80 protein-coding genes, 3 tRNA genes and 3 pseudogenes (1 of these 86 running past the window's edge) are annotated in these 96,280 nt (G+C 45.4%); 62 read left to right on the top strand and 24 right to left on the bottom strand.

All coding sequences use genetic code 11. The features are described from left to right. Positions 1-1,039 precede the first annotated feature (1,039 nt). From ICN46_RS05835 to ICN46_RS05810, 6 genes are all read left to right on the top strand, one after another. Positions 1,040-1,870: a hypothetical protein gene (locus tag ICN46_RS05835; protein WP_216205859.1), complete on the top strand. Its 831-nt coding sequence runs from the start codon at positions 1,040-1,042 to the stop codon at positions 1,868-1,870. 46 nt (positions 1,871-1,916) lie between these two features. Further along, positions 1,917-3,038 (top strand): bile salt hydrolase, encoded by a 1,122-nt coding sequence (gene bsh / locus ICN46_RS05830; RefSeq protein ID WP_216205857.1) that lies wholly within the window; start codon positions 1,917-1,919, stop codon positions 3,036-3,038. A gap of 99 nt (positions 3,039-3,137) precedes the next feature. After that, entirely contained in the window at positions 3,138-4,826 is a 1,689-nt protein-coding gene (locus ICN46_RS05825; protein ID WP_216205855.1) for an amidohydrolase, read from the top strand. Between the two features lie 684 nt (positions 4,827-5,510). Further along, positions 5,511-6,227: a gluconate 2-dehydrogenase subunit 3 family protein gene (locus tag ICN46_RS05820; RefSeq protein WP_216205889.1), complete on the top strand. Its 717-nt coding sequence runs from the start codon at positions 5,511-5,513 to the stop codon at positions 6,225-6,227. A gap of 21 nt (positions 6,228-6,248) precedes the next feature. Next, entirely contained in the window at positions 6,249-8,018 is a 1,770-nt protein-coding gene (locus tag ICN46_RS05815) for a GMC family oxidoreductase (RefSeq protein WP_216205853.1), read from the top strand. A gap of 6 nt (positions 8,019-8,024) precedes the next feature. After that, positions 8,025-8,393, top strand: coding sequence for a c-type cytochrome (locus ICN46_RS05810; RefSeq protein ID WP_216205851.1), 369 nt, complete (start codon positions 8,025-8,027; stop codon positions 8,391-8,393). A gap of 9 nt (positions 8,394-8,402) precedes the next feature. On the opposite strand, the pseudogene ICN46_RS05805 reads toward ICN46_RS05810, so the two are convergent. Together ICN46_RS05805 and ICN46_RS05800 are read right to left on the bottom strand one after the other, a co-directional pair. Continuing rightward, positions 8,403-9,155, bottom strand: a pseudogene (locus ICN46_RS05805) (amino acid permease); the annotation flags it as partial. Positions 9,156-9,342: 187 nt separating this feature from the next. Beyond that, positions 9,343-10,674: an LVIVD repeat-containing protein gene (locus ICN46_RS05800; protein WP_216205847.1), complete on the bottom strand. Its 1,332-nt coding sequence runs from the start codon at positions 10,672-10,674 to the stop codon at positions 9,343-9,345. 207 nt (positions 10,675-10,881) lie between these two features. Here ICN46_RS05800 and ICN46_RS05795 point away from each other — a divergent pair, with 207 nt between their 5' ends. The 6 genes from ICN46_RS05795 to ICN46_RS05770 are packed head-to-tail and all read left to right on the top strand — an operon-like array spanning position 10,882 to position 15,340. After that, positions 10,882-11,796, top strand: coding sequence for an amino acid ABC transporter substrate-binding protein (locus tag ICN46_RS05795; RefSeq protein ID WP_370625486.1), 915 nt, complete (start codon positions 10,882-10,884; stop codon positions 11,794-11,796). A gap of 33 nt (positions 11,797-11,829) precedes the next feature. Further along, entirely contained in the window at positions 11,830-12,618 is a 789-nt protein-coding gene (locus tag ICN46_RS05790; protein ID WP_216205845.1) for an amino acid ABC transporter permease, read from the top strand. An 11-nt stretch (positions 12,619-12,629) separates the two neighbouring features. Beyond that, positions 12,630-13,298, top strand: a complete 669-nt coding sequence (locus ICN46_RS05785) for an amino acid ABC transporter permease (RefSeq protein WP_216205842.1) — start codon at positions 12,630-12,632, stop codon at positions 13,296-13,298. A gap of 30 nt (positions 13,299-13,328) precedes the next feature. Then, on the top strand, positions 13,329-14,063 hold the full coding sequence (locus tag ICN46_RS05780) for an amino acid ABC transporter ATP-binding protein (protein WP_216205839.1): 735 nt from the start codon (positions 13,329-13,331) through the stop codon (positions 14,061-14,063). Then, positions 14,063-14,425: a hypothetical protein gene (locus ICN46_RS05775; RefSeq protein WP_216205837.1), complete on the top strand. Its 363-nt coding sequence runs from the start codon at positions 14,063-14,065 to the stop codon at positions 14,423-14,425. Before ICN46_RS05780 ends, ICN46_RS05775 begins: the two co-directional genes overlap by 1 nt. A gap of 18 nt (positions 14,426-14,443) precedes the next feature. Continuing rightward, positions 14,444-15,340 carry an alpha/beta fold hydrolase gene (locus ICN46_RS05770; RefSeq protein ID WP_216205834.1) on the top strand — a complete coding sequence of 299 codons (897 nt, stop codon included), beginning with the start codon at positions 14,444-14,446 and terminating at the stop codon, positions 15,338-15,340. Here the strand turns inward: ICN46_RS05770 and ppk2 are convergent. Then, on the bottom strand, positions 15,337-16,119 hold the full coding sequence (gene ppk2 / locus ICN46_RS05765) for a polyphosphate kinase 2 (protein WP_216205831.1): 783 nt from the start codon (positions 16,117-16,119) through the stop codon (positions 15,337-15,339). The genes ICN46_RS05770 and ppk2 overlap by 4 nt on opposite strands. Before the next feature lie 13 nt (positions 16,120-16,132). After that, entirely contained in the window at positions 16,133-16,414 is a 282-nt protein-coding gene (locus tag ICN46_RS05760) for a serine/threonine protein kinase (protein ID WP_216205828.1), read from the bottom strand. Positions 16,415-16,558: 144 nt separating this feature from the next. On the opposite strand from ICN46_RS05760, the gene ICN46_RS05755 reads away from it, so the two are divergent. Continuing rightward, complete coding sequence (locus tag ICN46_RS05755; RefSeq protein WP_216205825.1) at positions 16,559-17,746, top strand: MFS transporter; 1,188 nt, start codon at positions 16,559-16,561, stop codon at positions 17,744-17,746. Positions 17,747-17,802: 56 nt separating this feature from the next. Here the strand turns inward: ICN46_RS05755 and ICN46_RS05750 are convergent, their stop codons facing one another. From ICN46_RS05750 to wrbA, 4 genes are all read right to left on the bottom strand, one after another. Beyond that, positions 17,803-17,991, bottom strand: coding sequence for a hypothetical protein (locus ICN46_RS05750; protein ID WP_216205822.1), 189 nt, complete (start codon positions 17,989-17,991; stop codon positions 17,803-17,805). 91 nt (positions 17,992-18,082) lie between these two features. Then, entirely contained in the window at positions 18,083-19,501 is a 1,419-nt protein-coding gene (locus ICN46_RS05745; protein WP_216205819.1) for an FAD-binding oxidoreductase, read from the bottom strand. 11 nt (positions 19,502-19,512) lie between these two features. Then, positions 19,513-19,917, bottom strand: a complete 405-nt coding sequence (locus ICN46_RS05740; RefSeq protein ID WP_255538761.1) for a DUF2069 domain-containing protein — start codon at positions 19,915-19,917, stop codon at positions 19,513-19,515. Between the two features lie 6 nt (positions 19,918-19,923). After that, positions 19,924-20,526 carry an NAD(P)H:quinone oxidoreductase gene (gene wrbA, locus ICN46_RS05735; RefSeq protein ID WP_216205817.1) on the bottom strand — a complete coding sequence of 201 codons (603 nt, stop codon included), beginning with the start codon at positions 20,524-20,526 and terminating at the stop codon, positions 19,924-19,926. A gap of 22 nt (positions 20,527-20,548) precedes the next feature. Here wrbA and ICN46_RS05730 point away from each other — a divergent pair, with 22 nt between their 5' ends. The 4 genes from ICN46_RS05730 (at position 20,549) to ICN46_RS05715 (ending at position 24,280) form a co-directional block, all read left to right on the top strand. Next, a complete protein-coding gene (locus ICN46_RS05730) occupies positions 20,549-21,397 on the top strand; it encodes a YihY family inner membrane protein (protein ID WP_216205814.1) in 849 nt (282 codons plus the stop codon). A 76-nt stretch (positions 21,398-21,473) separates the two neighbouring features. After that, entirely contained in the window at positions 21,474-21,929 is a 456-nt protein-coding gene (locus ICN46_RS05725; RefSeq protein WP_216205811.1) for a CBS domain-containing protein, read from the top strand. A gap of 60 nt (positions 21,930-21,989) precedes the next feature. Continuing rightward, the gene (gene aroC, locus ICN46_RS05720) at positions 21,990-23,105 is read left to right on the top strand and encodes a chorismate synthase (RefSeq protein ID WP_216205809.1); all 1,116 of its coding nucleotides are present in this window, start codon (positions 21,990-21,992) and stop codon (positions 23,103-23,105) included. A gap of 17 nt (positions 23,106-23,122) precedes the next feature. Continuing rightward, entirely contained in the window at positions 23,123-24,280 is a 1,158-nt protein-coding gene (locus tag ICN46_RS05715) for an MFS transporter (RefSeq protein ID WP_216205806.1), read from the top strand. A gap of 22 nt (positions 24,281-24,302) precedes the next feature. Here ICN46_RS05715 and ICN46_RS05710 read toward each other — a convergent pair whose 3' ends face one another. Then, positions 24,303-25,973 (bottom strand): electron transfer flavoprotein-ubiquinone oxidoreductase, encoded by a 1,671-nt coding sequence (locus ICN46_RS05710; protein WP_216205803.1) that lies wholly within the window; start codon positions 25,971-25,973, stop codon positions 24,303-24,305. A gap of 157 nt (positions 25,974-26,130) precedes the next feature. Here ICN46_RS05710 and ICN46_RS05705 point away from each other — a divergent pair, with 157 nt between their 5' ends. From ICN46_RS05705 to ICN46_RS05680, 6 genes are all read left to right on the top strand, one after another. Beyond that, positions 26,131-26,829 carry a CoA transferase subunit A gene (locus ICN46_RS05705; protein WP_216205799.1) on the top strand — a complete coding sequence of 233 codons (699 nt, stop codon included), beginning with the start codon at positions 26,131-26,133 and terminating at the stop codon, positions 26,827-26,829. A 45-nt stretch (positions 26,830-26,874) separates the two neighbouring features. Continuing rightward, the gene (locus ICN46_RS05700; protein ID WP_216205797.1) at positions 26,875-27,525 is read left to right on the top strand and encodes a CoA transferase subunit B; all 651 of its coding nucleotides are present in this window, start codon (positions 26,875-26,877) and stop codon (positions 27,523-27,525) included. A 35-nt stretch (positions 27,526-27,560) separates the two neighbouring features. After that, positions 27,561-29,414, top strand: a complete 1,854-nt coding sequence (locus ICN46_RS12135; protein ID WP_216205794.1) for an alpha/beta fold hydrolase — start codon at positions 27,561-27,563, stop codon at positions 29,412-29,414. A gap of 54 nt (positions 29,415-29,468) precedes the next feature. Next, a complete protein-coding gene (locus tag ICN46_RS05690; RefSeq protein ID WP_216205792.1) occupies positions 29,469-31,478 on the top strand; it encodes a RelA/SpoT family protein in 2,010 nt (669 codons plus the stop codon). A gap of 333 nt (positions 31,479-31,811) precedes the next feature. After that, a complete protein-coding gene (locus ICN46_RS05685; protein ID WP_216205789.1) occupies positions 31,812-34,490 on the top strand; it encodes a hypothetical protein in 2,679 nt (892 codons plus the stop codon). A gap of 3 nt (positions 34,491-34,493) precedes the next feature. Continuing rightward, positions 34,494-37,778, top strand: a complete 3,285-nt coding sequence (locus ICN46_RS05680; RefSeq protein WP_216205787.1) for a tyrosine-type recombinase/integrase — start codon at positions 34,494-34,496, stop codon at positions 37,776-37,778. 365 nt (positions 37,779-38,143) lie between these two features. Here the strand turns inward: ICN46_RS05680 and ICN46_RS05675 are convergent, their stop codons facing one another. Both ICN46_RS05675 and ICN46_RS05670 read right to left on the bottom strand, forming a co-directional pair. After that, positions 38,144-38,812, bottom strand: coding sequence for a response regulator transcription factor (locus ICN46_RS05675; RefSeq protein ID WP_216205784.1), 669 nt, complete (start codon positions 38,810-38,812; stop codon positions 38,144-38,146). Beyond that, positions 38,809-40,245 carry a sensor histidine kinase gene (locus tag ICN46_RS05670; RefSeq protein WP_216205781.1) on the bottom strand — a complete coding sequence of 479 codons (1,437 nt, stop codon included), beginning with the start codon at positions 40,243-40,245 and terminating at the stop codon, positions 38,809-38,811. The genes ICN46_RS05675 and ICN46_RS05670 overlap by 4 nt, the downstream gene beginning before the upstream one ends. Positions 40,246-40,509: 264 nt before the next feature. On the opposite strand from ICN46_RS05670, the gene ICN46_RS05665 reads away from it, so the two are divergent. From ICN46_RS05665 to ICN46_RS05620, 9 genes and pseudogenes are all read left to right on the top strand, one after another. Then, a complete protein-coding gene (locus ICN46_RS05665; protein WP_216205778.1) occupies positions 40,510-40,845 on the top strand; it encodes a hypothetical protein in 336 nt (111 codons plus the stop codon). Between the two features lie 3 nt (positions 40,846-40,848). Continuing rightward, the gene (locus ICN46_RS05660; RefSeq protein ID WP_216205776.1) at positions 40,849-42,546 is read left to right on the top strand and encodes a ShlB/FhaC/HecB family hemolysin secretion/activation protein; all 1,698 of its coding nucleotides are present in this window, start codon (positions 40,849-40,851) and stop codon (positions 42,544-42,546) included. 12 nt (positions 42,547-42,558) lie between these two features. Continuing rightward, a complete protein-coding gene (locus ICN46_RS05655) occupies positions 42,559-43,368 on the top strand; it encodes a bactofilin family protein (RefSeq protein WP_216205774.1) in 810 nt (269 codons plus the stop codon). After that, positions 43,365-44,042, top strand: a complete 678-nt coding sequence (locus ICN46_RS05650; RefSeq protein ID WP_216205770.1) for a hypothetical protein — start codon at positions 43,365-43,367, stop codon at positions 44,040-44,042. The genes ICN46_RS05655 and ICN46_RS05650 overlap by 4 nt, the downstream gene beginning before the upstream one ends. Positions 44,043-44,054: 12 nt before the next feature. Further along, on the top strand, positions 44,055-53,990 hold the full coding sequence (locus ICN46_RS05645; RefSeq protein WP_216205768.1) for a filamentous hemagglutinin N-terminal domain-containing protein: 9,936 nt from the start codon (positions 44,055-44,057) through the stop codon (positions 53,988-53,990). An 11-nt stretch (positions 53,991-54,001) separates the two neighbouring features. Continuing rightward, complete coding sequence (locus ICN46_RS05640; RefSeq protein WP_216205765.1) at positions 54,002-54,328, top strand: hypothetical protein; 327 nt, start codon at positions 54,002-54,004, stop codon at positions 54,326-54,328. A 59-nt stretch (positions 54,329-54,387) separates the two neighbouring features. Further along, on the top strand, positions 54,388-56,250 hold the full coding sequence (locus ICN46_RS05635) for a peptide transporter (protein WP_216205763.1): 1,863 nt from the start codon (positions 54,388-54,390) through the stop codon (positions 56,248-56,250). A gap of 374 nt (positions 56,251-56,624) precedes the next feature. After that, positions 56,625-57,166: pseudogene (locus tag ICN46_RS11980) on the top strand (transposase); the annotation flags it as partial. 66 nt (positions 57,167-57,232) lie between these two features. Next, positions 57,233-58,342: pseudogene (locus ICN46_RS05620) on the top strand (IS3 family transposase). 55 nt (positions 58,343-58,397) lie between these two features. On the opposite strand, the gene ICN46_RS05615 reads toward ICN46_RS05620, so the two are convergent. The 3 genes from ICN46_RS05615 to ICN46_RS05605 are packed head-to-tail and all read right to left on the bottom strand — an operon-like array spanning position 58,398 to position 60,427. Then, positions 58,398-58,955, bottom strand: coding sequence for a GIY-YIG nuclease family protein (locus ICN46_RS05615; protein WP_216205757.1), 558 nt, complete (start codon positions 58,953-58,955; stop codon positions 58,398-58,400). A gap of 10 nt (positions 58,956-58,965) precedes the next feature. Further along, positions 58,966-60,210, bottom strand: coding sequence for an Arm DNA-binding domain-containing protein (locus ICN46_RS05610; protein WP_216205754.1), 1,245 nt, complete (start codon positions 60,208-60,210; stop codon positions 58,966-58,968). Next, positions 60,203-60,427 carry a hypothetical protein gene (locus ICN46_RS05605; protein WP_215300692.1) on the bottom strand — a complete coding sequence of 75 codons (225 nt, stop codon included), beginning with the start codon at positions 60,425-60,427 and terminating at the stop codon, positions 60,203-60,205. The genes ICN46_RS05610 and ICN46_RS05605 overlap by 8 nt, the downstream gene beginning before the upstream one ends. Positions 60,428-60,546: 119 nt before the next feature. Between ICN46_RS05605 and ICN46_RS05600 the strand changes: the two genes are divergently transcribed. The 13 genes from ICN46_RS05600 to ICN46_RS05540 all read left to right on the top strand — a co-directional run bounded on the left by ICN46_RS05600 (position 60,547) and on the right by ICN46_RS05540 (position 69,744). Further along, the gene (locus ICN46_RS05600; RefSeq protein ID WP_216205751.1) at positions 60,547-60,720 is read left to right on the top strand and encodes a hypothetical protein; all 174 of its coding nucleotides are present in this window, start codon (positions 60,547-60,549) and stop codon (positions 60,718-60,720) included. A gap of 298 nt (positions 60,721-61,018) precedes the next feature. Beyond that, positions 61,019-61,095, top strand: a tRNA-Val gene (locus tag ICN46_RS05595). 113 nt (positions 61,096-61,208) lie between these two features. Beyond that, entirely contained in the window at positions 61,209-63,131 is a 1,923-nt protein-coding gene (gene thrS / locus ICN46_RS05590; protein WP_216205748.1) for a threonine--tRNA ligase, read from the top strand. Between the two features lie 42 nt (positions 63,132-63,173). Next, complete coding sequence (infC, locus tag ICN46_RS05585; protein WP_216205880.1) at positions 63,174-63,698, top strand: translation initiation factor IF-3; 525 nt, start codon at positions 63,174-63,176, stop codon at positions 63,696-63,698. Positions 63,699-63,848: 150 nt separating this feature from the next. Next, positions 63,849-64,046, top strand: a complete 198-nt coding sequence (gene rpmI, locus ICN46_RS05580; RefSeq protein ID WP_114691330.1) for a 50S ribosomal protein L35 — start codon at positions 63,849-63,851, stop codon at positions 64,044-64,046. A gap of 25 nt (positions 64,047-64,071) precedes the next feature. After that, positions 64,072-64,437 (top strand): 50S ribosomal protein L20, encoded by a 366-nt coding sequence (gene rplT / locus ICN46_RS05575; RefSeq protein WP_216205745.1) that lies wholly within the window; start codon positions 64,072-64,074, stop codon positions 64,435-64,437. 27 nt (positions 64,438-64,464) lie between these two features. Beyond that, positions 64,465-65,511, top strand: coding sequence for a phenylalanine--tRNA ligase subunit alpha (gene pheS, locus ICN46_RS05570; protein WP_216205742.1), 1,047 nt, complete (start codon positions 64,465-64,467; stop codon positions 65,509-65,511). A 33-nt stretch (positions 65,512-65,544) separates the two neighbouring features. Beyond that, positions 65,545-68,001: a phenylalanine--tRNA ligase subunit beta gene (pheT, locus tag ICN46_RS05565; protein WP_216205740.1), complete on the top strand. Its 2,457-nt coding sequence runs from the start codon at positions 65,545-65,547 to the stop codon at positions 67,999-68,001. A 71-nt stretch (positions 68,002-68,072) separates the two neighbouring features. Next, complete coding sequence (locus ICN46_RS05560; RefSeq protein ID WP_216205737.1) at positions 68,073-68,396, top strand: integration host factor subunit alpha; 324 nt, start codon at positions 68,073-68,075, stop codon at positions 68,394-68,396. Then, positions 68,374-68,724: a MerR family transcriptional regulator gene (locus ICN46_RS05555; RefSeq protein ID WP_216205735.1), complete on the top strand. Its 351-nt coding sequence runs from the start codon at positions 68,374-68,376 to the stop codon at positions 68,722-68,724. The genes ICN46_RS05560 and ICN46_RS05555 overlap by 23 nt, the downstream gene beginning before the upstream one ends. Positions 68,725-68,748: 24 nt before the next feature. Beyond that, positions 68,749-68,825, top strand: a tRNA-Pro gene (locus ICN46_RS05550). Positions 68,826-68,844: 19 nt separating this feature from the next. After that, a complete protein-coding gene (locus tag ICN46_RS05545; RefSeq protein ID WP_216205732.1) occupies positions 68,845-69,261 on the top strand; it encodes a PaaI family thioesterase in 417 nt (138 codons plus the stop codon). A gap of 198 nt (positions 69,262-69,459) precedes the next feature. Beyond that, positions 69,460-69,744 (top strand): H-NS histone family protein, encoded by a 285-nt coding sequence (locus tag ICN46_RS05540; protein ID WP_216205727.1) that lies wholly within the window; start codon positions 69,460-69,462, stop codon positions 69,742-69,744. A gap of 83 nt (positions 69,745-69,827) precedes the next feature. On the opposite strand, the gene ICN46_RS05535 is transcribed toward ICN46_RS05540, so the two are convergent. Next, on the bottom strand, positions 69,828-70,529 hold the full coding sequence (locus ICN46_RS05535) for an excisionase family DNA-binding protein (RefSeq protein ID WP_216205725.1): 702 nt from the start codon (positions 70,527-70,529) through the stop codon (positions 69,828-69,830). 298 nt (positions 70,530-70,827) lie between these two features. Here ICN46_RS05535 and ICN46_RS05530 point away from each other — a divergent pair, with 298 nt between their 5' ends. The 9 genes from ICN46_RS05530 (at position 70,828) to bamC (ending at position 82,257) form a co-directional block, all read left to right on the top strand. Next, positions 70,828-73,683, top strand: coding sequence for a 2-oxoglutarate dehydrogenase E1 component (locus ICN46_RS05530; RefSeq protein WP_216205722.1), 2,856 nt, complete (start codon positions 70,828-70,830; stop codon positions 73,681-73,683). A gap of 43 nt (positions 73,684-73,726) precedes the next feature. Continuing rightward, positions 73,727-74,929, top strand: a complete 1,203-nt coding sequence (gene odhB, locus ICN46_RS05525; protein WP_216205719.1) for a 2-oxoglutarate dehydrogenase complex dihydrolipoyllysine-residue succinyltransferase — start codon at positions 73,727-73,729, stop codon at positions 74,927-74,929. 13 nt (positions 74,930-74,942) lie between these two features. Continuing rightward, complete coding sequence (gene lpdA / locus ICN46_RS05520; RefSeq protein ID WP_216205716.1) at positions 74,943-76,379, top strand: dihydrolipoyl dehydrogenase; 1,437 nt, start codon at positions 74,943-74,945, stop codon at positions 76,377-76,379. Further along, on the top strand, positions 76,380-77,483 hold the full coding sequence (gene zapE, locus ICN46_RS05515) for a cell division protein ZapE (protein ID WP_216205713.1): 1,104 nt from the start codon (positions 76,380-76,382) through the stop codon (positions 77,481-77,483). 10 nt (positions 77,484-77,493) lie between these two features. Beyond that, positions 77,494-78,342 (top strand): 3',5'-nucleoside bisphosphate phosphatase, encoded by an 849-nt coding sequence (locus tag ICN46_RS05510; RefSeq protein WP_216205710.1) that lies wholly within the window; start codon positions 77,494-77,496, stop codon positions 78,340-78,342. A gap of 40 nt (positions 78,343-78,382) precedes the next feature. Continuing rightward, complete coding sequence (locus ICN46_RS05505) at positions 78,383-79,585, top strand: tryptophan--tRNA ligase (protein WP_216205707.1); 1,203 nt, start codon at positions 78,383-78,385, stop codon at positions 79,583-79,585. A gap of 12 nt (positions 79,586-79,597) precedes the next feature. Next, positions 79,598-80,161 (top strand): class I SAM-dependent methyltransferase, encoded by a 564-nt coding sequence (locus ICN46_RS05500; RefSeq protein WP_216205705.1) that lies wholly within the window; start codon positions 79,598-79,600, stop codon positions 80,159-80,161. Between the two features lie 78 nt (positions 80,162-80,239). Continuing rightward, positions 80,240-81,112 carry a 4-hydroxy-tetrahydrodipicolinate synthase gene (gene dapA, locus ICN46_RS05495; protein WP_216205875.1) on the top strand — a complete coding sequence of 291 codons (873 nt, stop codon included), beginning with the start codon at positions 80,240-80,242 and terminating at the stop codon, positions 81,110-81,112. Further along, complete coding sequence (bamC, locus tag ICN46_RS05490; protein WP_216205702.1) at positions 81,109-82,257, top strand: NlpB/DapX family lipoprotein; 1,149 nt, start codon at positions 81,109-81,111, stop codon at positions 82,255-82,257. The genes dapA and bamC overlap by 4 nt, the downstream gene beginning before the upstream one ends. A 67-nt stretch (positions 82,258-82,324) precedes the next feature. On the opposite strand, the gene ICN46_RS05485 is transcribed toward bamC, so the two are convergent. Both ICN46_RS05485 and ICN46_RS05480 read right to left on the bottom strand, forming a co-directional pair. After that, positions 82,325-82,495: a hypothetical protein gene (locus ICN46_RS05485; protein ID WP_216205699.1), complete on the bottom strand. Its 171-nt coding sequence runs from the start codon at positions 82,493-82,495 to the stop codon at positions 82,325-82,327. Positions 82,496-82,611: 116 nt separating this feature from the next. Beyond that, positions 82,612-83,850, bottom strand: a complete 1,239-nt coding sequence (locus ICN46_RS05480; RefSeq protein ID WP_216205696.1) for a cupin domain-containing protein — start codon at positions 83,848-83,850, stop codon at positions 82,612-82,614. Positions 83,851-83,904: 54 nt separating this feature from the next. Between ICN46_RS05480 and ICN46_RS05475 the strand changes: the two genes are divergently transcribed. After that, positions 83,905-84,531, top strand: a complete 627-nt coding sequence (locus ICN46_RS05475) for an FKBP-type peptidyl-prolyl cis-trans isomerase (RefSeq protein WP_216205694.1) — start codon at positions 83,905-83,907, stop codon at positions 84,529-84,531. A 2-nt stretch (positions 84,532-84,533) separates the two neighbouring features. Here ICN46_RS05475 and cysE read toward each other — a convergent pair whose 3' ends face one another. Next, a complete protein-coding gene (gene cysE / locus ICN46_RS05470; protein WP_216205691.1) occupies positions 84,534-85,298 on the bottom strand; it encodes a serine O-acetyltransferase in 765 nt (254 codons plus the stop codon). A 23-nt stretch (positions 85,299-85,321) separates the two neighbouring features. Beyond that, the gene (locus ICN46_RS05465) at positions 85,322-86,065 is read right to left on the bottom strand and encodes an RNA methyltransferase (RefSeq protein ID WP_216205688.1); all 744 of its coding nucleotides are present in this window, start codon (positions 86,063-86,065) and stop codon (positions 85,322-85,324) included. Between the two features lie 131 nt (positions 86,066-86,196). On the opposite strand from ICN46_RS05465, the gene ICN46_RS05460 reads away from it, so the two are divergent. Then, on the top strand, positions 86,197-86,985 hold the full coding sequence (locus ICN46_RS05460) for an inositol monophosphatase family protein (protein WP_216205683.1): 789 nt from the start codon (positions 86,197-86,199) through the stop codon (positions 86,983-86,985). 14 nt (positions 86,986-86,999) lie between these two features. Here ICN46_RS05460 and ICN46_RS05455 read toward each other — a convergent pair whose 3' ends face one another. The 3 genes from ICN46_RS05455 to ICN46_RS05445 are packed head-to-tail and all read right to left on the bottom strand — an operon-like array spanning position 87,000 to position 89,117. Next, on the bottom strand, positions 87,000-87,791 hold the full coding sequence (locus tag ICN46_RS05455; RefSeq protein WP_216205680.1) for a UDP-2,3-diacylglucosamine diphosphatase: 792 nt from the start codon (positions 87,789-87,791) through the stop codon (positions 87,000-87,002). Beyond that, complete coding sequence (locus ICN46_RS05450) at positions 87,788-88,291, bottom strand: peptidylprolyl isomerase (RefSeq protein ID WP_216205678.1); 504 nt, start codon at positions 88,289-88,291, stop codon at positions 87,788-87,790. The genes ICN46_RS05455 and ICN46_RS05450 overlap by 4 nt, the downstream gene beginning before the upstream one ends. Before the next feature lie 19 nt (positions 88,292-88,310). Further along, positions 88,311-89,117, bottom strand: a complete 807-nt coding sequence (locus tag ICN46_RS05445; RefSeq protein ID WP_255538760.1) for a tetratricopeptide repeat protein — start codon at positions 89,115-89,117, stop codon at positions 88,311-88,313. An 87-nt stretch (positions 89,118-89,204) separates the two neighbouring features. Here ICN46_RS05445 and cysS point away from each other — a divergent pair, with 87 nt between their 5' ends. The 6 genes from cysS (at position 89,205) to ICN46_RS05415 (ending at position 95,098) form a co-directional block, all read left to right on the top strand. Continuing rightward, positions 89,205-90,629: a cysteine--tRNA ligase gene (gene cysS / locus ICN46_RS05440; protein ID WP_216205671.1), complete on the top strand. Its 1,425-nt coding sequence runs from the start codon at positions 89,205-89,207 to the stop codon at positions 90,627-90,629. Then, positions 90,629-91,300 (top strand): DNA-3-methyladenine glycosylase family protein, encoded by a 672-nt coding sequence (locus ICN46_RS05435; protein WP_216205668.1) that lies wholly within the window; start codon positions 90,629-90,631, stop codon positions 91,298-91,300. Before cysS ends, ICN46_RS05435 begins: the two co-directional genes overlap by 1 nt. Positions 91,301-91,309: 9 nt before the next feature. Next, positions 91,310-92,281: an acetyl-CoA carboxylase carboxyltransferase subunit alpha gene (locus ICN46_RS05430; RefSeq protein WP_216205665.1), complete on the top strand. Its 972-nt coding sequence runs from the start codon at positions 91,310-91,312 to the stop codon at positions 92,279-92,281. Next, on the top strand, positions 92,247-93,602 hold the full coding sequence (tilS, locus tag ICN46_RS05425; protein WP_216205662.1) for a tRNA lysidine(34) synthetase TilS: 1,356 nt from the start codon (positions 92,247-92,249) through the stop codon (positions 93,600-93,602). The genes ICN46_RS05430 and tilS overlap by 35 nt, the downstream gene beginning before the upstream one ends. 60 nt (positions 93,603-93,662) lie before the next feature. Further along, the gene (locus ICN46_RS05420; RefSeq protein WP_216205659.1) at positions 93,663-94,913 is read left to right on the top strand and encodes an aspartate kinase; all 1,251 of its coding nucleotides are present in this window, start codon (positions 93,663-93,665) and stop codon (positions 94,911-94,913) included. Between the two features lie 90 nt (positions 94,914-95,003). Beyond that, positions 95,004-95,098, top strand: a tRNA-Ser gene (locus ICN46_RS05415). 195 nt (positions 95,099-95,293) lie between these two features. On the opposite strand, the gene ICN46_RS05410 is transcribed toward ICN46_RS05415, so the two are convergent. Further along, positions 95,294-96,256 carry a tripartite tricarboxylate transporter substrate binding protein gene (locus ICN46_RS05410; protein WP_216205656.1) on the bottom strand — a complete coding sequence of 321 codons (963 nt, stop codon included), beginning with the start codon at positions 96,254-96,256 and terminating at the stop codon, positions 95,294-95,296. 20 nt (positions 96,257-96,276) lie between these two features. After that, positions 96,277-96,280 carry the 3' portion of a TauD/TfdA dioxygenase family protein gene (locus ICN46_RS05405; protein ID WP_216205654.1) on the bottom strand. 848 nt of this gene lie beyond the right edge of the window, so 4 of the gene's 852 nt are visible here — the last part of the coding sequence; its start codon lies off the right edge, out of view; it ends in the stop codon at positions 96,277-96,279.

The raw sequence follows: 96,280 nt of genomic DNA, 5'->3' as shown, positions 1-96,280 counted from the left end.
CTTCAATTAAAGCTAAGCCGCCGCAAACACCCGAGCAGGCTAGGGTGGCTAGCTTACAAAATCAGAAAGACACTGCTAGTAAGGCATTAAAGGCAGAGCGTAATCGACAAAAGATTAAACGAGCCCATCAGCAGATTTCAGCTGCTCGTGCAAATATCTAGCCGCGTAGTTTTTTGCGCCGCTCGAGATTGCATCCCCCACCTGATTTACGCTAAGCCCCATCAAAATAGCTAATGTGCAAAATCACGCCAAAATGCAGTGGTTTTGCCGATCTTTGTGCTTTATTAATTTCTCTGTTCATGGGGACGAGAGGCATAGTAAAAATGGTTTGCCAAGGCTTGCTGTGGGGTCGCCCGATTTAGTGTCGGTTTAACCGACCCTCAGCCTGCGAATGCCACACACCATATAGTCAGTTCCACCCAATACCAAGATTCTCGGTGCGTATAGGACACCAGATTTAGCCAGGCTTATGCTATTGTGTAAGTTATTGTTTTTGATCATTTTTACAGCTTCTAAGGCGTAGGTCGCACGTTCGAATCGTGCTGGGCAGGCCAAAATTTCACTGGTCGATGAGATTTACTCAAAAACCCCGATTTTATGATGGTCTGTTGACCAAATTTTGACCCGGCTCGCCCAACATATGGAACGCCATAAAGAGTGTAGGTTGATCAGTAAATGTGTCATATAAACTGAAAAATTTTGACATGGAAAGTACTTAAATTCCATATTTTTACTGCTAATTGATTAGGGTAACTACGCCCCGCATGACCCGTAAATCTATTCGTGTATAAAGATAATTATTCTAATTAATACATATATTTAAATGAGTGGGGCTTAAATGTTCTTCAAAAGTTTTTTGATTGTAGTTTTGCCTGTCTTAATCGTCACTTCACCAGCGTTTGCTCAAGAGAGTAATACTTCAAATCCACTACCAAAAGTCTCGCAAGAATGGAGCTTTGAAGTTACTCCCTATGCATGGATGCCTGGAATTAAGGGCACTATAAATTTTGACAATATTTGATTCTGAATCACTGATCCCATGAAAACATTCAAACGTATTCTTGTCGTTATCGCAACGACTACATTGTCTAGCCTAGTAACTGCTCAAAACAGTAGCGCTCCTGATGGGGGTGTGGATAAGGTCGGCATTGCTAAAAAACTAGCCAACCCGATTGCCAATATGATTTCGGTGCCACTGCAATACGAATTTAGTCGTGGTATTGGTAAAAATCAGGGAGGTTCAGAGCAGACCTTGCTCTTTCAGCCGGTAACTCCATTTGATCTTGGTGGCGGAGACACTTTTATTGTTCGCCCGATTGTTGCCGGTGTCAGAGAGGTCAGTGTTCAGGCTGCTAATGGCCAAAGCTTTTCTGGTTATGGTATTGCTAGCGTTACAGTGGAATCGTTCTATGCACCTAACACCAATTCATCTTGGATCTGGGGGGTAGGTCCCTATGCCGTATCCCCCTCGGGCAATAGCGGCAAGTTTGGCTCGCAACAAACTGGTGCCGGTGTGACGGGTGTAGTTCTCAATCGTCATGGTCCCTGGACGTATGGATTGCTAGGTTATCAGTCTTGGAGTGTAGGTGGCAATCCAAGCTATGGCACACAGAACAATTTATATGGCCAGCCGTTTGTCGCTTTCACTAATAAGGACGCATTTACTTATACGTTAAATATGGAGGCGCAATATAACTATGACACGCATCGCACATCCAACCCCCTGTATGCCGGCGTATCGAAATTGATGGTATTTGATGGCGTACCTTTGCAGTTTGCCGCTGGCCCTATGTATTACATTAGCAATACTCCAGGTGGTCCGTCAGGATGGGGCGCTCGTGCCACAGCAACCTTGGTCATTTTGAAATAAACAAAAGCGTTGGAAGGCTGACACCAGACTTTATATAAGGATTCATATGAAACAAATCATCACTCATAAAATTATTGCTACATCAGTCTCACTAACCTTAGTATTTGCTCCCTTTTTGAGTGAGGCATGTACTGCTGTGAATATCACTGCAAAAGATGGCTCTGTTGTTGCGGGTAGAACAATGGAGTGGGCTTTTGATATGAAGTGGCAGTTAACCGTCAATCCCAAAGGTACAGCTATCGCCTTAACTGCGCCTAGTTCAATGAAATTGCCTGCAAGCAGTATGTCGAGTAAATATGGATTTGCAGGTATCTCACCAGCCATCCTACCAGGACCACCTGCCTACTTAGAAGGTCAGAATGAAGCTGGTCTTGCGATTAGTGGAAACTTCTTGCCAGGCTTTACTGAATACCAGACAGTCAGCCCACAAGATAAGAACTACGTTTCGATTCTGAATTTAGGCGGCTTTATTTTGGGGATGTTTGCTACAGTCAAAGAGCTACGTAATGAATTACCTAAATATAAAGTTTGGTTTGATCCAAGTGAAGTAAAGGGTTTGCCAACCCCACCATGGTTACATTTTGTTTTAACTGATCGAAGTGGCGAGAGTATCGTGATTGAGTTTGTAAAAGGCCAAATGGTTATCCACAACAACCTGGCAGGCGTCTTAACCAATGCTCCAACCTATGATTGGCACCTGAATAACGTACGCAACTATTTGTCACTCACAGCAACTGCTACCCCCTCTGTGACTGTTGGCAAGGTTAATGTAACTGAGTTAGGACAGGGCGGTGGTTTGATTGGCTTACCAGCGGATTACACGCCACCATCGCGTTTTGTCAGAGCTGCTTATCTCAGACAGCTTGCCTATCAGCCTAGCAATAGCATTGATGCTGTTGCGTTAACAGGTCATATTTTAGATAATGTGGACATTCCTATGGGAGTTGCAAGATCCACTGATGGCAAGCAGGTAGTCTCTGATTACACGCAGTGGATCAATCTGAAGGATTTAAAAAACAACAAGATGAAGATTGCTAATTATGCAAGTCGTACTAACTTTATCGAGATTGATTTGAACCAAATGTTTAAATCTGGAAAAACGAAAAGCTGGTTAGTGGATAAATTGCCTTACCCACAAAACGATTTGACAGCAGAACTCTTAAAATAAATTAGTAGATAAACCGCCTTCGGGTGGTTTATTTTTTAGTGCATCAAACTAGGTTCATTTGTTCATTAAAATTTCAAAACCTTAATACCTCGGCCATTTATGCGTATCCTCAAAATTATTTTCTCTGCAGTTCTTCTTTCGCTAGCCACCCAAGTCTTAGCCGACAATGCAGTGATTTATTTCAATGGTGACATCCTGACCATGGAGGGTGATAAGCCACAGTATGTTGAAGCAGTCGTGGTGAAGGGCAAGAAGATCGCTTATGTCGGTAATCTGCGAGACGCTTTAAATGGAGCCGGCACTAATCCAGTAATGCAGGATTTAAAAGGTCAAACTTTATTGCCAGGCTTTATTGATGCCTGGGGCCACTTTACTCTGATTGCTCAGAACACTCTCGCTGTCAATTTGGGGTACTTTTCAAAAAATCCGCCGAAAACTACTAAGCAGCTAATAGACCGCTTGAAAGCAGAAGCAAGACCATTTAACGGTTGGATTATTGGCGCAGAGTATGCAGACGCCTTTCTTACCGACGGCCCCTTAACCATTGCTCAGTTAGATGCAGCATTTCCTAATCAACCAGTATTTGTTAATAATATTTCTACCCTGACTGGGATTGTGAATTCTGCGGGTCTAAAGAAGCTAGGATTTACTAAAGCCACTAAAGTGACACAAGGCATGCTGCCCGTTGATCCAAAGACAGGAAAACTTACTGGTGAGTTAATTGGCGATCCTAATTTCGAGGCAACAGCGAAGGTATTCGGTAAGTATTCTCAAGATTTAATGATGGAAACTTATCGCAAAGCCGAACAGATCTATGTCTCAAATGGATACACTACTGCGCAAAGTTATGAAACTACGATTCAAGATATTAGTAATATGCGCCAAGCACTTGATCGTAATGTGATCAGCTTAGACCTGATTGCGCTGCCCACCTATGATGTGGTTGATCAATTGCTTGAAACTAATAAAAACTATCCTTTTGGAGTCTATACCAAGGGTGATGGCGGCTTTAAGGTTGCTGGAATATTGGTTTCTACAGATGGTGCACCACAATTACGTTTGGCCTATTTCACCAAGCCTTATATAGACACCACAGGATTTCCAAAAGAATGGCGCGGTATGGCTGTTGCTTCCCAGGATTTGGTCAATAAGTACGCAAAGTTAGCTTATGAAAAAAATATCCAGTACTTCGGCTATTCCAATGGCGATGCTGGTATTGATATGGCGCTTTCTGGAATTTCTAAAGCAATAAAAGAAACAGGCGTTACTGAAGACCGCAGATCAGTAATCTCACATTCATTCTTTGTTCGTGATGATCAGCTTGACCAATACAAGGCGAATAAAATCCTGCCCCAATTTATGCCTAACCACATTTGGATGTATGGCGATGTGTATAGACAAATTTTAGGGGGCGAGAGGGCTAGCAATATGGTTCCGCTCAATTTGGCCAAAGCAAAAGATATGCAATTTGGACTGCATAATGACACGCCATCATCAGGGCCAAGTGCATTGTTTACGATTTGGACCGCGGTTAATCGCAAGACCTATGGAGGTAGTACTTTAGGCTCTGGTCAACGCCTTGATCCTTATACAGCGCTACGTGGCTTTACTGCTGTGCCTGCATATCAGTACAAAGAAGAAGCATCAAAGGGCACTATTACAGCTGGAAAACTTGCGGACATGGTGATTCTTGATCGCAATCCAATGAAAGTAGACCCAATGGAAATTAAGGATATTCAGATTGTGAAGACCATTAAGAATGGTAAGGATTTGTTTATTCGTCCATAGTTAGACATATGGCTTTTTAGTAGTTAACTAACTTTCGGGCGATAGATTACTTTGAGATAGTCAACAGTCAAATGCTGCGCTGTCGGCTAAACCGACAGTAAATTATTCAGTCCGCCAATTAAGCTCAAACTGCATTGCACAGCCCCGATTTTTGCGTTTAAGTCATTGAAATCATTAGACATTCAAACAGACACGAATTCTTCTAAAGGCGTAGGTCGCACGTTCGAATCGTGCTGGGCAGGCCAAATTAACAGACCTGAACTCTAGACTGGCTATTCTTGTCTAGGCGATCGACTTTGGTAAAGGTAAAGGGCAGAGGCAAGCGCCAGTAAAGAGAAAGCAATCGGTCCATGATAGCTAGCGTGTGCGAGCTGCAGCTCCCAACCAAATCCCAAGAGCAGGGTGAACTGCTGTCAATTTAGGTCCACGACCAAAGAGAGTCTTTCTATAGTAAATCATTGCAGTGATGCGATCAAATACTCAGAATTTTTCCATTGTGAGAGCTTGTATATGCCTGATATTAATCCGCCCTCAGAAGTTTTTTATAGATCCCCAGTTACTGAGGGCTGATTATTTTAAATAAAGGGTATTCCCTTATTTTTATTGTTCGGTTTGGTCGCCAACAAGAATCCGAATGATTTAATATTTGAAAGACTCTAATAAAAATATAAGTAGGAGACCAATATGGAGCAAATTCCAACGAATCGACGCCGCTTTTTAAAGGGTGCCTTAGCTGGTGGTGCAGTTGCTGTCAGCGTGGCTTTGCCAAATACTGCTCCAGCAGAAAGCAAGCTGGCTGCTGGAGCAAAGGCTAGCAATCTTAATCCAGCTTATTTATTTTTTAATATGGAAGAGCAGTCCTTTATAGAGGCTGTGGTGAATCATATGATCCCTGCGGATGCCTTATCTCCTAAGGGAACGGAGATTGGGGTCAATATTTACATTGATCATGCTTTGGCCAACGGGTGGGGCAAGGGCGAGCGCCTTTACAACCACGGCCCTTGGAAGACGGGCTTGCCAACTCAGGGCTATCAACTGCCCCTGACCCCAGCTGAGCTGTATCGGGTTTGTATTACGAAGGCCAATATTGCCTGCGTTGAGCGTCATGGTAGGCCGTTTGAGCAATTATCTGAAGCTCAGCGACAAGATTTTTTGCTTGCGCTGTCTGCTGGCAAGATCGACTTTAAGGATGGTCCTTCATCTAAAACTTTCTTTGACATGCTGTATCAGAACGTCATGGAAGGAATGTTTTCTGATCCGATTTACGGTGGAAACCAAAATAAATCAGGATGGAAATTAATTGGCTTCCCAGGTGCCATTTCGATGCATGCTCGGGACGTTGAGACCTATCTTGATAAAAGATATACCGCGCCTATGTTTGGCATTTCAGATCTCAGTTGATACGGAAGATACGGAAAACCGATGGTTACTAAATTAAAAGAGACTGATGTTGTCATTGTGGGCATGGGGTGGACAGGGGGCATTCTGGCGAAAGAGCTCTCTGAAGCAGGTCTCAAAGTGGTTGCGCTCGAGCGGGGCGATATGCGCACTGCTCAGAATGATTATGCATTGCCGAATATTCGAGATGAATTGCGTTATGTGATTCGACAGGAGTTAATGCAAAACGCCTCAAGAGATACCTTGACTGCGAGAAATAATCCCTCGCAAGAGGCGCTACCAATTCGTCGCTTAGGCTCTTTTTTGCCTGGTGAAGGGGTGGGAGGTTCAGCTATTCATTGGAGTGGTGGAACATGGCGCTGGACTGATATGGAATTTAAGATTCGCTCAATGTATGAAGAGCGTTATGGCAAGAAATTTATTCCTGCCGACATGACGATTCAAGATTGGGGAATTACGTATGCCGAGCTAGAGCCTTACTATGAGAAATTCGAGGCAGTCGCTGGAGTCTCTGGTAAAGCGGGCAATATCAAAGGTGTTATTCAAAATGGGGGAAATCCTTTTGAGGCCTACCGCAATCGCGACTATCCGCTGCCACCTCTTAAAAATATCTTATCGGCGAAATTATTTTCAAGCGCCGCATCCGATCTTGGGTATCACCCCTTTCCTCGTCCAGCTGCGAATGCATCCCGGGCTTATACGAATCCAGACGGCTCACATTTTGGTGCATGTCAGTACTGTGGATATTGCCAACGCTTTGGTTGCGAGGCGAACGCTAAAGGCGGCCCCCAAATGACCGTGATACCGATTGCCATGAGTAAGCCTAATTTTGAGCTACGTACGCAGTCATGGGTCACTAAGGTCTTACGAGACTCGAGCGGAAAAAAGGCAACAGGGGTGCTGTATACCAACTTAGTCACTGGAGAGGAGTATGAGCAGCCCGCCTCCATTGTGCTTTTATGTGCCTTTGCATTTAATAATGTGCATCTCATGCTTTTATCTGGGATTGGCAAACCCTATGATCCCGTTAGTGGAAAAGGGATTATTGGAAAAAATTATGCCTACGATACTGGCGTAGGAAGCACCTTATTTTTTGAGGGAAAAAACTTCAATCCATTTATCTCTGCCGGCGGAACCAATAGCGTAATTGATGATTTTTATGGAAACTGGGATTTTGATCGATCCGGGCCGGGCTTTATTGGTGGATATATTGTTTCAGCTGGACACAATACTGCACTGCCGATTGGTTATCGTCCAACCCCACCAGGCTCGCCTAAATGGGGAAGTGAATGGAAGGCTGCTACTGCAAAGTGGTATCAAACTTCGATGGGAATTAGTACGCGCTCAGGAGTTTTACCGCATCGCCATAATTACTATGAGCTCGATACGGTGTACAAGAATGCATTTGGCCAACCTTTAATGCGCCTCACTTTTGACTATAAAGAGAATGAATTAAAGATGGGTATGCATGGCGCTGAAATTGTTAATCGCTTGTCCCAGCATTTAAATCCAACGCGACTAACAAAAGCATCTGCAGAAAAAAAATCATGGAATGTCGTCCCCTATCAAAGTACGCACAGTACTGGGGGCACCATCATGGGGACAAGTCCGGCCAATAGTGCAGTAAACAAGTATCAGCAAAGCTGGGACTGTAGCAATTTATTTATTCTGGGTGCAAACGTCTTCCCCCATAACAGCGCATATCAGCCAACAGGATTGGTAGGCGCCTTAGCGTATTGGACTGCTGACGCGATTAAAAATCGGTATATTCAAAAACCCGGACTATTGGTCTAGATCACTATGAAGATGCAATCTTTTTTCTTTCTTTCCCTGTATTTGCTAGCATTCACTAAATCTGCTGTTGCGCAGGATGCGTCTATCGGTAAGCAACAGTTTCAAGATTGTATAGCCTGTCATAGCACTAAGGCCGGCGAAAACCTTTTGGGTCCAAGCTTGTTTGCTATCTATGGACGACCAGCTGGCACTGTAGAGGGCTATAGATATTCAAATGCCGTTAAAAAAAGCGGCGTTACTTGGGATGCTGCTTCCTTGAATCGATATATTGACGATCCTCAAGGGTTCATCCCTGGTGGACGTATGCCTTACTCTGGGATGGCTGATGAAGAAAGCCGCAAGAATCTCATTGCCTACCTCAAGACACTGCAATAAAAAGTCAGCCTACTTCTTTTTATGTTGGCGTAATTTAAATCTTACCAGCGGGATCACACCCAATAGCAAGCTTCCCAGTGCAATGGTAAAGGTAAGCTTATCAAAACTAAGCATTGCTAAGATTGCTGCGCTCCACAAGGCAATCGCAGAGACTGTTGGCCATAGGAGCATCGTAATAAATAGACCCACAGACCTTACGGCTTCTTTGCGGAAATACCATGCACAGGCAAAGCCAGCCAGTCCGTAATAGTAGGCGGCTTGGACGCCAATGATGTTGATGGATGCCGCCATGACAACGGCAATGCTTTCTGAGCTCAGCGATAGCAATAGGGTAATGATTCCGAAACAGGCAATTAAAAAAGTAGCTGCATAAGGCGTTTTCCAGTGGGGATGAACTTCAGACCAGCGTTGATGAAATATCCCATCTCTTGCCTTAGAAAACATTGTTCTGGAAAATTGCAACATCGATGTTTCGATTGTGCCAATAGTGGAGAGAATGAGTGCCAGTACGGCGACATAACTCCAGGGCTTGGGGATAATCTTTTCAGCAACTGCAAAAATGATGTTGGTGCCAGATTGGGTGATTTCATCATCACTTAGAGACATTAAGGAAATGCTGGCAAAGGCAGTAAACGCTGCAAGGATAATAAGGATGGCCCCAACAATGCCGTAGCCTGGCGATTTTTCAGGATTCTTGGTTTCTTCTGTTAGGTTGATTGCGACATCCCATCCCCAAAAGAAGAAGAGGGCAATCACAGCGCCATTAGCAAAGCTACTTTAGCTCATTTTTCCAGCTTCTAAGGCGTAGGTCGCACGTTCGAATCGTGCTGGGCAGGCCAGACTCTCCTTTCCCCCTGATAAATTACGCTGCCAATATGGCATTTTCTAAAGCAGGCTGTAATGCCGAGAAAAAACGCTCTTGAGCGGCTTTTTTTGATGCTGTAACTGATTAATTTTTTACCGGTCCTTTATACCGAAGAATGTAGATACCTTGTTGTGCTCCACCGGTCACATAGATGTATCCACGGTTATCGACAAAGACATCTTCCATGCGAACAAAGTTTCCGTAAGAGGGTATGTAAACCTTCTCAGGCAAGCCTGCAATAAAAGAACCTACTTCTCTTGGCATGCGCTTGTCTGATACATCATAAACACGCAGGCCGGCATTAAACCAAGTTAAATAAACTAAGTTCCCTTGCTTTTGCACGTTTGGGTTGTATTGCAATTGATTCATATTGTGCGGACCAAAACGCCCACCCTTGTCGCAGTAGTTTTTGTAGGGTAAGCCTGGTGGCGGCACTGGAGTCGGGAAGCGACCCACTGCAAAAGGTTTGGCTGGATTCGAGATATCTACCACGGTGGCGTGATCCAAAGGACCCTTGCAATCAGAGATAACGGATTCTGAGTTGACGTAGACTAATTTGCGGTCCAGCGCTGGTGAGACGGTATGCACATCGAAGCGATGACGCTGCTGGAACTTAGTTTGGGATACGAATTTAGGTTTTGAAATATCGCTAATATCCAAAATAACCATGCCCGCATCGCCATAAGATAGGTAGACTAGATTGCCGTCTACAAAGTTCGGGTTATGGAGATTGATGTTAGGGTCTTTCTGGGGTGTTTCTCCACCCGCAACGTGCTGCCCTGGTATCCACCATCTTCCAACCTCAACCGGTTTGGCTGGATCGATGATGTCGAGGATGACGTAGATATCACCGTCATACCCTTTCATGTCAGCAGCGAGATGCACATAACGTCCGCCAGAATATGAATTACGGTGAGTGCCGCGTCCATTGGGGTTATCGGTATGCCAGCGCCCCAATTCTTTAGGATTGAGCGGATCCTTGACGTCAAAGAAGATCACGCCTGCTTCGTATGGTTTTTTAGGATCCATACCCGTGCCCTCACGATTTTCTGGGCGACCCAAGGCTGCAACCATGATGCCATCGGCAATATCGACTTGAACGGTATTAGTATTTTCTGGCCCAGGTATGAACTTAACTACTTTGGGGTTTTTAGGGTCGGTTACATCAATCACGCTCCAGCCTGGAACGCTATAGTGAGCGGTAATTGCATAAAGGCGATCGCCTGCGCGAGTGAGGGCAATCTTAAAGCCGGGCTTGCCATCTACAGAGGTATAACTCACAACCTCCATGTTTTGTGCCGACCATCCAGGAGGAATGGGATCTGCATTAGAGGTGCCTAAAAAGCCAACTAAGCTGATGAATAAAACAGAAGATAGCACTCTTGGTAATCTGAAAGTTCCCAAATGCAGGTTCATAAAGGTCTCCATTTATCTAGTTTGACTCACTTTACTCCAGAATTTATGGCCTGACTATCCAACTTCAAAACCCCACTTTTTAAAGCCCTGAAGGGATATCTAATGGTTATTTAAGTGCTTAATTGGGGGTTCATGCTCGATTTGCTTCGGTATCTATAGATATACTAGTGAAGATATTTTTATCTGAATAGGTGATGGGTTATATACGTGAAAAGTAAAAATTTGCATAGAAACTGTTTAGTTGCGGTTGTTTTCTTGGCGAGCGTTCTTACTGCCCAGGCTGCAAGCCCTACTTTAGACAAAATTAAATCTACCGGCGCTATTACCATGGGGGTGCGCGAATCTTCCATACCGATGTCGTACGCCACCGGTGGCTCGAAATTTGATGGCTATCACGTTGAGATTTGTCGCCTGATTTTGAATGACATTAAAGACAGGCTTGGCCTGAGCACTTTGCGCGTTAATTATCAACCCGTCACCTCACAAAATCGCGTGCCTCTCATCCAAAATGGCACCATTGATATTGAGTGCGGCACAACTTCCAATACAGCAGCACGTGCTAAAGACGTAGGTTTTGCTAACACTCTTTATGTTGAGGAAGTTCGTATTGCAGTAAAGGCAAACTCAGGCATTAGCTCCATCGCTCAACTCGTTGGCAAGAAAGTTGCAACGACTACAGGTACAACTTCAGTTCAGCTATTACGTAAGCATGAAAAGGCGAATGGCGTTAATTTTGACGAGGTATTTGGTAAAGATCACGCTGATAGCTTCTTGTTGTTAGAGTCCGGAAGAGCGGATGCCTTTGTGATGGACGGCTCAATTCTGGCTGGTAATATTGCTAACGCCAAGAATCCTAAGGACTTCAAAATCGTTGGCGAAGTTCTGAGTACTGAGCCCATTGGCATCATGGTCCCTAAGAATGACCCAGAGTTCAAGGCAGCAGTGAATACTGCGATCGCCAAAATTGTTGCAAGTGGAAAAATGCCTGCCTTATGGGATAAATGGTTCTTAAAACCCATTCCACCGAAAAATATTGTTGTAGGTCTTGAATTGTCTCCAGCTACTAAAAATGCTTGGACTAATCCAAACGATAAACCTGCGGAAGATTACGCAAAGAAATAATTTGAAGCAATTTAACAAAAGCGAGTTATTGATATGGCTTTAGATCTAGGTGTTTTTTGTCGAAACACCTTAGACGGAGAGTTAGTTGATCACTGCTTCTCTGCGGTCTTTGGCTTTGCCAAAAACAGCGATCCTAGTTATTTAGATTGGCTTATTAAGGCATGGGGTTGGACATTAGCCGTTGCTGGTCTCAGTTTAACAATTGCTTTAATTTTGGGTGCTGTTATGGGTACCTTGCGCACTTTGCCTGATGGTGGAAAACTCAACCAATGGTTGGTTCGACTATCTACGGCTTGGGTAGAGTTATTCAGAAATATCCCTATCTTGGTTCAAGTCTTTTTGTGGTACCACGTTATTCCTGCATTTATCTTGCCACTGAAGCAGCTCCCTTCTTATTGGCTGGTCAGTATCGCCTTGGGATTTTTTACCTCTGCTCGGATTGCAGAGCAGGTGAGGGCAGGTATTCAGTCCTTGCCTAGCGGGCAATTCGCTGCCGCAACTGCCTTAGGCCTCACAACCGCTCAAAGCTATCGATATGTTCTATTGCCCATGGCTCTGCGTATTGTGATTCCGCCATTGACCTCAGAGAGCATGAATTTGATTAAAAACTCTTCAGTGGCTTTTGCTGTTTCTGTTCCTGAATTGACCTTGTTTGCTATGCAAGCCCAAGAAGAAACCTCTAAAGGTGTCGAGATTTATTTGGCGGTTACTTTGCTCTATGCCTTTTCAGCGTTCGCCGTCAATCGCATCATGGCCACGATTGAAAAACGCACCCGTATTCCTGGGTTTATTGCATCTCATGATGCAAGCTTGGCTCACTAGGAATTACGCGTATGTTGACCCTAGACTTAAGTTTTTACAATTGGGATCTTTTTACCAATTACATCCTCAAGGGCTTGTTGTTCAGTGTGCAATTAACTGTGTTTGCTACTATTGGTGGGATTGCATTTGGAACTGGCTTGGCATTAATGAGGCTGTCAGGTAAACCCGCTCTAGCGTATCTGGCTACTTTTTATGTCAACATCATGCGATCCATTCCTTTGGTGATGGTGATTCTTTGGTTCTTTCTTCTTATTCCGATTTTGATTGGCAAACCGATTGGTGCCGATCTTTCTGCGACGATTACCTTTATTGCTTTTGAGGCCGCCTTTTTTTCAGAGATTGTGCGTGCTGGCATTCAATCTGTTTCGAGAGATCAGGGTTACGCAGCAGAAGCGCTGGGTATGACTTATGGTCAGAGTATGCGTTTTATTGTTTTGCCACAGGCTTTCAGAAATATGATCCCCATCTTCATGACCCAGACCATCATCTTGTTTCAAGACACCTCTTTGGTTTATGCCATTGGTGCTTATGACTTACTCAAGGGATTTGAAATTGCCGGCAAGAACTACGGTCGCCCAATCGAAACTTATATTTTGGCTGCGGTAACTTACTTTCTCATTTGTTTCTCACTTTCCAAAGTGGTGCGCAAGATCCAAGCCAGCGTTGCCATCATTCGTTAATTAGCCCTATTCCAAAGCGCATAAATCATCATGATTGAACTTCAAAATGTCTCAAAATGGTACGGCTCTTTTCAGGTGCTAAGTGATTGCACTACCTCCATTAAAAAAGGAGAGGTAGTGGTAATCTGCGGACCATCTGGTTCTGGTAAATCCACGCTGATCAAAACTATTAATGCCTTAGAGCCCTTTCAATCAGGGGAGATCTCGGTTGATGGTGTGAGGTTACATGACCCAAAGACTAATTTGCCAAAGTTAAGAGCAAGGGTAGGGATGGTGTTTCAACACTTCGAACTATTCCCGCACTTAAGCATTACCGACAATCTGACGCTCGCACAAATTAAAGTCCTTGGTAGATCGGCGGAAGAGGCCAAAGTGCATGGCCTGAAATATCTAGAGCGCGTAGGTTTGATGGCGCAAAAAGATAAATTTCCTGGGCAGCTTTCTGGTGGCCAGCAGCAGCGTGTAGCGATTGCTCGCGCCCTTAGTATGGACCCCATCGTTATGTTATTTGATGAGCCCACGTCAGCCCTAGATCCAGAAATGGTGGGGGAGGTTTTGGATGTAATGGTGAAGCTAGCAAATGAGGGTATGACCATGTGTTGCGTTACTCATGAAATGGGCTTTGCACGCAAAGTGAGTCATCGTGTCATTTTTATGGACCAAGGAAAAATCATTGAGGATTGCACTAAGGATGAGTTCTTTGGAAACCCTGACGCACGCTCCCCAAGAGCTAAAGATTTTTTATCTAAAATATTGGCCAACTAATGAATACATTTTACGCACCTAAATATCTCGGAATATTGCTGATCACTATTGTTACTTTGTCTGCTTGCAGTATCACTAAGATCGAGTCTCGACTTGAAGCCAACCCTCAATGTAAGGAAGTTGTGAATCCCAAAACGGGAGCAACAATGCCTTGTCCAGGCCCCGAACAATTTGTGCGTGCTCAGGCAAGTACGCCATCGGTTGGTATGACTTCTGTAGTTCCTGCAACCCCTTCGACTTCAGGTGTGCCCAGTTCAACTATCCCAGTGGCGGCGCCATCACCAAAGGCTCAGCCAGTACCGCCTTGTAAACCGCAATTGAATACCAAAACTGGTAGCTTGATGCCTTGCCCTAACGGCTAATTTTTTATAGAGTTTCTAATGACATTTCACATTCCCGGGTTTGAGGATAAAGAGTTCACTGTAGAGTCCGAAGATGGCCCCATCAATATTGCCTGCCAAACTGGTGGCTCTGGTCCTGCCTTGTTATTGCTTCACGGCTTTCCTCAGACTAAGGCAATTTGGCATCGAGTAGCCCCCGAATTGGCTAAATACTACTCAGTCGTTATGACCGACTTACGAGGCTATGGCGCGTCGTCAAGGCCTCATGGCAAGACGGATCATTCTACTTATTCTAAAAGGTCGATGGCGGCCGATCAGCATGCGCTCATGAAGTTGTTGGGTCATGAACAATTCTTCTTATTAGGTCATGATCGCGGTGGACGTGTTTCACATCGTTTGGCGCTAGATTTTCCACAAAGCGTTCTTAAGTTGATGGTCTTGGATATTTCCCCGACCTTAACCATGTATGCAAACACCACTATGGAATTTGCTCGAGGCTACTGGCATTGGTTTTTCCTGATTCAGCCAGAACCAGTCCCAGAAACGCTGATTGGCGCCGACCCGGAGTACTGGTTGAAGAATCATATGGGCCGCTATGCGGGCACCGGTATTTTCGATCCTGGCTGTTGGGCTGATTATTTGGCTAGTGCAAGTAATCCAGAAGGCATGCATGCGATGTGTGAAGACTATCGCGCTGCTGCCTCCATTGATTTAGTGCATGACCGTGCAGATCGTGCAGTAGGTAAAAAATTATCCATGCCTGTTAGAGTGCTGTGGGGCGAGCACGGCTTAGTCAATAAATGCTTTACGCCAATTGAAGATTGGAAGAGGGTAGCTAGCAATGAGGTGACCGGTCGTCACGTGCCTTCTGGCCACTATATTCCGGAAGAGTGTCCCGCAGAACTTATTGAGGAGGCGAAGACTTTCTTTTCTTAAGGCGCTAACTTAGGAAGCTTGCTGGAGTTAGCTGACCAAGAGACAACAATCTTAGAATCTACTTTCAAGATTTTTTTGTCTTTTTGGGGATAATTCACTCTCGATAGAAGGTCTCGAATCAAATTGAGGTGAGCAAGTTTTTTATCGTTCGCATGAATTACCGTCCAAGGAGCATCTGCGCTATTGGTCTTTTTGAGCATCAGATCACGCGCCGTACTGTAAGTCTTCCAATATTTCTGGGCCTGTTGATCTATTGGGCTAGTCTTCCACTGTTTGAGTGGATCAGTCTCTCGACTCTTTAAGCGCGCAGCTTGTTCATCTTTAGTAATGTCTAGGTAATACTTCAGGATTTGGATGCCAGAACCTACCAGTAAGGCTTCAAAGTCATTCACGGTATTCATGAACTTTTTGTATTGTGTGTCAGTACAAAAGCCCATGACTTTTTCAACGCCAGCTCGGTTGTACCAGCTGCGATTAAAGATGGTGAACTCACCTGCGCTAGGTAGTTCGGCAACATAGCGCTGGAAATACCACTCGCCTTCCTCTCTTGGGGAGGGCTTATTTAGCGCGACAACTCGAGTATCCCTCGGGCTTAAATGTTCAGTGATACGTTTGATAGTGCCATCTTTACCAGCAGTGTCACGACCCTCTAAGATAACCAGGAGCCGCTCACCTTTTTGAATGATATTTTTTTGTAGTTTGACTAATTCAATCTGCAGAAGTTTTAATTGATCCTCATGACTTTTTACTGGCTCAAGGGCCTTGGTAAATTTAGTCATGAGGTGGATTGACTTAAGCTGAGGTTGATGGAGTTGGCGCAACTACTTTTTTAGCTGGCGCTTTCTTTGCTGGAGCCTTTTTCGCTGGAACTTTCTTAGCAGCAACTTTTTTAGCTGGAGCTTTCTTGGCAGCTACTTTTTTAGCGGCAGCCTTCTTCGCCGGAGCTTTTTTTGCAACTACCTTCTTGTCCATCTTATCCAAAGCTTTAGCTAATTTGTCGATCAACTTCTCTCTATCGGATTCCAACTTATCGAGTTTTTTTAGTAACTGTTTAACTAATTTCTTTTGGCTCATGATTATTCCTATATTGAATTGTTATATCTTTGCGTGTAAATACCCGACTCTTTGATCCTATGTTTTATTCTCTTTAGTTTCAAGTGTTTATGACAGTAATCACCGGTTTTTTTCATACTGACTTTTAGTGATACATTGAAAAACATGTGGAAAACCTTACGCTCACTTCCTAGAACAGTTTGGCTCATTGGCCTAATTAGCTTTGTGAATGATTCTGCGAGCGAAATGCTATACCCCTTAATGCCCCTATATTTGACCTCGGTCTTAATGGCGGGTCCTCGCGCACTTGGTATTGTTGAGGGCATTGCAGAAGCAACATCTAGCATCTTCAAGCTGGTTTCTGGTGTGATCGTGGATCGAACCAAAAGATCCAAGCCTTGGATTGTGATTGGCTACTTGTTAGCAGGCATTGGTCGACCCTTGATTGCTCTAGCCAGCTCCTGGACTTGGGTGCTCTTGATTCGGTTTACAGATCGTCTAGGAAAGGGTTTAAGAAGTTCACCCCGCGATGTGTTGCTAGCTGAAAGTGTTCCCACCGACCAAAGAGGCATTACCTTTGGGCTTCATAGATCTATGGATAATGCCGGTGCCGTAGTCGGTCCATTGCTTGCTGCTTTGCTTTTATCCTTAAATGTTCCTTTGCGAGATATCTTTCTTTGGGCAGTCATTCCGGGAGTCATTACGGTAGTGTTAGCCCTTTGCCTCAAAGAGCCGGCAAGAGAAGCTTCTGTGATCCCAAAGAAATTCACATGGAGCATGGAAGGGTTGCCCCCGCAATTGAGACGCTATATTTTTGTTGTCGGCTTATTTGCCCTTGGCAATTCTTCTGACATGTTTTTGTTATTAAGGGCGAGAGATGCTGGCGTGCCGCAGGAGCAAATTCCTTTGCTATGGGCAGCCATTTCTTTGATCACTACCATCTTTGGAACACCACTTTCTGCCTTGTCAGATCGCTTTAGCCGGAAGTACTTTATTTTGATTGCCTGGCTAGCTTTCGCCTTCTTTTATATGGCCATGAGCTTGCCCAATATCTCCATTTGGACGATTTGCCTCTTATTTGGGATTTATGGCTTATTTAAAGCGGCTACAGAAGGTGTTGAGAAGGCGTTGGTTGCTGATATGGCGCCTCTAGGTATGGCTGGGACTGCCTTTGGGTGGTTTAACTTAATTTCTGGGGTAATGCTGTTTCCAGCCTCTTTTATCTTTGGCTGGATTTATGAATCCCATAGTCCGACTTACGCCTTCCTGTTTTCAGGATCGTGCGCGCTATGCGCCTTGGCGCTGCTGGCAACTTGGGTTTTTAGGGCTAATGCGCCCAATCAGACTGCTTGAGTAGCAAACAAAAAACCCTAGATAAATCAATAATCTAGGGTCTGTATTTGAGGTGCTTATTCTGGATGGAAGTTATTGCTAGCCATGAAGCTAATGGTGCGTTCAAAGCCCAAAATGCGGATATAACGCCATGCAATATCACGGTATTTGCTATCTAGATAGCCAATTGCCACTTCAGGATCTGTCTTTTTAGACAAATTAATCTGCTGAATTGACCGAGCCCAACGTTTGAGTCTTGTTGACATATTTGTCACCTCCATGGGCATACAACGCATAGTAAAGAGGGCGAGATGACAAGAATTACAAAATATTTATTAAAAATTCAATAAAACTAGACTAAATCGAGACAACTTTATGGGGGTTGAGGATATTTTGGGGGTCTAAAGCCCTTTTTAAAGTTTTCATGAGCTCATGGGCAACTTCACCTTTATGAGCCCTCAGGCCATCCAATTTAAGTTGTCCGACACCATGTTCCGCCGAAATAGAGCCTTTGCAACGCTCAACTTGAGCATAAATTAGCTCATGGATTGGCTTTTCATTAGCCAAATTGAATGCTTGGGCATCAGATCCCTCTGGCGGCGCAATGTTGTAGTGGAGATTGCCATCCCCCAGGTGGCCAAAATTGATGATTCGAACGCCGGGGTATTTAGCTCTGACCAATTGATCGGTTTCGTAAATAAAGCTTTCAAGGGCGGAAAGGGGGATGGTAATGTCATGCTTAAGGTTGGCACCTTCAGCTGCTTGAGCTAGGGTGATATGTTCGCGCATATGCCAAAAAGAATTGGCCTGACTTAGGTTGCTCGCAATGACAGCGTTGCTAATTATGCCGGCTTCAAAAGCCTCCTCCAAAATCGATTCCAATAATTGACGAACGTGTGCTTCGCTCTCGTGATCGGAGAGCTCAATCAGGATAGTCAACGGCGGATTATTCTGCAGAGGATTTGTCATCTGCGGAAAGTGTTTTTCGTTCAAAGCGAGACTCTCTTGAGTCATCATTTCAAAACCAGTCAGCAGAGATGTTGCGCGCTTTTGAAATAAATTAAGCAGTGCAATAGTCGCGGCAATATCTTCGGTGGCAACAAGGGTGGTCCATTGGGAAATCGGCAATGGATGGAGTTTCATCACTGCAGCTGTAATAATGCCTAGCGTACCTTCTGATCCAATAAATAAATCACGCAGGTCATAGCCAGTGTTATCTTTGCGCAAGCCTTTAAGCCCATTCCAGATTTCACCTTGAGCGGTGACAACTTCAAGGCCTAGGCATAAATCACGAGTATTGCCATAGCGCAATACATTAGTGCCGCCAGCATTCGTGGCAAGATTGCCGCCAATCATGCAACTACCTTCGGCGCCTAAACTCAATGGAAATAAAAAGCCTTCAGATACCGCTCTTTCTTGAACGGCTTGTAGGATGCAGCCAGCTTCCAGACTGATGGTTTGATTGCTTGCATCAATCTCACGAACTTGATTCATGCGCTTTAAGTTCAGCACGACTTGCTTGCCACTAGCATCTGGCGTAGCACCACCACAAAATCCTGTATGACCGCCTTGCGGAACGATTGCGATATTGGCCTTTGCGCACGCCTTCACAATTGCTGCAACTTCTTTGACGTTACCCGGCAATAAGACTGCCAAGGCTTTTCCGGTATAGCGCTTACGCCAGTCGGTCAGGTAGGGCGTGGTGTCGGCTGCTGAAGTGAGAACATAGTTCTTGCCTAAGATAGACTCCAGTTCAGTCAGAAATGTTGGCGACATTGCGTTATGACTTATGAATGTTTTTCGGATTGAGCGCGTTTCTTGGCAAGGCTTTTGGCTTGCGCTTTAATCGGCTTAAGATATATTAATAGGCAGACAAAGGCAGTAGTTGCTAAAAGCGTTTCCAGTAATGCCAGCCAAAAATTAGCACCTGTTTCAGTAATACGAACTAAGCCTTCAGTGATATACAGCAAGATGAGCATGGAAGCCCATTGCATCGTATAGATTTTACCTTTCCAAAGCCCTGGAATTGCGAATAGTAGGAACGCGCCCTTGACGACCAACCATGATCCATTTGGGCGTAGTGGTGAGATAAACCACTCCCAGCAAACACATAATATAAATAAATCAATAAACGCCGCAGTGGCAATAAGTTGATAGGGATTTTTGTCTAAGATTTTTTTGATCATTGCCATCAACAATTATTTCTTAATTAATTTCAGTGCGGCTTGGGCTAAACGTTTGCCCTGCGCTTTTGCGAGTCTTTGCTCTTCGGCGCTAATTGGTGCTCGGCCATCTGCATGGGCGAGATGTGTCACTCCATAGGGGCTCCCCCCCGTACTTGAACTCATCAGGTCTGGCTCACTGTAGGGCAGGCCCATGATCATCATGCCGTGATGCAGAAGGGGGATCATCATCGTGAGGAGGGTGCTTTCTTGCCCACCATGCAGACTGCCCGTGCTTGTGAAAACGCAAGCGGGCTTGCCAATAAGGGCGCCATTGAGCCATTCTGAGGAGCTGCCATCCCAAAAATATTTCATTGGAGCCGCCATATTGCCAAAACGGGTTGGGGAGCCTAAGGCTAGACCGACACACTCCTGCAGGTCGGCATATTCAGCATAAGGAGCCCCCTCTTTTGGTACAGCTTCCTCGCTAGCCTCGCAGACTGCAGAAACTGCAGGAACGGTCCTCAGGCGGGCATTCATGCCTGGAATGCTCTCAATTCCTTCGGCAATCAGGCGCGCCAACTCCTGGGTTGCACCATAGCGGGAGTAGTACAAAACTAAAATATCGTGTTGGCTCATATTCTTCTCTTATGATACGGCGATGCGCCTTTTTCGTAATCCCCAATTATGGCTCTCTCTCGTTAGAGAGATATGGGAGCGCAATCGCGGTCAAAATATTAAGCAAATAGCAGCCAGCCTCTCTTTCACGACTACCTTGTCGCTGGTGCCTATGTTGACTGTCGCCTCTATCCTGATTAGCTATCTACCCAGCGTTGTCCGCATCAAAAACGCCTTTCAGAACTGGCTTCTGGATACCTATATGCCTGGAGGTTTAAATCAGCAGGTTTTTATGTATCTAGACCAATTTTCTTCGAAAGCCAAGGGGTTGACACTTTTGGGTCTACTGGGATTGCTCATCACAACAATCATGACAATGGCGGTGATCGAGGGGGCCTTTAATCAGATTTTTAAGGTTCATAAAAGGCGACCTATTCTTAAAAAAATAGCCATTTATTTTGCTGCCATGGTCTTGGGACCCATTTTTTTAGGTTTTGGTACTTACTTGAGCGGCTTGTTATTGAGCGCCGCGGAGGGTTGGACTGAAGCTTTAACCTTTAGTTTGAGTCTCATTGCAACTGTAGTCCCGGTGTTGTTGGCAATTGGCGTCTACACCTTGGCGTACAAAATTCTGCCTTACGCCCAAATTCTCTGGAGCGATGCTCTGAGTGGGGCATTTTTTGCGGCACTCACTTTTGAATTAATGAAGTTCGGCTTTGGCTTGTTTCTTACCAAAACCGCTTTTTATAAGACTGTTTATGGCGCATTCGCCATCTTCCCCCTCGCATTACTTTGGATCTACCTTACGTGGTGGATTACTTTAGCGGGCGCCGTTCTAGTGGCTAATCTGCCGAGTATTCGAGCTGGTTTTATTAGGGTTATTCGCTACTAATGCCACCATGAAATGCTTGATTCTTAAGGGTCTTGGGAATATATTCAAGTAATAAATACATAATTGCGGGGGCTCAATGAAAGTTCATGACATATTGCGAGTGAAGGGTAGTACGCTATTTACTGTCACTCCAGAAACCCTGCTGCAAAATGCAGTTTTAGTGATGAGCGATCACGACATTGGCTCTTTGATTGTGATGGAGCACGATAAGCTTGCAGGTATTTTGACCTTTCGTGAGGTGATACAGGCGCTAGCGAAGAATCATGGCAAGCTTGATGGCTTACAGGTGCGCTCGGTCATGAATCAAAATCCCTTGACCTGCAACATGGAGACCGAGATCGATGAGGTTCGCCGCATGATGCTTGTAGACCATGCCCGTTATTTGCCGGTGATTGATCAAAAGATGCTGATGGGTGTCATTTCTTTTTATGACGTTGCCAAGTCGGTGGTTGAAGCCCAAGATTTTGAGAACACAATGCTCAAAGCCTATATCCGGGATTGGCCCGAAGATACGCAAAAAGCCCCCAACTAGAACCTCTATCCCTTATTCGCAGACTTACCCAATCCTGCCGACAGATGACATAATGTCGATATGTCAGGAAATACTTTAGGCCTTCTCTTTACCGTCACTACTTTTGGCGAATCCCATGGTCCCGCGATCGGTGCCGTTGTTGACGGTTGCCCCCCTGGAATGTTGTTATCTGAAGTCGACCTGCAGATAGACTTAGATCGTCGCAAGCCGGGTACCTCACGACATGTGACTCAGCGCAAAGAGGAGGACAGAGTCGAGATATTGTCTGGGATCTATGAAGGTAGAACCACTGGTGCTCCTATCGCTTTATTAATACGTAATACAGATCAACGCAGTCAGGACTACGGTAATATTTTGCAAACCTTCCGACCTGGCCATGCTGACTACACTTATCACCACAAGTATGGTTTGCGTGATCCACGTGGAGGTGGTCGCTCGTCGGCTCGTTTAACTGCGCCCGTGGTAGCTGCGGCGGCCATAGCGAAGAAGTGGTTACACGAACAATACGGCACAGAGTTTTATGGATTCATGAGTCAGCTTGGTGAAATTGAGATTCCCTTTAAAGATACAACTCAAATTGAGTGCAATCCATTTTTTGCAGCTAACGCAGAGATTATTCCTGAGCTTGAGTCCTATATGGATAGTTTGCGCAAAGCGGGTGACTCTTGCGGTGCAAGGATTGAAGTCCGTGCGCGCAATGTTCCGGTGGGTTTGGGAGAGCCACTTTTTGACAAATTGGATGCTGATATTGCTCATGCCATGATGGGCATCAATGCTGTTAAAGGTGTTGAAATTGGCGCAGGCTTTGGTTGCGTTCTCCAGCGCGGTAGCGAGCATGGTGATGAACTGTATCCAGATGGTTTTGCCACTAATAATGCCGGTGGCACATTGGGTGGTATCAGCAGTGGCCAAGACCTGAAAGTCTCAATTGCAATCAAACCGACATCGAGCATCCTGAGTCCTAAGCAATCGATCGATTTGGACGGCAAGCCTATTACAGTTCAGACTAAGGGTAGACATGACCCTTGCGTGGGCATTAGAGCCACCCCAATTGCTGAAGCAATGTTAGCGTTGGTTTTGATGGATCATGCATTGCGTCATCGTGCTCAGTGTGGAGATGTCGCTTTAACCGTCGCGCCAATACCAGCCGCTCGTCCTGGATCACAGTCGGATTAAATCACCTCACTCAGCAAATGACACCTTCAGTACGGTGGGCCTTCGGGTCCTTTTTCTTTTTATATTTCGCTTATGTTGGCTTAGTATCCCCTTACGCTAGTTTATTTTTCCTAGAGCGTGGTTTTAACGTGATTGAGATATCAGTGTTGATGTCGATGCTGCAAATTACGCGTATCGTTGGCCCATTTTCGTGGGGATGGCTATCGGATTATTTATCTAATCGCGTCGGTATTATTCGGTTCTGTGCTTTTTTAGCAGCGCTCGTTTTTGTTTGCATTTTCTTCCTGCATACATACATCGCTTTTTTTGTATGGATGTTTGTCTTGCATACCATCTTGAGTAGTTTGATGCCTCTCGGTGAATCAGCAACGGTGCATGCTTTATTTAAAGATAATTCATTTGATAAACGCTATGGGCGTTTACGTCTTTGGGGCTCGGTTGGATTTATTGCGATGGTGCTAGTTGCTGGAGAGCTTTTCCAGCGTAAGGGGGTTGAACTCTATCCATATGTTGGCATGATTGTTCTGACCTTATTGGCCTTCATCACATTGCTCTTGCACGAGCCCAAGATGGAGCGTCGCAAGATGGTGAAAGGCGAACTCTTAGTTGTTCTCTTTAATCCAGATGTACGGTGGTTCTTGCTTTCGGGCTTCTTCATGATTTTTGCCCACGCCGCACTTTATGTTTTCTATTCTTTGTATCTATCAAATCTGGGGTACAACAAATTCCAAATTGGTTTATTTTGGGCATTAGGCGTGCTTGCGGAAGTGATCTTTTTTTACTTCCAGAGTAAGGTTTTGAGCCGTCTTGACGCCGAGGTAGTATTGCAAGCATCTTTTGGGGTAGGGGTAGTACGCTTTGCCTTGATTGCGCTTTATCCGATCACACCCGTTTTAATCTTTGCGCAAATTTTGCATGCGGGAACCTTTGCCGCACACCATAGCGCCGCCACTAAATTGCTACAACGCTGGTTTACTGGACCGCTACAGGCTAGAGGGCAAGCTCTCTTGGCGACAATTTCTTATGGACTTGGCGGTACTTTGGGCGGTCTTTGTGCTGGTTGGATTTGGGATGCATTTCAACCGCGCGATGTATTTGTGATGTCATCCTTAGCCTGTGGTTTGGCAGGCATGGCAATTCAAAAATTACGACCGCGCAGTTACCCGTCGCGTTAATACCTTTAGCAACTTCAACTAGTTACATTCCAGCGTAATTTGGCCCGCCACCACCTTCGGGTGTAACCCAAACAATATTTTGACTCGGATCTTTAATGTCACAGGTTTTGCAATGCACGCAATTTTGTGAATTGATCTGCAATCTAGCCTTGCCATCCTCTTCAATAAACTCGTAAACACCTGCCGGGCAGTAACGTTGTTCTGGTCCTGCGTAAGTTTTGAGATTAAGGTTTACGGGTACTGATGCGTCCTTGAGCGTCAGATGAATCGGCTGATTCTCGGCATGATTGGTGTTGGATATAAATACCGATGAAAGACGATCAAAAGTAATCTTGCCATCGGGCTTTGGATAGTTGATCGGCTGATGCTGCGAGGCTGGTTCCAGGCACTCATGGTCAGCATGTTTGAGGTGGATAGTCCAAGGCATGTGACCACCTAAGAGTTTTTGTTCTATACCCACCATCACTGTGCCTGCATAAAGGCCTTTAGACATCCATGGTTTGAAGTTGCGTGCTTGGTTCAGTTCAGTGTGTAACCAGCTATTTTGAAACGCCGTGGGATATGCCGAGAGCATATCGTTAGCGCGATTCTCATGGATGGCTGCAATGGCTGCTTCAGCTGCGAGCATGCCAGTTTTAATGGCCGCATGACTACCCTTGATACGGGAAGCATTTAAATACCCCGCGTCGCAGCCAATTAGCGCGCCGCCAGGAAAAATGGTTTTGGGTAGGCTGTTTAAGCCGCCGGCAGTTAATGCGCGGGCACCATAAGCAATCCGCTTGCCGCCTTCAAAAGTTTCTCGAATCTTTGGGTGCAACTTGTAGCGTTGAAATTCTTCAAAGGGAGAGAGATAAGGGTTTTTATAGGACAGGCCCACAACGAGGCCAACAGCTACCTTGTTATCACCCAAGTGATAAAGGAAGGAGCCCCCATAGGTATCGCTCTCCAGTGGCCAGCCAGCGGTATGCACGACTAAGCCAGGTTTGCTTTTAGATGGTTCAACTTCCCAGAGTTCTTTAATACCAATGCCATAGCTTTGGGGATCTGCATCCTTGTCCAGTGAGAAGCGGGAGATGAGCTGCTTGCCTAGGTGTCCGCGCGATCCTTCGGCAAATAAAGTGTATTTACCACGCAGCTCCATGCCCAATTGGAATTGATCGGTAGGCTGACCTTCTTTATCCAAGCCCATTGATCCAGTGATAACTCCGCACACAGCACCTTGCTCGTTGAATAGAATCTCTGCCGCAGAAAAGCCCGGAAAAATTTCCACGCCCAAGTTTTCAGCTTGTTGCCCTAGCCAGCGGGTGACATTGGCCAGGCTCACAATGTAATTACCTTCATTCTTAAAACAATGCGGGAGCATCCAGTTGGGAACCTGATAAGACTTTTTAGGAGTTAAAAAAAGAAATTGATCCTTTGTGACTTCCGTATCCAACGGAGCGCCTAATTCTTTCCAATTGGGAAAGAGCTCTGACAGTGCTTTAGGGTCCATGACGGCACCCGACAGAATATGGGCGCCAATCTCCGAGCCTTTTTCTAGAACGCAGACACTGATTTCTTTGCCGGAGGCATTCGCAAGTTGTTTTGCCTTAATGGCTGCGGAAAGGCCGGCTGGACCACCGCCAACTATGACTAGATCGAAGTCCATAGACTCTCGGGGTCCAAATTGCTCTAGAAGGTCTTGGGGATTCATACAAATTCTCCGAAAAATCTCAAATTTAGGGCTATGACTTCTGATAGTTTAGTTCTAAGCATGGAAATTCTATCTTGCGCCACTCAAGAGTAGCCTCTAAGGCTTATGGCGTTATGATTGCTCTTTTACACTTTTGGCAATATTTAGGACTAAAGCTATGAATAAAACCTACCCATCGGCAGTGGATGCTTTAAGGGATATTTTGAAGGATGGCCAGAAACTTGCAGTCGGCGGTTTTGGCCTTTGTGGAATTCCTGAGGCCTTGATTCAGGCAGTCAAGGATTTAGGCGCGCAAAATTTGACCGCTATTGCTAATAATGCAGGCGTCGATGGCTTTGGTCTGGGTATTTTGCTCAATTCGCGTCAGGTTAAAAAGATGGTCGCGTCTTATGTAGGCGAGAACAAGGAATTTGAGCGTCAGTTTTTGGCGGGCGAGTTGGAATTGGAATTCACACCCCAAGGTACTTTGGCTGAAAAATTACGCGCAGGTGGTTGCGGCATTCCCGCCTTCTTCACCAAGACGGGTGTAGGTACTTTGGTTGCTGAGGGTAAAGAGGAGAAAGAATTCGATGGGGAGCGCTACATTATGGAGCGAGCAATTGTGTCCGACATCTCCTTGGTGAAGGCGTGGAAAGCTGATAAGTCTGGCAATCTTATCTACCGCTACACCGCTCGAAACTTTAACCCTGTAGTCGCGATGGCCGGCAAGATTACCGTTGCTGAAGTTGAAGAAATTGTGGAGAACGGCGAGTTGGATCCAGATCAGATTCATACGCCAGGTATTTATGTTCATCGCTTAGTTCTGAATGCGACCCCAGAGAAGCGTATTGAGCAACGTACCTTGTCTGCAGTCTAATCACTGCATCCACACACTGACAGAAATATATTTAGGAAGATCGATATGCCTTGGAATAGAGAAGAGATGGCAGCACGTGCTGCTAAAGAATTAAAAGATGGCTACTACGTTAACTTGGGAATTGGAATGCCAACATTAGTTGCCAATCACGTTCCAAAGAATATGGAAGTTTGGCTGCAATCTGAGAATGGCTTATTGGGCATTGGCCCGTTTCCAACGGAGGCAACAATTGATGCCGATCTGATTAATGCGGGTAAACAAACCATTACAACCTTGCCTGGTTCATCGATTTTTTCTTCTGCGGATTCATTTGGCATGATTCGTGGTGGAAAAATTAACATCGCCATTTTGGGCGCAATGCAAGTGAGTGAGTTCGGTGATTTAGCTAACTGGATGATTCCAGGAAAAATGGTTAAAGGCATGGGCGGTGCAATGGATCTCGTTGCCGGTGTTAAGCATGTGGTTGTATTGATGGAGCATGTTGCCAAGAAAAAAGATGGGACTGAAGAGCTGAAAATTTTGCCTAAATGCACTTTGCCTCTGACTGGTTTGGGTGTTATTAGCCAAATCATTACTGACCTTTGTGTCTTGGATGTCAGTTCTAAGGGTTTGAAATTGGTTGAGTTGGCTCCAGGCGTCACCAAAGAAGAGGTGATCGCTAAAACGGGTGCCCCTGTTGATACAGCAGGTTTCTAACTACAGTCATCATTTAGTGAAATAATGGGATCACCATGTCTGGATCCCATCATTCTCACTCTCCAAAGCCTGCACACTCCCAACTAAATTCGGGGGGTGACCCTTCTTTGCATGCCCATAAAAAGGGTGATGCTAAGCATTCCCATAGCAAGGAAGTGTCCAACCAGAACCTTTTGCTGATAGCGTTGATCCTGACGCTGAGCTTCTCTGGAGTTGAGGGCGCTGCTGCTTACTTTGCAGGTTCTTTAGCGTTGATCTCTGATGCTGGTCATATGGTGACCGATGCAGCCGCTTTAGGTCTTGCGCTCCTAGCGCAAATCATTTCTAGGCGACCACCTTCCCCTAAGCATTCATTTGGTTTTGGTCGCGCAGAAGCTCTCGCTGCTTTTGTCAACGGTATTGTGATGCTGGTATTGGTGGCTTGGATTGTTTTTGAGGCGATTAGCCGTTTCTATACGCCGCACACAGTCGATGGACTTACGGTAACGGTTGTTGCCGCCATCGGTTTGTTGATGAATATCGTGGTTGCTTGGGTTTTATCTCGTGACAAAAAGAGTGTTAATACCAGGGCTGCATTAGTCCATGTGATGGGTGACCTGCTCGGCTCAGTAGCCGCCTTGCTCGCCGGCCTCGTTATACAGTTGACTGGGTGGATGCCAATCGATGCCATCCTTTCCATTTTGGTCTCCTTATTGATTCTGAAGTCTACCTTTAGCATCCTGCACGAGTCTTATCACTTCCTCATGGAGGGCGTACCACTTCATATTGACTACTTGCAAGTGGGTCGTGACTTGAAAAAAGTCCCTGGTGTCCTTGCGGTGCACGATCTTCACGTTTGGGAAATGACACCAAGCTTTCCCGCCTTGATTGGCCATATTGAAATTAAAGATATGCAAGAGTGGCCCGACATCATGTCGCGCATTAATCTGATGTTGCTCGATCAGCATGGGATTGATCATGTAACCTTGCAACCCGAAGTGGCGGGGGAGCATGAGCATGAACAAACCTCAAACTCAGAGTTAGCAGTGCAGCATCAGGGTGACACTTTCTTTGTGAATTGCAAGAATAGTGATGGCATGCATCGAATGGCTTATCGCGCCTGGGGAGATCCAACTAATTCAAAAGTATTAATTTGTGTACATGGCCTCACGCGGCGCGGCAGTGATTTCAAAATCCTCGCGCAAGCAATGTGCAAAGACTATTACGTAGTTTGTCCTGATGTGGTCGGCAGGGGTGATTCTGAGCGCCTACCAAACCCGATGATGTATGCCATTCCGCAGTATGTTGCTGACATGACCACTCTAGTAAAACACTTGGGTGTTTCCCGGGTGGATTGGCTGGGCACTTCAATGGGTGGTTTGATTGGCATGATCTATGCCTCGATGCCAAATTCTCCAATACGCCGTATGTTGATCAATGATGTTGGTCCGCGCATAGAGCCTGAATCAATTAAGCGTCTCGGGTCTTATGTGGGTCAACCCTTTTCTTTTGCAAACCGCGCTGACGCACTGAACCGCTTGAATGCAATTTGCTCCACCTTTGGTGAGCATACCCCCGAGGAGTGGGAGATTTATAACGGGCCTATGCTCATCCAAAAAAATGGCATGTGGGAGATGCATTATGACCCAGACATCTCTGTACCATTTGCCTCTGTAAATCCAATCATGGCCAAGGCGGGTGAGATGGCGATGTGGCATGCATTTAAACAAATCCACATTCCGATGTTGATAGTACGGGGTGCCAACTCAGATCTTTTATCCGCGCAAACAGTTGTAGAAATGTGCAAAGTTAATTCATATGCTAGAAGCATTGAAATACCCAATGTCGGTCATGCGCCAGCATTTGTGAAGACTGAGCAAATTGCACTAGCAAAAGAATTCTTTAGTTAAGTAATTCTTCATGTTTTTCTAGGCGAGTATTCATCCGAAAATCTGTCTTAACTAATGGCAAACTCACTTCAGAAATTTAAAATCATAGATGGCTGGTATGGTGAGCCTGCCGAAAGTCACGCCTCTGGGGTTTTGCGGATATTAGAAATGCTTCATCTAGACCAGGCGACATTAACGGCCGCTATAAATATTGCGCGTACTCATGGGAAGGAGGCGCTCATTAAACTCATTGGTGATGAGTCAGCTAAGTTGCTTATTGGGTATCGAGGTCTTCGACAAGCTCAGGCTAAATTGGTGCGCGATGATGGTGGCCTCAGTGTTGCTGGTCAGGAAGAGATGTTACGCAAAATGCTTTTGGCCTTTGGTGATGATTTGCGTGTGGTCTTGATTTATTTAGCCTCACGTTTGCAAACGCTTCGATGGGTAACTCAGGAAAAGTTGGAAATGCCTGCAGCTTGGGCGCAAGAGATTCTGGATATTGATGCCTCATTGGCCAACCGACTTGGTATTTGGCAGATGAAGTGGGAGATGGAGGATTTAGCCTTTCGTACTTTGTCACCCAAAACATATCGTGATATTGCCAATATGTTGGATGCCAAGCGCATCGAGCGAGAGGTCTTTATTGAGCAGATTGTATTGCGCTTAAAACAAGAACTTCAGAATGCTGACATTGATGGTGAGGTTTTGGGTCGACCAAAACATATTTATAGCATCTGGAAAAAGATGCAGGGTAAGTCTTTGGATTTTGCTAACCTCTATGATGTGAGAGCGTTTCGCGTATTGGTTGCAGATATTAAGTCCTGCTATGCTATTTTGGGCTTAGTGCACAACGCTTGGCAGCCCGTACCTCGCGAGTTTGATGACTACATCGCAAGACCTAAGCCCAATGGCTATCAATCCTTACACACTGTTGTTATGGATGAGAATGGCACTGCCTTTGAGATTCAGGTGCGCACCCAAGAGATGCATCAGCAGGCTGAATTTGGGCTGGCTGCGCACTGGCGTTACAAAGAGGGCGCCTATGCTGGTGTTACTACACCCCCTAAAAATGCCAATCTACATCCAAGCCATCAAGCAGGCACTCATAGTGCTGAGGTTGCTTATGAAAGACAAATTGCTTGGGCAAGGCAACTCATTTCTTGGAAAGAGGATGCCTGGGATCAACTTAAGCATCATGAGATTGATGATCATATTTATGTGCTGACACCTTTGGGAAAAGTAATTTCACTCGAAAAGGGTTCTTCCCCTATTGATTTTGCTTATGCAGTACACACTGACTTAGGACATCGTTGTCGTGGTGCTCGAGTCGATGGCGCGATGGTTACACTAGATACGCCACTGCAAAATGGTCAGACAGTTGAAATTATTACCGTCAAACATGGCGGACCATCGCGGGATTGGATTAGCCCTGAGCGCAACTATTTGCGCTCTCAAAGGGCTCGCACACGCGTGCGTGCCTGGTTTAATGCTCTAGACGACGAAGAGACTGCGGCGCATGCAAAGTCTGCAGACCTCAAGTCAGAGTTAAAGTCGGAAGTAAGGCCACCATCTTCTGCTGAAATCGTGTTACGCCAAAGCAGCCGTAAGCAGACTCAGGGGGGTGATGTGCTGGTCGTTGGTGTCGACTCTTTGTTGACGCAATTAGCTCGTTGCTGCCGCCCGGTCCCCCCTGATCCGATTGCAGGTTTTATTACACAGGGTCGTGGGGTATCGATCCACCGCCGCGCTTGTAAGACTTTCAGGGGTTTATTAGAAAGAGCCCCAGAACGGGTAATTCAGACGGCATGGAATCAGACTGCTGCTACGCTAAACCCCAAAGAAGATTCCCAACGTGTATTTCCAGCTGATTTAGCTATTAGCGCTCTAGACCGACCTGAGTTGATGCGCGAGTTATTTGAGGTGCTGACCAGACAGGGCGTGCACGTGATTGATTTGCGAAAATCTGCCAAACGAGGAGTGGCCCAGATCCTCTTTACGGTTGAGATTAGGGACTCGGAGGCCTTGCGCTTGGTCCAAAATAGCCTAGAAGAGCTCAAAGGCGTTACTCAAGTACGCCGCCGGTGATAAACTCTTGGTCTTAATAGGCTCGTAGCTCAGCTGGTTGAGCACCACCTTGACATAGTCAGCGAAATTTTTACTGAACTCACGAAAGCCATATAAACAAAGGGCTTCATCGTTCCAGACCTTTTGGTATCCGACAAAAACGTAAATAAATTCTACAAAAATAATCCAAAATTTTTAAAATTTATATGTGATAAAGTGAACACCACTTCACCTTCAGATTGATACTCAAGTTCCAGGCAAACCACTTCGTTTTACAAGCAATCAAGTCCATATTGAAGTGTCGGTTACACGCCTAGAATTTCCTATAGCTACACCGTTTGCAAGTTCCTATAGGTGACTTCGCACAATAAAGTGCCTAGTGTCAGCGCTCCTAGTTCTAATAGACTTAAAGAAGATCATCGCCTTGAGCTCATCAAGGCAGCTAAAGCTACTCCTAATTTTGAAAAATTGCATGAAGACGTATCGCAAATTTTAGATATTCCCAGCTCAATGGTGGGGCTCTGGCAGATTGTTTCGAACCTTCCTGAGATTTTGACAGCAGCCCATCGATGGGCAAATAAGAGGGATGAGAGCTTAGGCAATAGCTTAGATTTAATTCAAAAATGGCTAAATGCCGTCACCCAGATCCCTCTGGATTCAGCGCTGCGCCAGGTACCAATAATGGGTAAGGTGAGTGCGGACAAAAGTAAAAATAAGAACGTTAAAGGCTCCTCATTTCATGGAACCTTAGAGGATCACCCTGTCTGGGCGGTTCTATGGAACTCTGCGGTAGGAAATGATGGCCTGCCTGAGAAGTCCAAACATGATGCTTATCGAAGCCTTCAGGGGCTCCTACTGGCATCCTTTAATAGCCGTCCGTATCGAAATTCAGATGATGTTGATTTGCAGCGCTATGTTGAGGCTGGCCTTCTTTTGCGTAAGATTCAGAAACCCGAGCGAAGCGGTGAACTATTGCGCTGGTCTCGAATTGGTGCAACTTTCGCAGCTGCCCATGATTATTTTGCTCAAATGCATCGTGATAGTGCGCATGACAATCAGGGATATGGGGCGCTTGCAGATCTTATAAGTGATGCCTATGGCTCCAAAAGACCTTCGGTTTTTAAAGATCGACCCCTGGGATCCGGCAAGGGCAGAAAAAAACCCAAAATAGATGAGGATCCACCAGAAGTTTTTAGCAAAAAGTACGTGGTAGTTCGGGATGAGCCCCCCGAGGACTTTAGTGAAAGGGATTTTGAATTTCCATTTATTGTTGTTAAGGGAGATATCCCGCCTCCCAGAATTGTGTCGATTGCTCCTGATGAGGAAGAGCTTAAAGAAATTTGGGAGTCCGGGCATCATCCCGGCGAATTCACCATCCCCGATGAGATTTTGTTCCCAGCCGAGGAATTTTTTGATCCCCCGGATATTCCTGGAGAAAAAGGCAAGTTACCGCCACTTGCCTCCATTTACGCAGCCGCTCATGGAAGATATAAGGGGATGCTGATGTCGGCACAGGCGTTTAAGACTCGTCTTAAGCGCCCCCATGTCGCTCTTATGGTGAAATTTCTCAACATTTTGGAGGGTCTAGCGCTTACCTATAAAACCCCTCCGGCTGGCAAAGAGGCGGAATATAAATTAATTCGAGAAACAGTAAAGCTGTGTGCGGTTGCGATTGTGACTGGATCTCGATTACGGGATGCAGCGCAATTAGTCGGCTTTAATACTATAGAAGGCCTGCCAGAGGATTGGACGCTTGCCTATTCATCCTCACTTAATGGTGTGTGGTTACGCCCATACTTGCCGCCTGTAAGAGATCCCCGCACTCTAGAAATTTTTGGCAAGCAGATGTTGATCCATCCCCGCCTCGGTTTTTCAGATATTTGGGGTATTGGCAAAGGTCTCCCCAGCAAGCCAAATGACAAATGGTTCGAGCGCGATCTTGCGGAATATGAGCAATTATTCAATGAAGTTATACGAGAAAAGCTCCTGAATGCGGGCATTTCCAAATTTTGGGCAAATCACGACCGAATTGGTGATCTCATCCCATTGTGGTTTCATGGATTAGAGGAGCGGGAGTTACTGCGTAACTGCGCCATTTTCGGTAGAGCTTCGAACCAGGCCGACACTCAAAGACACTACGTTGCTTTAGATCGCGAAGTACTAAATCAATATTACTGCAATGCAATGAGTCAGCTCTGGTATGAAATGACCAAAGTTGGGTTGATAACGAGTGGGCTTTTTTCTTTGCAGCACGAAAGATCGGTTATTCCCGAATCTCTGACAGGAAATGATTTTTCCCCTAAACCAGAAAATATCAAATTGATCTTAGCCAAGTTGCAAGCGCAAATTGAGGAGCACAGCGCATCCAGCCCTTATGAGCACCACAACTTGGTAGCAGCCTATATTGGAATAGTCTTGGGGATCGCAACTGGATTTCGAGATGTCCGCACCCCGATCTTAGATTTAACCTTAATCGACCGCGAAACAGGTTTTATGTCGATGCAAGAAAAGGACACGGATGATGCTAGTCATGCTCGCTTAGTCTGGATTCCTCCCCAAGTGCAGATATGTGTTGACCGATATTTAGAGCACCTTAAAAGGCTTTGGACGCTACTTCCAGAAAATGAGCCAAAGGTGTTGCTGGTAAAGGCTACTAAAAATCGGGATCGACAAGGAATGGGGGTTAAAGAGTTCACGCTTTCACTGGAAAAAACGCTCTTCTTTTTTGAGGAGAGAAAAGAAGGGTGGTTTGCCAAAGAGTTTTCTGGCTTTTCCCATCAGGCCATTTTAAATGGCGTGAGCAAAAATATTTGGGCTATTTCCAATACCGGCCGCCACTATGCTGCAACCAGCTTCTTTAATGCCAAAGGCAGTCATGCCACGATCAACAGTACTTTTTTGGGCCATTGGGGTCTAGGTGAATCCGCCTGGCTGCCCGATTCAGGATTTGATCCTTACCAATTTCGCCAAGCAATAGAGCCAATTATTAGGGCTATGCTTGCTGAAATTGAATTTAAGCCGATTCGGTTTTAGACAATGCAAACGGTTTCTGAAAATCCTGCTCCAAAGCTTAAGGCGCCTCCATTACCGCAGGATGCTAATATTTGGATTGGCTGGTCTCATTTATTTACTCCCGAGCCATTTCGGGACTTGGCTAAATCACACATTACCGAGACCGCATTAAAAGTAGGGGAGATTCCCGCTACCCATCTATGGCTATTTGAGTGTATTTATTTGACTAGCCCACAGATTCTTTCTGCAGTAGGTCTTAATAAGTTTCATGTGGATCCTATCGGGCTTGATGCGCTTCTCGCAACCATTCGGGAGCTTGCCCCGCCAAAAAGAGGGTTTGCAATTAGTAGACGATTTTTGGAAGTGATTGAGGCTGGAAATAATTCTGAGCGGTTTGATATGGCTATTCCGTATCTTCCCATTCCAATGTTCGATGATCCTGCATCGCCATTTATTCATAAGAATATGGAGCACTTAGCAAAAGTACATCCCTTCATAACCGCTTTTCATCAATCGCTTGAAGATAATTCAGAATTACATCTTCATGCGCAGTGGGGTAGGGTCATACTCTCGGCGATGATTAATGGGGCTTTAATTCAGACGAGTTTTCTAAAGGCTTTGCCAGGGTCTTTATTAACGGCAGAGTCCGATTTGCGTTGGCTGGTCTTATTGCCAGGTGATGGCAAAAAAGACTCGGGACCGATAGTCCCTAGGCGCTGGTTTCCTGATCCGCTTACTCGTTTACTGTTGGCAAACATGAGGCCAGCCTCTTTGATTGAAATATCACATCTTGGGAGAAGGCAGTCAGAGCAGATTTATTTTTTAATTTTGGCTTACGCAAAGGAAAGAGGTTTTCAGCTGCTATTGCCAACAACAATCGGCAAGATTTTACTGGGACTCAAAACCCGCCTTCATTTACACCTTCCTCCTTGGCTAGTCAGCTACGCCAACAATGATTTTTCTAGCGTTTCCCTGCCAGACTGGTCTTGGCATCGTTTCAATAATGCCCCGACTGAAATGGTGGAAATACTCACCAAGCGTCCGTCACTCGGGCCGGAGCGCCGACCCCGAGAGGAGCATGGGGACCCCGAAGAAAATGATGTGCAGGACAAAGCCACCTGGCCTTTGCAGTTAAGGAGTCTAGGCGCGGCAATTCTGGCCAATGAGGGTGACCTACTAAAACGGGTGGGTCGCTGGCAAAAAGAAGATGCGCTCAATCGATTGCCTAGCGTTAGTCTGCTCGGGGAATGGCTATCAGAGCACGTTCTTAAAAAAGTAAGGGGGCGACATCCCTTGAGTAAACATACTATTTACAAAAATCTTAACTGTATTGGAGGTCGCTTGGTTGGACAGTTGGGGGAAATGGATTTAACTCAACTGGGAAGCGAGACTGCCTACATTGAAATCTACAGAAACGCACTTGATAACACTCCATCGATAGGTGCACGCCGAACGGTAGCGCATTCCTTGAAATCGCTTCATGAGTATTTAGTCGAAAAATATAAAGTAGCCGAAATTGATGAGAGTGGCATCTTCAATGTATCGGGAGCAAGTCAAGGCATGGTCGATGCCAATATAGTGAGCGTCGATACTTTTTATAGGACGATGAAGTTTCTTAATAGTGATGCCAAAAAAAGAGTTGGCAAAAGGGTTGCTGAGCAACTTGCAAAGATTGCCGAACTAGGATTTTTTGGTGGTCTGCGACGATCAGAGGTTGTTGGGTTAACACTAGGTGATCTTGAAGTTGTTGCTAAAGATTTGGATAAAGGGTCTCTCCCTGATGCCTGGCTTGAGGTTGCTGATAATGCACTCAGAAATCTAAAGACAAAAGCAGGACATCGACTAATACCGCTAACTATTTTGGCTCCTGAGGGGGTGCTTACGAGGCTCTTGAAATGGTATTCCACTAGAATTAAAGAGGAGGCTGGTAACTTAGGTGCGTATTTATTTCCCGATTTCGTAAAAGAGGGCAAAGCCAATCCTAAGGATCAACGTTTAGATTTAATTACCAATGCATTGCAAAAGATGGCAGATGATGAAACTTTGCGCTTTCATCATCTGCGCCACAGTTTTGCCACTCGCCTAGCATTTGAAATGTGGTTAGCTGATCAACCGCTAGAGAGAAATTATCTGCCAAAATGGTTTATGCCTGCAAAGCATAATAAGAAGCGCTTTACGCCATTTATACTAAAAGATCTGCGTCGTGGAATGCTTGGCGATGCCCAGACTAATCGCCGATCGATGTTACAAGTTAGCTTATTGATGGGGCATACCGATCTAATTATTACTTTGGGTTCCTATATCCATTTATCAGATTTTATTTTGGGCAGAATGGTCTACCGCATCGCTCCAAAACTTAGTGATAAAGCTCTACAAGCTTTGAGCAGCTACTCAGAGTCACACCTTGTCCTCCTATCAAAAAAAATTGAGAAGTATGAGAATTCGCAGTATATAAACGGTGAACTGCTTGACCGTATAACTGACCGCGCCGTATTAAAGGGAAGCCACGCTGTTAAGGTCGTCGAAACGCTCGGTATTGATTATCAAGTTCCAACTCCCGTCATTTCACCAAAAGGGGGCTTGGAGAGGTTGCAACATATTGCCAATGCATTGAATTCATTGACTAGCGCCTCTGCGGTTAATGATCAAAGGTTTGATCAGGTTGCGTTTGAATTTGGTTTGTCAAAAGCAGATCTAGAAAAATGGTTTTCTAAACAAAAAACATTGCCTGCTACTTTATTTAATCTAAATCCGGCTTCAACGAAGGGCTCCCAATTGCCACGGGGGGAGATTGATTTACTTGCGGGGGATGCCCACATCTCCTTTGCAAAAAAGACATTTCAAGTATTAAGTGCTCTCTACAGTAAGCGAACGGAGGGTTCCGTCAGAGATCTCACAACTCAAAAACACGTTCGTGATTTTCTCGATAAATATCCTGAAATCGCAGATTCCGGATCTTATTTATCTGTTCAAACAAGCTCCCTTGCAGATGCTAAAAAATGGCTTTGGTTTATTAATGAAATGGGAATGTCGCAGGCGGTCGTGATTAATCATGACAGCACCAAGGTCGCCAATAGCTCTTCTCAAAAAATTCAAATTGCCTATTGGAAAAAAGGTTTAAATTGCGAGCAGATTACTGATTCTGGAGTAACGACTTTAGAGGCTGCTCGAGGGCGAGTTCAGATCGATCTGAAGTTGAGTGCCATCACTAATCCCAAGGAGAAATATACAAAAGTAACTGCTTTGTATGGGGTTAGATTTGTGCTGGCAATGATTTCAGTAGTTGGGCCATCTTTGCTATTGGAATAGTAGACATTTGAAATCCTTTGAGCATATGGAATTCTGATGAGAAAAATCAGGCATCCCATTTATATGATTGATGCCCCCAAAGACTCACTCGCCTAAATAATTTTCATTATTGTTGATATGACTAATGTATTGATGCTCGGCATGCCCCATCAATTGTGTGTATTTGCTTATTGTTAAAACAGCTTTAAGGCCTATTTACACATTGCGGTCAAAGGAACCACTTGTAATTATTTAAAGGGGCCGGCCATTGCGATCCAAAAGAAGGGCGTAACTCATATTCGGCGACTCCTTTTCAAACCATTGCAGACACTCTAAAGAGGCTATTTTTAGGGGATTGACCGGCCGAGTCCGGCCAATAGGTGACCTTAATCCTGATGACCAGTTTTAGTACTGACTAAAGCAGAAATTGATTGGCGATGCTCATCACAAAATAATGCTAGTTCAACCAGAGTGTTGAGATTAAGTTTATTTTTTAAGAAATTCCTGTACATCTTTACGGTGCTTAAAGATATGCCCAACATATGCGCCACTTCCGCTTGCTTATGTCCTTTTCCAAGTAAAAGTAAGACTTGCGCTTCTCTACTGGTAATGGGGGGTGGGGTATCAGTATTTTTGCCTACCGAAGAGCCTGATGAATCTTCATCCTTTATTTCTGCTATTTCGGTGAATAGGGATTTAAGTGTTGAGCTAATTTGTGCAGCGCTAAATGGTTTCAGAACAAAGTCAACAGCGCCCCCATGCCAGGCTTCAATTATGTCAGCTTGGTTTGCATTGCCGCTCATAAAAATAATGGGGTGGATAACCTTCATCAGCTGAAGTTGACTCAATAGCTCCATGCCATTCATATCTGGCATTTGCAAATCAAGCAAAATACAAGTTGGAGGGCCATTTTCAAACTCGAGTTGGTTTATTGCTGCCAATATTGACTTAGCTGAATCAAAGCATTGCACTTCATAATCATAAGAGAGCCATTCAAATAAACCACGTCTTACCTCTTTGTCGTCATCAACAACTAAAACTCTGCAATTTTTCATGATTTAACTTGGGATAAGGGGATGGCAATAGTGAAATTTGCACCTCCACCGGAGTTGTTCGATGCAGCAATAGTACCCTTATGTTTATCTATGATGGTTTTAGAGAGCCACAAGCCAATTCCAAGTCCAGATGCTTTTGAGGATTTATAGAGCTCAAAAATGATTGGTAAGAGCTCACCCCTTATGCCGATACCCGTATCTTGAATAGATACCATCGCATTTTTATCATCTTGCCATATAGAAATGGTGATTTCTTTATTGGGTAAGTTAGCTTCAGAAATCGATTCAATAGAATTATTCAAGAGATTAATTAGTACTTGCTGAATCTGAATTGGATCTGCATCAACAATTGGATGCGATTGATAATTTTTCGTTAAGGTAATTTTTGGAGATTGAAGATTAAAATTTAGGATTTCAATAAGCTCTTCAGTAATACTGGCCAGATCAACAGAAGCTAATTGGCTATTCTGAGATTTGAAAAGTTGCCTTAAGTTTTTGACTAAAACAGATAGCCTGTTGATTTGAGAGCCGATGTTATCGAGTGATCTTATAGACTTCGTATTCTCAGATGAGTTAACAAGACCTCTTTTTATGGCCTCTGTTTGGAGGGCGATGCTTGTTAGCGGCTGACTTAGCTCATGCGAGAGTGAAGATGCAAGAGCGCTAACACCGATCATTCGATTGGAGTTAATAAGATTTTGTAGCAATTGTTCTTTTTCATTGATTAAGTTATAGAGATTCTTATTTAAAAAATTAATGCCCGTAGTGCCTTTGCTAATCCAACTTATCCTTAGTGACTGGTAGGTAATGAAGCGAAATACATTTAATGTTAAGTAGATGGCAAAAAATATAACAATTGGATTTGTGACATTGGGATTTCTAGGTGCAATAGGGTCAGAGGTAAAAAAGCTGATAAAGCGTATCAAGGATATAAAACCCACCCCAATTTGCAAATAGGAAATCAATTTCAGAAATTGGTTTCCTTTCAAGTCCAAATCAATGCTTGTTCTGCAAACATAAGCTGCAATGAACGCAAGCAAAGCTGAGAGACTACACTGAAATGCGATTGGTGAAGTGGCGCCTAAATGAACTCGGGCATATTCCATAAAGATGCAATAAATTGCACTGAGGAAAATTAAAAGATACAGCTTTGTAAATTTCACCTTTCGATCAAGTCCATAGATGCTAAAAATCAGCACAATTTCAGAAGTGATGACTAGAAAATTGGATAGAAAAAATAGCCATGGCACAGCGTAACTTGGATCTTGTCTGGCTAGAAAATTAAGACCGACAACTCCGAGCATTAATACTTCTACCGCAAGGAAGAGCATTGCAGAAGTATCAAACTTCCCTCTAAATGTGAAGTAAATGGTTGCTGCTGTACCAACAGTAATGAAGCTATAGATGATGATCAGTACGCTAATAGGTTGCATATGAACATCCCCCTTTTTTAGCGCTTATTTTTAATTTAGTTGGCAAAGTGTTCATTTCGTTCTATGGGTATAACTAGAGCTACACATTCAAGGGCGGGTTTTTTGAATTAGCTCTAATTTTATGCATATTAACTTGTAAGGAGCGCTCTATTTCATAGGGTATCCAGAGCTACATACCTTAGTACATAGTACTTTAGTGTGTATTTTTATTGCGCTGAATTGGGGAGAATATGGCTTATTAAAATTTCACCTAATTAAAAAAACATGAAATCAATCAATACCAATGCAACAACTGCTTTTGCTGGTGTTGGTACATCGCACAAAGATATTTCACGTAGCATATTGCTTTCTAGTACTGGTACAGAGACTGATACGAGCATAAGCAATGGCTCTTACAGCGCAATCAACGCTTCGATTCCCCCGGTTGCTCAGGTGACTCATCACCCTAACCCTATTAATACTCGTCCGACGGCCAAACTAGCCGCGAGCTATGATGTTGAGAGGAATCAGCGTTTAAGTGTAACTGGTATCTATCATCAAGATGCATATCAAGCTAAAGCCTCCACGACTGTAATAGCAGCATTTACGGTCGGTTTCTAATATATGTCCCGCTTATCTCAACTGCTTTTATCCGCTTGCATAGCATTTACGCTAAGTGGCATTGCTAGGATTTCACTTGCCCAAACTTCAGCTGGACAAGTCCTGCAAGAGATTCAACAACTAGCACCACCCGCAATCGATGTGCCACAGGCTACGCGAGAGGTTTCACCGCTAAAGCCAGACCTCATTCCACCAAAAGCTGGCCAAGTTACTTTTGTGGTTAAGCAGTTTGTATTTACTGGTAACAATAAAATTTCTAATGAAGAGCTTCAATCACTGGTTTCTGGCTTTTTAAATAAATCCATTACGTTTGATAACTTAAAGCAAGCTACCGATGTCATTAGCCGCTTCTATCAAGAAAAGGGCTGGCTCGTACGGGCAATGCTGCCTCAACAAGACATTACTGGTGGCACCATAACGATTCGCATTGTTGAGGCTAAATTGGGCGGCATCAAGATTGATAATCAAAGTAAGCGTGTTAGCAATCAACGGGTTGAAGATTGGGTTTATGGCCGCATTCCAAAAGCAAGTGAGCTTTCATTGGAGGAGCTCGATCGTGCGCTACTCACCCTGAATGATCTGCCTGATGTGAATGTAGTTGGATCTATCCAAGAGGGCACTAAGCCTGGTGAAGTCAATCTATTGGTCACCGTAACTGATAAGCCTTTATTCAATGGCCAGGTTGCTGTTGATAACTATGGCAGTCAGGGTACTGGCCAAGTTCGTGGAACCGCGCAAATCAATTTAAATGGCCCTATGGGTATTGGCGATCAGGTTTCAGTTTATGGTTTGTACACCGAAGGTAGTACCTATGGTCGTTTAGGATATACGGCCCCGGTTGGAGATAGTGGCTTGCGGGTTGGTATTAATGGTAGCTCTATGAACTACCGCGTTATTAATCAAAGCTTTTCCAGCTTGTACGCGAACGGTACCGCAAATACTGGCGGAGTCGAGGCTAGTTATCCCATTATTCGAAGCCGCGCAACTAATTTAATTGCAGTAGGGTATTGGAACTACAGCCAGTTTAAAAACTGGACAATTGCCGGTCTCAATACAGAGCAAACTTACAACACCAACGTTACTCAAGCAGGCTTAACTGGCAATTCTCTTGATAACTTTTTTGGTGGCGGCTTAAACGTTGGATCAGTGATTTTGTCGGGTGGTAATGTAAACCGAAATCCTTTGGGGGTCTATAACGGCTACTATGGTGTAGCTGGAGACTTTGCCAAAGTTCGTTATGGATTAAATCGTACCCAATCCATCACTAACAGCACATCTGCCTACCTCGCCGTTTCTGGTCAGTTAGCAACTAAAAACATGGATAGCTCTGAGCAGCTTTATCTTGGAGGTCCGCTTGGTGTACGTGCCTATGCTACTGGTGAAGGTGCAGCAAGTCAGGGCAATCTCACTACTTTTGAACTGCGTCAAAACTTACCTTATCAAACCCAATTAGCTGCTTTTTATGACATTGCTAATGTGCAGACCTGGAAGTTCAATCCCGCGATTAATACTGTAAGTAACAATTATGTTTTACAAGGTTATGGATTGAGTCTGACTTGGCTTGGCCCATACGGCTCAAACCTGAAGGCAGTCTGGGCGCAGCGTACCGGCGCTCTTTCACAAAGTACAACTAATTATCTGAGTCAGAACGGCGGCAATAGCCAAAATCGCTTCTGGTTTATGGGTTCAATTCCTTTCTAACTGGAACATCTAATGTCAACAAATGCTGAGAGTGATGTCCTGGTTCTGGGATCTGGTTTTATGATTGATGGCGATGTCCGTGGAGCGGGAACAATTTTGCTGGGCGGAACAGTAAAGGGTTCTATCAGCGCTGAAACTGTCAAGATCACCCCATCTGGTCAAGTGTTTGGCGTTATTGAGTGCGCCCAGCTAGATATTGCAGGCAAGCTTGATGGCAGCTTTAATGGTGAAGATGTCATTGTGCGTGAAGGCGCCGTGATACAGGGCAATAAAGAATTAGTTAGCAAGGGCACTTGCCTGGTTTCAGGTTCAATTCATGGTGCTTTGAAATCAAATAACCTCAAAGTTGAAAAAGAGGGCGCATTAGTTGGTGCTATTTCCGCCAATCAATTAGATACTTTTGGAAATATTACTGGCTCTGTAGTTGGTGTATCAGTGATTGTGCGTAATGGTGCTGTAGTAGATGGATCAATACATTACGGCAATCTAGCAATGGAATCAGGCAGTGATGTTACTGGTCAAATCGAGCGTAAACATCGCGCAAACATATCCCCAGCCGTAGCAACTCAAACGATTACTGTAGATTTCCCAGAAAACCTGATTCAAGAGCTACGCAAATATCCTGTGGCAGGTGCGTTAAAGGCGGGCCTTGCCAACGGCGGTCCTTTGCCTTCTTGGATGTTTGTCGATCAAGAGCGTTTTCAATTAGTTCTTCAAAGATCTGCTTTGGATGATTTGGTTGCGCGTGGACAGACTGTGCGTATTGGCATTGAAGTCGGCGATGAAATAGTTTCATTTACTCTTCCCCCAGAGAAAAAATGATTTTTGGACAATCTCATACTCACTTCATAGTGGGGTGTGTGACTATAGCCATGTTCTGCATGAGTGCGTTCGCACAGGATAGTGCTCAAGGTCAAAACGAAGTAACCGCTCAGGACCTAGCAAAAGTGCAAGGCCAAATATCGCAATTAAAAACATCACTGGTAAAGCAAAGCGCAGTACAGCATGAACAAGCTGCTGCCATGAAATCACAATTAACTTCAACCAATGAAAAAATCAGTGGTCTCAAGATCAATTTAGACGACTTTAAGAAAAATACCAATGCGAGTATTGACCAGCTAGAGGATCGATTTCATTTTTGGATCTTGCTATTAGCAGGGGTATTCACCTGCCTATTCTTAGGGCAATGGCTCGTTAAAGCAATGCAAAGTCCTTTGTCAAAGGCAAAGTCCCAGCCTGCTAGTTCGGCAGTAAAAGCTTCTGAAGTTAATCAAGAGACGTCCTATCCGCAGAATATGGGAAGTTTGTTGCGAGATTTACCACCAGCAATTTTAACTCCAGCTCCATTGGATGCCACCATGGACGTGGTGAAGTTAGGTCAGCCTGAGGATTCAGGCGCTGGTATTGGCAAGCTGATTACTCAAGAATTAGATCAAACCCAACACGCCTTTGAAGTAGCGCGTAAAGGCTTTATGAGCTCTCCTAATGTTTCTTAAGACGACATATCAATGAAGAGCTCACTTAATCGCGTATTTAAAGTCATATGGTGCCGTGTCAGAATGGCATGGGTGGCTGTCAGCGAAGCAACTAAAGGCCAGGGCAAAGTTAAATCACAAGCTCGCCGAGAAAATCGGGCAGGGCAGCAGCTAGTAAGTCATGAGTTAGTGTGGCGAGATGATCAATTGGTCATGCTGCCACTCACTCTGCTGGTTCATGAGTACCAAGCTCGATATACGTATTTCCGCAGATCGCATAAAGCTGTTGCAGCAGCACTCTTGGCTGCTGGTTTATTGCCAACGATTGCGGCAAGTGCGCCTCCAGCCCCAAATCAATTACCAACGGGTGGACAGGTAAGCGCTGGTGCAGCCAGTATTGCCACTGCTGGTAATGCCATGACGGTTACGCAAACCTCTAACCGCGCGGCCATTAACTGGAATACCTTTGATATTGGTTCTCAAGCTGCAGTTAATTTTGTACAGCCCAGCGCCAGCAGCGTAGCGCTTAATCGCATCACTTCACAAAACCCTAGTCAGATTTACGGCCAGCTCTCAGCTAATGGCCAGGTTTATTTGGTAAACCCAGCAGGTATTTACTTTGCACCAGGAGCTAACGTTAATGTGGGCGGTATTGTTGCAACTACCATGCAAATGTCAGACGCTGACTTTATGGCCGGTAGCACAACATTCACTCGTAATGGCAGTGTTGGCAAAGTTATTAATGAAGGCACTATCCAAGCCAACCTGAATGGCTACATCGCTATGCTGGCTCCAGAAGTGCGCAATAGCGGTGTGCTTGTTGCTCAAGCTGGCACGATTGCACTAGCTGGTGGTGAATCCGTTACCTTGAACTTTGGTGCCACCAACAAGCTTGACAGCATTACCGTTGCTGCATCGCAGATAGATACTCTGATTGAAAATCGACATGCCATTCAAGCGCCTAATGGTTTAGTCATTCTTTCTACAAAAGCATTGGCACAACTTACCGCTAGCATCATTAATGATGGCGTGATTGAAGCGCAAGGCGTTACTCAGGTTGGCGGCAGAATCATTTTAGATGGCGGCACTGTTGCTAATAATGGCAGCCTTAATGTGAGTAGTAATACAGCTCGAGGTGGTAACGTCACCATCACTGGTGACGCTATCACCTTAACCGGTAACTCTAGTATTAATGCATCGGGTGCTGGAGGTGGCGGTAATGTTCTTGTGGGTGGAGATTGGCAAGGAAGCAACGGAACATTTCAGGCCACCACAGTCAATATGCAAGATGGTGCCGTGATTCAAGCAAGCGCAACACAACAAGGTGATGGTGGTAAGGTTGTTCTCTGGTCTCAAGGCACAACCAATTTTTCGGGCAGCATATTTGCGCAGGGTGCAGGCCAATCTGGTTCCGGTGGAAATGCAGAGGTATCAGGAAAGACTCTCCTAAACTATACGGGTTATACAAACTTACTGGGTAGTCAGGGCGGGAGTGTTGGAACTCTATTACTTGATCCATACAACCTCTACATCACTTCTGGTTCTGGGGGTAGCACTACCGCCTCTTCAAATAACTCAATACTTGGAAACTCAACTTTAACGACTGCGCTATCGACTGCTAACGTCAATGTCACTACAGGGTCTAGTGGTTCCCAAACGGGAACAATCGGCATTTTGGCTGACATTGTTTCCTCATCCACCAATAACCTAACCCTAACTGCCAGCAACAACGTAGTGTTAGGCGGGAACGTTGCCATTGGCGGTCAGCTTACCGTTAATGCCACTGGCAACTTTGTAATGGGAACTAACCTCACCTCAGCAGCTGGTATGACTATTACAGCTAATGGAGGTTTTGTTAAAAACGGTACAGGCACTAGTTACCTGACTGGCAACATTACTACTAATGGCACAGCAATCAACATTTCTGGCCCCGTACAAATTGCTAATTTCAATGGCAACCCCCTTGGTCTTAGTACCAACGGCGGCAATATCACTCTGAGTGGTGCGGTAAGCAATTACTCAGGAACTGCACAGAACTATGCTGTAACAATGGCCTCAAATTTATATGATGGTGTAACTGCTAGCACTGTCACCGGAAATACTACGGGCATATATCTTGCATATAGCGCTGGTAGTAATGTGTTCTTCAACCAGTCAGGCTTGTCATCCACTTTGAATTATTTGCTCGTTGGTGGCGGTGGCGGTGGTGGCACTTCGATTGTGGGTCAGTATCAGGGTGGCGGCGGCGGTGGTGGTGGCGCATATAGCAGCACTTATGCGCTCAGTGGCAACTCTGTCAGTCTTACTGTTGGTAATGGTGGTGCTCTCAGTTCAAATGGTGGAGATACTTCTCTTGGCACTAACTATGTTGGTGGCGGCGGTAGCGGCGGTAACAATGGCGGTGGTAGCGTTGGTTCTCCTGGCAACATTGGTGTCGGAAACAACAATCCATCTACTGCAGGTAGAACCTATCTAGCTGGCGGTGGCGGTGGCGGTGGTGGATCTGGTTCTGGTAGCGGTTCTGTGGGCGGAACTGGTACTTCTCAAAACGGATATTCCGGGGCTCCAAACAATGGAAATAATGGCGGCGGCGGTGGTGGTGCCAATGGTGCTGCGTCCGTAACAACTGGTGGATTAGGATACTCCTCAAACATTACTGGGACCGTTACTGCATATGGTGGTGGTGGCAACTCTTCAGGTGCAACCCCAACTACTATAGGAGGTGGCTCTTCCTCTCAAGGGTACGTTGGCTCCAATGGTGTTGGAGCAAACGGTACCGTCATCATCAGTTATGTAGTTGGTAATGCAACAACCAGTGCTGCATCAGCACTCAAACTGAGCGCAGGTAGCGGTAACGTTACATTGAGTTCTACGGTTTCAAATCTAAGTAGTCTTGAGATTAATGCTGGGAATACATCTTCTATTGCTGGAGCAATCTCAGGTACAGGTAGCACGCTTACGAATAGTGGTTCTGGTACTTTGAATGTGAATGGCGCTGCAACCTACACTGGATTAACAACAGTGAATACCAGTAGCATTGTGTTCACCAATAATGCGACACCAACTACTAGTGGCTTTGCTGGTGCAGGCAATATTACTATTCAGCCCAATGTGAGTTCGAGCTTTACTAGTAGCCTAATGGCTAATTACACCTATGCCAATACCTTAAGCGGCTTGACCTTAGGTAGTGCAAGTAATACAGCGAACATTATTGTTCCTAGTGCAATTAATATTTCAGGCCCCATTAGTATTAATGGCGGAAAACTCGGCATTTTGGCCGACATAACATCCACCAATAACCTAACCCTAACTGCCAGCAACAACGTAGTGTTAGGCGGGAACGTTGCCATTGGCGGTCAGCTTACCGTTAATGCCACTGGCAACTTTGTAATGGGAACTAACCTCACCTCAGCAGCTGGTATGACTATTACAGCTAATGGAGGTTTTGTTAAAAACGGTACAGGCACTAGTTACCTGACTGGCAACATTACTACTAATGGCACAGCAATCAACATTTCTGGCCCCGTACAAATTGCTAATTTCAATGGCAACCCCCTTGGTCTTAGTACCAACGGCGGCAATATCACTCTGAGTGGTGCGGTAAGCAATTACTCAGGAACTGCACAGAACTATGCTGTAACAATGGCCTCAAATTTATATGATGGTGTAACTGCTAGCACTGTCACCGGAAATACTACGGGCATATATCTTGCATATAGCGCTGGTAGTAATGTGTTCTTCAACCAGTCAGGCTTGTCATCCACTTTGAATTATTTGCTCGTTGGTGGCGGTGGCGGTGGTGGCACTTCGATTGTGGGTCAGTATCAGGGTGGCGGCGGCGGTGGTGGTGGCGCATATAGCAGCACTTATGCGCTCAGTGGCAACTCTGTCAGTCTTACTGTTGGTAATGGTGGTGCTCTCAGTTCAAATGGTGGAGATACTTCTCTTGGCACTAACTATGTTGGTGGCGGCGGTAGCGGCGGTAACAATGGCGGTGGTAGCGTTGGTTCTCCTGGCAACATTGGTGTCGGAAACAACAATCCATCTACTGCAGGTAGAACCTATCTAGCTGGCGGTGGCGGTGGCGGTGGTGGATCTGGTTCTGGTAGCGGTTCTGTGGGCGGAACTGGTACTTCTCAAAACGGATATTCCGGGGGTCGAGGTATTGGAAGTAATGGCGGTGGCGGTGGGGGCGCTAATGGCAACGCCACCACAATTAATACCGATGGTTATGGTGGTTTAGGCTTAAGCTCAAACATTACTGGTACTAATATTGCTTATGGCTCTGGTGGTGCGGGATACGGCGAAAATCCCACTGCAAATACAGGTGGCGGCGGCGGTGCTAATCTGTACGGTGGCTCTAATGCTGTTGGGGCAAACGGCACCGTAATCATTAGCTATGCTGTAGGAAACGCAACAACTGGTGCCACATCAGCGCTTAAACTGAGCGCAGGTAGCGGTAACGTTACTTTGGGTTCAACAGTTTCAAATATAAGCAGTCTGGAGGTCAATGCCGGGAGTGCATCTTCCATTGCTGGAGCAATCTCAGGTATAGGTAGCACGCTTACGAACAGTGGTTCTGGCACTTTGAATGTGAATGGCGCTGCAACCTACACTGGATTAACAACAGTAAATACTAGTAGCATTGTGTTCACTAATAATTCGACACCAACTACCAGTGGCTTTGCTGGTGCAGGCAATATTACTATTCAGCCCAATGTGAGTTCGAGCTTTACTAGTAATTTCACGCCTACGTATACCTACGCATCGACTCTGACTGGTTTAGTTTTAGGTAGCACTAGTAATAGAGCAAACATTTCGATTGGCAGCGATATTGGCATTGCTGGTCCGATAAGTATTTATGGAGGCATAGTCAATGTTAGCTCGAATCTTGCTAGTAGCAACACGGGCGATATCAGCCTGATTGCATACTCCAACATTACTAACGCTCTCAATGTTTCAGCTAATATTCTAAAGACGGGTGGAGGCTTATCGAATATTTCCTTATCTTCATATGGTGGAGTTCTTAGTTCTGGAAACATCACAGCCAGTAACTCAGCTGGAGCAAATGTAGTTCTTTGGTCGGGTGTTGGAAACGCAACATCCAATTCCACCGTTACAGTAAATAATGTCACCACTAATGGCGGCAATCTTTGGGTAGGCGGCTCCAATACGACTCTTGGCAGCACAGTTTGGCATGGCCTGACAGTAGGCAATTCAGGCGCTCAAATTAATTTATGCGGAAGCTTGTCAGTCGGCGCAGGCGATGTGATGTTGTGGCAAAAATCTGGCGCATCAATGAATGTTACTAGTGCATCGATTACTGATACAACCGGCACTATTGTTTTGGTCAGCGATGGGTATTCCGGTACGGGCTTAGCAATCAACTCTAATGGAACACTTAACCTTGAATCGAGTAGCGGGAATTTTGGTGGTGGATTTATATGGAATGGTACCTATGGATCCCCTGCGACCAGTCTAGTAGGTAGCAACACCCTATCTAATGTCACTATCAATAATTTAAATCCTGGCTTAAGTGCAAATACAACGTCATTACAAAATTTAGTGATTGGTAACTACACTGGGGGTGGACAATCTAGCGATACGGTCTATAGTTTTGCCAATACAGGGAACATCACAGTAGGCAATCATATTTTTATGCCTAATAGCATTGTTCTTCAAGGCAAAGACCTTGTTTTAAATGCTCAAATTGGAGCCGCTCCAACAGCTTCACTTAGTGACCCCACGAAAGGGTTAACTTTAGTCTCCAGTGGAAATGTAAGTGAATACACAGGACTTCCGGTTCTGAACAATGATGTTCGCTTTATTGGCGGAAACATTACTCTGACAGCTTCTAATTTAATTGATCAAATGTCAGCAACTGGAGTTGGTAACTTAACCATTGCCAACAACTATGGATTTTCTGGAACTACTCGTACCTTGGGTTTAGAGGGGATAAGCGCTTCCGGGCTTATTAAGATTCAAAATACTGGTGCTATTAGCGTTGATCAAAACGTAGTAACTACAAGTACTGCCAATGCTTCAGCAAGTCCGGCAATATTGTTGGCGGCAGGTTCTGGACTTGCAGTAGGAAATACAACTGCTGGGTTTGATCTGTATATGAATGGTGGCACTGTTTCTACTGGCGCTAACGGTCTTTCACTTATTTATACCGGTAGTATTGCCAATAGTACCGGCGTTACTACCTCGGTTGGGTCTGGCTCAGGCAAGTTTCGCTATAACAGTACATTAGCGTCAACAGGCTACAACACAACCGCAGCGCCTTTAACTACTGGCGTATATGCAATTTACCGCGAAAGCCCCACGCTGAATTTGACTCAAGCGTCTAATACTTCTGTATACGGGGTTGCCAATAGCAGCAATGCAAATACCTATAACAACATTACTTTTAATGCGGTGAACGGTGATTCTTTAGCTCAAATATTTGGGTCTACGCCAACCGTTACGATTAGCGGTGGTTTATCCAGCACCAATTACTACAATGCGGGAACGCATGGAATTAATATCACGCAGAGCGCCAATAATCTTGGTTATGGCCCCGTAAATTACACCAATGGTACGCTAACCATTACTCAGGCCCCCTTAGGCATTACTGCCAACAGTACCTATAACGGCGTAACTACATTTAATAATTTAGTTAACGGCACCAGCTACAACCTGACTGGTTTGAAAAATGGCGAGGTGATTGCTTCTGCTAATTTAACGGTGAGCAATTCTAATGTGTCGGCCAATGGCTCTAACTACGTCACAGGCCTGACCGTGGTATCTGGTAACGCAAGCATTAGTAACTACAACATTACTACTGCTTATAACGATGCTATAGCTACTAACACTACTAATACCTTTACCTTGGCTCAGGCCAATCTAACGATTACGGCAAACAACACCAGCACCCAATATGGTCTGGGTACCACCTTAGGCACAACAGCGTTTACACCAGTTGGTCTGCAAAATAGTGAAACGATTGGTGGGGTGACGCTATCAAGTGCTGGCGTTGCAAATACTACAAACGTTGGTCTTTACAACATCACCGCTACTGGTGCAACAGGCGGCAGCTTTATTGCTAGCAACTACAACATTGGCTACGTCAACGGTACTCTAAATATTACGCAAGCACCTCTTACATTGGTAGCGGGTAATTTGACTCGCACCTATGGTGCCGCAAATCCGACGACCGATACGGTGACCTTAGCAGGTGGCACTACTCTATATAACGGCAATACCATAGGCAATGCCACGGTAAGTTCACCAGCTATTTCGACTACCAATGCTGGTCAAACAGCTAATCTCACACCAAGCGCAGTAGCCTTTACCAATGGCTTGGCAAGCAACTACAACATTACCTACACCAATGGCGCGCTAACTATTAGCCAAGCGCCCTTAGGCATTACTGCCAACAGTACCTATAACGGTTCAACTAATTTTAATGGGTCAGTTAACGGCACCAACTACAACCTGACAGGTTTGCAAAATGGTGAAACGATACTTACCGCAAATTTGGCAGTGAGCAATGCTAATGTGGCATCTGCTAATAACTTTGTCACCGGTCTAACCAGGCTCACTGGTACTGCCGATATGAGCAACTATGTGATTAATGGGTCTTATAACAGTGCGCCTACTACCAACACTACCAATACCTTTAACTTGGCTCAGGCCAATCTCACGATTACGGCTAATAGCTCAACTAAGGTTTATGGTCAAAACATTACCTACAGCGGCACAGAGTTTACGCCCGTGGGATTGCAGGGCAGCGATACGTTAACCGCGGCTAATATATCTAGTTCGGGCGCAGTTGCTAATGCATCAGTCAACGGCGGTACAAATTACACTATTGCAATTAGTAATGCGACAGGTGCCAATGGTTACCTTACAAGTAACTACAATATTAGTTATGTGACTGGAAACTTAACTGTCACTCCGGCACCATTGGGCATTGCCACAACAGGCACCTATAGCGGTACAACACTAGTAACACCGGCAACATATAACGTCACCGGCTTAGTCAATAGTGAAACTATTAGCGGTATTTCTTCGGTAGTAGTTAATAATGCGAACGTCAATCAGGCTAGCTATGTGACCTCGCTTAATCTTGCTGCCAATAGCACTGCCAATATGGCGAATTACCGGTTAAATTCGGTTGCCAATACAACGCTAAATACAACAACTACAAATACATTTGTATTGGCGCAGGCAAATGCCACCATTACACCAAATAATGATGCAATCTTTGTTGGGCAGACCTTGCCAGGGACATACAACATAACGATTAATGGCTTAGTGAACGGCGAGACATCACCCGCTGGTTTAGTGAACGGTACGGTCACCAATTCTGCTACAGCCAATTCTTCAGCAGGCTCATATAACCTAACGGCTAACGGTTTTAGTTCAACCAACTATCATTTTGCCTATACCAATGGTACCTTCACTGTTGTCCCCGCAAATAAACTACTGATTCAGACGGGTAATGCAATTACCACTTATGGTACAAACGCAACGCTAAGTCCAACTTCGGTTCAGTATCTATACAACACTACACTTGTAGCCAACTTAACCCTGGCATCAAATGGCACTTTGGGTAATAACACTTACCTCTATAACGATCCTAATGGCGGAACAGTCACCCTTGCATTGTCTCCGGCAAATACTACGGTTAGTGGAAGTGGGAATCTGAATGTCTATAACTACCAAATGGGTAGCAGTGTTATTAATCAGACTAGCTCTAACTTCAACGGTACTACAACAACTCTTGGTACTTTGGCCGTAAGCGCATTGACTGTAACTCCTCAAGCTGGAAATATCAGCAAGGTATACGATGGCACTACCTCAATGAGCGGCTTATCCATTGGCTTGAGTCCATCAATTATTGCTGGTGATAATGTCAATATCAGTGGCGGTGGCGCTTTCTCGCAAGCCAATGCGGGCACCAACCTAAGCTATACCGTCAGCGGATTACAACTCAGCGGTACAAATGCCGCTAACTATGTCCTATCTGGAGGCTCTACATTCTCAGGTAGCAATGGAACGATTGCTCCTCGTATGATAACTTTAACCAATACGCAGGTTTATAGTGGTTCAACTGTATTAACCAATGTCTCGATCGGTAATCTGGTCGGTAATCAAACGCTTTCCTATAGTGGCGCATCAGCCAATAGCAGTCACGTTGCTGATAATGGCTCAAATTACATTACGGCCATTGCCTTAAGCAATGGTTCTGCCGGTGGATTAGCAAGTAACTATCAATTACCTATTCTCAATGCTGCGAATGCCCCCGTTGTCATTACGCCAGCACCATTGACTGTAGTTGGTACAACGGTAGCTAATAAAATTTACGATGGAACGACAACAGCAACACTCACCAATGGCACATTACAAGGTGCTGTAGCAGGCGATTCATTAGTGCTACTACAGGCTGGTAATTTTATAAGTCCTAATGTTGCGAACGGAGTGTCGGTAACCGCCAGCGATAGTTTTAGTTCATCCAATTCACCAATTGGTAGTTTGACGTCTGACTATAGTTTGATTCAGCCAGTGGGGCTAACTGGAAATATTCTTCCGGCTACAGTGCCAGCTACTAATTCTTGGATCTATCAATCAACAATGGTTCAGGGCGGTACAACGCTTTACCTCCCATTGCCTAAGACTCAAACCGCTGCGTCACCAGTAGCACTGGATGCTATAGCATTTAATGATGAAATAATCTTCCTCAAAAACTCCAATGAAGAATCAACAGCGATGGAAGTGAGCGCCATAAAGAATGATATTTCACCTGTTTTGAGCGATTGGTCATTTGGTGCCATTCCACCACTTACCAGATTGCCTGAAGTTGACTCTATGAAGGCGGTAGAGCAGGATGGAAAAATATTCTTAATTAATACAGAATCAAAACGGGAAAATAGATTGGACACCGTTAGTCTGTTTTCTAGTCAATTGATTGAGCGGGACAACTAAGAGAATCTAAGATGACGATCAAAGTAAGGGATAAGCTAAAAAATACGGAGAGTGGAAAATCTAAGAAGGCAACCTCTAAATCAGTAGAAAAAGAAGTTTTCAAACTAGAAACGGATGTGATGCCTCCACGTGATTCAGTTACTGGGCAAGGGCTTTTCATAGTACATATTCTGGAAAATTCCGTCTCAGTTGAGTCTGCATTTTTAGCTGACGATGGCAACATGTTACGTATGCCCGCAGTCTTTCCTAATCGTGGATATGCATTAGAGCAAGTAGATGAGTTAAGAAATATTATCAACCGCAATTTTGATGAGATTGAAGGTAAATCAAAAGCGTGAGTGGTTGTTCATGGCAAATACTGCCTTTTCCACAATGTATGCGAAAAGCCACCCTTTAAATGAATGTATTTCGCCTAGAAGAGTTTGAGCATCTGGCTTACAGCCGCCAACATGAAGAGGCGGCTAGGATGCTAGTTGGGCTACTTACTCTCTTAGACAGTAGTTATGGTGTTCCGGGCGATCGCTTTCAGGCGCAACCTTTAGCTGGTATTGCGCCCGAACAGCGGGAGGCGCATATCGGAATTCGTTTGGCATCGGCTATTTCCTGCTTATTTTCGGATAAAGATTTCCACTTTGCCCCGCAAAGCTTCACCTCTCTATTCACATTGCAGCGCTGGTTTGCCACCATATTTGGCTCAACGAACTTTCTTAATGCTGATCATGTAGTTAGGGCCCTCAATTTAGCGGGTAAAGGCAACCTCAATCATCTTGAATTAAAGCCTCAAGATCTACCTAAGTTTTGTTTGCTGTATTTGCCGGAATCTGAAATTGTTTTAGAAATCGATGCATTATGGGATGCCAATAAGCACTTGGCCGCTTGCTTGGGCATGGCCTTACTATCCCCACGATTTTTGGGCTCCCCACAGGCGCATGAAAAGCGTGAGACTTTATTGCCCTGGTTAACCGAAAAACTCCCAGAAATTGATAGTCTCGATTCTCTGCCATTTGGCATCATGCACGATGTTTACATGCACTGTAGTTATGCAGATATTCCAAATAAGCACGCCATTAAAGGCTCGATTAATGTACTCATCGAACGCTGGCTAGAGCAGCATCAGCTATTGCCGCTAGATGCCCTGGTAGAGATTCCTAAAAAGGGTTCTAAGCCAACCATGCTGGTTGTAATGGAGTGGTTTAATGCAGGACATTCGATTTATCGAACTCACTCACGCACTCTAGAGGCTGCACGAGAGCTCTTTCATGTAGTGGGTATGGGCCTAGCCAATGCAACTGATGCGGTCGGCCACGCCGTGTTTGATGAGTGGATTGAAATCAAGCCTGCTAGCCTTCAAGAGCAAATTGCCCAAATTCGGGGTGTGGCACAGAGTCGACAGGCGCAAGCCTTTTATATGCCTAGCGTGGGTATGTTCCCGCTTACGATGATGCTCACGAACATCCGTTTGGCGCCAGTGATGGCGATGGCCCTGGGTCACCCCGCTACCACGCATTCGAAGCACATGGACTATGTAGTGGTGGAAGAGGATTATGTAGGCGATCCCGATTGTTTTAGCGAAGAGTTATTAATCTTACCCAATGACGGTATGCCATACCGCCCATCAGGATTGGCAAGTCAAAACCCAGAGCCGCCAATCATTCGTGAAAATCCAGAAGTGGTTGATATTGTCGTTGCCGCCTCAGCTATGAAAATCAACCCAGGTTTTCTCAATGCCTGCAAGGAGATTGCGACTCGTAGCAAGGTACCCGTGAAGTTCCATTTTGCAGTCGCTTTTGCCCAGGGCATGGTCTATGAGCAAGTCAAACGGGTAGTCAGCAATGTTTTGGGTGATCATGCCATTGTGTATAGCCATCGTGGATATACCGAATATATGGAGATCGTGCGTAAGTGCGATATGTTTATTAATCCCTTTCCATTTGGCAATACCAACGGCATTATTGATACCGTGACGGCTGGTCTAGTGGGTGTATGTAAGACTGGCATGGAAGTTAATGAACATATAGATCAGGGTCTCTTTGAGCGCTTTGGCTTACCGAATTGGTTAGTAGCTACCGATACTGAAGGCTACATTAAAGCGACTATTAAATTGGCTGAGAATCATGAGCTGCGAAATGAATTGCGACGAAATCATACCGGTCCCGATAAGGTAGAGCGGATTTTCCAAGGTCGTCCTGAGATCATGGGTCAAATGCTGATGGAGCGTTTGAAGAAGGCGCTAATACAAAATGCAAAGCCTTGTAAATGAGCCAGATTTTTATAGCCTTAAATTCCATATTCTTTACTCGATCGATTCCTAGGCATCTAGCATTCAGCTGAAATGTCGGTTTTCCCGACAAACATAGTGGTCGCCCAAATCCTAATCTGAAGTTAAGCTACAAGTGTCCCGAAACGCGACACTTGAATTGCAAAATCTTAGCCAACTTTTCTTCAAATCTAGTTCATCCCAATCTGCCGATGTAATTCACCTCCACCGAGGTTTAGTAATCCTCTTTAAGTCATCAGCTAGTAACCAATGGCAATGTCGTTTTAATCTGCTCAATGTATTAACTTGTAAATTGAATCGCTACCACTTCTATAGACACTTTCTAGCCTAATATTTAGTCTATTAGGAGGTGTGTAATGAGTACAAGAAGACGGTTTACTGAAGAGTTCAAGTTAGAGGCAGTCAAGCAAGTCGTTGAGCGAGGATTTGGGGTTCGAGATGTGGCTGCTAGGCTGGGCACCTCACCCCATAGTCTGTATGCCTGGATTAATAAATATGGTATTCCAGCCGAGCAGCGCTTAGTTCAAGATGATCAATTAGCTAAGCTTAAAAGACTGGAGGCGGAGCTGCGGCGGGTTACCGAAGAGCGCGACATCCTAAAAAAGGCCGCCGCGTACTTTGCCAAGGAGTCCGGTTAAAGTACGCCTTCATCAAAAAGCACCAGCATGAGCATGCCATCCGCACGATGTGCAAGGTTTTGCGAGTCCACCACAGTGGCTATTACGCTTGGCTTAAAGAGCCGCTCTCGTCTCGAGCGTATGAGAACCAGATGATCGTAGGTCAAATTAAGCAAGCGTGGCTGGCAAGCGGCACCATCTATGGTTATCGCAAGATCCATGATGACCTGCAAGATCTGGGGATTGCTTGTGGAGAGCAACGGGTGTATCGATTGATGAAGGGGTAATCCCCCCACAGGTTAACTGAGCTCAGAGGTAGAATTTTCTCGAATATAGAGGAGTTCTACATGAAGCGTTCTAAATTTACTGATAGCCAGATCATGGATGCCCTAAAACGGGTGGATGCTGGCCTAGCAGTTCCAGAAATCTGTCGTGAACTGGGTATCAGCACTGCTACTTTCTACAAGTGGCGCTCTAAATATGGCGGCATGGACACTTCCATGATGGCCCGCATGAAGGAGCTTGAGGCTGAAAATGCCAGGCTTAAGAAGATGTACATCGAAGAGAAGCTCAAGGCGGAGATCTTAAACGAGGCCATCACAAAAAAGTGGTGAGGCCGTCTCACAGACGTGAGATGGCCCAAAAGGCAGTCAGAGATAAAGCTATCCCCATTCGTTTGGCTTGTGAGGCCTTTAGGGTCAGCGAGTCTTGCTATCGCTACGAAGCGAAGAACAATGTGCAGAACGAGCTCATTGCCAACTGGCTGATCCGCTTAACGGACAACAACCGCAGTTGGGGGTTTGGCCTTTGTTATTTGTATCTACGCAATGTCAAGAACTACACATGGAACCACAAACGCATCTACCGGATTTACCGCGAGCTTGAGCTCAACCTGCGCATCAAACCCCGTAAGCGTTTGGTGCGAGATAAGCCAGATGCATTGGTCGTGCCGCTGAGTATTAACCAAGTCTGGTCGATGGACTTTATGCATGACCAGTTGCAAGATGGCAGAAGTATCCGTCTGTTTAATGTGATTGATGACTTTAATCGTGAAGCCTTAGGTATTGAAGTGGACTTCTCATTGCCGGCAGAGCGAGTAGTTCGTAGCTTAGATCAAATTATTGCTTGGCGAGGTAAGCCTGCTGTTATACGAGCGGACAATGGGCCCGAACTCGTCAGTGGCAGACTCATGGAATGGGCAGCAAAGCATCAAATCCACATACAACATATCCAGCCAGGTAAACCACAGCAAAATGCCTATGTGGAACGCTTTAATCGTACCGTCAGATATGAGTGGCTATCTCAGCATTATTGGGAAAGCATTAACGAAGTTCAGGAGTTTGCAACGCAATGGATGTATAAATAGACCGAAGGGAATCCCGCGGGACAATCATCAACGTCCAAATATGGCATTGGGCGGGATTACCCCGAAACAGCGACTGGCCATGGTTGCTTAATTAATCCTACTTTTAGGCTCGGTTAAATAAGGGGGGATTACCCCCTGAAAAAAACTTAGATTAGGAATACGGATTCATTCCTAGCCCAGAAATCAAAATGAGCCTGCACGTCAATGAGTGCAATTGGAAAAATAGTTTCCTCAAAACCTGCACGAAATCGATGGAGAATTTCAGCGAAGATCATTTTAGTCATTGTTTTTCCATGCACATTGCGTGACCCCTTGTGTTGGTGGATATAAATAAATATCGCCTCAGCATAGTTCAGCTGTTCTTGGCTAGCATCAGACGGCAACGCCAATACCGAGAGCTTGATCCACTGGTTTCCCATCGTTTCAAAGTGTTCGCCACAAATCCTCTGAAAGACATTTACGCTCTGTCCGATGTAGTAAATATGTCCCGCACGATTAATTAAGAAATAAATCGCTGGTACGCGGGGTAAATCTCTTGCTATGCAGTACATCAGTCGGTAATCGGGACGAAGAATGCCTGCTGCCTTAATTTCTGGAAGGGTAAAGTCCATTAGGCTTGTCTTGGGAATCTCGCGCGCTGCCAGCTCTCCCTGGTGTACATATTTCTTATCTAGGGTTGTCATTAAGTATTGTGGTGTGTTCATGTTTTTATCCTTATAGTTGTGAAGAAAGAAGTTGTTCAAAAGCCGAGCCATCCTTACGCGTGAGGTCTGGTACATACCGGGAGTACGTTGTAAACAGCATGCGTGTTGATGTATGCCCCATTTGTCTTGCAATCCACTCGGGGTTTTCACCTGAAGCAAGCCAAAGCGTTGCTGCTGTATGACGGGTTTGATAGGGTCGCCGCCTTTTAATTTCTAATTTATCTAAGAGGGGATGCCAAATGCGGTTAGCAAAGTTATGGCGATTAAAGGGCAGGCCATTAGTTGCACAAAAGACGTATTCCGATTCAATACCCTGCGTATTTTTTCGTTGCTGTATGAACGCTGAAATGACTGGTGTTGATAAAGCAATCGTGCGTTCAGACTCTGCAGTTTTTGTTGAATCAAGTTCTCCCTCGACCCAGGCTTGAGTAATGGTTAATTGCGCTCGATCTAGATCAATACAGTTCCAAGTAAGGCCAAGCAATTCAGAGGTGCGCATACCAGTAAAAAAGGCAATGGTTAGGTAGGGCTGGTATATAGAAGATGCCGCTTCTAAAATTTTGCCTACTTCCTTAAGTGAAAAGGGCTCGATTTTAGTTTTAGGAATTCTCAAGGGCTTGATGCTCCTAAAGCCGGTGACAAATTCATAGCGATCGCTAGCTTCAGCGAGTATTTGCCGCAAGATATTCAAAATCCCATTAATCCTCGCTGCTGATAACTGCCCGCCATCATCATTCACTTTGGCGAGAACGCCTCGATAGGACAAGATGTCGGCCTTACTAATCTCGTTGACACGTCTCCCCTTAAACCGAGGCATTAGGTGTTTAACTAGAATGTCGTTTACCTTGCGTTGTGTTGAGCGCTTCCAGTCAATTTTTCTCTCGGTAAACCACAAATCAGAAAATTCAGAGAAGCTTGGCACGCCATCAATATTGACTATCGCCAATTTCATTCCAGTTTGCTTCATTACCTCTTGAGCAACTTGAGCGCCAGCAACTAATTCATCTGTAGTGGCAGGACTAATAGTTGGCGCAACGCTTTCAAATAAGTCTGCTCGGTTGCTATGGGGGAAGTACTTCCGATAGCAGAAAGTATCCGCATCAATCTCTTTTTGAATATTCTTCATGATTGTTTCCAATTTGAAGATATTGGCCTTGTTGGACTTGAGCTTAGTCAGCTCTTTGCACCTGATGCCTCGATAGCGAAAGTCAAAGAATAGGGCGCCAGATTCATCCCGTATGCGAATACTACCCATGACAAACACCCCCATTAGCCATTGGAATTTCTATGGCCGTCTGTTTCAGGTAGTCCGCTTGGATAGTCTCCCAGATGTACATGATCCGTCTAGAGCCAGGAAATCGCACATAGTGAGTGCCCTCAATAAAGACCCGGTCTTTTAGGTAGTCATTGATGTAGCGAGCCTTATATGGAATGCGCGTCGCTAATTCTGCTGCTTGCATGTAAGTAATCATGTTTAATTCCCGAAGTTAACGATGGTTGAGTTACTGATAAACTGTCCGACAGTTTTAATATACGACATATTGAGTGATTTGTCAACCTGTCTGACACTAAATGTTGAAAGTAATGTTAAATGACAACGAATACCGGGAACAAACAATTGGCGGTGCGGCTAGAAAAGGAAGTGCTAGTCGCTATTGATAAGAAGAGAATGGAAATTGCTCAAGTTGAGGGAATTATTCCAACCCGTTCAGATATTGTGAGAGCTGCTTTAGGAAGCTATCTTGGAATTAACATGATCAATTAGTAGATTAAATTTGCGTCTATTTATAGTGATACAAAATTAACTAGGTGGTGTTCTTAAGTCTAGAGAAGTAAAAAATTGAATGGGCCCAAATCTGTCCCAATCTGGGCCCAAAATGGGCCCAGAGAACTTTTTCTTAACTCTTGCAATGTTTGATGAAGTCTAAAAACTTTTTTATATTCTGTTTAACTTGTGAAGAAGTGAGCGCAGAGGCTTTCACAAAGCTATATTCTATATGGCTTATATGGCAATAGAGGTTATGCGCAAATAACTAAGGTCAATAGGGTAAAATATTCAACTTAGGCTCGTAGCTCAGCTGGTTAGAGCACCACCTTGACATGGTGGGGGTCGTTGGTTCGAGTCCAATCGAGCCTACCAACGAATAAAGACCCAAAAGTGCGCGGTTGCCTAAAGCTTCCGCGCTTTCTTTTTGGCGGCTGTCGGGCTGTACTGATTTAAAGAATGCTATTCATAAATAAGATGGGGTGGTCATGCTAGTAGTAACTCTGCCAGATGGATCAAAACGCGAATTTGAGGCTTCCGTTCGCGTGGCTGATGTTGCCCAAAGTATCGGCAGTGGACTTGCGAAAGCGGCCTTAGGCGGTATTGTTGACGGCAAGATGGTTGACTTGAGTCATGTCATCGATAAAGACAGTCAGCTCGCCATCATTACTGATAAGAGTCCAGAGGCTCTTGAAATCGTGCGTCACTCCACAGCGCATTTACTCGCATACGCCGTAAAAGAATTATTTCCAGAGGCGCAAGTCACTATTGGCCCTGTTGTAGAGAATGGTTTTTACTATGACTTCTCATATCAACGTCCGTTTACTCCGGATGATTTAGTCGCGCTGGAAAAGAAGATGTCTGAACTCGCCAAGAAGGATGAGCCAGTGGTTCGTAGCGTATTGCCTCGTGATGAGGCGATACAGTTTTTTAAAGCTCAAGGTGAGCACTACAAGGCAGAATTGATCGCAAGTATTCCTCAGGGTGAGGATGTGTCGCTTTACGCAGAAGGTAAATTCACTGATTTATGTCGCGGCCCACACGTGCCTTCTACTGGTAAGTTGAAAGTATTTAAGCTGCAAAGCGTTGCTGGCGCTTACTGGCGCGGCGATAGCAAGAACGAGATGCTGCAGCGTATCTACGGTACCGCATGGTTGCGTAAAGAAGATCAAGATGCTTATTTGCACATGCTCGAAGAGGCAGAGAAACGTGATCACCGTCGTCTAGGGAAGTTGCTGGACCTGTTCCACTTTCAATCGGAAGCACCAGGTTTAATTTTCTGGCATCCAAAGGGCTGGTCAATTTGGCAAGAAGTTGAGCAATATATGCGCCGTGTTTACCAAAATGAAGGCTACCAAGAGGTAAAGGCGCCACAAATTTTAGATCGCGGTCTTTGGGAAAAATCGGGGCATTGGGATAACTACAAAGAAAACATGTTCACGACCGAGTCAGAGAACCGTGCTTATGCTTTGAAGCCTATGAACTGTCCTGGTCACGTACAGATTTTTAATTCTGGATTACATAGTTATCGTGAGTTGCCATTGCGTTACGGTGAGTTCGGTCAGTGCCATCGCAATGAACCGTCAGGCGCTCTGCATGGTTTGATGCGTGTTCGCGGATTTACTCAGGATGACGGCCACATTTTCTGTACGGAAGATCAAATTCAGTCAGAGGTAGCTGCTTTTGACAAAGCAGTTCGTGCGGTGTACCAAGATTTTGGCTTTACTGAAGTTGCCGTCAAACTGGCCCTGCGCCCAGTTAAACGAGTTGGCGACGATGCTATTTGGGATAAAGCTGAGGCTGCTCTGCGAGGTGCTCTGAAAGCCTCTGGTCAGCAGTGGGAAGAATTGCCAGGCGAGGGCGCTTTTTATGGTCCTAAGATTGAATATCACCTGAAAGACTCGATTGGACGTACTTGGCAGTGCGGCACCATTCAGGTGGATTTCTCAATGCCTGAGCGTTTAGGCGCTGAATATGTGACCGAGGATAATACCCGCAAGGCCCCAGTGATGCTCCATAGGGCAATTGTGGGCTCTTTAGAGCGTTTTATCGGTATTTTGATCGAAAACCACGCTGGAAATATGCCTGTTTGGCTTGCCCCTACCCAGGCCGTAGTGCTCAATATCTCGGATAATTCTGCTGCGTATGCACAACAAGTCCAGCAATCGTTGAAAAAACAAGGGTTTAGGGTCGAATCCGATTTGCGAAATGAGAAAATTACATATAAAATACGCGAGCACGCATTACAGAAGATCCCATTTTTGCTAGTTGTTGGTGATAAAGAGTCTGAAAGTAATACTGTGGCCGTTCGTGCCCGTGGCGGAGTCGATTTAGGTGTAATGCCTCTTGAAGTCTTCGTTGCCCGACTCCAGCAGGATATATCCCAGAAGGTCGGACCCGAGCATAGCTAGGGGTTGAATGGCTTTTATTGTTTATTTATAAGGAATTAGAAGATCGCTACTGATAAATCGCAGCGCATTAACCGGGAAATTACTGCCCCTGAAGTGCGTCTGATTGGAATAGATGGTGAGCCCATCGGTGTAGTTAAGTTGAGTGAAGCCCTGGCTTTGGCCGAAGAGAAAGAGACCGATTTGGTTGAAATTGCTCCGACTGCTGTGCCACCTGTAGTCCGTATCATGGACTTCGGCAAATTCAAGTACCAAGAAGCTAAGCGCATGCATGAGGCGAAGCTAAAGCAAAAAGTGATTCAGGTGAAGGAAGTTAAATTCCGCCCTGGTACTGATGATGGTGACTACGGTGTAAAGCTGCGCAATCTAATCCGCTTTTTGGAAGATGGCGATAAGACAAAGATTACGCTGCGGTTTCGGGGTCGTGAAATGGCCCACCAAGAAATCGGAGTCAGAATGTTGGAGCGTTTGAAATTGGACTTGCAAGAGCATGGACAGGTTGAACAGTTTCCAAAAATGGAAGGTCGCCAGATGGTGATGGTATTGGCCCCCATTCGTAAGGCTAAGTAAGAAGATCATTCCTCGGAATTTCTTTTTTCTTATGTAGGGAGGTGCCCTTGGCGAATAGCTGAGACACTGGCAGTTAGAAGTGCTTCTAGGTACGGGAAGAGTGACCGTCGGTTGCCACCTATGTTGCACAAGCAGAAGAAGGGGTGCTTTATGCCCAAGATGAAGAGCAAGAGTAGCGCTAAAAAGCGCTTCACGGTTCGCGCAGGCGGAACGATTAAAAGAGGACAGGCATTCAAACGCCACATTCTCACCAAGAAGACCACTAAGAACAAGCGTCATTTGCGTGGTTCCACAGAAGTTGCGAAATCTGACGTTAAGTCAATTCGTTCCATGCTTCCTTACGCTTAACCTCAGACTAAATTAGGAGAATTCAATGCCAAGAGTCAAACGTGGGGTTACAGCAAGAGCCCGTCATAAAAAAATTACCGATGCCGCATCAGGCTACCGCGGTCGTCGTAAAAACGTATTCCGTATTGCCAAGCAAGCGGTTATGCGTGCTGGTCAATATGCCTATCGTGACCGTCGCAATAAGAAACGTGTATTCCGCGCCTTGTGGATTGCTCGTATCAATGCGGCAGTCCGTCAGCATGACATGACTTACAGCGTATTCATGAATGGTATGAAGAAGGCGGCGATCGAGCTTGATCGTAAAGTGCTTTCCGACATGGCCATTGCTGACAAAGCAGCTTTTGCCGCTTTGGTTACTCGGATTAAATCCGTAGTAAGCGCTGCAGCTTAATTTTTAATTACTAAAAACTAAGCTGCAATGGTTTCTCTCGACCACATTGTCGAGGATGCTAAACGTGATTTCCTTGGGGCTGCCGATGCGGCAGCTCTCGAGGACGCGAAAGCCAAGTATCTCGGTAAGTCAGGTGTTCTCACTGAGCGTTTAAAAGCTCTGGGTGGAATGTCGCCTGATGAGCGCAAGAGTGCGGGCGCCCAAATCAATCAAATTAAAACGGCCGTAGAGCTCGCTCTTCAGGAGCGTCGTCAAGCTTTGGCTGATGCAATATTGCTACAACGTCTCGCAGCAGAATCTATAGATGTATCGCTTCCTGGTCGCGGCCAAGCCGTGGGTAGCCTGCATCCTGTCATGCGAACCTGGGAGCGTGTTGAGGAGATTTTTCGCTCGATTGGGTTTGATGTTGCCGATGGTCCTGAAATTGAAACTGATTGGTTTAATTTCACTGCTTTAAATAGTCCCGAAAATCATCCTGCACGCTCAATGCAGGATACTTTTTATATCGATGGCAAGGATTCCCAAGAGAAGCCCTTGCTGTTACGTACTCACACCAGTCCTATACAGGTTCGTTATGCGAGTGAGCATGTCAAGAAATATGCTCATGCAGATGTTATGCCGCCAATCAAAGTGATTGCGCCCGGCAGAACCTACCGAGTGGATAGTGATGCAACCCACTCGCCAATGTTTCATCAGGTTGAAGGTTTGTGGATTGCTCAGAGTGTTTCATTTGCTGACTTAAAGGGTGTCTATACCGATTTCTTAAGAACCTTTTTTGAAACTACGCAATTGCAAGTTCGCTTTCGTCCATCGTATTTCCCTTTCACAGAGCCTTCTGCTGAAATCGATATGGCGTTTGGTAGTGGTAAGTTGGCTGGTCGTTGGCTAGAGATTTCTGGCGCTGGGCAAGTTCATCCAAATGTATTGCGCAATATGGGTATTGATCCAGAGCGCTATACAGGATTTGCTTTTGGTTCTGGCCTAGAGCGTTTAACCATGTTGCGTTATGGCGTTGATGATTTACGCCTTTTCTTCGAAAATGATTTACGTTTCTTAGCGCAGTTCCCTGCTTAACAACATCATTACTACTAAACCTTAGATCGCGCTATGCAATTTTCAGAATCTTGGCTCCGTCAGTATGTAAATCCATCACAGGGTAGTAATGAATTAGGTCACGCCTTAACAATGGCGGGTTTAGAAGTTGAAGAACAACATTCAGTAGCCCCAGCCTTTACAAAAATTGTCATCGCCGAAATCTTATCCGCTGAGCAGCATCCGGATGCCGATCGTTTACGCGTTTGCAAAGTCAATGCTGGCACTGGTGAAGAGCTACAAATTGTTTGTGGCGCCCCCAATGCGCGTGCTGGCATCAAAATTCCTTGCGCCTTAGTCGGCGCGCAATTGCCAGCTGCAGAAACTGGTGGCAAGCCGTACGTCATTAAGGTCGGTAAGTTACGCGGCGTTGAAAGTCAGGGCATGTTGTGTTCTGGTCGTGAGCTTGGACTTGGTGACGACCATGAAGGAATTTTAGAGTTACCTGCTGATGCCCCTATTGGCGAAGATATTCGTAAGTATCTTGATTTGGATGATCAAGTCTTTGTAATTAAGTTAACACCCAATAAAGCGGATTGCCTTTCATTGATTGGTATGGCTCGGGAAGTGTCGGCCATTACTGGTGCCGCGCTGTGTACTCCCAAGTGGAATGCGCCAGTAATCACAATTGATGACAAACGAAAAGTGAATGTAGATGATAAAGATCTATGCGGTCGCTTTGCGGGTCGCCTTATCCGCGGCGTTAATCCAATGGCAAAAACTCCATTGCATATAGTGCAGCGTTTAGCTCGCGCTGGACAAAGAAGTATTTCTGCTTTGGTTGATTTATCCAATTATGTGATGTTAGAGATGGGGCAACCCACTCACGTTTTTGATATTGATAAGTTATCAGGTGACATCAGTGTGCGTTGGGCTAAAGCTGGCGAAACTCTCGAATTACTCAACGGTCAAACAGTTACCCTAGTGGGCCCAGATTCTGCAGGAAAAGTCCAACAAGCAGGGGTGGTAGCAGACCATAGCGGTCCTGTAGCGCTGGCTGGCATCATGGGTGGCAATCATTGCGCCGTTACTGATGAGACGCAAAATATTTATATAGAGGCTGCTTATTGGCTGCCATCTGCTATTCAAGGCCGTGCTCGTCGCTTTAATTTCAGCACAGATGCAGCCCATCGATTTGAGCGTGGCGTTGACCCGCAAAATACGGTGAACTGTCTTGAGTACCTCTCTTCCTTGATTCTGGAGGTCTGTGGCGGCCAAGCCGGCCCAGTTGATGATCAAGTGCTAAATGTACCAGAGCGTAAGCCAGTCAAAATGCGTTTGACTAGAGCAGAAAAAGTTATTGGCATTCAGCTCACCAATGACATCGTGGCAGATGTATTTAAACGCCTCGGTTTTCAATTCAAACAAGAGGGTGATGTATTTGTTATTACCCCGCCAAGCTATCGTTTTGATATCGAGATTGAAGAAGATTTGATTGAGGAAGTCGCACGCATTTACGGCTTTGAAAATATTCCAGATATTCCTCCGGTCGCTCCATTAAAAATGAGCGCTAAGGCAGAGGCGAAGCGGGGCATTCATTTACTCCGTCAACGCTTAGCATTGCAAGGTTACCAAGAGGCAGTGAACTTTGGTTTTACCGATATTGAGAGCGAGCAACGTTTAACTAGTGCGACTGAAAAAGAAATGATTGTGGTGTTAAATCCTATCGCCAATCAGTATGGCGTGATGCGCAGCACTCTTTGGGGCGGTTTACTCTTCAACCTCAAATCCAATTTAAACCGTGGATTAGGGCGTGCGCGCCTGTTTGAGACTGGTCGCGTGTTTAGACGTGATGCTAATGTTCATGAAGAAGTTGGCAAAGTCGCCGGCTTTCAACAGCCGCAGAAGATTGGTGGATTGGCTTATGGTGAATTTGTTCCTGAGCAATGGGCAAGCGCTTCAAGAACAGTCGACTTCTTTGATGTAAAAGGTGATTTGGAGCGAGTTTTAAATCCATTACATATCATTACCGAATCAGCTCAGCATCCTGCTTTACACCCAGGTCGTAGTGCAAAGGTATTCTTGATTGGAGGTAAGAATCGCATTGAAGTGGGTTGGATTGGTGAATTGCATCCAGGTTTGCAGCAAACATATGAACTTCCTCAAGCGCCAGTTCTATTTGAATTAGATTTGGAACCCATTCGTAATCTTGGCTTGCCAGTTCCGGAAGAGTTGAGTAAATTTCCTGCAGTGCAACGTGACTTAGCGGTAGTGGTTAAGCAAAGCGTATCTGCGCAGTCTTTATTGGATGCAATGGCTGCTAGTAAGCAAAATTTTGTACGCGCCATTGAGTTATTCGATGAATTTAAGCCTAAGGTTGGCTCTAGCACTATGTCAGATGATGAGAAGAGCTTGGCTTTTCACGTCACTTTGTTAAACCCTCAAGAAACCCTGCAGGATGCGCAAATTGATGTGGTGATGAATGCTTTGCTGTCAGTATTGGAAAAAAATTGCGCGGCACGCCTGCGCTAGGTTTAGTATTGAGTAGTAGAGCACAATACCAAAATAATTAAATATTAAAAATATTCCGAAAGAGTATTGCAATGATAGAAATAAACTCGAACGAGACCGTTACAAAGAATGAGCTTTCGGAAGCCTTATTCGATCAAGTTGGCCTTAACAAGCGCGAGGCAAAAGATATGATTGATGCCTTTTTTGATCGGATTGGTGAGTCTTTAGAGGCTGGCGTTGAGGTCAAAATCTCTGGTTTTGGTAACTTTCAACTCCGTAATAAATCAGCGCGCCCAGGCCGCAATCCTAAAACTGGTCAAATGATTCCAATTGCGGCTCGGCGTGTCGTTACTTTTCACGCCAGTCAAAAGCTTAAGGACGTAGTCGAATCCCATGCTTCAAAAGTCAGTATTTGATTCTGCCGCAGCGCTGCCCAGTTCGCAGTTGCCGCCAATCCCCGCAAAGCGCTATTTCACAATTGGTGAGGTAGCTGATTTATGTGGCGTTCGTTCACATGTCCTGCGCTATTGGGAGCAGGAGTTCTCGCAACTGAGCCCCCAAAAACGTCGGGGTAATCGTCGCTACTACCAGCATCACGAAGTTGTCCTGATTCGTAAAATTAGATCCTTGTTGTACGAAGAGGGTTTCACTATCAGCGGCGCTAGAAACCGCTTGGATGAAGCTCCTGGGGAGCTACGCTTACGTGATGAGTTACAGGCCGTTCTTCAAATTCTCACCAATTAGTACTGATACAATTTTCTTTTTCGTCGGGGCGTAGCGCAGCCTGGTAGCGTACATGCATGGGGTGCATGTGGTCGGAGGTTCAAATCCTCTCGCCCCGACCACTTAATTTACTTAATATCTATGAACCAAGATTCCTCGATTACCCCAAAAGAACCCATCAATTACTTTGGTCTAACTATTCCTTTTTTGGACTACATTGGGGTTGTTCCCGAGTTTGCTGAAGGGGGTAAGTCCCGCATTAGTCTTGACTTAAGGCCTGAGCTTGAAAATAGTTTTCAGGTTGCCCATGGGGGATTGATCATGACTTTATTAGACTTTGCAATGGCTGCTGCAGTTCGTAGCAGTATGAATCACCCCTTAGGAGCCATTACCATTGACATGACTATTAGTTTTCTGCGCCCCAGCGTAGGAAAGATAACTGTTGAAGGAAGTACCTTAAAGCCTGGTAAAACTATTAATTACTGTGAAGCAGTTGTTTTGAATGAGGCTGGGGAGATTACTGCTAAGTCTAGCGGCTCTTTTTTGCTGAGAAGATAATATTTATTAATATAAATATCTTTATATTTTCTATAAATATAATCATTTTTTAAGTTATAAATCCCTGTTAAATAAAGGTTATTTTCTATTCAATCATATATATTGAATATTATTTATAAGCATATATAATATTCTTTGAGTTAACCGATTATTAGGTTAATTCGTAAAAATTACATTACTTATCGAAAGTAGATATATATGACTTCCTATAAAGAGTTATTGGCACAGCGAGAGTTGCTTGATAAGCAGATCAAAGAAGCTGTTCAGCGTGAAAAGGCGGATGGCATTGCCAAGGCAAAGGCAATCATTGAGCAATATGACTTAAGTGCGTCTGATTTATTTAGTCGTAAGTCAGGATCAAAGGGCCCAAGCGGTAAGGTTGCACCGAAATATCGCAATCCATCAACTGGTGAAACTTGGACTGGCCGTGGTAAAGCCCCCAAATGGATTGATGGTAGAGATCGCAGTAACTATTTGATATAAATATCTGATTTTATTGATTTATATTTAAAAAGACCGTACCCAATAGTACGGTCTTTTTCATTGTAACCATGCAAATTAAAGCCTCAGGTACATTTTCTACTGAGTGCCTCAATAAATATAGACTCTAACAGTTCATGACGTTTCTTATAGTTGATCGACTGATCATGGTCTGAATTTGTGGCTGGGTAGCCAATAATGAGGGGGTTTAGCTCTATTAACCCATTTTCTACCTCTTCCTTCAGGCTTTCCGTATCAGGGGATCTAATGCCCCCCGAGTTTTCGTCTGCAAGCGCTATCACCCCTGGATGGAGTTTGATAAAACCCTCATCAACTAAAATAGGTATATGTTGAGTATCCTTGTTTTTACTCAAATAATGTATCAAATGCACCTGTTCAACTGGCGGGATTAGGGCATCTAGAAAGATCAGATCTGGCGCTATTGAGACCGCTTTCATGAGGCCTTCTAGGCTATCAATTGCAATATCCAGGACAACTTCCAATTGCCAATCCTTGATAGATTCAATTAACTCTTCACTATTTTCTATTCTTCTGAATATCCCCATGGCAACACAATGTTGGGTGGATTTCTGTCGCATTGCTCTTTTACGACGTTGTAGCTGCTGATTTAATGAGCTTGCGAGAATGCGCCTATGCCCACCCCGTGTTTTCCAGGCGATTAACTCACCTAATTCAACCATTTTTTGAACGGTACCCAGGGATACTTGCAAGAGTTTTGCACTTTGCCTTGTGCTGAGATATTCCATTTCTGGGGTAATTGCTTTCATATTTCCTTAATTTTATTAATTCACTTGAAGATTTAGAGAATAAAAATCAAATCAATTTCAATCTGTCGGGAGGGCTTGAAAGATGGGTAGGAAAATTCTTATTAATTAGGTTTTGGCTGATAAGTCTGCTTGGGGCTGAAAAAGTCAGGGAAAGTCCTTTATGCAGCGATGGTTAATCGTGTTAAATTAGGGGGTAGTAACAATATTTGCACAGATCAATTCGTACGATGGTTAAGCTTGAGTACGGGTGGTTATAACCACAGTTTTTAATCGGGAAACCCGATGAAAGGTGAGAATCATGATGCAGGACCAAAGGGATAACTCCTATCTCTTCGGCGGAAACGCCCCATATGTAGAAGAACTCTACGAATCCTACTTGCACGATCCAGCATCCGTTGCTGATCATTGGCGAGATTATTTTGATAACGTAAAACAGGTTCCAGCGGCTGATGGCTCATCTCGAGTTGATATTGCCCACGGACCCATTGTTGCTTCATTTGCCGAACGTGCCAAGCAAGGGCCTATCAGAACAGTTTCTGATTCAGCTGACTCGGAGATGGGGCGCAAACGTGTAGCGGTTCAGCAACTCATCGCCGCGTACCGTAATGTCGGTAACCGCTGGGCCAATATTGATCCATTAAAACGCTCTGAGCGTCCAGAAATACCAGAATTAAACCCAGCCTTCTATGGCTTTACTGATGGCGATATGGATATCGTCTTCAATACCAGCAATACCTTCTTCGGCAAGACCGAGATGACTTTGCGTGACTTGTTGCAAGCTTTGCGTGAAACATATTGCGGCACGATTGGTGCCGAGTACATGTTTATTGCTGACCAAAAGATTAAGAAATGGTGGCAGGAGAAATTAGAGTCTATTCGTTCAACTCCTAGCTTCAATGTAGATCAAAAGCGCCAAATCTTGGATCGCTTAACTGCTGCAGAAGGTTTGGAGCGTTACCTTCAGGCTAAATATGTTGGTCAAAAGCGCTTTTCTTTGGAGGGGGGCGAAAGTTTTATCGCTTGTATGGATGAGCTTGTCCGTGAGTCTGGTGAAAAAGGCGTCCAAGAAATTGTCATTGGCATGGCCCACCGCGGTCGTCTTAACGTACTCGTCAATACCTTGGGCAAAATGCCAACCGATTTATTTGCAGAGTTTGAGCATAAAGGTCCTGAAACATTGCCTGCTGGTGACGTTAAATATCACCAGGGCTTCTCGAGCGATATCTCTACGCCTGGAGGTCCCGTTCACTTGTCATTAGCATTTAATCCTTCCCATTTAGAAATTGTTAATCCAGTGGTAGAGGGTTCTGCCCGCGCACGCATGGAGCGCCGGGGCGATTTATTGGGTCAGCAGGTATTGCCTGTGCTAGTTCATGGTGATGCGGCGATTGCAGGCCAGGGGGTGATGCAAGAGACTTTAGCAATGGCTGAGGTTCGTGGCTATTCCACTGGCGGTACCTTCCACATTGTGATCAATAATCAGATTGGTTTCACAACTTCTGATCCGCGTGACTTACGTTCGAGCTTGTACTGCACGGATATCATGAAAATCATTGACGCTCCTGTTTTGCATGTCAATGGCGATGATCCTGAAGCGGTTGTATTGGCGACCAAGCTGGCTCTCGAGTTCCGCACTCAGTTCCACAAAGATGTAGCGATTGATATCGTTTGTTTCCGTAAGTTGGGGCATAACGAGCAAGATACCCCGGCGATGACGCAACCCTTGATGTACAAGATCATTGCTGCACATCCAGGTACGCGTAAGTTATATGCTGATAAATTGGAAGCCCAAAATGTATTGCCAGCAGGTACTGGTGACTTGATGGTGAAAGAGTATCGCGCCGCAATGGATGAGGGTAAGCAAACATCTGATCCAGTGCTAAGCAATTTCAAGGGTAAATTTGCTGTCGATTGGTCTCCATTTTTAAATAAGAAATGGACTGATGAAGCTGATACAGCGATTCCGTTGACTGAATGGAAGCGTTTGGCAGACAAAATTTCTACCATTCCAGAAGACTTTAAAGCGCATCCATTAGTTGAAAAGGTTTACAGAGACCGTGCTGCAATGGGTCGTGGCGAAGTTAATATTGACTGGGGTATGGGTGAGCATATGGCTTTCGCATCCTTGGTAGCTAGCGGTTATCCAGTTCGTCTATCCGGCGAGGATAGTGGTCGCGGCACATTTACTCACCGTCATGCTGTATTGCACAATCAAAATCGTGAGAAGTGGGATACCGGCACATACATTGCGCTTCAGCATGTCACTAAAGATCAGGCTCCATTTATCGTTATTGACTCAATTTTGTCTGAAGAGGCTGTGCTTGGTTTTGAGTATGGTTACGCAGCTGCAGAGCCTAATACTCTGACGATTTGGGAGGCGCAGTTTGGCGATTTTGCTAACGGCGCTCAAGTTGTGATCGATCAATTTATTGCCTCAGGCGAAGTGAAGTGGGGTCGTGCCAATGGTCTCGTAATGATGCTGCCTCATGGCTACGAAGGTCAAGGCCCAGAGCATTCATCGGCACGCTTAGAACGTTTTATGCAGTTATGCGCTGACACTAATATGCAAGTGGTTCAGCCTACTACTGCCTCACAGATCTTCCATGTATTACGTCGCCAGATGATTCGTCAGTTCCGCAAACCATTGATCTTGATGACGCCAAAGTCTTTATTGCGCAACAAAGAGGCTGCATCTCCGCTCAGTGAATTCACTAAAGGTGGATTTCAAACGGTACTGTCTGAGCGTGATGACACCATTGATGCCAAGCAGGTAAATCGCATGGTGGTTTGTTCAGGCAAGGTTTATTACGACTTGGTGAAGAATCGCACCGAGAAGAAGCTGAGTGATGTAGCGATTGTTCGCTTGGAGCAGTTATATCCATTCCCGCACAAAGCGATTGCTGCAGAGTTGAAGAAGTATCCAAAGCTCGAAGAAATTGTGTGGTGTCAGGATGAGCCACAAAACCAAGGCGCCTGGTTCTTTGTTCAGCACAATTTGCTTGAAAACATGTCTGCCGGTATGAAGTTGGCTTACTCAGGTCGACCCGCATCAGCATCTCCAGCTTGTGGCTATGCGCATCTTCATCAAGAGCAACAGAAGTCTCTTCTTAACGCGGCCTTTGCCAAACTGAAGGGTTATGTAGTCACGAAATAATCGTTGGCATAACCCATACCAAACACATTAGATAGGATTAATCATGGCTATATTTGAAGTTAAAGTTCCACAGCTCTCAGAGTCAGTGGCTGAGGCGACTTTGTTGCAATGGAAAAAGAAGGTTGGCGACGCTGTTGGTCAAGATGAAATCTTGATTGAGATCGAAACTGATAAGGTGGTGCTAGAAGTTCCTGCGCCTTCTGCTGGTGTATTGACAGAAATTCTCATTACCGATGGTGGCACTGTTGTTGCCGAGCAATTGATTGCGAAGATCGATAGCACCGCTGTTGCTTCTGCAGCACCCGCGGCTGCTGCTCCTGTGGCTACCCCAGCTGCTCCTTCGACGCCTGTAGCGGCACCACCCGCTGCAAAAAATGCGGCGGCGGCTCCTTCCGCCGCTAAGTTGATGGCCGAAAATAATTTAAGCTCTGGTCAAGTTGCCGGCTCTGGACGTGATGGCCGCATTACTAAGGGCGATGTGATTGGTGCAGTTGCAGGTGGCTCTAAGTCGGTTTCATTGCCTAGTGCGCCTATCCCAAGTGGCAATCGCCCAGAAGAGCGCGTGCCAATGAGTCGTTTACGTGCCCGTATCGCTGAGCGTTTGCTTGAGTCGCAGGCCAACAATGCCATTTTGACGACATTCAATGAGGTCAATATGGCCCCAGTGATTGCAATGCGCAATAAGTACAAAGATCAATTTGAAAAAGTTCATGGCGTTAAATTGGGCTTCATGTCTTTCTTTGTCAAAGCCGCAACGCACGCCTTGAAGAAATTTCCTCTGTTAAATGCCTCTGTTGACGGTAACGACATTATTTATCACGGTTATTTTGATATTGGTATTGCGGTAAGCTCGCCACGTGGCTTGGTGGTTCCTATCTTGCGTGATGTTGATCAAATGAACTTGGCTGATATTGAGAAGAAGATTGCTGAATTCGGCTCTAAGGCTCGTGATGGCAAGTTATCGATCGAAGATTTAACTGGCGGCACTTTCTCCATCTCTAATGGCGGCGTGTTTGGTTCGATGCTGTCAACGCCAATTATTAATCCACCGCAATCTGCAATCTTAGGCATTCATGCTACTAAAGAGCGTGCCGTGGTTGAGGATGGTCAAATTGTGATTCGCCCTATTAATTACCTGGCCCTGTCATATGACCACCGCATTATTGATGGTCGTGAAGCAGTGCTTGGTTTAGTTGCCATGAAGGAAGCTTTAGAAGATCCTTCACGCCTCCTTCTCGATTTATAAGAGGAGACACAATATGAGTCAATCATTTGACGTGGTAGTCATCGGCGGCGGCCCCGGCGGCTATATTGCTGCAATCCGTGCAGCACAACTAGGCTTTAAAGTAGCTTGCGCTGAATCTGCAAGCTACGATGATCCCAAGGGTGAGCCACGCTTGGGTGGAACCTGCTTAAACGTTGGTTGCATTCCCTCTAAAGCCTTATTAGCCTCTTCTGAAGAATTCGAAAAAATTAGCCATCATGCGGCTGATCATGGCATTAAGGTTGGCGCCGTGAGTATCGATTCTAAGAAGATGGTTGCCCGCAAAGATGACATCGTTACAAAGATGACTGGTGGTATTCAGTATTTGTTTCGCAAGAACAAAATAACCTTGCTTAAGGGGCATGCCTCTTTCGAGGGTAAAGGTGCGGATGGTTATCAAGTCAAGATTGATGGTAAGGATAAAGAAACAGTAACCGCTAAAAACGTCATTATTGCTACCGGCTCTAAGGCGCGCCATTTACCTGGGATTACTGTAGATAACGTCTTGATTTGCGATAACGAAGGCGCCCTGAAATTTGATTCAACACCAAAAAAACTCGGTGTTATTGGTGCTGGCGTCATTGGTTTAGAGTTGGGCTCAGTTTGGCGTCGTGTTGGTTCTGAAGTAACTATTCTGGAGGCGATGCCTTCATTTTTGGGTGCTTGCGATCTTGGTATTGCGAAGGAAGCCCAGAAGCTTTTGACTAAGCAAGGTTTGAATATCCATACAGGCGTGAAGATCGGCGAAGTTAAGGCTGACAAAAAAGGTGTTGTGGTTAACTACACTGACAGCGCTGGCAAAGTTGCTAAATTGGAATGCGATCGCTTAATTGTCTCTGTTGGTCGAGTGCCAAACACTGATAAGTTGGGGCTGGACAAAATTGGCCTGAAAGTAGATGAGCGCGGCTTTATTCCGATTGACGATCATACTTGCCAGACAGCAGTTCCTGGGGTTTACGCTGTAGGTGATGTAGTGCGTGGACCAATGCTGGCGCACAAAGCGGAAGATGAAGGCGTTTTGGTTGCCGAGGTGATTGCCGGCCAAAAACCACACATCGACTACAACTGCATTCCTTGGGTTATTTATACCGACCCAGAAATTGCTTGGGTTGGTAAGACGGAGCAACAGTTGAAAGAGGCTGGCATTGCCTATAAAGCAGGGCAGTTCCCATTTGCCGCCAATGGTCGTGCTCTCGGCATGGGTCGCGCTGATGGTTTTGTAAAGGTATTGGCGGATGCTAAGACCGACGAAATTCTCGGGGTTCATATTATTGGCCCAAATGCCTCTGATTTAATTGCTGAAGCTGCTGTAGCTATGGAATTTAAAGCGGCTGCCGAAGATATTGCCCGCATCTGCCATCCTCATCCAAGTCTGTCAGAAGTAACGCGTGAGGCCGCCTTGGCAACGGATCAACGTGCATTAAATATGTAATTGAAAGCCTTAGAGTATTACCATCAAGAGTTGAAGGCGCGCGGGTATCACAGTGATCCCGCGCAGCTTGCCGCTATCGAGCGTTTGCAACAATGCGAGGATGAATGGGTTTCTTATAAAGAAATTCGTAGTAGCGGCCTCAAAAAGAAATTACTTAAACCGAAATTACCTCGTGGAATTTATTTATGGGGCGGGGTGGGGCGCGGCAAATCCTTTTTGATGGATTGTTTCTTTGCTGCATCCCCTCTAGAGAAGAAGATTCGCATTCACTTTCATGAATTTATGCGGGAAGTTCATCGTGAATTGCACGAGTTATCTGGTTTGGCGGATCCTTTAGATGAACTTTCAAAGAGAATTGCAAAACGCTATCGCTTAATTTGTTTCGATGAATTTCATATCAATGACATCGCTGATGCGATGATTTTGTATCGTCTTCTGAGGGCTCTATTTGAGGATCGCGTTCAATTCGTGATGACGTCCAACTATCGTCCAGATCAACTTTACCCAAATGGACTGCATCGTGATCGACTTATTCCAGCGATTAAGTTGCTGGAATCACAGCTCGATGTCATGAATGTGGATGCTGGCAATGATTACCGACGTATCCAAATGGAGCAGGTAAATGCCTATTTGACGCCTTTAAATGCACAAACAGATGCCGCCCTTGTGGAGATGTTTCATACTCTCATTGGGCAGCAAAAAGAAGATGCAAAGCCAATTCTTCATATTGAATCCAGAGAATTAAAGCCTCTGCATATGGGTGATGGTGTGGTTTGGTTTGATTTTCAGACGCTGTGTTGTGGTCCCCGCTCTCAGAATGACTACCTCGAAATTGCCAATCAGTTTCATACGGTAATTCTCTCTAAAGTGCCTCATATGCCGCCTAAAATGACTAATGAAGCTCGGCGCTTTATTTGGTTAATCGACGTTCTGTATGACCATAAAGTGAAGTTGATCATCTCAGCAGAGGTTCCGGCTGCTGAGCTGTATACGGAAGGCCAGATTACGGGTGAATTTTCAAGAACCGTCTCCCGTTTGATTGAAATGCAGTCACGAGACTATTTGGATACTCCCCGGCGTGTCATTGACACCAGCTTGACCTAAAATAGGGTCTATGAGTAGCACTACCAACTTTAATGCTGATTTACATTGTCATTCAGTGGTTTCTGATGGCACTTTAACGCCCGAAGCCCTGGCGGAACGTGCGCATGCGAATGGTGTGAATTTATGGGCCTTAACTGATCATGATGAGTTGGGGGGTCAACAGCGCGCTCGGGCTGCCGCTGCAGTCTTGGGCATGGAATACTTAGAGGGCGTAGAGATTTCCGTTACATGGATGGGGCAAACCATTCATATCGTTGGGCTTGGAATTGATGCAACCCATGTTGGTATTGTGGAAGGCTTGCGCCGCACTCGGGAAGGCCGCGCAAATCGTGCCAAATTAATGGCTGAGCAATTGCTGAAAGTTGGCATACCTGGCGCCTATGAGGGTGCCTTACACTTTGCCGGCAATCATGATTTGATTTCAAGAACACACTTTGCAAGGTTTTTGGTGGAGCAAGGTGTTTGTCGAGATACCGAGCAAGTTTTCAAGAATTACTTGATTGAAGACAAGCCTGGTTATGTACCCCATTTGTGGGCAACGCTAGACGATGCGGTTGCGTGGATTAAAGCGGCCGGTGGTGTTGCGGTGATTGCTCACCCTGGTAGATACAAGCTTAGCGCCATGCAAATGGATGAACTATACAAACATTTTAAAGATATTGGTGGCTTGGCGATTGAGGTGATCACTGGGAGTCATAGCCCGAATCAATTTGCAACTTACGGCAAAATTGCCCAGCAGTATGGTTTTATGGCTTCACGCGGATCTGATTTCCATGATCCAGATGAAAGTCATATTGATCTAGGGTGTCTACCGCATTTACCTGATTCTCTGACGCCTGTTTGGTCGATGTTTCATTAATGGTTGTTTAACGTACTACTTATAAAGAATAAAGAAAAAGATGTTTGCTGAACGCGTTCTCTCTGGCATGCGACCTACGGGTAATTTGCACCTTGGTCATTACCACGGTGTTTTGAAAAACTGGGTCCGCTTGCAATCTGAGTACCCATGTTTCTTTTTCGTAGCCGATTGGCATGCCTTAACCACTCACTATGAGACCCCTGATGTGATTGAGCAGTCCGTATGGGATATGGTTATTGACTGGCTGGCTGCTGGTGTAGATCCTAATCAAGCTACTTTATTTATTCAGAGCAAGGTGCCAGAGCATGCCGAACTCTTTTTATTGCTGGCGATGGGAACCCCATTAGGCTGGCTAGAGCGAGTACCAACCTATAAAGATCAGATAGAAAAGTTAAAAGAAAAAGATTTGCAGACTTATGGTTTTTTGGGTTACCCATTGCTGCAAGCTGCTGATATTTTGATTTATCGCGCCCAACATGTACCGGTTGGTGAGGATCAGGTTCCCCATGTGGAAATGACTCGTGAGGTTGCGCGTCGCTTTAATTATTTGTATGGACGTGAGCCCGGCTTCGAAGAAAAGGCTTTGGAGGCAGTCAAGAAATTGGGCAGTAAGCGTGCAAAGATGTATGCAGAGTTGCGTGTAGCATTTCAGGAGCGCGGAGACAACGAAGCGCTCGAGCAGGCAAAAGCACTTTTGCAAGAGGCGCAAAGTTTATCGATGGCAGATCGTGAAAGATTATTTGGCTTTCTCGAGGGAGCCCGAAAAATTATCCTTCCAGAGCCTCAGGCACTACTGACGTCAGCATCTCGTATGCCAGGGATCGATGGTCAAAAAATGTCCAAGTCTTATGGCAATACGATCAGCATTCGTCAGCAACCAGAAGAAGTCATTAAATCTATACGTACCATGCCAACCGATCCAGCTAGGGTTCGTCGCACTGATGCGGGTGATCCTTCTCGTTGTCCTGTATGGCAATTACATGCTGTGTACTCAGATACGCAAACCAAAGAATGGGTTGAAAAAGGCTGTAAATCGGCTGGGATTGGTTGTCTGGAGTGTAAACAGCCAGTAATCGATGCCATTCTTGCTGAGCAGCAACCCATGTTTGAACGCGCGCAAAAGTACTTGGATGATCCAAGCTTGCTGCGATCTATCATTGCCGATGGTTGCGATAAAGCGCGTAAAGTTGCACAAGAGACTATGAGAGAGGTTCGAGAAGCGATGGGCCTCGCGTACGATTGATTTCTGTTTAACATGAGCAGTCTCCACGCTGGACTTACGGATGCTTCCGCATGGCTTAAACGCTTTGCCCCAGCCATTCCCAAAGATGGAATGGTGCTGGATTTGGCTGCCGGTTCTGGTAGGCATTCCATCTATTTAGCCAAACTGGGGTATTGCGTTCTAGCGGTTGACCGAGACTTCAGTGCTCTTGAACCCCTAGAAGATTATTCCATTGAGATTGCGCTGCTTGATTTAGAGGGGGAGAAATGGCCACTTCAGAATCGTCAATTTTCAGGCATTGTGGTTAGTAATTACCTCTACCGTCCATATCTCGATCTTTTGCCTGAGATGTTGCTAGAGGGCGGGGTTTTGATCTACGAAACCTTTGCACATGGCAATGCAGAATTTGGTAAGCCATCCAATCCTCATTTCCTCTTAAACCCAGGGGAATTGCTCAGTTTGGCCGATCGCCATGGTCTGCAGGTACTGGCTTACGAGGATATTTACGTAGATCGCCCCAAACCAGCTAGGATTCAGCGGATTTGCGCCGTAAAAGGTTCGTTAAAAGGGCGCATTCCGTTACAATTTGTTGGTTAACTTAGCTAGAAAATCGGTATACATTCGGTGACAAATACAGCCCATTCAAAAGGTAGTCAAAAGCCCATTGCTGGCAGCATGCCCGCCATCGTGACGCCGATGTTTGAGGATGGCAGCTTGGACTTTGCCAGCTTGCAATCCTTGCTGGATTGGCATGTGGCCGAAGGGTCAGACGGGATCGTGATTGTAGGCACCAGCGGTGAGTCGCCAACTGTTTCTGTTCAAGAGCATTGTGAGTTGATTCGGGTAACAGTCGAGCACATTGCTGGCCGCATTCCGGTTATCGCTGGAACTGGCGGTAATTCCACTTTAGAGGCTATTGAGTTAACTAAGTTTGCCAAGAAGGTGGGCGCTGATGCCAGCTTACAAGTTGTCCCGTACTACAACAAGCCTACCCAAGAAGGCATGTACCAACATTTCAAAAAAATTGCTGAGTCTGTAGACTTACCAGTTATTTTGTATAACGTTCCCGGTCGTACCGTTGCAGATTTAGCTGGTGATACGGTAGTGCGCTTAGCTGCAGTGCCTGGCATTATTGGCATTAAGGATGCAACCGGTAGCTTAGAGCGTGGCACTTTACTGATTGCTGATCTGAAACGCGCAGGTCATGGCGACTTTTCAGTGTTTTCTGGCGATGATCTTAGTGCAGCGATGTTGATGTTGATGGGCGGTAAAGGCAATATCTCTGTTACGGCTAATGTGGCGCCCCGTTTGATGCATGAGTTATGTGTTGCTGCAATGTCTGATGACGTGAAGAGAGCTCGCGATATTCAATATCAACTACTAGCGGTACATAAAGCAATGTTCACAGAAGCAAATCCAATTCCAGTGAAATGGGCCCTGCATCAAATGGGAAAAATTACTGCAGGCATCCGTTTGCCGCTGACACCATTAAGTGCGCCATTGCGTGAACCCTTAAATATTGCACTGAAACAGGCCGGCTTACTATGATGATTGTTGCGCAAATTCTCCGTCGAGTAGCATCGATTGCTGCAGTTTTAATATGGGTACTTTTTGGCTTGGCTGCTTGTAAATCAGTCACTAGTAACGATACAGTTGACTATAAAAGTGCTGGCGCAGTGCGCGGCCCCAATTTGGCTTACCCACCTGATTTAATTACAGCGCAGGCGGATCGTCGCTATATCGTCCAAGACGGCACAGCCACTATGTCTGAGTACAACGCAGCTGCCAAAAAGTCTGCCCAGTTACGTACCAATGTAATGACTGGAATACCAGGTATGCGCATTGCTCGCGATGGTGAGCGTCGCTGGTTGGTTGTAGAAAAACCTGCGCCTGAACTCTACCCGCAGATTAAAGACTTTTGGCAAGAGAACGGTTTTCTCCTGGTCGTAGATTCACCATCCACCGGCATTATGGAAACCGATTGGGCAGAAAATCGCGCCAAGATTGCACAGGACTGGATGCGCTCAACTATTGGCGGTGCTCTGGATACGATATATGACACTGGCGAGCGTGATAAATACAAAACACGCTTAGAGGCTATCAAGCCAAGCGAGACAGAGATTTATATTACGCAGCGTGGTGCTGTTGAAAAATGTACAACGGACAATACAGGCGCATGTATATCAACAGTTTGGACCCCTCGACCTAATGATCCTGAGCTTGAGGCTGCCTTTTTAGCTCGCTTAATGGAGCGCCTTGGAATGACTCAAGAGCAAGCTAAGGCGATGGTCGCGGTTCCCTTAGGCCCCAAAGCGCCTAGAGCTAAATTGGTGCAAGAGGGAGTCGATAAAGCGCACATCGATTTGGGTAGCAGTTTTGATCGTGCATGGCGCGATGTTGGATTGGCGTTAGATCGTTCTAACTTCACTGTTGAAGATAGAGATCGCTCAAGCGGTGTTTATTATGTTCGCTACGTTAGCCCAAAAGATACGGGAGATACCAAAGGTTTCTTTGCGAATATGTTTAGTAGCAAGGACGACTCTAGCTTGAAAGCTAAGAAGTATCGGGTTGTTATTCAAAAGGCTGGGGAAGAAACTTCGACTGTATATGTGCAGGATGCTGATGGCAAACCAGAAAACACGCCAGCTGGATTCCAACTGCTAACCTTATTGACGGAGCAATTGAGTCGTTAAGCGCATCCAAAAAAGATGGGTAATAAAAAAGCCGCTTTTCAGCGGCTTTTTCTCTTCAAGAAGAAGATTACTTCTTAGCGTCAGCAGCAGGAGCAGCAGGAGCAGCAGCAGGAGCAGCGGCATCAGCAGCAGGAGCAGCAGCAGCAGGAGCGGCTTCAGCAGGTTGTGCTTCTTCTTTTTTACCGCAAGCGGCCAAAGCGATAGCTAACATTGCAACGAATACGAGTGACTTCTTCATTTGTAATTTCCTCTTAAAAAGTTACATCAATTACCGGTAATTGTTGTTGGTTAAAACCAAGGGGAATTCCCTAAGTATTTTCCAGTAAATATTATAGCCACCTCTTAAATGGAAGATTAAAAAATCAGCCAGCCTGCCGTGTAGGCCATATATAGGCTGTTATCGTCTGTATTACTTGGCCCTCTGGATCCCTTTAGGCTGGGAAGCCTCTTCTTGGCTGACAGGGTGCTCCAAGCCGCTTGGACCTCTTTTGTCTGGTTTTCTGTAACGTTTTCACCATTACAAAATACTGCCTTGCCTAGGCTCAAAATACGTGTTTGGGGGTGGGGTAGGAAAACTTCTCTTTTTAGCCGCTCAAAAAACGCATCGACTGAAAGGGGGTTTTTAGGGGGATTGAAAATAGCTTGCTGCTTAGGCTCGCTTAAATACGCTGCAATACCCGGCAAAAATGTTACTGCTTGATCTAACTTTAGGTTTTTTAGTTTATCTTCTATTTGTTTAATTAACTCTGCAGGCAATTGTTCTGCCTTAGCGCTAGCTTCTTGCATTGGGTCTGCAAAGTGCCGCTCTAATTCGGGGATGCCTTCTAGCGACTCCGCCAAGCGCCAGAGGCCCTCCTGTATCAATTCTTTGTAGCTTGGGGAGCGAAATCCTACTGACCAAGTTTGACATCCTGCATCAAGTGCGATTCCATCATGTGCAATATGGGGTGGCAAATAGAGCATGTCGCCAGGTTCAAGAACCCACTCCTTCTCCACCTTAAAATTTTGGAGGATTTTTAAGGGTAATTTTGGGTTAAGACTTAAATCTTTTTGCTCTGAGATCCGCCAATGTCTTCTTCCTGCCATTTGGATTAAAAAAACATCATATGAGTCAAAATGGGGGCCGACGCCGCCGCCCGGGCCCGCAATACTAACCATGAGGTCGTCTAAGCGTGCATCTGGAATAAATCGAAACCAGGACAATATTTTTGCTGCCGCAGGATGGTGTGCTTCCATACCTTGAATTAGAAGAGTCCAATGAGGGTCTGTGATTTCAGGCAAACTTTTCTTTTTAAATGGCCCCTCGCTAAAACTCCATGGTTTGGCCTGAATCAAGCGAGATTCGGCGGAATCTTTGTTGGCTATTTTTAAGAGTGTGTCTGCGGAGATGGGGCTTGTAAGCGGTTTTTGTGATTTAGCCGCCAATCTAAATGCTGGGATGGCTGACTTAATCAGCAAAGGTTTTTTATGCCAATACGTTTTCATGAACTTTTGAGGGCTAATGCCACCAAAGAGGGCCCATGGTTGATCTAAAGGTAGATTTTCTGGTGCCCGGGGAGGTTCGTAAGGGTTGCTCAAGTAAAATGAAGTCATAAAGTAAAAGCTGTATAAAAAACCAATTAAAAACGAATGTTTGATGAATTCCGCATGAAGATCGCAAAAAATACCATCGTATCCCTACGCTATAAGTTAACTGATGCGCAAAATAATGTCATCGAAGAGCCCGATTCTCCGATGGTATACCTGCATGGTGGTTATGACGGAACTTTTCCCAAAATTGAGAACTTGCTAGATGGTCAAGACATTGGATACGAAACCACTATTCAGCTCGAACCCAATGAGGCATTTGGTGAATACGATCCAGAACTTTTAAAGATTGAGCCCCGTGTGCGCTTTCCTGAGCCGCTTGAGGTGGGCATGCAATTTGAGGGTGTTCCTGAGCCTTCAGGGGAAGAGGATGTAGAGGGCGCCAATCTAGCCGCCGATACTGAAGATGATGAAGATTCTTTGATATACACCGTGACTGATGTTGCGGATCACCAAGTAGTTTTGGATGGTAATCATCCTTTGGCGGGAATGGCTTTGCGTTTTTGGGTTCAGGTCGAAAATATTCGCGAGGCAACCAGTGATGAAATTGAAAATGGGCACCCTGAAGGCGCGGAAGGTCTTACTTTTGGAATGCCTAATGATGAAGACGACTCGGAGAATGATGATCTCGATAGCTTGCTTGATGGTGGCATGCTAAACAATCCCAATCCTCGCACCCTCCACTAGAGCTACTCTTTAAGCCATTCTTTAATTACGCCAAGATCGCGCTTAGTGCCGCTTTCTGGGGCGAGACTACTTGCGCTAGCGGGATTTTTTAGTTGCGCTAAAGCTTGCTCAAGCTCCGCAATTTTGACCCCCTGTTCTAGGCTTGCATCAATCAAACCTTTTAAGGCCATAGATACTGGATCATCCACATTAGGTGTTATTCCGTAGGCAGAAAAGTATTCTTTGGTCCTGCTCTCAGGGCTCTTAGGCAAGTCTGGATGCAAGACTCTTGCAGGTATCCCAACTGCAGTAGCGCCGGCCGGTATTTCTTTGAGTACCACGGCATTTGATCCAATCCGTGCGCCATCGCCCACAGTAAATCCACCCAGTACTTTGGCGCCAGCGCTGACCACAACATCTTTTCCGATGGTTGGGTGACGCTTAATGTCTTTGTAGAGGGATGTCCCCCCAAGAGTGACGCCTTGATAGATGGTGCAGTCATCGCCAATCTCAGTTGTTTCACCAATCACAATCCCCAGCCCATGATCCAAAAACACTCTGCGACCAATTTTTGCGCCCGGATGGATTTCAATGCCGGTTATAAATCTAGTTAATACCGACAATAGGCGAGCAATCCATTTAAGACCAATAGACCATAAAAAATGGGAGATCCGATGCAGCCAAACGGCATGCAGACCGGGGTAGCATGTGATGACCTCAAGACGATTTCTTGCGGCAGGGTCACGGGCTATGATGGAGTCGACATGGTCGAATAGCGAATTAAACATCCATTAATTTTAACGGGCTGCTCTTATTTTCTCAGAAGCATCTGTTTTGCAATGCCCCGTAGTAAGTCAACCTCTTCTTTATGCAGACGACTTCTCGAAAAAAGGGCTTGAAGGCGGGGTATGAGCTTCTTCGGATGGGAAGGGTTGAGGTAGCCAATTGCCTCTAGACCGTCTCTCCAGTGCTCTAGCATCGCAGCAACAGCGCTAGGATCAGCATAGTCAGGCAGGGCTTGATCTCCTTGCATCTGTGCGGGGGATGTATTGAGGGTCTCCCTAAGGGTAAAGGCACAAACCATGAGTGCTTGGGCGAGGTTTAGGGAGGGGTAGGCGGGGTTTGCATCGAGCCATACTCGGTGGGTGCATAAGGCTAAGTGCTCATTTTCTAGACCCGTTCTTTCTGTCCCAAAGACAAGGGCCACTTTTTGATGATTTGCTACTGCTTCTTGAATCAGGCCTCTGCCAGACTTCCAGTCGATTGGCGGGGGACCAAACTCTCGATCCCGGCTAGTAAGGCCCAAAACTAACGAGCAACCTTCGAGGGCGGATTCTAAAGATGGCAACTCTTGGCTAGATTCCAAAATATCGCTTGCACCACTAGCCAAGGCAATGGCCTCGGACTCCTGGGCAATGTCCTTTATCTTCGGCTTTATCAGTCGTAAGTGAGCAAACCCCATGGTTTTGAGTGCTCTAGCAGCTGAGCCTACATTACCAGGATGGCTTGTTTCAACAAGCACCCAGCGAATTAAGTCGGCTTCTGCGAAGTTCATGATTAAGTTCAAATATAGAGGGTTTTGGTCAAAAAGAGGGCTATCGTTTAGAATCAAGCCGTTAGCTCGTTATTGTCCCGTAGTTTTTCAATATTGCGAGCTTGTTCTTATTTAATTTGTCCATCAATACTATGCATCCCATGTTAAATGTGGCCATTAAGGCCGCTCGTCGAGCAGGAACCGTGATTAATCGAGCCTCTCTGAATTTGGAGCGCCTACAGGTTGATCGCAAGCAGCACAATGATTTTGTGACTGAGGTGGACAAACAGGCAGAAGCTGCCATCATTGAAACGCTTAGCGAGGCTTATCCCACCCATGGCTTTTTGGCTGAGGAAACTGGTGAGCGCAATGCTGATGCTGAATATGTTTGGATTATTGATCCGCTTGATGGCACTACTAATTTCATACACGGATTTCCTCAGTATGCAGTTTCGATTGCATTGGCAGTTAATGGCGTAACTCAACAAGCTGTGGTTTATGACCCAACCCGCGATGAACTCTTTACGGCTACGCGTGGTGCTGGCGCTTATTTAGATCGTCGGCGTCTGCGCGTTGCGACCCAAGATCGCTTGGCAAATTGTTTGTTAGGAACAGGTTTCCCATATCGCGAAGACCAAGATCTTGAGAAGTATTTAAAAATATTTTCTGATATGTCACGTCAATGTGCTGGTCTACGACGTCCAGGTGCTGCATCATTAGATCTTGCCTATGTGGCCGCAGGTCGCTACGATGGATTCTTTGAAAGTGATCTTAAGCCTTGGGATATGGCTGCCGGTGCATTGTTAATTACAGAGGCTGGTGGCCTTATTGGTAACTATCGTGGCGAGGAAGGTTATCTGCAAAGTGGCGAAGTAATGTCAGCCAATCCACGTATTTTTGCGCAGATGGTGCAATGTCTTGCAAAGTATTCGAACTGCTAAAAAATAAGCCTTAGCTATTGAGGTTTTACAAGGTCGTCGTAATGGACGCCGCTAGCATCAATTCTGAGAGAGCTTGCCTTTGGTAGGCTACTTTCGGGATGATCTAAATCCCAATCCGATAAAACCCATCGTTGCCAAGTTTGCTCATTGAACTGCTCATGATGATGGGCCGGTAAGTGCGTATGCCCGTGAATCAATTTTTCGCTTGGCAGGTCTCTGAGTAGAGCAGCGCAAGCACTTAGAGTCACATTGGTCTTTCTGGCTCGATCTTGAGGAGCATTGCCGGCATAGCTTTGGTATTGTGCTGAACTATTGCTGCGGAGATTTTTGGCAATTGATCTTCTCCAATGTAGTGGCATTCGTAAAAAGAGTTTTTGTACCCAAGGTTTACGAACCCAATTACGAAATATTTGATAACCAACATCGGCAGTGCAGAGTGAGTCGCCATGGCTGATGGTGTAATCATTCCCAGCTATATTAATTTTTGATGGATCAGTCAGCAAGGTCATGCCCGTCTTCTTTAGGAAGTCATGACCAATGAGAAAATCACGATTACCATGAACGTAATAGGTTTTAGTTTTGGTAGATAGGCTTGCGATCGCTCTTTTTACTTCCTGCTGGAAAGGTGAGTCGAGCGCGGCATCATCTCCAATCCAATATTCAAACAAATCACCCAAGATAAAAACCGCTTCGACTTGAGGTCCATCTTTCTCGCAAAAGTCGAAGAAGCGTTGTGCCGTCAAGGGCATTGACGGCGTAAGGTGTAAATCGGAGATGAGCAGAGCGCTCGTATGCTGCGGAATCATTCCTCGAGAACGCTAGCCTTCTCAATCACCACATCTTCAGTTGGAACGTCCTGGTGATAGCCAGCATTACCAGTCTTGACCTTGCGAATAAGATCTACTACATCCATACCATCGCTTACTTTGCCGAATACAGCATAACCCCAGCCCTGTGCATTTTTAGCGGTGTGATTTAAAAAATCGTTATCGCCTACATTAATAAAGAATTGAGCTGTAGCAGAGTGTGGGTCACTCGTGCGAGCCATAGCAAGCGTTCCGCGGTCATTTTTTAGGCCATTATCAGCCTCATTTTCAATTTGAGCGCCAGAAGATTTTTCTTTTAAGCCGGCCGTCATGCCGCCGCCCTGAATCATGAAATTATCGATAACACGGTGAAAGATGGTGCCGTCATAGTGCCCCTTTTTTACGTACTCCAAAAAGTTGGCAACTGTTTTAGGTGCCTTTGCAGAGTCCAGGGTGAGGGTGATATCGCCCTTATTTGTTTTGAGAAGTACTTTCGCCATTGTTTGGTCTGCTTTCTGATCAGTTGGTGGTTGGAATGGGCTTGCTAGCGGGTGCTACTTGAGACCCTCTAGGTGTAGGCTTGAGCAACTCACGTAAAGCCTTCGCGCGGTTGCTGTATTGGCGCTGGTTTGGTTGTGCGTCTGCCGCATCTTCATAAGCTTTTGCGCTCAGGCGGATATAGACTTCACCAAGATTGGCTGAGGCAATGGCATAGCTTGGGCGCAATTTTAGCGCAAGCTCCAAGTAATCCCGAGCTTGGATCCATTGATCCTGATTGGCCGCTAGGGCGGCGAGGTTGTTATAGGGTTCTGGTAGCTCTGGAAACTGCTGCGTAATTTCTAGTAAGGTTTTTTTGGCCTGGTCAAACTGGCGCTGCTCAATTTGAAGGCGGGCTTTCAGAAATCGGAGTTGTACATTGCGGGGCGATTTTTTAATGTGTTTGTTAACCAGATCAATCGCCTCGGGGTATTTTCCTGTCTTGAGGAGCTTTTCCACGTCGGAAGGCACTGCATTTTTAACGATTGGATCTGGTTCAATAATTAAGAATGAAAGGAACGGTAGCGCCACTTCCTCGGACAGTTGGGGAGCCTGGGAGTCATACCCAGAGTTTGGAGAGAGTCTAGGGGGGTCATTGGGGCCGTAGGCGCCCAAATATGGCTGAGTTGCAGCTCCAGGAGCTTCGCTGTTCTGGGCATTTAAGGCTTTTATTTCGGCATTTGCTTGCTGCTGGCCGGGCGTACTACAACCCAATAGGGCAAGCACGGACGACAAAGAGACTAACATTCTCAAAAGGATTGGGCGATGTGCTGAAGAGGTAGCTGACATAGGGGAGGGGGTGTAAAACTGACTCATTCGATATACTCAGCGCTCAGTCTAACAAATTGGCGCAACTTTCCCCACCTTTATAGCGATATGCTGCAAATCTATAACACCCTAAGCCGCTCAAAACAAGTATTTAAACCCATCGTGCCGGGGCGGGTGAAGATGTATGTCTGCGGCATGACGGTTTACGACTTTTGTCATATTGGCCATGCACGTGTCATGATCGTTTTTGATATGGTGGTGCGCTGGCTTCGTGCAAGTGGCTATGAGGTTGTTTACGTTCGCAATATTACTGATATAGACGACAAAATTATTAAGCGAGCTGTTGAGAATGGCGAATCGATTACTGCATTAACTAATCGCTTTATTGCGGCAATGCATTCAGATTCTGATCAATTGGGGTTAATGCATCCCGATCAGGAGCCTCGCGCTACCGACTATATTGTTCAAATGCAAGGAATGATTGGCCGTTTGATTGAGAATCAATTAGCCTATCAAGCTGATGGTGGAGATGTAAATTTTGCGGTTCGTCTCTTTCCGCTTTATGGCCAACTCTCTGGCAAAAGTCTCGATGAATTAAATGCTGGAGAGCGTGTAGCTGTTGGTAGCGGCAAGCGAGATCCTTTAGATTTTGTACTCTGGAAGAGTGCTAAGCCTGATGAGCCTGCCGATACCCGCTGGCAATCGCCTTGGGGTGAAGGAAGGCCTGGTTGGCATATTGAGTGTTCAGCTATGTCCTGTGATTTACTTGGCGAGCATTTCGATATACATGGTGGCGGTGCAGATTTGCAATTCCCGCATCATGAGAATGAGATTGCGCAAAGCGAGGGTGCCTTATATGGCCAAGATCGTAAAATTGAAGACGCACCTTTTGTTAATTATTGGATGCATAACGGTCACATTCGTGTAAACGAAGAAAAGATGTCTAAGTCCTTGGGCAATTTCTTTTTAATTCGCGATGTCTTAAAAAGTTTTGATCCTGAAGTAGTGCGTTTCTTTATGCTTAAGGCCCACTATCGAAGCCCCATTAACTACAGCGATGCTCAGCTAGAGGAAGCTCGCGCAGGTTTGGTGCGCTTATATACCGCCCTTGCTCAAGTGCCCGTGATCAGTGATGCTGCCCTAGATCCTGCGTCCCCATGGGTTAAACGCTTCACAGTAGCTATGAATGATGACTTCAATACGCCCGAAGCAGTCGCTGCACTGTTTGATTTGGCTAGTGAACTCAACCGTGCCCAAGGTGATGAGAAGTCACTGCTTGCCAATACTTTGAAGTCGCTTGCACAGACAATGAATTTTTTACAGCGTGATCCAACCCAATTTTTGCAGGCAGGCTCAAGAGATGGCGAGCAAGAATTAAATCCTGAAGCGATCGAAGCGCATATTGCTGCACGCGTAGTTGCCAAGCAAGCAAAAGATTTTGCAAAAGCAGATGAGATTCGTAAAAATTTGCTAGAGCAGGGTATTGTTCTTGAAGATAAACCAGGCGGCATTACTGAGTGGCGTAGAGCTTGATGGCAGATTCAAAAGAAGCCCTCCCTGCTGCAGAAACTATCTCCGCCGAGATTGCTCCGGAGTATTGGAATAAAGCATGTACTGAGTTGATGAAGCATGATCGCATCCTCAAGAAAATTATTCCGAAATATGGCTCTGGTTTTTTGGTTACTCGGGGTGATGCATTTGTTACGCTTGCAAGAGCTATCGTTGGGCAGCAGATTTCAGTAGCTGCAGCGCAATCGGTTTGGAATAAAGTTCTACTTGTTGCAAAAAAGAAGGTGAGCCCTAAAAATATCTTAGCATTGACCGTAGAGGACTTACGTGCCGCTGGATTGTCCGGTCGCAAGGTTGAATATATCCGCGATTTAGCGGAGCACTTTGATTCCGGCCGTTTGCATGCTCGTCAGTGGAAAGGTATGGACGATGAAAGTGTTATCAAGGAATTAACCGCAATTCGGGGTATTGGCCGCTGGACAGCTGAAATGTTCCTGATTTTTAACATGGTTAGGCCCGATATTTTGCCTTTGGACGATGTAGGCCTGATTAAGGCTATTTCCCTCAATTACTTCAGTGGCGAGCCTGTAAGCCGTCACGAAGCCCGCGAAGTAGCTGCTAATTGGGCCCCATGGCGCACGGTTGCAACCTGGTATATGTGGAGAAGTATCGACCCCATCCCAGTAGAATATTAAAATCAAACTATGAAAACGACTTTCCTGGATTTTGAGCAGTCAATCGCCGAATTAGAGTCGAAGATTGAAGAGCTCCAATTTGTACAAGATGAATCATCGGTAGATATCTCTGATGAAATTAAAACGCTCTCTGAAAAAAGTCTACAGCTCACTAAAGATGTTTATGCCAATTTAACTCCGTGGCAGGTATCGCAAGTAGCGCGTCATCCTCAAAGGCCCTACACCCTTGATTATGTCAATGCCTTATTCACAGATTTTCATGAACTTCATGGGGATCGAAATTTTGCAGATGATCAGTCGATTGTTGCTGGCCTAGCTCGCTTTAATGATGAGCCTTGCATGGTGATAGGTCATCAAAAAGGTCGCGACACCAAAGAGCGTGCCTTAAGAAACTTTGGCATGAGCCGTCCTGAGGGTTATCGTAAAGCGATGCGTCTCATGCGTCTGGCGGAAAAATTTGGCCTACCAGTTTTCACCTTTGTTGATACACCGGGTGCATTCCCAGGAATCGACGCTGAAGAGCGTAACCAGTCAGAGGCGATTGGCCGTAATCTCTATGTGCAAGCTGAGCTAGAAGTTCCCATCATTGCTACGATTATTGGCGAGGGTGGTTCCGGAGGGGCATTGGCTATCGCAATGGGTGATGTCGTGTTGATGCTGCAAAATTCCACTTACTCAGTCATTTCGCCCGAAGGCTGCGCTTCTATTTTGTGGAAGACTGCAGAAAAAGCTCCTGAAGCAGCAGAACAGCTGGGCCTAACGGCGCAACGACTAAAGACCCTGGGTCTGATTGATAAAATTGTTCCGGAACCAACCGGTGGGGCACATCGCGATTACGACACCATGATGTTCAATATGCGCAAAGCATTGGCTGAATCTTTAAAAACTTTCCAGGGCATGAAAGTAGATGCGCTTTTAGAGCGTCGTCATGAGCGTTTGATGAGCTATGGTAAGTTCAAGGAAATCGAAAGCAAGTCCTAAGCCAAGCAAACGAATTGCGGTCGCCTTAAGTGGTGGCTTAGATTCGGTTGTATTGCTTGATATTGTCTGCCAAGCGCAGCAAAAAAATAAGTCAAATACCAAAACATTAAGTGAGGTCCCGGTCGAGATCTGGGCCTTTCACATCCACCATGGATTGCAAAAGGGTGCCGACCAATGGCTTCTATTTTGTGAGAAGCTGGCAAGCAAATACAAAATCCATTTTGACTTTCGACTATTGCACTTAGCTGACTCGAAAGTTGCCGGTAATGTTGAGGCTCGGGCAAGAGCGGGACGCTATGAGGCTTTAACTGATCTTTGTGTCGAGCATGGCATTAACGACCTATTATTGGCGCATCATCAAAATGATCAGGCTGAGACAGTGTTGTTGCAGCTTCTGCGTGGTGCAGGCGTTGCTGGCCTATCCGGTATGGGTGCGAATAAGGAGCTCGCGGTAACGGAGGATCAGGTTGCTAAGATTCATCTCCGGCGCCCATTACTAGATCAAAGCAGGGCAGACCTACAGACCTATGCAAAGCAACATCGGCTTAAGTGGATTGAGGATCCTAGCAACCAAGATATTCGCTATCGACGCAATGCACTTCGTAAACACATCATTCCGGGATTAGAAAAAATTCAACCTGATGCGATTGCCAATCTTGCCCGTAGCGCCCAGTTAATGGCGGATACACAAACTCTTCTGGACAGGCTCGCAAGGCAAGATGGTGAGGCGATTCTTCAAGAGAGCGGATTAAATTTAAAATTCCTTCTGAATTTAGCTAAGCAGGATTTACCTGCTGCGAACAACCTCATGCGCTATTGGCTAAAGCTAAATGACCTTGCAATGCCTTCGCGGGAGCGTCTTCAGTCTTGGTGGAGTGATTTGAGTAGGGTTAAGGCAGATTCACGCCTAGAGTGGCAGCATGATGAATCGACTATTCGACTTTGGCGTGGCCAATTGCGAGTCACCCCTCAAGTGGTTAATCCGGAAGAGGGTGGCAGTTGGGTATTTAGACCGATACCGGCGAGAAGTAAAGCCCCTGGCATTGCGGTTGAGTGGCTTGCGGATAGTCAAAAGCGGGGTGGCGTTGAGTTTAGGGCTCGCCAGGGTTCGGAGAAGTTTCAATTAAAACCTGGAACACCACGTAAAACCCTCAAGAACCTCTTTCAGGAGGGCGCTGTGGCGCCCTGGTTGCGTCAGGCGCCATTGTTATATATCGATGGAGAGCTGATAGCAGTAGCTGGTCTAGGGCTTAGTTATCCTCATCTGCAGGCATCTGGCAAGCGAGTGCTGCCTGAGTGGGTTCAAAACCCTGTAAAATAAGTCCTTTTTAGACCCTAGGGATTCATTTCCCTGCTACAGATAGTTAAATAGACAGTTTTTATGGCTCTTATTGTTCATAAGTACGGCGGCACCTCAATGGGATCTGTTGAGCGCATTCAAAACGTTGCTAAGCGCGTTGCTAAATGGATGCGTGCTGGACACCAGGTGGTAGTGGTTCCCTCTGCTATGTCTGGCGAAACCAATCGCTTACTCGGTTTGGCTAGAGATATCAACCCAGAAGCAAATCCCCGCGAGCTTGACCAAATCGCCTCTACTGGCGAGCAAGTTAGCTCTGGTCTATTGGCGCTCGCTTTATTGCGTGAAGGTGTTGATGCAGTTAGTTATGCGGGTTGGCAAGTCACCGTACATACCGACTCATCATTTACTAAAGCGCGCATTAAGTCGATTGATGACAAAAAAATTCTGGCCGATCTTGACGCCGGTCGTGCAGTAGTAGTGACAGGTTTTCAGGGTGTAGATCCTGAGGGTAATATTACGACTCTGGGGCGGGGTGGCTCTGATACCTCTGCCGTTGCAATGGCTGCTGCATTAAAGGCTGATGAGTGTTTAATTTATACCGATGTTGATGGTGTCTACACAACTGATCCACGCGTTTGCGAGGATGCACGGCGTTTGGACAAAATTACTTTTGAAGAAATGCTTGAAATGGCTAGCCTAGGTTCAAAAGTATTACAGATTCGTTCTGTTGAGTTTGCCGGTAAGTACAAAGTTAAAACCCGGGTTCTGTCTTCCCTGACAGATCCTTTGATGCCCCTCGATGTTGAGATGAAGTCGGGCACCTTGATTACATTTGAAGAGGACAGCACTATGGAAGCCGCCGTTATTTCCGGCATCGCCTTTGCGCGTGACGAAGCGAAAATTACCGTTCTTGGAGTTCCGGATCGTCCAGGCATTGCTTATCAAATCTTAGGCCCAATTGCTGATGCTAATATCGATGTTGATATGATCATCCAGAATCAGTCATACGAAGGTAAGACGGACTTTACATTTACTGTACCTCGTGCCGATTACCAAAAAGCCTTGGATTTACTCAAGAATAGCGTCCAAGCGCATATCGAGGCCAAAGAAATTACTGGCGATGCAAAGGTTTCTAAAGTTTCTGTCGTAGGCGTTGGCATGCGCTCCCATGTAGGTATTGCTAGCAAGATGTTCCGCACCCTCTCGGAAGAGGGTATCAATATTTTGATGATCTCTACCAGTGAGATCAAGATATCGGTTGTGATTGATGAGAAGTATATGGAGCTCGCTGTGCGAGCTTTGCATAAGGCATTTGAGCTTGACCAGAAGTAAAGATTTTTCAGTAAATAGCCAAAAAAGGCAGTAATCCCACCCTCAAGCGGTAATCCGTTAAACTGTGGGACGTTGTAAATGCATCAATACGGAGACGTGGCCGAGCTGGTCGAAGGCACTCCCCTGCTAAGGGAGCATCGGGGCTAAAACTCTGATCGGAGGTTCGAATCCTCTCGTCTCCGCCAAGTTATTGAGTATTTCAAAGGTATATGGGTGCAACATGCCTATTACCAAAAGCATTGCCAAAAACCACCTGCGGGTGGTTTTTTGTTTTGCATCACTTTTTTCAACAAGAGCTTGATTAAAGGACAGGTAAGTTCGATGCTATCTTTGAGGGTAGGTTGATTAGCACTAGGAAGGCTAATATAGAAAATATTAGTTTATTGATCGATACTAATTTCTGTATGTTTGAATGCAACTGCATATCGCTTTCGCTCTTCTTTAATGAACTTGGCAAACTCCGTTGGGTTGGTGCCAGCAGTCTCTCCACCAAGTGACGATACGAGATGTTTGAAGTTATCAGAATTTAACACTACTAAGGTTTCAGCATTTAGCTTGTTTAGAATTTCCGGGGGAAGATTTTTGGGTGCTATCAAGCCATACCAAGAGTAGGATTCAAAACTTGGTCCACCAGATTCTTTGACGGTCGGTGTATTGGGATAATCTGGACTGCGATTTTTGGTTGCTATTGCAAGCGCTTTAAGCTGACCAGAAGATACATAAGTCGGTGAGCTGGGTTGGGCTACCATCATGTCGATATTGCCTGCAATGGTATCTAACATAGCCTGAGAGCCTCCTTTATAAGGGACATGAGTGCCTTGCATATGAGCCATGCTAAAAAATAATGCGCCTGCAAGATGTTGTGATGAACCGTTGCCACCCGATCCATAGGTTATAGGTCTTGTTTTAGATAGGGCAATCAGATCTTTAACATTCTTTAATGGCAACTTAGGGTTTACTAAAATCAATTGGTTAAATTTCGCTAGTGAGGTCACTGGCGTAAAGTCGCGATCAGTATCGTATGGTAATTTTTTGTAAATTAACGGGTTTACAGCGTGCCCCATAGCAACTAACATCAGAGTGTAGCCATCATTAGGTGCGCCAGCGACAATTTCTGATGCAATGACGCCATTTGCACCAGGCTTGTTGTCCATCACTACTGGTTGCCCCCACGCCTGAGATAAATGCGTTCCAACTGCTCGAGCAATTTGGTCAGTGGTGCCACCAGCTACAAACGGAATAATTAATCGAATGGGTTTCTCGGGGTACTCCGCTTTTGCAGTTATCGAGAGGAAGCCAATGAAGACTGGTATGAAAAAACGCGTAATTGAAAAATCATGCAATTTATAAACTCCATCTATCACTAC

The organism is Polynucleobacter sp. Latsch14-2 (assembly GCF_018881925.1).
Taxonomy (GTDB): domain Bacteria; phylum Pseudomonadota; class Gammaproteobacteria; order Burkholderiales; family Burkholderiaceae; genus Polynucleobacter.
The sequence above is the reverse complement of the archived record's forward strand: the minus strand, read 5'-3'. Positions and strand labels throughout refer to the sequence as shown.

Coding starts and splice junctions, on each gene's coding strand:
- ICN46_RS05635 (WP_216205763.1), top strand. CDS start 54,388: ATGAATGTATTTCGCCTAGAAGAGTTTGAGCATCTGGCTTACAGCCGC.
- bsh (WP_216205857.1), top strand. CDS start 1,917: ATGAAACAAATCATCACTCATAAAATTATTGCTACATCAGTCTCACTA.
- cysS (WP_216205671.1), top strand. CDS start 89,205: ATGCTGCAAATCTATAACACCCTAAGCCGCTCAAAACAAGTATTTAAA.
- ICN46_RS05700 (WP_216205797.1), top strand. CDS start 26,875: ATGCCTTGGAATAGAGAAGAGATGGCAGCACGTGCTGCTAAAGAATTA.
- thrS (WP_216205748.1), top strand. CDS start 61,209: ATGCTAGTAGTAACTCTGCCAGATGGATCAAAACGCGAATTTGAGGCT.
- ICN46_RS05555 (WP_216205735.1), top strand. CDS start 68,374: ATGCTTCAAAAGTCAGTATTTGATTCTGCCGCAGCGCTGCCCAGTTCG.
- ICN46_RS05500 (WP_216205705.1), top strand. CDS start 79,598: ATGAGCAGTCTCCACGCTGGACTTACGGATGCTTCCGCATGGCTTAAA.
- cysE (WP_216205691.1), bottom strand. CDS start 85,298: ATGTTTAATTCGCTATTCGACCATGTCGACTCCATCATAGCCCGTGAC.
- ICN46_RS05835 (WP_216205859.1), top strand. CDS start 1,040: ATGAAAACATTCAAACGTATTCTTGTCGTTATCGCAACGACTACATTG.
- ICN46_RS05665 (WP_216205778.1), top strand. CDS start 40,510: ATGAAATCAATCAATACCAATGCAACAACTGCTTTTGCTGGTGTTGGT.
- ICN46_RS05460 (WP_216205683.1), top strand. CDS start 86,197: ATGCATCCCATGTTAAATGTGGCCATTAAGGCCGCTCGTCGAGCAGGA.
- ICN46_RS05505 (WP_216205707.1), top strand. CDS start 78,383: ATGTTTGCTGAACGCGTTCTCTCTGGCATGCGACCTACGGGTAATTTG.
- ICN46_RS05480 (WP_216205696.1), bottom strand. CDS start 83,850: ATGACTTCATTTTACTTGAGCAACCCTTACGAACCTCCCCGGGCACCA.
- ICN46_RS05475 (WP_216205694.1), top strand. CDS start 83,905: ATGAAGATCGCAAAAAATACCATCGTATCCCTACGCTATAAGTTAACT.
- ICN46_RS05710 (WP_216205803.1), bottom strand. CDS start 25,973: ATGAATCCCCAAGACCTTCTAGAGCAATTTGGACCCCGAGAGTCTATG.
- ICN46_RS05730 (WP_216205814.1), top strand. CDS start 20,549: ATGCGCCTTTTTCGTAATCCCCAATTATGGCTCTCTCTCGTTAGAGAG.
- ICN46_RS05745 (WP_216205819.1), bottom strand. CDS start 19,501: ATGTCGCCAACATTTCTGACTGAACTGGAGTCTATCTTAGGCAAGAAC.
- ICN46_RS05450 (WP_216205678.1), bottom strand. CDS start 88,291: ATGGCGAAAGTACTTCTCAAAACAAATAAGGGCGATATCACCCTCACC.
- ICN46_RS05775 (WP_216205837.1), top strand. CDS start 14,063: ATGAATACATTTTACGCACCTAAATATCTCGGAATATTGCTGATCACT.
- aroC (WP_216205809.1), top strand. CDS start 21,990: ATGTCAGGAAATACTTTAGGCCTTCTCTTTACCGTCACTACTTTTGGC.
- ICN46_RS05755 (WP_216205825.1), top strand. CDS start 16,559: ATGTGGAAAACCTTACGCTCACTTCCTAGAACAGTTTGGCTCATTGGC.
- ICN46_RS05820 (WP_216205889.1), top strand. CDS start 5,511: ATGGAGCAAATTCCAACGAATCGACGCCGCTTTTTAAAGGGTGCCTTA.
- ICN46_RS05750 (WP_216205822.1), bottom strand. CDS start 17,991: ATGTCAACAAGACTCAAACGTTGGGCTCGGTCAATTCAGCAGATTAAT.
- bamC (WP_216205702.1), top strand. CDS start 81,109: ATGATGATTGTTGCGCAAATTCTCCGTCGAGTAGCATCGATTGCTGCA.
- ICN46_RS05670 (WP_216205781.1), bottom strand. CDS start 40,245: ATGCAACCTATTAGCGTACTGATCATCATCTATAGCTTCATTACTGTT.
- ICN46_RS05615 (WP_216205757.1), bottom strand. CDS start 58,955: ATGAACACACCACAATACTTAATGACAACCCTAGATAAGAAATATGTA.
- ICN46_RS05800 (WP_216205847.1), bottom strand. CDS start 10,674: ATGAACCTGCATTTGGGAACTTTCAGATTACCAAGAGTGCTATCTTCT.
- ICN46_RS05780 (WP_216205839.1), top strand. CDS start 13,329: ATGATTGAACTTCAAAATGTCTCAAAATGGTACGGCTCTTTTCAGGTG.
- ICN46_RS05535 (WP_216205725.1), bottom strand. CDS start 70,529: ATGAAAGCAATTACCCCAGAAATGGAATATCTCAGCACAAGGCAAAGT.
- ICN46_RS05825 (WP_216205855.1), top strand. CDS start 3,138: ATGCGTATCCTCAAAATTATTTTCTCTGCAGTTCTTCTTTCGCTAGCC.
- rpmI (WP_114691330.1), top strand. CDS start 63,849: ATGCCCAAGATGAAGAGCAAGAGTAGCGCTAAAAAGCGCTTCACGGTT.
- wrbA (WP_216205817.1), bottom strand. CDS start 20,526: ATGAGCCAACACGATATTTTAGTTTTGTACTACTCCCGCTATGGTGCA.
- ICN46_RS05655 (WP_216205774.1), top strand. CDS start 42,559: ATGTCAACAAATGCTGAGAGTGATGTCCTGGTTCTGGGATCTGGTTTT.
- lpdA (WP_216205716.1), top strand. CDS start 74,943: ATGAGTCAATCATTTGACGTGGTAGTCATCGGCGGCGGCCCCGGCGGC.
- ICN46_RS05610 (WP_216205754.1), bottom strand. CDS start 60,210: ATGGGTAGTATTCGCATACGGGATGAATCTGGCGCCCTATTCTTTGAC.
- ICN46_RS05640 (WP_216205765.1), top strand. CDS start 54,002: ATGACGATCAAAGTAAGGGATAAGCTAAAAAATACGGAGAGTGGAAAA.
- ICN46_RS05790 (WP_216205845.1), top strand. CDS start 11,830: ATGGCTTTAGATCTAGGTGTTTTTTGTCGAAACACCTTAGACGGAGAG.
- ICN46_RS05675 (WP_216205784.1), bottom strand. CDS start 38,812: ATGAAAAATTGCAGAGTTTTAGTTGTTGATGACGACAAAGAGGTAAGA.
- ICN46_RS05810 (WP_216205851.1), top strand. CDS start 8,025: ATGAAGATGCAATCTTTTTTCTTTCTTTCCCTGTATTTGCTAGCATTC.
- ICN46_RS05715 (WP_216205806.1), top strand. CDS start 23,123: ATGACACCTTCAGTACGGTGGGCCTTCGGGTCCTTTTTCTTTTTATAT.
- ICN46_RS05420 (WP_216205659.1), top strand. CDS start 93,663: ATGGCTCTTATTGTTCATAAGTACGGCGGCACCTCAATGGGATCTGTT.
- ICN46_RS05455 (WP_216205680.1), bottom strand. CDS start 87,791: ATGATTCCGCAGCATACGAGCGCTCTGCTCATCTCCGATTTACACCTT.
- ICN46_RS05645 (WP_216205768.1), top strand. CDS start 44,055: ATGAAGAGCTCACTTAATCGCGTATTTAAAGTCATATGGTGCCGTGTC.
- ICN46_RS05660 (WP_216205776.1), top strand. CDS start 40,849: ATGTCCCGCTTATCTCAACTGCTTTTATCCGCTTGCATAGCATTTACG.
- ICN46_RS05680 (WP_216205787.1), top strand. CDS start 34,494: ATGCAAACGGTTTCTGAAAATCCTGCTCCAAAGCTTAAGGCGCCTCCA.
- ICN46_RS05770 (WP_216205834.1), top strand. CDS start 14,444: ATGACATTTCACATTCCCGGGTTTGAGGATAAAGAGTTCACTGTAGAG.
- ICN46_RS05785 (WP_216205842.1), top strand. CDS start 12,630: ATGTTGACCCTAGACTTAAGTTTTTACAATTGGGATCTTTTTACCAAT.
- pheT (WP_216205740.1), top strand. CDS start 65,545: ATGCAATTTTCAGAATCTTGGCTCCGTCAGTATGTAAATCCATCACAG.
- ICN46_RS05445 (WP_255538760.1), bottom strand. CDS start 89,117: ATGTCAGCTACCTCTTCAGCACATCGCCCAATCCTTTTGAGAATGTTA.
- pheS (WP_216205742.1), top strand. CDS start 64,465: ATGGTTTCTCTCGACCACATTGTCGAGGATGCTAAACGTGATTTCCTT.
- ICN46_RS05725 (WP_216205811.1), top strand. CDS start 21,474: ATGAAAGTTCATGACATATTGCGAGTGAAGGGTAGTACGCTATTTACT.
- tilS (WP_216205662.1), top strand. CDS start 92,247: ATGGTAAGTTCAAGGAAATCGAAAGCAAGTCCTAAGCCAAGCAAACGA.
- ICN46_RS05540 (WP_216205727.1), top strand. CDS start 69,460: ATGACTTCCTATAAAGAGTTATTGGCACAGCGAGAGTTGCTTGATAAG.
- dapA (WP_216205875.1), top strand. CDS start 80,240: ATGCCCGCCATCGTGACGCCGATGTTTGAGGATGGCAGCTTGGACTTT.
- odhB (WP_216205719.1), top strand. CDS start 73,727: ATGGCTATATTTGAAGTTAAAGTTCCACAGCTCTCAGAGTCAGTGGCT.
- ICN46_RS12135 (WP_216205794.1), top strand. CDS start 27,561: ATGTCTGGATCCCATCATTCTCACTCTCCAAAGCCTGCACACTCCCAA.
- ICN46_RS05600 (WP_216205751.1), top strand. CDS start 60,547: ATGACAACGAATACCGGGAACAAACAATTGGCGGTGCGGCTAGAAAAG.
- ICN46_RS05485 (WP_216205699.1), bottom strand. CDS start 82,495: ATGAAGAAGTCACTCGTATTCGTTGCAATGTTAGCTATCGCTTTGGCC.
- rplT (WP_216205745.1), top strand. CDS start 64,072: ATGCCAAGAGTCAAACGTGGGGTTACAGCAAGAGCCCGTCATAAAAAA.
- ICN46_RS05510 (WP_216205710.1), top strand. CDS start 77,494: ATGAGTAGCACTACCAACTTTAATGCTGATTTACATTGTCATTCAGTG.
- ICN46_RS05690 (WP_216205792.1), top strand. CDS start 29,469: ATGGCAAACTCACTTCAGAAATTTAAAATCATAGATGGCTGGTATGGT.
- ICN46_RS05430 (WP_216205665.1), top strand. CDS start 91,310: ATGAAAACGACTTTCCTGGATTTTGAGCAGTCAATCGCCGAATTAGAG.
- ICN46_RS05760 (WP_216205828.1), bottom strand. CDS start 16,414: ATGAGCCAAAAGAAATTAGTTAAACAGTTACTAAAAAAACTCGATAAG.
- ppk2 (WP_216205831.1), bottom strand. CDS start 16,119: ATGACTAAATTTACCAAGGCCCTTGAGCCAGTAAAAAGTCATGAGGAT.
- ICN46_RS05650 (WP_216205770.1), top strand. CDS start 43,365: ATGATTTTTGGACAATCTCATACTCACTTCATAGTGGGGTGTGTGACT.
- ICN46_RS05605 (WP_215300692.1), bottom strand. CDS start 60,427: ATGATTACTTACATGCAAGCAGCAGAATTAGCGACGCGCATTCCATAT.
- ICN46_RS05815 (WP_216205853.1), top strand. CDS start 6,249: ATGGTTACTAAATTAAAAGAGACTGATGTTGTCATTGTGGGCATGGGG.
- ICN46_RS05740 (WP_255538761.1), bottom strand. CDS start 19,917: ATGGCAATGATCAAAAAAATCTTAGACAAAAATCCCTATCAACTTATT.
- ICN46_RS05560 (WP_216205737.1), top strand. CDS start 68,073: ATGATAGAAATAAACTCGAACGAGACCGTTACAAAGAATGAGCTTTCG.
- ICN46_RS05545 (WP_216205732.1), top strand. CDS start 68,845: ATGAACCAAGATTCCTCGATTACCCCAAAAGAACCCATCAATTACTTT.
- ICN46_RS05465 (WP_216205688.1), bottom strand. CDS start 86,065: ATGAACTTCGCAGAAGCCGACTTAATTCGCTGGGTGCTTGTTGAAACA.
- ICN46_RS05705 (WP_216205799.1), top strand. CDS start 26,131: ATGAATAAAACCTACCCATCGGCAGTGGATGCTTTAAGGGATATTTTG.
- ICN46_RS05530 (WP_216205722.1), top strand. CDS start 70,828: ATGATGCAGGACCAAAGGGATAACTCCTATCTCTTCGGCGGAAACGCC.
- ICN46_RS05435 (WP_216205668.1), top strand. CDS start 90,629: ATGGCAGATTCAAAAGAAGCCCTCCCTGCTGCAGAAACTATCTCCGCC.